The following is a 115,343-nucleotide window of genomic DNA, read 5'->3' as shown; positions in this document are numbered from 1 at the left end:
AGCATTGCTCGCAGGTGTTGCACTCGGATTTTTTATTGCTCGTAAATATATGATGAACTATTTGAAAAAAAATCCGCCAATTAATGAACAAATGCTGCGCATGATGATGATGCAGATGGGTATGAAACCATCCCAGAAGAAAATTAATCAAATGATGAAAGCCATGGAAAATCAAACGAAATAATACGAATGCGATTATGACATAGAAGGAACATGGTTATAAAATAAAAAACCCGCTTCCGGGTTTTTTATTTTGATCTATGATTATTGTGTATGTCCGAGAGATAGTTTTTGGTATTCCAAAAGAAGGATATCCAGCTGCTGGCTGTGCTGAATGGTGATATGTGAAGTCATGCCGTTTGTCATGACGATTTTTAGCAGCTCTTTTCTTTTTTCCTCAATTTCATGAAGCAGATTTTCTTTCATCACAGGAATTTATCCTTTCTTCTGTAAAAATCATCTTTTTGTTGCCTACTAAATGTTATTATATCCATATATAGGTTCCTTTTCAATTCTGAAGGTGATAAGGGTAAATTGTCAAAATTGATTATATAAAGAAATTCGTGAAACCAACATCCTTTTTTGTGATATGTTAGGAAATTGAAATGTAATTGTCATATCAAATGATTTTCTTTCATAGTATTCCAAAAAATAGAAGGGAGAAAGAGATGGCTGATATCAACTATATTCTCGCTTTCGGTGCAGGGTTTCTATCGTTTATTTCGCCATGCTGCCTGCCGCTGTATCCCGCTTTTTTATCATATATTACAGGTGTCAGCATGAGTGAAATCCATTCTGACAGACTTATGTTTCAAAAAAGGAGCCTGATACATACGATCTTTTTCTTGATTGGCTTTTCGATGATCTTTGTGGCTCTCGGCTACAGCACATCGCTTGTCGGGTCCTTTTTTAAGGATTATCATCAGCTCATCAGGCAGCTTGGCGCGGTATTCATCATCTTTTTTGGATTTGTCACACTGGGGGTTTTTAAGCCTGAATTTTTAATGAAAGAAAGGCGCCTCCATTTTAAAAACAGGCCCGGCGGCCTGCTCGGTTCTGTCGGAATCGGAATGGCATTTGCCGCCGGCTGGACGCCCTGCACCGGTCCGATTCTTGCAGCGGTCATCACACTCGCCGGAACGAACCCGATGTCGGCTGTGCCTTATATGGTGCTTTATGCGCTCGGATTCAGCCTGCCGTTTCTGCTCCTGTCTTTTTTCATGACAAAGATGAAATGGCTTCGGAAGCATCAGCTCCTCATCATGAAGATCGGCGGAATTGCAATGATTGCAGTCGGAATCCTGCTGTTCTTTGACTGGATGACGAAAATCATTATCGTACTGTCAGGCCTGTTCGGCGATTTCAGAGGCTTTTAGATACCTGGCTAAGGACCGCCTTGGTTTTTTGTTATAATAGGACTTATTCACAGCAAAATTGAATAATGATGTTGGAGGGGAGTATGACAAGGGTTTTAATTGTTGATGATGCAAAATTTATGAGAGATAAAATCAGAGAAATACTTGAAACAGAAGACTTGCAAGTCGCGGGTGAAGCCGGGAACGGGGAAGAAGCTGTTTTGCTTTATCAAGAGCTGCAGCCGGACTTGGTTATCATGGATATTACAATGCCTGTGAAAAACGGGATTGAAGCTTTAAAGGACATGATCCAGCTGAACCCGAAGGTGAAAGTGATCATGTGTACGGCCATGCGGCAAAAGCGAATCGTTGTTGAAGCGATCGAAGCCGGAGCCAAGGACTTTATCGTCAAGCCTTTCGAGGAGACGAAAGTCGTCGAAGCGATTCGCCACGTGCTCGGAAATCCTTGCAGCTGAAAAACCTGAACATGGTTTTTTTCTTCGTTTTGGAGTATAGTAACAAGTAGAGAAATTAGCTTTAGAAAAAGGGATGATATGTATGATGATCGTCGTTTCATCTATACTTGCCGTCGTGATGGCCGTCATTGTCATGGCTGTCAGAATCAAGTCATCTGAAAAACCGGCTACGGCCAAAAAAATTATACTGCCTCCGATTTTTATGAGCACCGGTGCTCTCATGTTTTTATTTCCGATGTTCCACGTGACCGGTGCCGAATTTTTGGAAGCTCTCACAGTGGGCATGATCTTTTCTATTTTCTTAATTAAAACCTCAAAATTTGAAATCCGCGATGATAAAATCTATATTAAACGCTCCAAATCGTTTGTGTTTATTTTAATTGCGCTGCTCGTCATCCGGATCGCGATGAAGAGCATATTAAGCACAACGATCGATTACGGCGCACTGAGCGGAATGTTTTGGATTCTGGCTTTCGGGATGATCGTTCCTTGGCGGATTGCCATGTTTTTATCGTTCAGAAAGCTTTCAAGCCAGATTGAAGCGTCAAATCACATACAGGTCAATTAAAACAAAACCTTTCCTTCTTTCAGGAAAGGTTTTGTTTATTTAAAAAGCTCTTGATAGGAAGAGTGATCAATGTTCTTTTCTTTTAAACGCTTTACGAGGAACTTATGGTCTTTTTTCGGTGTGGCCATAATATAGCCTCTGACGATTAAATCCCGGTCGATTGCGCCTGCTTTTTCCTTTAATGCGAGTTCTCCGATCTTTCCGGCGATTTTCGCTTTTGCTACATCGCGAAACAGTTCGGGTACGGGAGAAACTAATTCTTCAAGCAGTTCTTTTTCTTCTTCATTCCACAAATGCCTTGTCTGTTCAATATAATAATCCTGCCAGTCCAGCTCAGATTTCCCATCTTCTTTAGGCAGCCTTTTTAAAAATTTGCGAAACATGAAAAAACCGCCGATTGACAAGAGGACGATCATGATGACGATCCAAGCGAGCATCAGCCATAAAAACCATCCTTCCAGCATCTCTCATCACTCCTTTGTCTATAACCTATTTTACATGAAGGCGTTTTAGAAGAACATAGAAAAAATAATATAAAATGGGACACCGGCCTGATCAAAAGAGGTGCTAGAACATAATCTATTGTATAGCAATTCCCTAATCGGCCATAGAGAATTGCTAGCGGATATTTGACGAACGAACGGAAAAAACCCGGATGGCAAAGTGTTTTACGCGCTGTCCGGGTTCTGCTTGTTGTGCATGTATGATATAAAAGGAATATGAAATGAAAGCGAAACTTCATCTTGGCTTGCTTCCTTATTGATTTTAACTGCAAGAATGCTGTTCTCGCATTCCGCTTCGATCTGTTTGTCATTCAAAAAGAAAGGAAGCATCAGCGATTTTTCGTAATGCTGTTCATCGGTTTTAACCGCAAGCTTGAAATCGTAGCCGGAAAACGTCATGTCAAGGTGCCGGGCATTCAAGCGGCTTAAATCTGCTTCGATTATATATTCAGTGCTCGTTTCATAAAGGTCGATCGGAAAAGTCTCATCATAGAGGAGAAAAGGGTCGTCAACAAACTGTTTCATCCATTCTTTATCAAAATCTGCGGAATCGAAACGTTTTGTATTTGTCATTTGATCATTCCTCCATACCTAGCCTTACCGTTAGATTATGCACAGCTGTGAATTCATGTGAAGGAGGCGATTCGAAGGGGGTTGCATCGCCAGAGAGGTAAAGTAAAAAACCGCGCCGTGAAAGACGCGGAAAATGTTACATATCGTGACTGGAATTATGTTTTTGTCTCGTATGGTTCCGGTTTTTAACTTTTTTGCTTCCGCTCAAAGGCTCTGGCTGCCCAGGCTGAGCTCCTTTCGGTGCGTTTTTGCGCATATCTTTGCCGTCGTTTTTATTTGTCAATGTCTTAACCTCCTAAGCCATTCATGAAGGATTTTTAGGATTTATTGATTGGTCTTCCGTTTTTTGTTGTTTTGGCGTTCCGCCTCAGTGAGAATATGCTGGTCATCTTCAATATATCCCGCGCCGTTTCCTTGGCGTTTAGCATTGTTCATTCCATTGATGACATGATTTGCTTTTCGTTTGGCCAATTTCGATCACCTCAGACTGTAGTATAGCCTTAGCGGGTGTATTGTATAAAAAAATGTATTTCCAGTAAAATAAACTTTTTTCCTTATATAAGGCATTCTTATTGAATTTAATAAAAACATTGATATTTACTTATGTTTAAAATTGTTTTAAGATTAAATTGTGAGAAAATTGTGGTGAAATATGCCGATTTTTCTGGCGTATGATCTTGATCTTTAAAGGGGGATTTTGGAGAAATGGCGAATCAGCAACAAGTCGCAAAAAAAGACGCTTTTCAATCAAGAAAAACGTTTACAGTACAAGGCAAAACGTACAGCTATTATTCTTTAAAAGCATTAGAGGATCAAGGAATCGGAAACGTATCAAAACTGCCTTATTCCATTAAAGTTTTGCTCGAATCCGTTCTTCGTCAAGTAGACGGGAGAGTCATTACAAAGGAACACGTTGAAAACTTGGCAAAATGGGGCACTGCCGAATTAAAGGATATTGACGTTCCTTTCAAACCATCCCGCGTTATTTTGCAGGACTTTACCGGCGTTCCAGCCGTTGTAGACCTTGCTTCATTAAGAAAAGCGATGGCTTCAGTCGGCGGAGATCCGGATAAAATCAATCCTGAAATACCGGTAGACCTTGTCATCGACCACTCCGTACAAGTTGACAAAGCGGGTACGGAAGATGCATTGACAATTAATATGGACCTTGAATTCCAACGAAATGCAGAGCGTTACAAATTTTTAAGCTGGGCTAAGAAAGCGTTTAATAACTATCAGGCTGTTCCCCCTGCTACAGGTATTGTTCACCAGGTGAACCTTGAGTATTTGGCAAACGTTGTCCATGCTGTGGAAGAAGACGGCGAGATTGTCGCTTATCCTGACACGCTTGTCGGTACTGACTCCCATACAACGATGATCAACGGAATCGGCGTTCTCGGCTGGGGCGTCGGCGGAATTGAAGCTGAAGCGGGCATGCTCGGCCAGCCTTCATATTTCCCTGTACCTGAAGTAATCGGAGCGAAGCTTGTCGGAAAGCTGCCGAACGGCACGACGGCGACGGACTTGGCGCTTAAAGTAACACAGGTGCTGCGTGAAAAAGGCGTGGTCGGAAAGTTCGTCGAATTCTTCGGACCGGGTGTTGCAGAACTTCCGCTTGCAGACCGTGCGACAATCGCAAATATGGCTCCTGAATACGGCGCGACTTGCGGTTTCTTCCCTGTTGATGAGGAAGCATTGGAATACATGCGTTTAACAGGCCGTGATGAAGAACATATCAATGTGGTGAAAGAATATTGCCGTCAAAACGGATTGTTCTACACGCCTGATCAGGAAGATCCCGTATTTACCGATATCGTTAAAATTGACTTGTCAAAAGTTGAAGCGAATCTTTCAGGTCCGAAGCGTCCTCAGGATCTCATTCCGCTGACTGACATGAAAGAGACATTCCACAAGCATTTGGCAAGCCCTGCAGGGAACCAGGGATTCGGTTTAAACGCGAGTGAGGCTGACAAAGAAATCAAATTTAAGCTTGAAAACGGCGAAGAAGCCGTCATGAAAACGGGTGCGATTGCGATTGCGGCGATCACCAGCTGCACAAATACATCAAACCCTTATGTCTTAATCGGTGCGGGCCTTGTCGCTAAAAAAGCGGTTGAACTGGGATTGAAAGTACCGAACTATGTGAAAACATCCCTGGCTCCGGGTTCAAAAGTCGTAACAGGCTACTTAGTCAATTCAGGCCTGCTTCCATATATGCGCGAGCTTGGATTTAACATCGTCGGATACGGCTGTACGACATGTATCGGGAACTCCGGACCGCTTGCGCCTGAAATCGAAAAAGCGGTTGCCGAAAATGACCTGCTGATTACGTCTGTCCTTTCCGGAAACCGTAACTTTGAAGGCCGGATTCATCCGCTTGTCAAAGGAAACTACCTGGCGTCTCCGCCGCTTGTCGTAGCCTATGCATTGGCGGGCACGGTAGATATTGACCTGAAAAACGAACCGATCGGCGTCGGAAAAGACGGTCAAAACGTATACTTCAACGATATTTGGCCGACGATGGACGAAATCAACTCCGTCGTGAAGCAAACCGTTACTCCTGAGTTGTTCAGAAAAGAATATGAGCGCGTGTTTGATGACAATGAACGCTGGAATGCGATTGAAACAACGGATGAAGCCCTGTATAAATGGGATGAAGAATCCACTTACATTCAAAACCCGCCGTTCTTTGAAAACATGTCAGTTGAGCCTGGTACGGTTGAACCGCTTAAAGGCTTGCGCATTGTCGGCAAATTCGGAGATTCTGTCACAACAGACCATATTTCTCCTGCGGGAGCGATCGGCAAAGACACGCCAGCCGGAAAATATCTGCAGGAAAAAGGCGTTTCTCCTAGAGACTTCAACTCATATGGTTCAAGACGCGGAAACCATGAAGTCATGATGAGGGGAACATTCGCCAACATCAGAATCAAAAACCAGATCGCTCCGGGTACAGAAGGCGGTTATACAACGTATTGGCCGACCGGAGAAGTAATGTCCATCTACGATGCCTGCATGAAGTATAAAGAAGACGGCACAGGTCTGGTCGTCATTGCCGGAAAAGACTACGGAATGGGTTCTTCCCGCGACTGGGCGGCAAAAGGAACAAATCTGCTCGGCATCAAAACCGTCATTGCAGAAAGCTTTGAAAGAATTCACAGAAGCAACCTTGTGCTGATGGGCGTTCTTCCGCTTCAATTTAAAGAGGGAGAAAACGCTGAAATGCTCGGTTTGACCGGGAAAGAAACGATTGAAGTTGACGTGAGTGAGACGGTTCGCCCGCGGGATCTCGTTCAAGTCAAAGCGATTGCCGAAGACGGCACAGTCAAGTCGTTTGAAGCTGTTGTACGCTTTGACAGCGAAGTGGAAATCGATTATTACCGTCACGGCGGAATCCTGCAAATGGTGCTCCGCAATAAAATGAAACAGTAATTGAATGAGGAGAGAAAGCCTTTAGCTTTCTCTTCTTTTTTCAGCGTGATCCTGAATTGGAGGATGCCGATGATGAAAAAATTGCTGGCTGCCGCGTTTCTTTTCGTTTTGGCCGGTCTTGCGGTATGGAACTTCACAGGGCAAAAGGAAGCCGAAATCGGCATTGCGAAAGGAGACAAGGCGCCTGATTTTACGCTTCCGTCTTTAAAGGATGGAAACGAAGTATCTTTATCAGACTTTAAAGGAAAAAAAGTGCTGTTGAATTTTTGGGCCACCTGGTGTAAACCGTGTGAAATAGAAATGCCTGCAATGGAAGAACTCCAAAACGAAAATCAGGACATTGCCGTTTTGGCCGTCAACTTTACCTCTTCCGAGAAAAACGAAGAGTCGGTCAAAACGTTTGCCGAAAGGCACGGTTTACATTTCCCTATCGTCTTAGATCGAACGGGCATCAATGCGAAATACGAGATTTTTTCGTATCCGACAACATTTATTATTGATGAAAACGGAATGATTCAAGATATCGTCCTTGGGACGATGTCGAAAAAGAATATGGAAGAAAAGCTGGGATTATAAAAAATCCCGGCTTTTTTGCTTATATCGCCCAAAAAATGGTGAAAATGAAAACAAGCTGGAGGTGATTCAACATGAAAAAAACGAAAAGGCGGACATTTGAAGAACTTGTCTTGGAAAACAAAAAGGAGCTCATGACCAACCAGGAGTTTCTTGATCGGCTGGAAGATAAGCTTGAAGAGAAATTTAAGCTGAAGTGACTTTTTAAAAATCGATTCATGTTTACGCTCCTTTTTGAGAATCCTAATGCTGAAAAGGAGGGATAGACATGCCGAGGGAACATGACAAACAGTCTAAATTTGCCCCAAGCCATCTTGGGACAAAACCGGTAGAATATAAGCGCAACAAAGGAAAAAAGATGCATGATAAATCAGGAGAAACGCCGATCATTATGCAGACAAAGGGCGAGTAAAGAAGAAAAGGAGGCAGAGACCCGCATGACACACCAAAAACATCATCCGGATGACAGATCAGACAACGTGGAGAAGCTTCAAGACATGGTGCAGAACACAATCGAAAATATCGAGGAGTCTGAGGAGCAGCTGTCTTTTGCCAACCAGGCGGAACAGGAGCAGATCCGCGAAAAAAATCAACGCCGAAATGAGAGCATTGAGGCGATGCGCAATGAAATCCATGACGAGGCGGAAGACCGCGAAAACGGATATCATCAATAAACCAGGGCGACCTGGTTTTTTTGCATGAAGCCGTCTGTCGTGTTTTTGCCCATTCTATATGCTAAGATTGGATTATATATATTGTGAAAAGGGAGTAGAGGAATTTGTACGTCTCAAAAAAAGAAATAGAAGTCCGCTATGCCGAAACAGACCAAATGGGCGTCGTCTATCACGCCAATTATTTGATTTGGATGGAGGTTGGACGGACGGCTTTAATTAAAGAACTCGGCTTCTCTTACGCCGAAATGGAGAAAGACGGCATCCTGTCGCCTGTCGTGGATATCAATGTCCGCTACGTCAAACCTCTTCGCTACGGTGAAACCGCGACGGTACATACATGGATTGAAGAATATAACGGCTTTAAAACGGTATATGGGTATGAAATCTTCAATTCCGCTGGTGAAACCGCTGTGAAGGCCACATCGTCCCATATTTGCGTTGACGGGGACAGCTTCAAACCGGTTCAGTTCCGTAAGCTTTATCCAAAGTGGCATGAAGCTTATGAAGAGGCCAAAAAGTAATGGCATTCGGTATTAAAAGAAACGAGCTGAACGAATGGAAGCGCGCCGTTTTAAACGGCGAAGTTGCGTTCCTCACGCATTACTGGCTCGATGACAGGTATCCGGATGTCAATACCGTGACAAAAGCCGGATGCGGCAACATTGATAAGCTTGCAGAGTGGGGCAAACAGTACGGACTGAAAAAAGAGTGGATCCATAAAAGAAGCAAATTTCCTCACTTTGATTTATTGGGAGAGAAGCAGATCGAGATTTTAAAACAAGAAAAGCTCTCAAGCCATATCAAGCGTTTCAGGCTCGAATAATCCGGTGTTTTAGAGATACCCGGACACCCTTGAAACAAGCAAGCATTGTCCTTGCTTGTTTCATCCTGATGAGCAAACATTGAAGGAGAAAAAGTCGGAACGATATCTTTAGTTTCAAGATGTCGTACCTTAGTGTTTTTCATGCCTTGATAAGGCCGCAGTCATTTTATTTTTCGTGAAAAAGTCCCTAAAACAAGAAGTTTTAGGGAGCAGAGTGAGCGTCTCATTGACTTTGATTGTTTAATTTGTGCAGGATGTCCTGATCTATTTGCTTCTCGCTTGCTTTTTCTTTGCTGGATATGATTTCCCTTCTGTCTTCCCAATGAATAATATAATACTGACCTTTCTGCATTTTTTCCTGAGAAGAGAGTTTTAGGTTTTTGGGTTTTCCATCTTTATCATAACCCGTAACATCATAGTTATAATTTATATATGTGTATCCATCACTTGTTTTTTCTTTAACGACTTTTGGATCTGTTGTAATTTTGACGTAATAAGCTTCCGTTGAATAATATCCGGAATATAAAAAATAGCCCCCGGCCAAAATCATCAGTCCTACCGTTAAAATCCCTAAAAACCATTTCATCTTTTATCACCTCGAACCCATCATATATAAAACCTCCAAACGAAACCATTGATTTATCTTACATATTCCTTTCACTGTTGTAAGCATTTAAAGTCCAAGCGCACCAAAAAAACAGCTACTTGAAGCAGGGAGAAGCATTGAGAAAAAAGAACCTGTTCACCATTAGATCTGATAAGGGTAAATTGAGGCTTTAGCATTTGAGAAAATCACTTTTCAGTTGTGGCTTGTTGCAGATAAAAGAAGGGGAGGTTTTTGCGAAATAGGGGGAAAATCGTTTTCCATTCTATCAATCGCTGTTATGCCGACTATTAAAAAGATATTTGAAGCATCAGTGCAGTGAAATTATATTTTCCAAGCAAAAAGACACCTTTTTGGTGAAGATGTCCTTCGAAAATACCCATCATAATCAATTGAGACTGCCATTTTTTAATCAATGAAAAAATTAAATGCGGTCAAAAGGATAGAAATACCCAATATAGTTCCCACGACAATGCTATGCCGTTTACGATTCATCACAACAACAGCGATATATTCACGGATCATGGCGTTCGGCCAATAATAAAAAGCGGTCTTTGAACCGATGCCATCGCTTTTCAAGCCTGCTCGTTTTGCATATAGGCTGGCACGGAACAGATGGAAATTGTTTGTTGTGAAGATGCTGTTATATTTGCCGTCTGTTAATGAGTCCATCAGTTGTTTGGAGAAAAGCATATTTTGATATGTATTTACAGAACGGTCTTCTTTCAAAGTGTGCTCTCCAGGTATCCCTTTTTTTATAGCATATCTTTGCATAGCTTCGGCTTCAGAAAGATTTTCATCAGGTCCTTGCCCGCCGGAGAAAATGATTTTTGGCGGAGAAGCAACAGCTGTCTGTTTCCAATAAAAATCGACAGCCTTATTGATCCTGCTTGCTAAAAGCGGGGGTACTGTATCGTTAATTAATCCACTCCCGAGAACGATGATGTAATCCTGATTAAGCTTCGGTCTGTTAAATTGATATAGAAAATAAGCTGTTAAGAAATTTGTTAAATGAAAAAAGAAATAGACCGTAATAAGCGATGATCCCGCAAACAATGGCTGAACATTTGGCGATAAAAAACGAGCGGGGTCAATCACGGATAATAGGAAAAATATGATAATGCCTAACCCGGAAATTAAAGTCAAACAATTAGACAATCGCCGTCCTTCTCTTTTGATAAGAATTCTCGCATTCAGAAATAACCCGATCATTAAAGCAAATAGACCAAACGTTAGGATAAAGAAAAAGATCAGCAGCGGTACAATGACGAACAGTCTGAAAAAACCGATTCCGACAACGTATGCCAGATAGTAGGATAGAACAAGAAATGAACAAAAAAATAGATTGAATAAAAAACCGTTGATGATCCTTCTTCGGTCCGTTAAATAAAAGATCAGAAAAACAGCTAGCAAAATAAAGGTTATCACACCGTAAACCATGTCAAACACCTCGATCTCAATGACTCTGTATAATAGAAGAGTATGTAAAAATCTTTAAGAATGGGAAAATCCTTGCCGGTTTATTTTAGACGAACTGCATTTTAGATATACAGAATCTATACTCACTCGGTTATTCGGGAGGTGTACGCAGCGTACGGTGTGCAGCTGCCGCACACTCGGGCGAGCCAGTCTATGTGTTGGAAGGCTTTTTCGGTACTTTAATTAAGATGAAAAATAAAAAAGCTTGCAGAAAAACAAGAGTTTCTCTGCAAGCTTTATAAAATGCTCTTTTTTACTGATATTCAAAAACAGGCTCTTCCGAAGATTCGTTATAGGTGACAAGCAGATCATGGCCGTCGAAATACCATACATCGCTTTCTTCAACGAAAAACGTAATGCCGTCTTTTTCCGCGCTCACACCGATTTGCTGCGGCTCATCTTTTGAAACCCCAAGGGAGAAGCCTTTTTGAACATTGCTGCAGCCTCCGTAACGGACAAAGAAGCGAACCTGATCTCCTTCTTTTAAATCAAGCTCGTCCTTATACCATTTAAGCGCCTCTTCATTAATTTTCAAATTCACGGGCAAGCACTCCTTCATCATTTGTTTCAAAGCATGCTGAATCTATGCTGAATCTATTTATAGTATATAACGATTTTGTCCGATCATGAAAATATAATGTTTTTCGGATAGGCTCATTTTTTGCCGGACATCCACTTGATTTTGGGCTCGGTTTTATCCATAATGCGTTTAATGTTCGTCCTGTGTCTGTATACGACAAACGCCGTTAGAAAGGCGACGACTGCCACCAATAAAAGATCTTTCGTAAACAGGCTGTAAACCGTTGTATACAAGCCGGTTAAAATGGAAGAAAGCGATACATATTTTGTGATATACAAAAACAGAAAGAACACCGCAATCATTGTGAGAAACAGAAAAGGCTGATAGCAAAGCAATACGCCTCCGGAAGTAGCGACAGCTTTTCCGCCTTTAAATTTGGCGAACACAGGGAACATATGCCCGATGACTGCGGCTACACCGGCCAACAAAGGGTGTACGCCGATGTGGAGGATGGCGGGCAGAAAGGCGGCGAGCGTCCCTTTCAAAATATCCGCAGCCACCACGATGGAGCCGGCTTTCACTCCAAGTGTCCGGAATGCATTGGTGGCGCCAAGATTGCCGCTGCCGTGTTCCCTGATGTCGATTCCTTTGGCGGCCTTTCCGACAATTAAGCCGGACGGAATGCTGCCGAGTAGATAGGCTAAAACAAATAATAAAGCAATTAACATTTCATTTCTCCTTTTTAGATGATCCCTTCTCTTTATTTTAACATGAGAGGCGCTTTTCATGACGGCTTTTCTTTAGAAGTACCGTATATATCATACAAGATAATGCGCCCTAATCATATGAAAATTTTGATTATCGCCTTTGATTTCGTGTAAACTGAACGTAAAAGGAGTGATCGCCATGGAAAACCCTTCTAAACAGGAAATCAAAAGCATTCTTGAAAACAGTAAACGAATCGCGGTAGTCGGCCTGTCCGACAATCCTGAAAGAACATCGTACATGGTATCAAAAGCGATGCAGGACGCGGGATATGACATCATCCCTGTCAATCCGTCCATAGATGAGGCGCTGGGCGTCAAGGCTGTGGCATCATTAAAAGACATTGAAGGACATGTCGATATCGTCAATGTGTTCAGAAGATCCGAACATTTGCCCGATGTCGCAAAGGAATTCCTGGAGATAGACGCAGATGTGTTTTGGGCGCAGCAGGGGCTTGTCAACGAAGAAGCTTATCGGCTTCTGAGCGAAAAAGGCTATACGGTGATTATGGATTTGTGTATAAAAGTGGCACACGCGTTAACAAAATCGGCATAAAAAAGACAAAAATCCTTGTTTATTCAAGGGTTTTTGTCTTTTTTATGCGAGAATATGTTTGCGAATTGCTGTGAAAAACGGCTACAATAAGTCTTGGACAGTTTTTTTAAGAATGATTTTCCAATTGCTGGTGGAAAAGCCTTGTCCTCCAGGGGGCGAATCGTGTAAAATGACGGCTGTGCAAAAAAACGGCATTCATTTTAACATTTTCCCGACAATGCTTGAAGCGATTGGAAAAGAATCGGATAATACTTTGCTTTACATGACAGAGTGTGTATTATTCTTTATAAGCAATGTTTGATTTTTGAAAGGGGTTTATGCATTTGGTTAAGAAACAGCAATTTGACTATAATGATGATTCCATACAGGTGCTCGAAGGCCTTGAAGCGGTCAGAAAACGCCCCGGTATGTACATCGGTTCGACAGACAGCCGGGGTCTGCACCATCTCGTATATGAAATCGTCGATAATTCCGTCGATGAAGTCCTTGCGGGCCATGGGAATCATATTATAGTAAAGATACATAAAGATAACAGCATATCGGTGCAAGACAGAGGCCGGGGAATGCCAACAGGAATGCATAAGCTCGGCAAACCGACTCCCGAAATTATTTTGACAGTGCTGCATGCCGGAGGAAAGTTCGGCCAAGGCGGCTATAAAACGAGCGGGGGGCTGCACGGCGTCGGTGCATCCGTTGTAAACGCCCTGTCTGAGTGGCTGACAGTCACAATTGAGCGGGACGGAAATGTTTACAGACAGCGTTTTGAAAACGGCGGCAAACCGGTGACATCCCTTGATAAAATCGGAACGACCAAAAAGACCGGCACCCTGATTCATTTCAAGCCTGATCCTACGATGTTCAGCACAACGACTTTTAACTTTGAAACGCTTTCAGAGCGTCTGAGAGAATCAGCCTTTTTGTTAAAAGGATTAAAAATCGAATTGATCGATGAACGCGATCAAACAAAAGAAACGTTTTTATACGAAAACGGAATCGAAGCTTTTGTCGCTTATTTAAATGAGGAGAAAGACGCGCTTTCTGAAGTGGTCTCATTTGAAGGGGAGCACAACGGCATCGAGGTGGACTTCGCGTTTCAATTTAATGACGGCTATTCCGAAAACATCCTGTCATTCGTCAATAATGTCAGAACAAAGGACGGAGGAACCCATGAGTCCGGTGCGAAAACGGCGATGACAAGAGCATTCAACGAATATGCGAGAAAGGTGGCCCTTTTAAAAGAAAAGGACAAAAACCTTGAAGGAACGGACATCCGGGAAGGCCTGTCAGCCATCGTTTCCGTCCGTATTCCTGAAGAGCTTCTTCAATTTGAAGGACAGACAAAAGGAAAGCTCGGCACGAGTGAAGCAAGGTCAGCCGTTGATGCGATCGTCTCCGAGCAGCTCGCATATTTCCTTGAAGAAAACAGGGAAACGGCAACATTGCTCGTCAAAAAAGCGATTAAAGCCTCCCAGGCAAGAGAAGCTGCGAGAAAAGCAAGAGAAGAGGCAAGAAGCGGAAAGAAAAGAAAGAAATCCGAAGCGACGCTCTCCGGCAAGCTGACGCCTGCACAATCAAGGAATCCGTCCAAAAACGAATTGTACCTCGTGGAGGGTGACTCTGCCGGAGGATCAGCAAAGCAGGGAAGAGACCGGAAATTCCAGGCTGTCCTGCCGCTCCGCGGAAAGGTTATCAATACGGAAAAAGCGAAGCTGGCCGATATTTTTAAAAATGAAGAGATCAATACGATTATTCATGCGATCGGCGGAGGGGTCGGCGCTGATTTTGACATTGAGGACATCAATTACGACAAAGTCATCATCATGACAGATGCGGATACAGACGGCGCTCATATCCAAGTGCTGCTCCTGACTTTTTTCTACCGCTATATGAAGCCGCTGATCGAGCACGGAAAAGTGTTTATCGCGCTGCCGCCGCTCTATAAAGTCAGCAAAGGGTCTGGCAAAAAAGAAATCATTGAATATGCTTGGTCTGATGAAGAAATGGACGACGTCCTCAAAAAAGTCGGAAGAGGATATACGATTCAACGCTATAAAGGTCTCGGCGAAATGAACGCTGACCAGCTTTGGGAAACGACAATGAACCCCGAATCAAGAACGCTTGTCAGGGTTAAAATCGATGACGCAGCCCGTGTGGAAAGGCGCGTGACGACATTGATGGGCGACAAAGTTGAGCCGAGAAGAAAATGGATTGAGAAAAACGTCGCCTTCGGACTTGATGAAGAAAGCAACATTTTAGAAAACGAGAATTTATCGGTCGCTGAGGAGGTTTAAATAAATGGCACAGCCAGAGATTTATCATGATTTACCATTGGAAGACGTGATCGGCGACCGTTTCGGCCGATACAGCAAATATATTATTCAGGATCGGGCGCTCCCTGACGCCAGGGACGGCCTGAAGCCTGTTCAAAGAAGAATCCTATACGCCATGCATGCGGAAGGGAACACGCACGATAAGAATTTCCGCAAGGCCGCAAAAACGGTCGGTAATGTAATCGGGAACTATCATCCTCATGGAGACAGTTCGGTCTACGAAGCGATGGTGCGGATGAGCCAGGACTGGAAGGTTCGCAACGTGCTGGTTGAAATGCACGGTAACAACGGAAGCATCGACGGTGATCCGCCGGCTGCGATGCGTTATACAGAAGCAAGGCTCGCAGCGATCGCTTCAGAGCTTTTGCGAGATATTGACAAAGAAACGGTCGAGTTTGTGCCAAACTTTGATGATACAAGCAAGGAGCCCGTCGTCCTTCCGGCGATGTTTCCGAACCTGCTTGTCAACGGATCGACAGGGATTTCCGCCGGGTATGCGACTGACATTCCGCCGCATCATCTCGGGGAAGTGATCGATGCCGTGATAAGGCGGATTGACTCGCCGAACTGCAGTGTGGATGACCTCATGGAGCTCGTAAAAGGACCGGACTTTCCGACCGGAGGAATCATTCAGGGTAAAGAAGGCATAAAAAAAGCCTATGAAACCGGAAAAGGTAAAATCATCATCAGGGGCAAAGCCGAGATCGAAACCATCAGAGGCGGCCGCCAGCAAATTGTCATTACTGAAATTCCGTTTGAAGTCAACAAAGCGAATTTAGTGAAAAAAATGGACGAATTCAGGATTGAACGGAAGGTCGAAGGGATTTCCGAAGTCCGTGACGAGACCGACCGGACAGGACTCAGAATCGTGATTGAGCTGAAAAAAGAAGCGGATGCACAAGGTATTTTAAATTTCTTGTACAAAAACTCGGATTTGCAGATTCCGTACAACTTTAACATGGTGGCTATTCATAACAGAAGACCGATGTTGATGAATCTCACATCAATTTTGGACGCTTATATCGGCCACCAAAAAGAAGTCATCACCAACCGTTCTCAGTATGAGCTGAAAAAAGCGAAGGAAAGGCATCATATCGTAGAAGGATTGATGAAAGCACTGTCCATTTTGGATGAAGTCATTGCGACGATCCGCTCCTCCAATGACAAGCGCGATGCCAAAAACAATCTGATCGAAAAGTTCGCATTTACAGAGCCGCAGGCTGAAGCGATCGTTTCATTGCAGCTGTACAGGCTGACAAACACAGATATTACGGCTCTCCAGGAAGAAGCAAAAGAACTCGACCAGAAGATCAAAGAGCTGGAAGAGATCCTTTCCAATGACAAGAAACTCTTGAAAGTGATCAAAGACAGCTTGAAAAAGGTGAAAAAAACCTATGCCGGTCAAAGGCGCTCTGTCATCGAGGAGAAAATTGAAGAAATCAAAATCAATCTTGAAGTGATGGTGGCGTCTGAAGACGTTTATGTGACCGTGACGAAAGACGGTTATATTAAACGAACGAGCCAGCGGTCTTTTGCTGCATCAAACGGCCAGGACTTCGGCATGAAAGATACCGACCGTCTGCTCTGTCAGCTGGAAATGAATACGACAGATGTACTGCTCTTATTTACAAATAAAGGGAGCTATGTGTATTGTCCGGTTCACCAGCTTCCTGATATCAGATGGAAAGACTTGGGTCAGCACATCACGAATATCATATCGATCGACAGCGATGAATCCATCGTCAAGGCGATCCCTGTCAGAGAGTTTACCGAATCTGAATACCTGCTGTTCTTTACGAAAAACGGAATGGCGAAAAGAACTCAGCTGATGCAGTATAAAGCACAGCGCTATTCAAAAGCATTGGTCGCTCTTAACTTAAAAGGCGACGATGAAGTGGTTGATGTTCATGTAACGGACGGAACGAAAGATTTGTTTATCGCGACACATTCCGGCTACGGTCTGTGGTTCTCAGAAGATGAGGTCAGCGTCGTCGGTGCAAGGGCGGCCGGTGTCAAAGGCGTCAATTTGAAAGACGGCGACTTTGTCGCCAGCGGGCAGGTTTTAGAGGAATCGGATGTGCTTGTGCTCGTGACCCAGCGCGGATCTATTAAGCGGATGAACCGCACTGAATTTGAAAAAACGTCACGGGCGAAACGAGGGGTTCTCATGCTGAGGGAATTGAAGAAAAAACCTCACCGCATCACCGGGCTGCTCGCATGCTCATATCATGCTCAAATCACGCTTCAAACCGAAAAAGGCATCACAGAGGAGATGCTTGTCAAAGATATCAAGCTTCATGACCGGTACAGCAACGGTTCTTTCATCATCGACGAAGATGAGGCAGGGGAAGTAACGGATGTATGGATCAGCAAACATGAACGGGAGTGAAATCGACCTGCGCCCAATTCTAGGGATATCACCACATGCCTATCAAGAATAGAGCCATTCTGCAAGACAACGAAGAATGCTGCAGAAAAAGAGCATGCCAGATAAACTTTACACAGGTTCCCGTATCGGTGAGATTTTCGCTTTCTTTTTGGAGTAAGCGTCAAATACATGAAAATTCTCTGCTGCTTATTTCATAACAGAGTAAAACAACCCAGTCCGCGTTCACGCCTTTAGTGCACATGGACTGGGTTTTCCTTGATCACACCAAGATTATTGTACATCTAACTCTTTTACGGTTTCACCTTCAATTAACACAGGCTGATAGTAGGTTTCGTTTGGTAAGTCTTTCTTTCCTTGCAATTTCTTGATGACCCAATCAGCTGCATCGTGTCCCATTTGTTCTTGAGGATGTGTCAATGTTGTTAGTTTGATATTCGCATTTTTGGCAATATACGAATTGTCCTGTCCAATAATTGACAATTTGTCCGGGACAGAAATATTAAGTTGTCTGCATACATTTGCTACTTCCAACCCTACTTCGTCGTTATAGCAAACAATTGCAGTCAACACGTCTCTCTTTTCATTTAGAAACTTCTTCAGGTTTGTGTATAGTTCCAGCTTCGTCTCTGTATTGTACGAAAGCACATGCTCTGGTTGAAATCGTAATTTGGCTTCACCAAGCGCTTTTATATACCCCTTCATTCGATACTTTCCTTGTAAATCATCCATTTTTGAAATGAGACCAATTTGTGTATGTCCTTTTGATATTAATTCTTTTGTTGCGAGATAGCTGGACTGCACATCATCGAGACAAAGAAAAGGAACATCTAATTCTTCATAATAAGCATTGATCATGATGAAAGGAATATCCTGTTCCTTAAACGATAAATAGTAAGCAATATTCGGATTGTATAGATTACTTTTCGTAGGTTCAACAATTAAACCATCGACGCCAAATGACAACATCATTTCCAAAGCTTTTTTTTCTTGTTCGACATCATTATTTGTACTAGCTAATAGTAACGAATAATTAGCCTCATTCAATCTCCCTTCAATTCCGCGAATAATTGACGGGAAAATGTAATCTGAAATGTAGGTCGTAATTACACCGATTATTTTATTATTGGAATTCCCTCCAGGTTTTGATTGATACTGGTTACTTACATAAGTGCCAGATCCTTTTTCACTTCTTAAAAACCCCTCGTTCGCCAGCTCTAAAATCGCCTTTCGAACAGTGTGCCGGCTGACTTTGTATTCTTCTTGTATGGCGGATTCAGTAGGAATTTGTTCTCCTACCCTGTAAACTCCTGAAAGGATTTTACTTTTTATATCATTAATGATGACCTTATACTTTGGTTTCATTTCACTCACTTCTTTCATAGTTGTTCGCATTCTAATTTTTTTAATTGAATGATTTGTGTGGACATATTTTATCATGGCTTTCAATGAATGAAAAGATTTCACCTTATTTTCGTGAAAATGAATAAGTAATTCTAATTTTTTTCTTTAAATTTCATGTTATACAAATACTTTTTATTATAAGCATGAAGAGAAAGAGAACAGAAATATCGTTGTGATATTTATATGAACATATTATATTATTAATTGACAAATGTACGTACAAAAAATATACTAAGTCTGTAATTAAGTTAAGCGAAAAGGGGAATGCCTTCTTTCGAATAATATTGAAATCGCTATCAGAGGGGGGATAACGTGAAAGCGAATCAAGTAAACATCAAGCAGGCGATAACTGAGGGAGAAACATCGCTTGGAATTGAATTCGGATCCACACGTATTAAAGCAGTGTTGATTGATAGCAGTTTTGAAACAATCGCATCTGGAAGTTATGAGTGGGAAAACCGCTTGGAAGATGGATTTTGGACGTACAACTTAGTAGATATTATCACTGGGTTGCAAACAGCTTATAGTGAAATGAAGAATGATGTTGAACGAAATTATGGCATCACCATTCGCAAAATCGGTTCTGTTGGATTTTCTGCAATGATGCATGGATATATGGCTTTTGACAACACAGGGGAGCTGCTTGTTCCGTTTCGAACTTGGCGTAACTCAACAACCGGTGCTGCAGCAAAAGAATTAACTGATCAATTTCAATTCAATATCCCTGAACGGTGGAGTATTGCTCATTTATATCAAGCGATACTAAATGAAGAGAAGCATTTGCCTCGCATTGATTATATCACCACTTTAGCTGGGTACATTCACTGGTTGCTGACTGGCAATAAAGCAATTGGCATTGGAGATGCTTCGGGCATGTTCCCAATTGATGAATCAACGCAAAATTACAATGAATCGATGCTCAAGCAGTTTGATGAACTGATTTCGAACAAAGGCTATCCTTGGAGGATAAAGGATATTCTTCCTGAAGTTTATATTTCAGGCGAGCAAGCTGGCGAATTAACCGAAATTGGCGCGAAAATTCTGGATCAGTCAAAAAATTTACAACCGGGCATTCCGGTTTGTCCGCCGGAAGGCGATGCTGGAACAGGAATGGTTGCTACGAATAGTGTGAGGAAACGCACTGGAAACATCTCAGTAGGAACTTCAGTTTTTGCCATGATTGTATTAGAGAAAGAACTTTCGAAAGTATATCCAGAAATTGATTTGGTAACAACGCCAAACGGCAGTCCGGTTGGAATGGTTCATGCGAATAACTGCTCAAGCGATTTGAATGCTTGGCTAGGGTTGTTTCGTGAATTTTTTGAGGCAATGGGACAAAAGGTTGAAATGAATAAATTATTCGAAGTGGTGTTGAATAAAGCATTGGAGGCTGACTCAGACGGCGGTGGCTTACTAAGCTACGGTTATTTCTCTGGTGAAAATATTACAGGACTAGAAAAAGGCCGGCCGTTATTTGTCCGCTCACCAGAGAGTCGTTTCGATTTAGCAAACTTCATGCGGACACACCTTTTTGCAGCTTTTGCAGCTTTGAAAATCGGAATGGATATTTTGACCAAAGAGGAAAATATTGATATTGATAGCATTTTAGCTCACGGCGGTTTATTCAAAACCCCTCTTGTCGGACAAAAAATTGTTGCAGCTGCAATGAATACGCCAGTATCAGTTATGGCAACTGCCGGAGAGGGCGGTGCGTGGGGAATGGCTATTCTTGCATCTTACATGATGAACAAAGATCAACAAGAAAGCTTAGAAGATTTCCTCGACAAAAAAGTCTTTGAAGAGGATGCCGGGCAAGAAATTTACCCTGATCAATTAGATGTTGAAGGATTTGAAGCATTTATCGAACGGTACAAAAAAGGTTTAATGATTGAGCAGGCCGCTGTGGATCATTTGATTTAATGAGTGGAGGGGTTGACGTGCTAGAACAACTGAAAGAAGAAGTGTTACAAGCAAATTTGGACTTGCCTAAATACGGCCTTGTGAAATACACATGGGGAAATGCAAGTGCCATTGACCGTGAAACTGGTTTATTCGTTATCAAACCTAGTGGTGTTGATTATGAAACAATGAAAGCTAGTGATATGGTGGTTGTTGATTTAGATGGCAATATTGTTGAAGGAGAGCTGAGGCCTTCATCAGATACAGCGACTCACGCGGTACTTTATAAGCATTATCCTGAAATTGGAGGAATTGTACACACTCATTCAACTTGGGCGACAATCTGGGCTCAAGCAGGCCTTGATGTTCCGGCGATGGGGACCACTCATGCAGACACATTCTATGGTTCCGTGCCATGTGCCCGATACTTGACACAAGAGGAGGTTGATCGAGGTTACGAAGTAGAAACAGGTAATGTCATTATCGAAACATTTGAAGAGCGCGGGTTAGATATTTTAGCTGTTCCCGGTGTCTTACTTCATGGTCATGGTCCATTTACTTGGGGCAAAGATGTAAAATCAGCAGTATTGAATAGTGTGGTGTTGGATGAAGTCGCGAAAATGAATTTATTTACCCGAGAATTAAATCATTTTGCAAAAGAATTACCACAATGTATTTTAGATAAACATTATTTACGAAAACACGGTAAAAATGCTTATTATGGTCAAAAGTAAAGTCAATTCTATCAAACTATTCATTTAAGAAAAGAGGGTTATGATGTTAACACAAGGAAAAAAAGAATTCTGGTTTGTCGTAGGTTCACAACATCTTTATGGGGAAGAAGCGCTTGAAGAAGTCAGAGCGCACGCGCAAGCCGTGACTGATGCATTAAATGAAAGCGCTGTATTGCCATATCCGCTTGTATTGCAAGATTTAGCTGTTAGTGCAGATAAAATCACAAGCATCATGAAAGAAGTGAACTATCGTGACGAAGTTGCCGGTGTTATCACTTGGATGCATACTTTTTCACCTGCAAAAATGTGGATTCGCGGAACAAAATTATTACAAAAACCGTTACTTCATTTAGCGACACAATTTAATGAAAGTATTCCGTGGACAACGATTGACATGGACTTTATGAACCTAAACCAATCTGCTCATGGGGACCGTGAATACGGTTTTATCAATGCCCGTTTGCAAAAACAAAATAAAGTTGTCGTAGGTTATTGGGAACGCCCTGAAGTGCAACAGCAAATTGCGGAATGGATGGACGTAGCGGTTGCTTATAACGAAAGCTTCAACATCAAGGTCGCCCGATTTGGTGACAACATGCGTAACGTTGCTGTTACTGAAGGGGATAAGGTTGAAGCGCAAATTCAATTTGGCTGGACAGTTGATTACTTTGGCATTGGTGATCTTGTTCAATACGTGAATGCGGTTACAGATGAAGAAATTAATCGATTGTTTGCTGAATATGCAGACCTTTATGAATTTGATTATGGTACTTACAGTCAGGAAGATTGGGAGAAGAGCGTAAAAGTACAAGCAAGCTATGAAATCGCTATTAAACGTTTCCTGGATGATGGTGGTTATAATGCCTTCACAACTAACTTTGAAGATTTATATGGGATGAAACAACTTCCGGGTCTTGCCGTCCAACGTTTGATGGCCCAAGGATATGGCTTTGCTGGTGAAGGAGATTGGAAAACTGCAGCGCTCGATCGTTTACTCAAAGTGATGAGCCGTAACCAATCAACCGGCTTTATGGAAGATTACACATATGAATTAGCTGCCGGTCAAGAATCAATCCTTCAATCACATATGCTTGAAGTTGACCCATCTTTAGCAAGCAACAAACCGAAAATTATCGTATCTCCATTAGGTATTGGTGATCGTGAAGACCCGGCACGCTTAGTGTTCGACGGAAAAGCAGGAGATGGTGTGGTTGTTTCAATGGCAGACTTTGGTACGCATTACAAACTGTTGATTAACGAAGTTTCTGCATTTGAACCAACTGTTCCGGCACCAAACCTTCCGGTGGCACGGGTGCTTTGGGAAGTGAAGCCTAACTTTCAGGATGGAGTGAAAGCGTGGCTTGAAAACGGCGGCGGTCACCATACAGTTGTTTCATTGAATTTAACAACAGACCAAATGATCACTTATGCAAAGCTGGTTGACCTGGAATATGTAGTAATTAAGTAATGCCTCTAACCTCCGAGGAGGCTCTGCTTCCTTGGAGGTGAAAAATAGGGATATCAGATATCAAAATATTCATGATTTTGTAAGCGTTATCGTTATGTTCCGGAAAAATTGAAAGCGTTTAATAATAGGCGAATAAAACCATGAGGTTTAGTGAGAAATCCCACCAATATCCTAGCATGTATTTGCAGTTTGGAAACACTTTAATGATTTCTGAAAAAGCCATCGATAATTTTGGTGGCTGGATTACACAATATAATTTCAACCTTGAGGAGGGAACTTAAATGGTTAATGAAAAGAAAATCTCAAGTGGCTTCATTTATTTTTTCGGGGCTTTTGCCGGCATTCTTTTCGGTTATGATATCGGCGTTATGACGGGTGCTTTGCCTTTTCTGCAACACGATTGGAACCTTCAAGACAACGCCGGGGTTATTGGCTGGATTACTTCTTCGGTCATGTTAGGCGCTATTTTTGGAGGCGCCCTGGCCGGACAACTTTCTGATCGTTTGGGACGTCGCAAAATGATTTTAATTTCCGCTGTCATTTTTGTTGTTGGATCCATTTTGTCAGGAATAGCACCTCATAATGGGGTACTGTTTTTAATTATTTCTCGGGTTTTATTAGGATTGGCCGTTGGTGCTGCCTCTGCATTGGTCCCGGCCTATATGTCGGAAATGGCGCCTGCACGTTTACGCGGACGGCTGTCAGGAATTAATCAAACCATGATTTGTTCTGGAATGTTGCTTTCTTACATTGTTGATTTTCTATTGAAAGATTTGCCGGAAACAATGGCATGGCGGTTGATGCTTGGTTTGGCTGCCGTACCTGCTGTGATCTTATATGTTGGAATGTTAAAGTTACCTGAATCACCTCGTTTTTTAATCAAGAACAATAAACTTGATGAAGCACGCAAGGTGTTGAGCTATATTCGCTCTAACAAAGGGGAGATTGATTCTGAAATAGCACAAATTCAAGAAACTGCCAGAGAGGAAACAAAGGCAAATCAAAAAGCATCATGGGCTACACTCTTAAGTAATAAATATCGTTTTTTATTAATTGCTGGTGTGGGTGTTGCCGCTTTTCAACAATTCCAGGGTGCTAACGCAATTTTTTATTACATTCCTTTGATTGTAGAAAAAGCAACAGGGAATGCGGCAAGTTCAGCGTTGATGTGGCCGATTATTCAAGGTGTTATTCTCGTGCTAGGTTCATTGCTATTCATCATGATCGCTGATAAATTTAATCGCCGTACTTTATTAACAGTAGGCGGAACCATTATGGGGCTGTCCTTTATTTTGCCGGCAATATTGAATATATTAATTCCTAATGCAAATCCGATGATGATGGTTGTCTTTTTAAGTATCTATGTAGCACTTTATTCATTCACGTGGGCTCCTTTAACTTGGGTCATCGTAGGAGAAATTTTCCCTCTGGTCATTCGCGGGCGCGCGTCTGGAATAGCTTCATCATTTAACTGGATCGGTTCTTTCTTGGTTGGATTGCTATTTCCTATTATGACCGCTTCGATGTCTCAAGAAGCTGTGTTTGCAATCTTCGGTGTTATTTGTTTACTTGGAGTTGTATTTATCCGGACACGCGTCCCTGAAACTCGAGGTCGCAGTTTAGAGGAAATCGAAAAAAATGGAGGAAATAAACAAATTGGCGGAAAAAGCGCGCAAATAAACCTATGAGGCTTGGAGTGGGGAATCGAAAGGAGCTATCTTGGGTGCCGCTTATCGCAGGGGAAATCTTCGCACTAGTTCATTTTGAAACAGGGGGTTTCAAAAGGGAAGACGCTCTTTGGTCCAAATTTTTAAACGGGGCGTGATTGGACGAACCGTGACATATCAGCTCTAGCTTGTTATTTCAATATGGAGGCGGAAAACTCCGCCCTCCATATTGAATATGATTTTAAAATTAATTAAATACCATTCCGCCATCAATGATAAGAGACTGGCCGGTCATATAATCTGAATCCGGCCCTGCAAGATAAGAAACGCATGCTGCTACATCTTCCGGCTCTGATAAGCGTTTTAATGCAATATTTTTAGCGAATTGTTCCATTCCCCATTCAAATGGCTTGCCTGCCTCATCAGCGGTTTGCTGTGCAATCCCCATCATCATAGGCGTTTTTACGATACCCGGACAAAAGGCGTTAACCGTAATGCCTAATTCAGCTAGATCTTTTGCCGCCGTTTGCGTAATCCCGCGAACAGCGAACTTTGTTCCGCCGTAAACTGCCAAGCCCGGGTTACCGACTTGACCGGCTTGAGAAGAAGCATTTATGATTTTCCCGCCGTGTCCAAGTTCTTTAAAGGCTTTTACAGCTGCTTGAATTCCCCAATAAGTACCGCCGACGTTAACATCATAGATTTTCCGATAATCTTCATATGTAATGCTTTCAATAGGTGTGGTTGGTCCAAGACCTGCATTATTGATCACCACATCAAGACCGCCGAGGCGTTTAACCGTTTCATCGACTGCTTTAAAAACATCATCCCGATCAGCAACATCCACTTTAACTGCAATTGCCTTACCGTTATGCTGGTTAATGTCCTCAGCAACTTGTGTTGCAGTTTCTACATTATAATCGGCAACTGCAACAGCGAACCCATCCTCCGCCAAGCGTTTGCAGATTGCTTCGCCAATTCCTTGGCCTCCGCCAGTAACAAAAGCAATTTTTCCAGATACTTTACTCATATGAACATCTTCTTTCTATAAGTAATTGGTATTTAATTGGTACAGAAACATTATATCTTATATTTGTAGATTTGAAATAAAATCCTAGCAGTTGTTGAAAAAATGTTTAAAATTTTTCGAAAAAATTTAATTGTTTTTGAAGAAGATGGAAAAGCTGTATTTAAGTATAATAGGATTGTTCCGCTTTTACTGCAATCACAAGACGAAGGAAGACCAAATGAAAAGGCATGAATCCGTGCAGTGCCGGACTCATGCCAATCAAACTGTTTCATGAATTTTATTGTCTAGCTTTTTCAAATCGCTTCAAATTCAGCTGTCCTGGCGATTGAAAAGGTCGGTAATCGCGTGCATGAATTCAATTCCTTGAAAAACAAACAAATTGATTGCTGCTAATGAAAATAGTCCAATAATCACCGTTCTTATAATAAATAACATGTTAAAACCTCCCGTTTTTTTTCGTATGGTTATGGTTTTAAAACATGCGCTTTATCGAAATAAGAAGAGTGATAGAACACCGCGAGCATAAATGCCTTCAGATGCTCTTTCCGCCTGTTCATCATGAACGCCTGGCCGGAAGCCGCAGCTAAGATGAAGAGAAGGATGGATTCAGCTCCGAAGCCGAGTGAATTCCACAATGATTTCGCCTTTTCTTCACCATATTTGCCGGCTGTTAGTTCATGGAGTTCGTCTCCTGAAACAGCGGCTTTTTGCGTATGGTGATTTGCCGGCATCTGGGGCATTGAGAACGAATGAAGGCTCGCAATGACTAAAAAGAATATGGACAGTTGCAGAAACAATGTCTTTTTCATTTGATCTCATCCCCTTAGTATCTCATCATCTTAGCATATTTTATGTTATAAGAAAAGATGATTATTTTGTGACAGTTGGCAAATATTTATTGACAATATGAGATTTTTCGCAACGCACTTGGAATGAAAGCGCATTTTTATATATGAATAAAGATGATACTCTGCTATAATGAGCATTGGGACTAAAGTAATAATGATGTTAACAGCCTTTATGTTTAAAAGACAGAAAATTCTATCTAGTTTTTCTTGTGTCATTATTATGATATAATCCTATCATGTTAGAAAACTTAACATCAAAACAAAATTCGTTTGTTTCAGGAGGGTGCTATGGAAGAAATTTTAAGCGAAATCATCAATGTCCCAAGCGGTTTTATTTGGACTTATTTAGTCTATATATTAATAGGAATAGGCCTGTTCTTTACTTTTAAATTGAAATTCGTTCAATTCCGCTATTTCTTCGAGATGTTTCGTATCGTCGGACAAAAGGAGGAGAAAGGAAAAGGCGTCTCGTCTTTGCAAGCTTTCTTTATTTCCGCCGCTTCGCGTGTCGGCACGGGAAACCTGACCGGTGTCGCGCTTGCTGTTGCAACAGGAGGACCTGGAGCGGTCTTTTGGATGTGGGTTGTCGCGCTTGTCGGTATGGCTTCCAGCTTTGTGGAGAGTACGCTGGCTCAAGTGTACAAGGTCAAAGACGGCGATCATTTCAGAGGGGGCCCAGCTTATTACATGGAAAAAGCGCTGGGCGCCAGATGGATGGGCATTATCTTTGCCGTTTTAATTACGATTACATTCGGATTGATCTTTAATGCGGTGCAAGCCAATACGATCGTCGGTTCGATGGAAGGAGCTTTCAACCTTGATAAAACAACGGTCGGAATTGTTTTGGCGGTATTGACCGGATTTATCATTTTCGGCGGTTTGAAACGCGTTGTGACAGTTTCGCAGTTGATCGTTCCGGTTATGGCGGTCATTTATCTTGGACTTGCTTTATTTGTCGTGCTGACGAATATTTCTCAAATACCGGCCGTTTTCGCGATGATTGTGAAAGATGCTTTCGGGATCGAGCAGATTGCAGGGGGTACGCTCGGCAGCATCATTATTATCGGTGCGAAGCGCGGCTTGTTTTCAAACGAAGCCGGAATGGGAAGCGCGCCGAACGCAGCGGCGACTGCCAATGTCTCTCACCCGGCGAAGCAAGGTTTTATCCAAACGCTTGGCGTATTCTTTGATACGATGGTTATCTGCAGTGCGACAGCCTTTATGATTCTGCTGTTCAATCTGACGCCGGGCAAAGAGCTTGACGGCATTCAAATTACACAAGCAGCCATGCAGCATCATGTCGGAAGCTGGGCGCCTGCGTTTGTCGCAGTGGCGATTTTCCTGTTCGCTTTCAGCTCAATCGTCGGAAACTACTATTATGGTGAGACGAATATTGAATTTATTAAAAAGAGCAAGACGACGCTTGCCGTTTACCGTACAGCTGTTGTCGCAATGGTCATCTTCGGATCTGTATCCGGTTTTCAACTTGTGTGGGACATGGCGGATTTATTTATGGGATTAATGGCGATCATTAACCTGATTGCGATTCTGCTTCTTTCCGGAATTGCCGCGAAAGTGCTGAAAGACTATACTGATCAGCGTAAAACAGGGAAGAACCCTGTCTTTAAGGCAAGCTCGATTCCAGGTCTGAAAAACACAGAGGCTTGGGAAGACGAGAAGGAAACATTGCAATCGAAATAAACAATATGAAAAAAGGCGTCCTTGGGGCGCCTTTTTCTTGTTTTTTTACTGACAGCTGAATGAGGTAATCTCGTTCAAGTCAATACCGAAGTAAACCCAGCGGAATTGACGCGGTCTCCAGCGGTAGCCCGCAATCGAATAACGTCCGACGAAAACCGGGTAGAACCAAAAGCGGCTGCCGTTTCTTAAGCGGATGAATGTATATTTGAACAGGCATCTTCTGATTCCGCCGGGATCAACGGCAAATACCGAAGGGCCGGTGTCTTGCGGAAATTGGCTCGGCGGCGGGGGGAGAAACTGCTGTTGCTGCTGTCCTCCAACTCCTGGAGGCGGCCCCGGCGGAAATTGCTGGCGATACGGATCATATAGTGAAGGATCGTATGGATACAATAAAAACGCTCCTTTCTGATGGTTTGCTTTATCGTATGATTGATAGGGAATAAGGGTAGCTTGCCTATAGAGAAAAAAATCCCTAAAGCCGTTTTGGCTTTAGGGAAAATGTTTAAATGCTTTTGCGGGGCGCCCGTTTTCGGTAAACAACATAGCTTCTTGTCAAATATTTTAGCGGCATGCTGAATACGTGGACGAGCCGAGTAAACGGCCAGACGATGAAAATGACGTAGCCCATCATAATATGAAGCTTAAACCAGAGGGGCACGCTCGCCATAAGTCCGGCATCAGGCTTGAATAAGAAAATGTTGCGAAACCACGGGCTGATTGTTGTCCGATAGTCGAATCCTTTTGAATCGATGTTCAAGAAGGTTGCCGCAAGCCCAGTCGTCATGACGAATAACAAAGCGACCAGCGTGATGAAATCACCGGCAGAGCTCGTTTTTCGAATTCGTTTGTCCGTGAATCTGCGGTAGGTCAATATGATAAGTCCTGACAGCGCGGCGATGCCCGCGGGCAGTCCGAAACCGATCGCGATTTTATGGTACATATGCTCTGATACGCCGAGCGCTTGATAAAGGCTTTCCGGAATTAAAATTCCCATCACATGCCCGCCGATGACAAAAAAGATTCCCCAGTGAAAAAGGCTGCTGCCAAGCGCCAATTTTTTCTTTTCGAGCATTTCGCTTGATTTGGCCGTCCAGCCAAACTGATCATGTTGATAGCGGTATATATGCCCTCCGATAAAAATGGTGATGACGATATAGGGGAGGATGACCCACAGGATTTGTTCGATCATGGCTGTACATTCCTTTCAACACCAATTTCCTCTAAAATCATCATTAATCCGTCTAATAACGGCGTATAGATGCTTTCATTCTCTGAAAGCTGCAATCTTAATTCTTCCAGGTTCGCTGCGTATTTTTGGAATACAGCCGCAGCTTTTTCATGATCGGCGACTGCAGCAAATTCAAGCATGAGCGGCAGATAATCCGGCAGCTCTTTGTCTGTCGGCTGAAAACCGGACTGCTGATACAGATCTTTCAGCTGCAGCAATTCAATTCCGCGCTCCCTTTGTTCACCGGAGTTGAAATAGGTGACATAAAGGTTCGTTTTTTTGCCGAAATCAAACGTATATACGTACGTTTCGATCAATTCCTCAGACGAATAGGAAGCCGCGCTTTCCAAAAAGGCAAGCAGATGCCCTTTCAGCGCTTCATGTTCGATTTCGCCGATGATCTGCTGCCATTCGGAACGTTCTTTTCTCCACTCTTCATCAGGGTAGGAGAGGAGGTGAGAAAGAGCGGCAAAAACGGTTTGTTTGTCTGTTCCATTCATGAAGCTTCCCTCCAGTGTTATATGTTTTGGCAAGATCCGGGTCCTCCGGCAAACGATAATCCGCAGCTTCCTTGTTCCATGTACAGATCCGCGACTTCTTCGCGATGGGTTTGCGGAATGACAAAGCGGTCATCGTATTTGGCGATCGCAAGCAGACGGTACATATCTTCAATCTGCTCTTCAGTCAATCCGGTATCTTGAATCAGGGCTGAATCGATCTGTTTGTTTGTTTGAGTCGCTCGCATGTACATACGCATCACAGACATTTTCTTTAATGTCGTTCTTATATGGTGTGTATCACCGGCAGTCAGCAAATTGGCCAAATATTCGATCGGAATCCGCATTTCATCAATGGCAGGGAAGATATCTTCAGCTGATTGGGCCGTTCCTTTTCCTTCAAACATATTCATAATCGGACTGAGCGGCGGAATATACCATACCATCGGCAATGTCCGGTATTCAGGATGCAGCGGCAGAGCGATTTTCCAATCGATGATCATTTTGTAGATCGGAGATTTTTGCGCTGCTTCGATCCACTCCAGCGGAATGCCTTGAGCTTTTGCTTCTTCTGCGACAGCGGGATCATTCGGATCAAGGAAAATTTCCAGCTGGGAGTGATATAGATCTTTTTCATTTTCGGCTGAAGCCGCTTCTTCGACTTTATCTGCATCATAAAGCATGACTCCGAGATAGCGGATTCTGCCGACGCATGTCTCAGAGCAGATTGTCGGCAGTCCTGCTTCAAGACGAGGGAAGCACAATGTGCATTTTTCCGCCTTGTTCGTCTGCCAGTTGAAATACACTTTTTTATAAGGGCATGATGATACACAGTGTCTCCATGAGCGGCACGCATTTTGATCGACGAGAACGATCCCGTCTTCTTCGCGTTTGTACATCGCTCCCGACGGACAGGAGGAGACGCAGGAAGGATTGATGCAGTGTTCGCATATCCTTGGCAGATACATCATAAAGACGTCTTCAAATTCAGTCTTGATCGATTCTTCCATTTTTTTGACGTTTGGATCTTGAAGGCCTGTAATGTGGCCGCCGGCAAGATCGTCTTCCCAGTTCGGACCCCATTCAAGGTTCATGAAGTCTCCCGTAATGGAAGACTTCGGCCTTGCAACAGGCTGGTGTTTTTTCTCCGGACTGTTTGTCAGCGTTTCATAATCATAGTTCCAAGGTTCATAGTAGTCATCGATCGTCGGCTGGTACGGGTTGTAGAATAAATTCATGAGCCGCGTTGTTTTGGCGCCTGATTTGAGCTGAAGTTTGCCTTTTTTCAGCTCCCAGCCGCCTCTGTATTTATCCTGGTCCTCCCATTGTTTAGGGTAGCCGATGCCCGGTTTTGTTTCGACGTTGTTGAAGTACATATATTCTGCACCGGAACGGTTTGTCCATGTGTTTTTGCATGTGACGCTGCATGTGTGGCAGCCGATGCATTTATCAAGGTTCATTACCATTCCGATTTGAGCTTTAATCTTCAAGCCAATCGACCTCCTTCAATTTTCTGATCACGACATTGAGGTCGCGCTGATTTCCTGTCGGCCCGTAGTAGTTGAATCCGTAGCTGAGCTGGCCGTAGCCTCCGATCATCTGCGTCGGCTTGACATGGATGCGGGTCGGACTGTTATGGGTTCCACCGCGGTTATTCGTCAGCTTTGTTCCCGGTACATTGATATGCCGGTCTTGGGCATGGTGCATAAAGGCCATTCCTTTTGGAATCCGGTGTGATGTCACGGCCCGTGCGACGACGACTCCGTTTCGGTTGAAGCATTCGATCCAGTCGTTGTCCTGAATGTCGGTTTCTTCCGCATCGTCTTTATTCATCCAGACTGTCGGCCCGCCTCTGAAAAGGGTAAGCATCGGCAGGGAATCAAAATACATGCTGTGAACCGACCATTTATTATGCGGCGTTAAATAGTTTAAAACGATTTCTTTTCCTTCCTGATCCGGACGCTTGTTCAAGAAAGGGCGGTGGATCAGGATCGGCTTGAATGTCGCCATGTTCTCGCCGAATTCCGTCATCATTTCATGATCAAGGTAAAAAGACTGTCTGCCGGTCAGCGTTCTCCACGGAATCAGTTTTTCAACGTTCGTTGTAAACGGAGAATAGCGCCGTCCGCCTTTTTCAGAACCGCTGAAAGCAGGGGAGGTGATCACCGTTTTCGGCTGAGCCGAAATTTGCTCAAATGTAAAGCATTCCTCTTCCCGTTCTTCAGCTAAGTCTTTCAACTCAAGATTCGTTATTTTTTCAAGCGATTCCCACGCTTTAACGGCTACTTTCCCGTTTGAAGTGGAAGAGAGGGTCAATACCGCTTCCGCAGCCTGTCTTGCATCACTGATGTCAGGACAGCCTTTGGCGATCGTGTCGTCTTTTACGACGCCGAGCGTTTTTTTGAGGGAATCATATTCCGCTTCAACAGACCAGTTCATACCTTTCGTACCAAACGGCTGTTTGACAACATTCGGCCCAAGCGATGTCATCTTATTGAAAATCTGCTTGTAATCCCGTTCCACAACATGAATTTGCGGCATTGTTTTGCCGGGAACGGCAGGGCAGTCGCCTTTGCTCCAATCTTTGATTTTCCCGAGCGGCTGCGCCATTTCCTGTGGAGTGTCATGGAGAAGAGGAGTCGCAACAGCCTCTTTTACAGGTTCCATGTCCATTTCTTCAGCCAGATTGGAAACCGCTTTTGCCAATGCTTTGAAAATATCCCAATCAGACTTTGCTTCCCACGGCGCGCTAATTGCCGGGTTAAACGGGTGGATGAACGGATGCATATCCGTGCTGCTGAGATCGTGTTTTTCGTACCAGGTGGCCGCAGGGAGCACGATGTCTGAATAAAGGGCTGTTCCCGCCATCCGGAAATCGAGATTGACCAGTAAGTCGAGTTTGCCTTCAGGCGCTTTGTCACGCCATGTGATTTCTTCGGGACGGATGCTATCCTGATCATCGTTCATCAGTCCGTTAGTCGTGCCGAGCAAGTGCTTCAGAAAATATTCATGACCTTTGCCGGAGCTCGAGATTAAGTTGGCTCTCCAGACAAATAGATTTCTCGGGAAGTTCTTTTCATTGTCAGGATCTTCAATCGAAAACTTGAGATTTTTCTCCTCAAGCTGTCTGGCGATATAGCTTCCGACTTGCTGAGCGTTCTCAGCGCCTGCTTTTTCTGCTTCTTTATACAGATCAATACCGTTTTTCTCAAACGTCGGATACGATGGAAGCCATCCGAGTCTTGCCGCCAGCACATTGTAATCGGCGTGGTGCTTGTAGCGCGATGTTTTTGCGATAGGGGAAGCAAGCCCGCTAATTTCCTGATCTTCATAGCGCCACTGGTCGGTAGCGAAGTAGAAAAATGATGTTCCGTTTTGCAGTTTGGCAGGACCTCCCCAGTCTTTTGCCGTCGCGATCGTCTGCCATCCTTCGGCCGGCCGGAGTTTTTCCTGGCCGACATAGTGGGCCCAGCCGCCTCCGTTAACCCCTTGAGCTCCGACGAGAAGCACAAGGTTCAGCACAGCTCTGTAAATGGTGTCTGAATTGAACCAATGGTTAATCCCGGCGCCGACAATGATCATTGAACGGCCCTCTGTGTCAATCGCATTTTGCGCGAATTCCCTCGCGATCTTGATCACCATTTCACTTTTAATGCCGGTAATCGGCTCTTGCCAAGCCGGTGTAAACGGTTCAGGATCATCAAATGATGCCGGCGTCTGTCCGTCAATTCCGCGGTTGACGCCATAGTTGGCGAGCGTCAGGTCGAAAACGGTAGAAACAAAAACTTCCTCGCCGTCCAGAATCATTTTTTTGATCGGAAGCGGTCTTTCAAGCACTTTATTGCCGTCATGTGAGAAGTAAGGAATGTTGACCGTGCCGATCATATCTTCGTGTCCAAGCATGGAAAGCCGAGGTGTGATTGGTTTTTCTGAATCCTCATCAACCATGCGCAGATTCCATTTTCCTTGGCCGTCCCAGCGGGAGCCCATCGTGCCCTGCGGAATCGCAAATCCATCTGTGTCTTCATCCCAAACGGCAGGCTTCCACTCATCATGTTCTGTCGCACGCCCGATATCTTTAGCATGGAGGAAGCGGCCTGCTGTGAACGTTCCGTTTTCCTCTTTCAAAGTCACCAAAAACGGGAAATCGGTATATTGTTTTGCATAATCAATAAAACGCTCCGTTTTCTGGTTGACATAAAAGTCTTGGAGAATGACGTGGCCCATCGCCATGGCCAGTGCGCCGTCCGTGCCTTGTCTGATGCTCAGCCAATCATCGGAAAACTTTGAGGACTCGGCAAAGTCCGGGCTGATCGAAATCACTTTTGCCCCTTTATAGCGGGCTTCGGCTAAAAAGTGAGCGTCAGGCGTTCTGGTAAGCGGCACATTAGAACCCCATGTCATGATGTAGCCTGAATTGTACCAGTCGCTGCTTTCCGGAACGTCGGTTTGATCTCCCCAAATTTGCGGTGAAGCAGGAGGGAGGTCGGCATACCAGTCATAGAAGCTCAGCATCGGCCCGCCGATCAGGGACATAAAGCGTGACCCTGCTGCGTGGCTGAGCATCGACATGGCTGGAATCGGCGAGAAGCCGACATTTCGGTCAGGACCGTATTTGGCAATGGTGTACAGAAGGGAAGCCGAAATCAGCTTCAGGACTTCGCTCCATTCGGCGCGGACAAATCCGCCTTTTCCGCGCGCCTGTTTATAGGCCTTTGCTTTTTCAGGGTTTTCGATAATTGATTTCCATGCTTCCAGCGGATTTTTGCTGCTGTTTAGCGCCTCGCGCCACATCTGGATCAGCACACCGCGTACATACGGATATTTCACGCGGAGCGGGCTGTATATATACCAGGAAAAGCTCGCTCCCCTCGGACAGCCGCGCGGTTCAAAGTCCGGCATATCAGGGCCAGTCGAAGGGTAATCGAGTCGCTGCCCTTCCCATGTGACGATTCCGTTTTTGACGTAGATATTCCAGCTGCAGGAGCCTGTACAGTTCACCCCGTGGGTAGAGCGAACCACTTTATCATGCTGCCATCTATTTCTGTATACATCTTCCCAATTCCGGTCTTCATAAGTGGTTTGGCTGTGTTGATTGGAATGGCGTTCAATAGGAGAGAAATAATTTAATCTCCTGAAAATGGGACTCTGTTTCTTTTTTTTCATTGCTGGTTCACTCCTTCTGAGTCAGTGATGCTACCCTCACTATATATGGAGGAGGCGCTGGACCTTGTTAAATTTGTCACATGGTTTCGGGTTTTCACAAATTTGTCACATTTTCAGGAGGGGAGAGGGAGGACAAAAAAACAGCCTGCATGGAAGCGGGCTGTCGAATGGGTCAATCGCTCGTGTTCAAAATTCTCTTTTCCCCGGTAATCTCTTGAATCGGGGCGATGTTCTGGGTGAATTCCAAAGTTCCGATATAGCGGCCGTTTTCATCGCGTACGGCAAAATAGCGGATGAACACGTATTTGTCTTTAAATTTGATCCAAAAGTCTTCAACGTCTTTTTTGCCTGATTTAAAGTCGTCAAGAAGTTTGTTGACGATGTGGACGCTTGCCGGCGGATGGCAGTTTTGGACGGTCCGGCCGATTACGGCTTTTGTCCTTGCGAAAATCCGTTCCTTTCCGTGTGAAAAATAGCGGACCACATCGTTTTCATCGATGAAGGTGATATCGACCGGAAGATGGTTCATCATGTGCTCAAGCTGGGCCACGGACAGAATACCAGTAGAGAGCCTGACATATCCGTCAGCCGCCTCTTCTGTTGTTTTGAGCTGATGGCGTTCAGGCTTCCACACCGTTTCCGGAGCAGTCAGGCAATATCCTATCTCGTCGCTTTCAGCCGCGATTTTCAGCCATTCGTCTTCTGTCAGCGTTCTGAGCGCCATCGGCAAGAGGATATTTTCTTCTTTATAAATCATTTCCGTGCCTTCTTGAATGATAAACGTTAGCTCGCGGATGACTTCATCTTTTTTGTCCGGCGTATACTCTTCCAACAAACGCTTCACTTCTTTGATGCTCTTGCGGATAAAATCATCGACAGCCCACATCACTTGGCTGGGCCCAGTAATTCCATACTTTTCTAAATAGGGGAAGAGAAGATTTTCTTTTCTGCTGTAATGTTTGTCGACATCGGCGAGCAAGTTTAAGTCTGTGAGTAGCTTGAGAATGTTGTCGCGGTGATCTTCTTTTTCAAAACGTTCCAAATGAAGCTGCATTTTAAAGTTCAAAAGGAGGTCGATTTCTTTATTTTCTTTCATAAAAGTATGAACGGGATGGCCTGGCTGCTTATCGGCGTCAGCGCGGTGAATGTCTTCAATCGATCCTTTAAACACAGCGGCGTGAACGGAACAAAGCTCTTGAATTTCTTCGGGGGTAATGCCTTCTTCCTTCATTAACGCCTGTTCCAGCTGAGCGATTTCTTCAGCATTGACTGAACCGAACGCCTTTTCAAACCGTTTTTTGACGTCGGCAAGCGGTTTTCCTTTATGAAGGTCGATGATGATTTCTTTCAGAAGCTGCTTTTTTTCCTCTGGCAGACCTTGCTGCGTTTCCCGGTTGTTAATCATTTCGCTCATTGTTTTTCTCCTTTCCAAACGGGGTCAAATCCGTGCGCTTTCAATATGTCTAAGACATGCGGCCATTCGATTTGCATCATTCGTGCGCCTTTCGGAATCGTCACGATACGCCCGGCTGTTTCCAGCATGCCGGGCTTCGTTATGTTTTTAAACCCGGCTTCCTTCATCACGGCTTTTAGTTCAGGATGCAATGTGCAAAGTTCGTATACGGAATCGTTCAAATCAATTTTTTTATTATGCAGAGGGATCACATCCTTTGATAGTGATGATCATTCTCATCTATACCGTAATACAAGTATGCTGAAAAAAATGTGACGTACATCACATTTTTCAGCGCAAAGCCTTCGGAATATAAATACAGCTCGGGTCGCTTTCCAGATAATCGCCTGTCAGAGCATAGGCACGTGAGCGCGAACCGCCGCACACATGGCGGAATTCACAGACGCCGCATTTTCCTTTAAATCCGTCCGGATTTCGCAAATCCTTAAAGATCGGTGATTCGCGATAAATCTCAGCCAGCGGCTGTTCGCGGATGTTTCCGGCTTTAAACGGCAGGAGTCCGCTTGGATATACATCGCCGATATGGGAGATAAACATAAAGCCGTTGCCATCGTTCACACCTTTCGGAGCCCGGCCCAATCCGCCGATCGCATCCATTTTCCCTTTCTGCAATGCGTGTTCATAACGGATTTTCATGTTGGGGTCTTTCGCTTCCCGCATTTTTTGTTGAATAACGACCCGTCGGTAGTGCTGGGCTGCTGTCGTTTTGATGTCAAAAGGCGCTTCTTTTGCCAAACGGCTGAGCCAAAGAAAGACTTTTTCATGGTCCACCGGCGAAATCATATCTTCCCGCTTCGCGCGGCCTGTCGGGACGAGAAAAAATACACTCCATAATACACAGTTCAATTCTTCGATCAGCTTTGCCATTTCATCCAGGTAATCGATGTTATAAGCGGATATAACGGTATTAATCTGCAGAGGCAGATGGCATTCATGAATGTAGCGTATGGCCTTCATGGTCAGGTCAAAGGAACCGTCCGTTCCTCGAAAATGATCATGAATCTCTCGGGTTGGGCCGTCCAAGCTGAACGCCCATCGGGATAAGCCGATTTCTTTTGCTGATTGAATCGCTTCTCTTGTAACATTCGGCGTAGCACTCGGGGTCATGGAGACGCGAACCCCTTTTTGGACGGCATACTCAATAATGGCGAATACGTCGTCTCTCATTAAAGGGTCACCCCCTGTCAGCACGAGGAGGGGATTGTCCATCGCATGAATTTGATCAATTAAATCTTTTCCCTCTTTCAGGGTGAGCTCCCGCGGATCGCGTTTATTTTGAGCCGATGCCCGGCAATGAAGGCACTTGAGCTCGCACGCTCTTGTCAGCTCCCAAATGACGATAAACGGAGACTTGTCGAAATCGCAATGTATCATCTTTCATCTGTCCTTTCGTTTGCATTCATGTGTATCGTAGCGGAAATGAAAAAGAAAAAAAGTTAAGTAGATCACATTTAGAAAAGGAAGGGAAAGAAGGGGGAGGCCCTTCTCACGCGTCGTCTTCTGCGGAGGAGTTGAGGTAACGCAAAAAAAGCTGGTAGGAAAAATACAAATTCTGCTGAAGCAGCATGAGAAAGTTCGTCTGTAATTGGCGGTTATAAGTCATCATTTTTTTGAAAGTATGAAATGGAATTTCAAGTACGGCGGTTTCTGCGGCAGTGTTGACTGAAATAAACGGAGATACGAAAGGTTCGCCTTTTTGATCAATAGGGAAAACATCGCCTTTTTCCCACTCGGCGATCGTTCGGGATTCTTCTGGAAGTCTTCTGTCAGAAAAATGAACTTCCCCTTTTAAAACAAAATAGACGGATTGCGAATGAAGGAACGATCGCGAATGCTGAGATGGCTGGATATCGATCACCTTCCCGTTTTTCAGCAGCCTTTTGATGATCGGAAGGGGTACCCCGAGAAACATAGGAAGATTTTTCAGAAACAATAAGTAGTCAAACCGGTCCATGGTATATCCTCCTTCTATATATTAGCATTTAGTATAAAGCGCCGGGCTGGAGGGCGCAGTGATTTATTTCACACGCCTGTATGCAAAATGTCACTGTGTAAAAAAGACGAAACTTTTATAATGTAATAGAAAAGAAGGGAGGATTCGTGATGAAAGTGTTCATACCGAAGCAGCACGGCGCCTGGGCGATGCTTGTCATCCCGTTTGTTCTCGGCATGTTCGCCGGGGGCGCGGATGTAAAGCATATTCCGCTGTTCTGCGGATGGCTGTTTCTATATCTAGCGGCATTTCCGGCTACGATGATGGTGAAGAAGAAAAATATCGTTTACTATCAAAAATGGGTTCTCATCTACGGCATTCCGGCCATCGTTTTCCTGCTTATTTCGGTCTGGCTGGAGCCGCGGCTCGTTTTTCTAGGGCTGCCGCTGTTTCCGCTCTTTCTCATCAATCTTTATTATGCGAAAAGAAACAACGACAGGGCGCTTTTAAATGATATTGCTGCAATCCTTGTTTTCAGCGCGGGCGGGCTTGCAAGCTTCTGGATGGGAGCGGGGAAGCTTGATGGTGAAGCATTGTTTGTTTTTATCCAGTCCGCTTTGTTTTTCACAGGGAGCGCCTTTTATGTCAAGTCGATGATCCGCGAAAAGAAAAACAATCGGTTTAAACTTTATTCATGGGGATACCACGTATTCCTGCCGTTCATCTCGCTGGCCGCGGGGGCAGGATGGGCCGTGCTTGGTGTAGTGCCGAGCAGTTTCAGAGCGTGGTTTTTACATGGAAGGAAACTGTCGATTAAGACAATCGGAATCTCAGAGCTGGTGAATGCCTGTTTCTTTATGGCCGTGTTGATCGTTTTTCTGCTGCAAACGTAAAAAACAAGGACACTGTGCTTCATGTCCTTGTTTGTTTTCGTTTTTTCAGTCGATATTGCAGATGTCGAGCGGGCAGTTTTCACAGTCGATTTCGCGTTTTAAATAGTTGAGCTGATGAATGACGATTTTTCCCGATTCCTCAATTGAAATGACACCGTTCTTCCGGAGGTCGCTCAGCATGCGGTTGATGCTCTCCCTTGCGGCGGCGCAGAATTTCGCCAAGTCCTGGTTCGTCAGCACAATATTGATGAGAATCCCGTCGCTTCTTGTGATGCCGTAGCTGTTTGCGAGACGGATCAAGGTGGAGTAGAGCGCGCCTTTTTTACCATTCAGCAAAAGGTCGCGGATTTTCGATTGAATCTTTCGCAAATGCGTGCTCATCCATTTCATAAACTCAAACGTCATTGCACCGTTTTGAATGAGTTCTTTTTCAAGCTTATCTTTATTGATGACCAACACTTCGCCATCAGAGAGGATCTTTGCGCTCAGCATATATTTCGCATCTTCTGTAAAAAGCGTAAGCTCCCCGACAATATCATTTTTTTTGCACATTCTGAGTGTCAGTTCTTTGCCATCGGACGTCAATTTGCCGATTTGGACAAGTCCCGACTGAATAAGATACAGTTCCTCCGCATCCATCCCTTCTTGAAAAAGGAATGTGTCCTGCCTGATTTTTCGTCGTGTACTGATTGATTCCAGCAAGTGATGCAGATCGTCTGAGAGCAAATCTGTGTCTGATTTTCTAACAGAAATATTCATTGAGCGTCACCCCTTTAGCAGTTCTTATTTTAACGTTAAATAAGGCTGAGTGACCTTTTAAATATAAACAATATTGTGAACTTATGAATAAAGTCCCAAAAAAGAGCCTGAGCACATCAGCTCAAGGCTCCTTTTGCAGGAAAGGTTTATAAATGGTTCGTCTTCGTTTTGGTCGATGTTTTGCTCACTTCCTGAAAATACATCCAGACCACGATCACAAAGCTGGCAAGGGCTGCTTCTGACAGCGCCATGAATCCGATCGCATAATGGCCGGTTGCCTGAAAAACGCTTGACAGGATGAGTGGCGGGAAGAATCCTCCCAAGCCGCCCATCGCTGATACAATCCCATTGACGATGCCGGCCTGATTTGAAAAATAAAGCGGCACAAGCTTAAAGATGATCCCGTTTCCAAGACCGGCGCACACGGCAACGGTTAATACCCCAAATCCGTAAAGTCCGAGGCTGGGTGAAAAGGCCAATAAAATCCCTGACAAGGTACAGCCGGCAAATACATACATCAACAGCTTCAGCGGGTTGAATTTGTCCGCGAGCCAGCCGCCGACAGGCCTCAGAAAAGTTGCGACAGCGATAAATCCGGCGGTTCTAAGCCCTGAATCAACGGGATCAAGCCCGAAGTGATTAACAAGAAAGTTCGGAAGATAAATCGTAAACGCGACGAAAGATCCGAATGTAATGAAGTAAAACAAGCTTAAAAACCATAATGTCTGATTTCGGTAGACTGCCTTCATTTGCTCTGTTACAGAAACCGTCACTTTTGTTTCTTTTCGATCTCCAAGGATAAAGTTCAATAAAGCGAATACGGCGACTAACACGATGTACATCCGCACCGTATTTTCCCACCCGGCTGTCTTTGCTACGACAGGAGCGGCAAACGTGGTAATCGCTGTACCGACGTTCCCGGCGCCGTAGATCCCATTGACAAACCCGTGTTTTTCTTTAGGGTAGTATTTCGGCAATGATGTGACCCCGATGGAAAAGACCGCTCCGCCGATGCCGAGGAAGAATCCGCCAAGGATCAAGTCGAACAGCGAATCGGCTGTGCTGATCCAAAAAATCGGGAACAGAAGCAGCACAAAGCTGATCATGAATGTGATTCTCGCACCAAATCTGTTTGTGTAGTATCCCAGCGGAATCCTCAGAAGCGAGCCGAGTATGACCGGAATGGCCGTGACAAGGGATATCTCGCTGTCTGTCAGGGCGATGTCCTGCTTAATGTGGGGCATTAAAGAGGAAATCAACACCCAAACCATAAATCCTGCGACTAAACTAAATGACTGCAGCGGTAATTGTATTTTTTGACGATTTACCATTGCGTTTTTGCTCCTTTCAAAGGGAAAAATGAATAAATCAATCAGCATGTTTATCTTACAAAAAGTCTTTTAAAAACATTGTGAATTACGTCACACGGTCATTCGTTTGATTCGTGTTTAATATCGGTAAGTGAGGGATAGTAAACGGATGTAAAAAATAAATGGTTCATTTGCGGACTTTTTCGTTTATCATGAAAATAAAAAAAGGAGTGCCGCTTTTATGTTTATAAAGCTTACGCAAGAAGAAAAGCAAGCGATCATCGAGGAAATCAAACGCTTTTATGTTGAAGAAAGGGGAGAAGAGGTTGGAGACATCGCGGCGATTCAAATGTTTGAATTCGTAAAGGAAAAGCTGGGCCCTTACTTTTATAATCAGGCGCTGAAGGACAGCCGCAGAGTCGTGGAAGAGAAGGCAGCGGCGATTGAAGAAGAGCTCTTTGCGCTGGAGCGCCGTCTGTGACAACGCGCTCTCCTTTAGCAAAACCGAAGGGATTGAAAGACCAATGGAGTTTCTGAAGCAATTTATGATTTTCAGCGGGCTGAATGATGAAGAGTTCAAACAAATCGAGCAAATCGCGGTCAAGCGCACCTATCAGCCGAGAATGTTTGTTTTTATGGAAGGGGAAGAGAGGGAAGCGGTATTCTTCATTAAATCCGGTCTTGTTAAAGCCTTTAAAATCGATGAAGACGGCAATGAGCAAGTGATTTCGATTCTGCAAAGCGGGGACATGTTTCCCCATGTCGGCTTTTTTGACCGCTCCCCATACCCGGCAACAGCCGAAGCCGTTCAGGAAACCGAGTTGATCGTAATCCGCATCGCTGATTTTAATGAACTTTTGATGAAATATCCGGAAATGACAATAAAAGTGATGCAAATCATGGGGAAAAAGATTCTCGATTTGCAAGAGCGGATCCAAGGTTTTATTTCAAAAGATGTCCAGCACCGCTTGACGCATGTATTAATGAAGCTCGCTGCAGAACACGGCATTCCTCAAGAAAAAGGTGTCTACATCAGCCTGCCCATTACCAATCAGGATTTTGCGAACATGGTCGGAACGTCAAGGGAAACGATTAACCGCACGTTAAATGAAATGAAAAAGAAAAATCTGCTGACAGCTGACAGGAGCGGAATTTTCATACATGATACAGACTGGCTGAACGGCTGCAATTGAAGGATAAGATGAAGGCTTTCCATTGAACAACAGATGGAAAGCCTGTTTTTATTTTGTTCACAAATCCGCCATTATTTAAGTGATCTGGTTCACAACCGGTGTGCTGCATATCCAGTATCTTAGGACATGCAAAATCAAAAAAGGAGTGAACCGCAATGGAAGTTCAAAGAAAGACGGTGCCCGTTAAAAAAGCATCGAAAAACGGTTTTTTGAAATCTGTTCTCGTCTTTACTTTAATCGTTAGTTTTTCGGTGCTGCTTTTGGGAGGCTATTGGATCTTCAAAGGACTTGCACCAAGACCAGTTGAAGTGTCCGGGCCAAACGGAGAGGTGCTCATGACCAAATCGTCCATTTCAGGCGGTCAGGCCGTATTTCAAAAATACGCGCTGATGGATTATGGCACGATTTTGGGGCACGGATCTTACATGGGGCCTGATTACACGGCCGAAGCCCTGAAAATCTATACGGAAGGGATGCAGGATTTTAAGGCGGAGGCACGATACGGCAAGCGCTTTAAACAACTTTCAGATGAAAAGCAGTCCACCATCCGGAATCAAGTCATCCGCGAAATGAGAAAAAACCGTTATAATCGCGCGTCAGATACATTGAAGCTGACAGATGCGCAGGTTTATGGATTGCAGCAAGTGCGTGATCATTACCGCAATGTCTTTACAAAAGGAGACGGTTGGGGGCTTGAGCCCGGTTTAATTAAAGAAAGCCACATGCCTAAACGCGACAGAGCGTGGGTTGACAGCGAAGACCAAATCACGCAGATCTCCGATTTTATCTTCTGGACGGCATGGCTTTCCAGTACATTAAGGCCTGGCGACGACATTACGTACACGAACAACTGGCCGTATGATGAAGATGCCGGAAACACGATGTCATTTGCCGCCGTTTGGTGGAGCGGCGCAAGCGTCACCATCCTTATTTTATTTGTCGGCATTATTTTATTCGTGTTTTACCGTTACAAGCTTGGAATGAAAGAGGCTTATCAGGAAGGGGCGTTTCCGGTATTTGATCTGGATAAACAGCCGCTTACGGCATCACAGGTTAAAACCGGAAAATATTTCGCCGTTGTGTCGCTGCTGTTTTTTGTTCAGGCTATGTTCGGAGCTTTGCTTGCCCACTATTATATTGAGCCGGACAGCTTTTTTGGGATCGATTGGATCAGGGATATGTTGCCATTCAGCATATCTAAGGGATTTCACCTCCAGCTGGCGATCTTCTGGATTGCGACTTCATGGCTCGGTATGGGCATTTATGCAGCGCCGCTTGTCGGAGGCCGCGAGCCGAAAAGGCAGGGGCTGCTTGTCGATATTCTGTTTTGGGCGCTGATCGTCCTTGTCGGCGGAAGCATGGCTGGCGAATGGCTCGGAGCGAAAGGCCTTTTAGGAAACAACTGGTTCTTATTCGGCCACCAAGGAATGGAATATATTGAACTCGGCCGCTTCTGGCAGGTCATTCTCGCACTCGGCATGCTGATATGGCTGTTTATCGTTTTCAGAGGCATTAAGAGCGGCCTCAAGCGGGAATCTGATAAAGGCGGTTTGATTCATCTGCTGTTTTATTCTTCGATCGCCATTCCGCTGTTTTACGGTGCAGCCTTTTTCTTTAATCCCGGCACAAATATTACAATGTCGGATTTTTGGCGGTGGTGGATTATCCATCTTTGGGTGGAAGGGATTTTTGAAGTCTTTGCCGTCGTGGTCATCGGCTTTTTGCTCGTGCAAATGAACCTGGTTACGAAAAAATCGACCGTCAGAACGCTTTATTTTCAACTGACGATCCTGCTGGGGAGCGGTGTCATCGGGATCGGACATCATTACTATTACAACGGTTCTTCCGAAGTTTGGATCGGCCTCGGTTCCGTCTTCTCATGCCTGGAAGTGATTCCTCTTACCCTGCTTGTATTGGAAGCTTATGAACAATACAAGATGATGAAAGACGGAGGCCATCATTTCCCGTATAAAGCAACGTTCTGGTTCTTGATTTCAACGGCGATCTGGAATCTGGTCGGTGCAGGGGTATTGGGCTTTTTGATCAATCTGCCTGCTGTCAGCTATTTTGAGCACGGCCAGTTCCTGACACCTGCCCACGGGCACGGGGCGATGATGGGCGTGTACGGCATGTTTGCCATTGCTGTCTGGCTGTATACGCTACGCAATATCGCCAAAAAAGAAGCGTGGAATGATAAATGGCTGAAAATAGCCTGCTGGTCGCTGAACATCGGCTTGTTCGGAATGGTGTTTATCAATTTGTTGCCGGTCGGTTTTCTTCAATTGAAAAAAGCGTTTGAAGACGGGTACTGGAGCTCAAGGGCGCCTGAGTTTTTACAGCAGGATACGGTGCAAACGCTGCTGACTTGGAGGGCTGTGCCGGATACGATCTTTTTAGCCGGAATCGTGATTTTGGTCATATTCAGCATCAGAGCATTATTCCATCTCCGCAAACCGACGCATCAGGAAGGAGAAGCGCTTCCAGTTAAAGACATTGCTTCAGATGAATAGATAAACAAAAAGACAGAGGAAGTGAAATCCTCTGTCTTTTTATTTTATTGATTGGCTTCCGCTTCAAGCCGCGGGAACAAAATATTGTTTTCCAGGTGAATGTGCTGAAAAAGATCTGTTTCCAATTCATCAAGCTTTAAGTAAGTCAGTGTATATGTTGTGCATGCCCCTTCAGGAAGGGTATAGTCATTGGTCACTTTTCTCAGTTCCTTCAAGATGCTGCCTGCGGCTTCATGCTCTTGTTCAAGGACGTCGATCGCCTGAACCGCTTCTGCCAGGCTGTCCATTGATCGCGTCTCTTCATAGGCCGTCACTTTCGGGAAAATGAGTTCCTCTTCCTGAAAGAGATGGTGTTCCAGTTCAGTTTTCAGCTGATGGAACAATTGATGGACCTGGGCGAGTTCCGGATGATGGATGCCGTGAACCCGGTAGACTTTTGTGACAAAGCCTGATAGTTCAGGAAGCACCTCATACAGGTAAGCATGGTGCGTATGAATCACATGGTCGATCAGCTGTGAATACGGGGCTTCACTCCAGTTCGTCTCTTTTGCGTTCAATGTCTTTGTCTCTTGATATAATGTATTGATTTTTGCTAAAATTTCTTCTTCATTTAAATCCTGTTCTTTTATCGCTTCACCGATCGGGCGGTTGCCCCCGCAGCAAAAGTCGATGCGATATTCTTTCAGCAGCCTGCTGGCTCTTGGAAAACGCGTAACAATATCACCTGTTTTTGTGTTTTGATCAAATACTGCTTTCATTTGTAAAACCTCCTGAAGTGTTTTTTATGCTATGGGTTAAATGTAACGGGTTCACAGATGGAAAATCGTGATCTACATCACATTCGGGAAAAATGACAAAAAAAGCAATAAGTCAGAAGAAATCGGGAAATAGCTATAGATAACTTTTCATGTTGGAGGCCTGCAATGGAGCATTTATCCTGGCTTACATTTACGATGCTGATTCTCGCCAGTTACCGGCTAACTCATTTGATTGTTTTTGACAAGATCACGGAGTTTATCCGGAAACCGTTCATGAAGAAAAAGCAGACGGTTGATGAACAAGGGCATGTAGAAACGAAAAAAGTGCCGAAATCAAACTTCGGCTATTTGCTGAATTGCTATTGGTGCGCAGGGATATGGTGCGCTTTGATCATTGCTGTCGGGTATCTGATTGTCCCAAAAACGATATTCCCGTTAATTTTAATTTTATCGGTCGCAGGTGGACAGGCGATTCTTGAAACGTTTGTCGGTGTCGCAACAAAACTTGTCAGCTTTTTCTCTGATTTAAAGAAATAAACCATTCCAAGCGGATGGTTTTATTTTTTTGACAATAAAATGACACAAACAGCAGAGAGAACATGTCCGCTTTGTGAACTTTTTACAGCGATTTTTTCCCGGTTGCCGCATTTTAGGCAGAGGGAAGACATTATTTTGAAGAAGAATCAGGTTTTAAAATTTCGAATTGAGAGAAAAAGGAAGCACAAAGTCCCCGGTCATACTTTTTTAGCTTTTCATCATTAGCATTCAGACCTCCCATTTCATACGAAAAGAGGAAATAGATAGATTTTCAAAACGAAAAAAACGTGAAATATGGTTGATAGACAATCAATGAATAGTTTTTTTACAATCAGTAACGTGCTACAAGCCAAGAAAGGGGTGAAAATGTCTGCCAGAAAGTGTTTTTGGAAAATAACATCATTGGAGGAAAAAGAATGTCATACATGAAACGTTCCATTTCTGTCTTCATCGCCTGCTTCATGGTAGCAACACTCGGCATCAGCGGTATCATCGCACCTAAAGCGTCTGCCGCTTCTCAAACACCCGTTGCTGTAAACGGACAGCTCACCTTGAAAGGTACGCAGCTCGTCAATCAAAAAGGAAAAGCGGTTCAGCTGAAAGGAATCAGTTCACACGGGCTGCAGTGGTATGGCGATTATGTCAACAAAGACTCGTTAAAATGGCTGAGAGACGACTGGGGCATCAATGTCTTCCGCGCGGCTATGTATACGGGTGAAGGCGGCTATATTGACAATCCGTCGGTTAAAAACAAAGTGAAGGAAGCCGTCGAAGCGGCAAAAGAACTCGGAATCTATGTGATCATCGACTGGCACATACTGAGCGACGGCAATCCAAACCAAAACAAAGCGAAAGCAAAAGAGTTTTTCAACGAAATGTCAAGGCTTTACGGCAAGACGCCAAACGTCATTTTTGAAATTGCCAACGAGCCGAACGGCGATGTCAACTGGAACCGTGACATTAAACCTTACGCTGAAGACATTTTGTCCGTGATCCGCAAAAATTCTCCGAAAAATATTGTGATCGTTGGGACAGGCACTTGGAGCCAAGATGTCAACGATGCGGCGGACAATCAGCTGAAAGACGGCAATGTCATGTACGCGCTCCATTTTTATGCGGGTACGCACGGTCAGTCTTTGCGGGATAAAGCAGACTATGCACTCAGCAAAGGAGCGCCGATTTTCGTCACAGAATGGGGAACGAGCGATGCTTCCGGAAACGGCGGTGTCTACCTCGACCAATCCAGGGAGTGGCTGAAATATTTAGACAGCAAAAAAATCAGCTGGGTAAACTGGAGCTTGTGCGACAAACAAGAGTCGTCAGCTGCTTTAAACTCCGGCGCCTCTAAAAAGGGAGGATGGTCTCAATCCGACTTATCCTCATCAGGTAAATTCGTCAGGGAAAACATCCGCAGCGGATCAAACGGTTCGTCAGGAGACTCTGGATCGGATTCGAAAGGGTCAGATCAAAAAGACCAGAAAAAGGATCAGGATAAACCAGGTCAAGACAGCGGCGCTGCAGCCAACACGATAGCAGTACAATACAGAGCGGGGGACAACAATGTAAACGGCAACCAAATCCGCCCTCAGCTCAACATTAAAAACAACAGCAAAAAAACCGTGTCTTTAAATCGAATCACTGTCCGCTATTGGTATAAAACGAATCACAAAGGACAAAATTTTGACTGCGACTATGCCCAAATCGGCTGCAGCAAAATCACGCACAAATTCGTCCAATTAAAAAAAGCGGTAAACGGAGCAGACACGTATCTTGAAGTAGGATTTAAAAACGGTACATTAGCGCCGGGTGCAAGTACAGGCGAAATCCAGATCCGTCTTCACAATGACAACTGGAGCAATTATGCCCAAAGCGGCGACTATTCATTTTCTTCAGGTTCAAACACATTTAAAAATACGAAAAAAATCACGTTGTATGAGAATGGAAAACTGATTTGGGGCGCTGAACCTAAATAACGGCACATTAACGGACACCGAATTTGGTGTCCGTTTTCGTATATATTATAATGGAAGGAATGAGGAATATTTTTGTAAACATGAAAGGAGATGGATGTATGAATGAAACATTGCAGCAATACATGATGCTTGTCAAGGAAAACTACGACACGATCAATGGACCTGATTACGCAGGCAAAGAGGAAGACATTGAAAAGCGAAAAAAACAAATCGCGCTTTACGCCAAAACGCTCCAGCAAGGTTTTTCAACAGATGACGACTATGATGAATTCGCAGATGCCGTGATTAAATGCGCATACGGAGATCTGACAATGGAAGAATTAGAAACGGTTTATCGGGAATTAACGTCTTCATAATCAATAAAATAAGGGGGAGAAGAACCATGAAAGATACGATCATGAAGACAGACCGGATGATTTTGCGAAAAATGAGGCGTGATGACGCGGAAAACCTGCTCGAAATCTTTTCTGACCCGACAGCCATGGGATATTATCCATCGACAAAGAATGAAAAACAGACATTGCAATGGATCGACTGGACACTTGAAAACTATGAAAAACATGGAACCGGTCTGTGGGTTGCCGAACATAAACAAACAGGCGAATTTCTAGGTCAATGCGGCATCGTGCCACAGGAAGTCGAAGGATCGGACGAAATGGAAATCGGCTATTTGTTTAAACGGAGCGTCTGGAAAAACGGCTATGCAACCGAAGCAGCATCAGCATGCAAACAGTATGGATTTGAGTCATTTCACCTGAAAAAAATCGTATCTTTACCTGATGCGAAAAATCTGCCGTCCAGAAAAGTTGCCGAACGAATCGGCATGACTTTAGAAAAAACGATACATAAATGGGGAAAAGAAATTGCCGTATATTCAGTTTATCGATAAAATTTTTATTCTGTCTCACTAACTTGAGTATACTTTGAGATTGAGACAGAATTTCTTTTCAATCCTTAACTTCCGAGAATATATATTATGTAAACTAGAAAAAATGAAGGTCAGGATTATGCAATGTTCCTCCATCAGCTGTACGACACAAAACCCTTGGTTGCATTAGCCCATGAACTACTTTCACTAAACTTTGACATAAAATGCAGCCATAATTTCCATTCCTATAACCCATTCTTCGCAAACTCCTTTAACTTACATTGTAATTTTGGCTGGTTTTTTCAACTTTACTTTACTGATTTGAAATGTTCACAACATTATATGTAATAGTTCATTGACTTCAACATCAGCATTCACATGTAATGTATTAACTTCATTCCATACATTAAGCATGCAGTTTGCATATTCATTTAGTTTTAATTGGACGCGATTCTCCCAAATCAACACTCATCTCAGTATCTAGATAAAAGCTTGTATCACTTAAAAACAATGCCTGAAATATGAGAGAGCCGATAACCCTATTACGTGGTTATCGGCTCTGTGTCTGTACGGCTAGCTCTTTGACATGCGTTTATCAGCAACCTCTCGGCTATGTCACTTGTTGCTGGTCTTCTTGATCAAGTCCACGCCATCGTATGCCAGACTTTCCACACTTGCAGCCTTCTGCAGTATGTAATGATCAAAAAAGTTCTTCGTATAGTTTGTAACAAGATTTCGCATCTCCATAGCATCCCGTTCGCCTCTGAGTTCCTCATTAACACTGGTAAACACGATGTCGCAGTAATCTAAATGCGCAGCACGATCAACAGAGAAATAATAGGTTTCCATGCTGTTGTTAGCGCCAATGATCGCATTCATATTATAGTTAGGTTCAGAAAACAGTAGCAAAAAGGGTTTCTTCAGGTCGCTGTCGCGAAGGCCGAACGCACCGCTATCCAAGCCAATCCCGCAGGCGAACCGGTCGTCGTCCCGGCAAACAATCGCCGTCGTAGGCCCTCCATAAGAATGTCCGACTATGCCCATGCCGATGTCAAGCAACAATCTGCCCTTAAAGATGGAATTCAGTTCTCCAGAGTCCAGTTTGTAAAGATAATCGGCTACATACCTTACATCTTCTGCCTGTAATTCACTATACTTTGTTAACTTGGCAAGTATCGGCAGTGTAAGCACGTTACGGCACATCTCAATGGCAGTTTCATCGTCAGGCCGAATCTCCATCTTACCAGCCAACGCCAGCATCTCCGGATCTTCAGAAAACGCCATAATGGCATCCGAAAAATCCTTTGATACATTAAACAGGCGCCCATCTTTACGCTTATACATCGTGCTATTCTGATGGCCGATGCTTACCACAACATATCCCATGCTTGCCAAGTCTGTACAGATCACTGTACCCCATTCTGGAGAACCGCCCCCGCCGCAAACATAGAATAACACCGGATAGCGCTTTTCCTTCCCGGAGAGAGCAAGGTCGTCGTAACACTGGGTCTTGATATCTATAGAGTAAGCATCCTTCAACGCAGTGAGAAGTGGCTGCTCATCAAGCATTTCGTAGACCTCAGGAAACATGTACGTTGATGCAGTCTTGCCTTCGCTACTGTCGGACGGATAGTACACAAACGCCGTCAGTTCTCTTTTTGAGTGGTCTGATGCCGTGTAATCAAAATCCATCTGGGTTCGACCGACAGTATAGCCGCCAATTGGTTCTGGAAATGCGTCATAAGTTTTCATTTTCTTGTTCCCCCTTAATTAATAAAAGTCAGCAAAGTACTTGCTGAAGATTCAAAGAAAAGCCACAATTAGATATAGACACTTCTTAATGGAGGTAACTTAAAATTAATTTGTTATTATAAAAATGGGGGACGGTAATAGACTAAAGTTAGTGAAATAAGAGCTTCTACAAATGAAATCGAAATGATAATCTTATGATTCACAGGTGATTTTCTAGATATTAACTTTTGACCGATATAGTTTAGGAAATAAAACACAAGAAAGAAGCATACGATTCCAAAAATAACTCCAGACAAGCGGCCCCCCCCCTTCTGCCTTTCAACCATGGATTCCAGCTCTAAATTAAATCAGATGCACCTACAATAGTCCGCGCCAAAAAATATCAAATGATATCTCTAAAGACCGTTCAAATGATTGTTTGTTTTCGTATACCAGTTGAATGTTAAGCCCGTCATAAAGCGTAATAAAGCCTATCGCACATTTCTCCGGCGGACAGTTCACATCCGATTCCTTAAAAACATTCGCTACCTGTTCTTTTAAAGTATGCAGATATAAAAGGTATTGGGCTGAAATAAAATCGCTTACTTCAGCAGGCGCCTTAAAGGACATTGCCTGCAAAAAAGCTACATTTGGCAATGCATGAAAACGGACTTGGGTTTCTTTTAAAAAGTCATATATTTGACTCTTTGCAGGCATATGTTTTCTTGAATCGAAGAATTCGTTGATAAATGAAATTTCCTCTTCCACAATCTCGGGGTATATTTCCATCAGCAGCTCTTTTTTTGACGAAAAATGATAAGCGAGAGATTGTTTTCTGATTCCCAATTCTTTTGCAATATGCGACATTTTGACTCCCTCATATCCCAATTCATTAAATTGGCGAACCGCTGTACGCTTTATATTCTCTCTGGTCAATATACCGTCCTCCCCTATTTTTCAGGCTGTTTTTCTCTTCATCATGCAGATATATAAAATATATAATAAAAGAAACAGAAGGTACATGAAAATGGCGGTAATATAGATCTCCCGATAGGAATAAACCGTCGCCACCAAACCTAATAATAAGGACCCTCCGCCAATCCCCATATCGAAAAAATTAAAGAACGTTCCCATTGCATCCTCATGTTCATGCTCTTCCACAAGATTGATACACCATGTTTGGATGGCGGGAAAAATTGAGCCGAATCCAAAACCGTAGCATATAGCCGCTGTAAAAAACATTGCATTTGTTTGCGCGAAATATAATATTGACAGCCCTGCTATTGAAAATAGCGAGGCGGGAATAAGGATGGCGGCAGCTCCGTATCGGTCAAATGTTCTGCCGGAAATAAGCCGTATAAAAAAACTGGCTCCTGCAATCAAAAAGAAAAACATCCCGACACTTTGAAACCCCTTTTCAATCGCATAGAGCGAAAAGAAAGACATAATTCCAGATGCAGCAATACCAACGAATAAAATAAGAATTGACGGAAGCAGCACACGTTTTTCTAATACTTTTAACTTTGCAGTGCCCTTTCCGCCAGTATCCTTTGTTTCCGGCTGTCTGCGCACGAAAACAGCCATTAGCGCCGCCAGCAAAAGAACGGACATCCCGCCTAAAAAAAGTCTTTGAAAATTATAAAGCTCCAGAGTCGCGATACCGATCATCGGTCCAACGGAAACAGCAATTGTCTCACCTACTCCAAAATATCCAATGCCTTCACCCCTGCGCTCTTTAGGAATAATTTCAGCTGCGATTGTTGCAAAATAGGTCGTCGCTAATCCAAACCCGGCGCCATGTATTAAGCGAATCAGTAATAAAGCGGTGACATCAGACGCCAGGTAATAGGCGCCTGTTGAGAAAGCGCTGATCACAAGTCCTAAAATGAGCAAATATTTTTTATTGAACCGTAAAGCCAATGCCCCTGCAAAAGGACGAACAGCAATTGCAGAGATCATAAAAATACCCGTGACATAGCCGACTTGTTTTGCCCCTCCTCCAATAGCCGTCACAAACAAAGGCAATGTCGGCAATAACATTTCAAATACCATAAACAAGAAAGCATTTGCAAGCGTCACAAAAACAAATGACAATGACCATATTTTTGCAGTATTTATTTTTTCTACATTCAATTCCATTTGGCTACCTCTCACTCACTGATTTTATTTTTCTTCTTAAGCATTCACTTTAACTGACCACAGTCAGTTTGTAAATATAATTTTATAAAATTTAAGCTATTAATAAGCAGAATTTAAAAAATAAAACTTGATTAAACTGACTGTTGACAGATAGAAGTTGAGTCGCAAAGGGTATCTTCCAATAAATAAAAAAGCTACTCTCAAAGAGTAGCTTTTGTGGTGCGTGCAGGCATTAAACTTCCATACGCTTCATAAATTAAGCCTGTTTTCCTATGAAATTATTTAACGACCGGCCAAGCCGGTGAAGCCGGATCTAATGTAAAGTCATAAGACGTCTCGTCGCGATACATCGGATCGGCATAAATCGAGTCTTGATCTTGATTTGTTGCATTTTGATACGACGAAAACGAGTTGTATTCATTCTGTTTCCAAATCCACAGACCGTCTTTGCCGGCTTCCTTGTGGTACACGTTATGATTCACTTTATTTCCTTCATTTTTCGTAAAGTCGTTTGCGATAAATATTCGCGAATCGCTTGCTGTGATGATGTTCTTTTCAATTTTGTTGCTTTTTGTGTCATACTGGAGCAAAAGTTGTCCGCCGTCCAGCCCCTTTGTATCATTGCGGTAAACAATATTGTGCGCAATAACAGAATGGCTGGTGCCTCCCCGCTTTTGGTCGTATCCGCCGATAGAAATGCCCGTGTACGCATTCTCATACACTTTGTTGTCGGTTATTTGAATATCATCAGCATATTTCCCTTTATGTTCAGACGTTGCTTCTATCCCGATATCGTTGCCGTAGACCGTGTTTTTCTTAATGTCAATGCTTTGTCCTCCGTCAACATAAATTCCGCCCGCAGAGTAATCATCCCCATAGGCGGGATTTCCGTAAGTGGAGTTATTGTAAACCGTGTTGTTTTCTACGATACCGTTGCGCACAAAATCGTTTTGAGCGGCCGTTCCTTCATAACCGATCAGATCAATTCCAATGTTGTTGTTGTCGCGAACCATATTGCCTCTCACCGTGAAACCGTCAATGTTTCCGTTCAGCACAACCGCTTCACTCGCTCCGAGTGTCAGCTTTTCAACCGTATTGTCCTCGATCTTGATGTCTTTCATGCTGCCGGAGCCATAGACGGCAATCCCGTGGGCATTGCCGTCATCCGCTGTTGTTTTTATATCCCGGACGTGATTGTTTTTAATGGTAATATGACTGCTGGAGCCTGAAACATAAATTCCCATGGCGGTTGCTTCTTCCGATGAAACGGAAAGGTCTTGAATCGTAAGGCCGCTGATTGTGATGTACTGTTGATTGTGAATCTGAATGAGCGGTGTTTCATATTCAGCGTCCTGAATAGATTCTCCGCTGATGACGACTTTTTCATTCTCATAGTTTTGAAATGTGATAGGCTTTTCAGCCGACCCGCTCTCCTTCACATCAAGCGTTTCATGATACGTGCCTTCCCGAATCATAACAGTTGTGCCAGGGACAGCTTTTTTTGCTGCATGTCCCAGAGTTCGAAACGGCTTTTCTTTCGTTCCTTCATTTTGATCATTTCCATCGGGGGAAACATACAAGCTGTTAGCCGGTTCTGCTTCTTTTGCTCCGGTCTTATCGTAAGCAAAAGCGATGATAACAGAAACTAAAATACACGCTGATAAAATAAAATACCATTTTCTCATACTCAGCTCTCTTTTCTTTTCAAAATGGATAAACTAATACCATTATAGAATATCCATTTATGGAAAACCATCGCAAACATTTGAAAGAAAAAGGCAACCCTGTGATCAAAGGGTTGCCTCCATGTTTATGAGTTTATTCAGCACTTCCGCAGTCTATGAATAATATAGCCGCCTATTCCTCCTAGAATCGCCGGAAGCACCCATCCTAATCCGATGTCATACATCGGGAGAAACTGATTGAAAAATTGATTAATAGCTGCAATTTTGAGTCCGGCAGCATTCAGGCCGTCAAACAAGCTGATGATAAAGGTCATTATCAGACTGCCTTGATACACTTCCCTCTTCCCTTTAAATAAGGGATGTAAAAATGTTAAGAATATTAAAGAAATCGCAATGGGATACAAAGTTGTTAAAACCGGCATTGAAACGTTAATCAGCTGTGTTAATCCTATATTTGCTACAAGGGTGCTGAACATTGATAGAATGACAGCAATTTTTTTGTAGGAGATGTTTGGAAACAAGCCGTGGAAAAACGAAGAGCATGCTGTGATGAGTCCCACACTTGTTGTCAGACATGCCACCGTGATCATTAAGCCCAAAAAAACGGAACCATATGGTCCGAAATAATAGGATGAAACCTTCGCTAAAACCTCGGCTCCATTTTCTAATAGACCCAGTTTTTCAACGCTGGAAGCCCCCATGTATGAAAGCGCTGAATAGATCAGAGCCAGGAGCGCTGCTGCAATCGCCGTCGATTTTGCACAAACGATCATGAGCTGTTTTTTGGAGACCGCTCCCTTCTCTTTCATGGCGTTCACAATGATGATTCCAAATACAAAAGCGACAAGGGCATCAAGTGTAAAGTAACCTTCTTTGAACCCTTTAAAAAACACGTGTGATGCATATCCTGCAGACGGAGCTTGAAAGCTTCCGATTGGATGAATAATTGCCGTAACGACGAGTAATCCGATAAATGTTAATTTAATAGGAGTTAAAAATTTTCCGATAACATCAATAATTTTAGTTGGATTCAGAGACAGCAAGCAGGCCACCGTGAAAAATAATACGGTAAATATGATTAAGGCAACAGGGCTTGCATCATGAGATAAAAAAGGTTTAACCCCTATTTCAAACGATACATTACCGGATCTGGGAATCGCGAAAAAAGGGCCGATTGCTAAATAGAGAACAGTCGTAAATACAATGCCGAACAATGGATGCACACGACTGGCCAGAGACTGCAAATCATTTTTTCCTGAAAAAACGAATGCGGTAATGGCGAGTAATGGCAATCCGACTCCGGTCACTAAGAATCCTGCATTGGCTGTCCATACATTCTCTCCGGCCATCTGACCAAGCATAGGCGGGAAAATGAGATTTCCTGCACCGAAAAATAATGCAAACAGCATTAGTCCTATGATTAGGATAAATGAAAAAGGAATTTTTTTTGCCATCATGAGTCCTCCGATTCGGGTTAAGCTATTAGTGCGTTTTAGTAGTCAGCAGTGTAGCACGATAAAAATTTCATAAATGAATGTCCTGAATTATCAGTAAATATTAAATAAAAGTACTATCCTACTATAGTAGCTGTTGCTTGTATTGTCAAAGGTTTCGTCTGTATATGCTTTTACTTTGAAATGGATTTACAAGTTTGTTACAACATGTAAAAATAATAACGGAAAGGAAATTCACATGTGGGAGGTTGTGAAATGCCATTAGGGCCTGCAATCATATAGTATTCGGCATCGTATATGTCATCATGAGAGCTGTGAGGAAATCTAATTGATGGCAGAACGTCTCAGCTCTGACTCTCTTGTCGCAAACTGCACTTTTTCAGAGATCCAAGCCCGCCAATTTCCAAGCGAGACATATAGAATGAAGCTGTATGTCCATCCGCTCCGCTTAAATTGCCGGATCAGGCGAAAAAAGGCCAGTCAAATAAAATGACTGGCCTATCTGGTATTACATAGGATTTACAAAGTGGAGATATCAATCACGAATCGATAACGCACATCGCTGCGAAGTACGCGCTCATACGCTTCATCTACTTGTTCCGCTCCGATGACTTCAATCTGATGAGTTTTCCACTCAATACTTCAAAGAAAATCCTGTTGACGTAGAACACTTGTTAAATTTTTGGTGATACAATAGATATTGACAACTACATACAAAGTAGTATTGATGACGGAAGCTTCAGTGAGCATGATTTAGGAAATGGCATAAAACTTATCCTCACTATTCTCCAACCTATTTTATTACTTCAGTGAGCGAAACTCCAATTGATGAAAACAAGTTTCAGGTCAAGGCCAGGACAAACAGCTATGGGGTATGTAAGTGTTATAACAGCAATCCTTTTAGTGAGCGCATTATATGGCATCGCAACAGGGGCAATTGCCTATTGGATATTTAATATAATCAAGTTTCTTTCAAAAAAATTCAGTCATGATTAAAGGAATGCAGACTAAAAAGTTTGCAGCCAAATAAAATAGAGAAAAAGCCGTCTCCGGTCTGCGCGGGAAACGGCTTTTTTTAGAGTTGCAAAGGATATGACTTGTATACGGATAAACGGCCTGTTTACATATCCCACCAAAAGGACTCGGGAAGCGAGTATTGGCCGTTTAACAGGATTGTTTCACCAATCGCGGGAGCAATCATGTTGGCGCCTTTTTTCTCAGCTTCTTTCAAAGCACGTTCAATCGGCTCTTTCCAGCCATGATAGGCGAGGGTGAACGCGCCCCAGTGAATCAACATCATGTTCTTTCCTTTTACATCTTTGTGGGCTTGTACAGATTGTTCGGGTGTCATATGAATCCCGGACCAGCGTCTGTCATATTGACCGCCCTCCATTAAGGTGATATCAAAAGGGCCGTATTTTTTGCCGATTTCCTTAAAATGTTCATCATATCCTCCGTCGCCGCTCGTATAAAAACGCGTATGTTTTCCGAGGATAACCCAGCCGCCCCACAGGGTCGTGTTTCGATTCAACAACCCTCTACCCGAAAAGTGTTTGGACGGTGTCAAGGCTATCGTCAAACCTTGAAACTCCGTTTCATCCCACCAATTGAGCTCTGTGATTTTTTCTTTCTCAACTCCCCACCGTATCAAGTGTGCGCTGGCTCCGTGGGGAACGAAGAAATGACCGGCCTTTTCCTTCAGTTTTAAGATGGATGGATAATCTAAGTGATCATAATGATCATGTGTGATCAAGACGGCGTCAATCGGCGGCATATCATCGACCATATGCAGGATGTCTTCGCTGTAGCGTCTGCTTCCGATAAATGATACGGGTGAAGCGATTGGACCCAGCATAGGATCTACGAGTATTTTTTTGCGGTCGATGCTCAGTAAAAAAGCGGAATGTCCAAACCACGTTAAGCTGTCTTCGTTACTTTTAACTGTGCTCCAATCGATCTTAGAAACAGGGATTTGACCGGAAGGGTTGCGTTCCTTGCCGCCGGAAACAGCGTCTCTCATCATCGAGAAAACGCCGGAGATTCCGCCCATATCCATTTTTTCTGGAGCCTGATTGACAAATTTGCCATCTGCATAATTGTCAAAGCTTTGATACAGCTTTTTTTGTTCTGTGCTTGGATTTCCCCCAAACACGGGGTGTAAATTGATGAATAACAAAACAGCCGCGCAAAATACGATGATAAAAATGAATAAAAACATCATGATTTTTTTCATTGTTCCTTCCTTTTTAGGATGATATCTTGCTGCTTCCTATTCTACCGATTATACTTGCATCATCGCCAGTGTAACGCTGTACTGTTTGAGATAATACCATCGTAGCTGAATACCGTGCATAACTAAACAGCGAATAAAAATTTAAAGAACCCTTCGAATTTGAAGAGTTCTTTTTTGAGGCACCTTGACATAGACAAGTCATGTGCCACATTTCTTTTTAAATGAAGGTTTCCATTCTGACAAGTCCTGATAAACAAATGTTATATTGTCACATATTTCATAAGCAACTTCATACATATGTTCTATATCCTTAGCTGTAAATAATATACTTCCTTTGCGCCCTGTACTGTCAACAATAGGTGATATGGTGTCACCCTCTTTTACAAATAGATCAATTAATACGACCTCGGAAATGTTAGCTAGCTCATTGTATTTGATTTCTTTTATGCAACCTGGTTTTGGAATCAAGCTTAAAGACATAGCTTGACATTTTGAAGGTACACATCTAAATTCATCTATAGTCTTGGTAGCTAACGCATCATAATAGTATCCAAATTGAGATATGCCGGTTGTTAGTTCCACCATTTTCCATATGTTTCCGCCACCTATCCTAACTTGAGACTCTATGATTATTGGCTTTTTTTGTTTGTCTAACTTTACCTCTGTATGAGTAATGCCGTCTTCCAGTTGCATGTCCTCCAAAAATAGCATTACTTTCTCCATAATTAATTTTTTTTGGGATTCATCTATAGGTGCCGGCATAATAGTATAGTTTATTATAAACGTATCTTCTTTAAATATTTCAGCTGATATAGCTAGTATAGAGTGTTTTTTGTTATAAGAAACGGTTTCGACCGTATAAACTACGTCACCTTCAACGTACTCTTCCACTAAAACAGGTAGTTGAATACCATTATCTTTAATAAATACCTCTACGTTATCTCCCGTGTCTAGCTTAGACACTCCTATACCACCTGCACCAATCGGAGGCTTTATTATAATGCTGCCTTTTTTGTTCAAAAATTCATCAATGTCTTTTATGTTATTGCAAACTGTCGAATCTATCGAAAAGTCTTTGCCTGCTAGAATTTCACGCATCATGTCCTTATTGCGGGTTATCATATTAGCATTGTAAGAAGGTCCTTTAACATTAAAAATCTTTGCAATTATGCAAGCCGTATCTAAGGCTGCTTCGTTGAAAGATACTACCACCTCAAATGGTTTCTCTTTGTACAATTCTTCAGCATAGTATACAGACAAGGGTATATTTGTTGTGTCTATTTCTTTTTTATAGAAACACTTTTCTAAAATAGTTCCATCAAAGTATATGTGTTTAGTGTAAGACCCTATATACGAAACAGTATACCCCCTATCTAAAGCATCTTGTATAGGTTTTGTCCATCCCCCTATAAATAAAATGTGTGGTGTATTTTCTATGTCGATTCCTTTTGATATCTTATACATCATAATCATCTCCTCTATAATGAACTCGTATATTCAATTTCGGTTCCTTTTGATACGCCTCGCCTTAACAACATCATTAAACACAATGTTGTTCCGAAGCCCCCTATAAATAACGTAGTTTGAAGCCCGAATATAGAAACTAAAAATGCACTAGCAAAACTTCCTAATGCCCAAGCTCCCCAATTAAGCGTACGCTGTACAGCATTTACTCTGCCTAGCATGTGACTTGGTGAAGCAAGTTGTCGTATGGTTGCAGAGTAAGGGCCAAATACACCTTCTCCCATGCCATGTATGATACTTGCAGCTACTATACCGTAAACGGTTCCCAAATATCCCATTATCGGTATAAAGGCCAGACCGATAACTGATACAGTAGCGCTATAAATAAGCATTTTTGTATTATTAATTTGTTGACTTTTTTTCATGAGTAATGTATTGCCTATTAAAAATCCCACCGCTGCTGAACCTACAACAAAGCCTATTTCAAGTTCAGATAGACCCATTACCTTATAAAGGAATATTACTAAAATACTATTTAGTATGTATTTAAAAAAACCGTAAACAGCGCCACAGCTTACAATTGGTTCTAATACAGGGTGTTTTTTAAAATATATCAAACCTTCATATATGTCTTTGTATACGGATTTTATATTTGCGTTTTTTAAAGAGCCCTCTGTATGCGGTTTAAACTTTGAAATAAATAATACAAACACAAAACAAACAAAATACGTTACTGCGTCAACAGTGAAAGAGCCTGTTAATCCAACTAGAGTAATAACGATTCCTGCTAGCATAGGACCAATTACTATAGAGAGAGACTCTGAAAGAGCTAGTAGTGCATTTCCTTTTTTTAAGTTGTCTTTATCTGTTAATATTTCAGGCAAGAAAGAGGGAATTGCAATGTTGTAAAACGTAGTAAATACTCCATTCAAAAACATGAGAAACACCAATAAAGGGAACGTTATTATATTTGTTACAGTCAGTATGAATACTGCTAAAAATAAAACGCCTTGACATATACTACAAATTAGCAAAATATTTTTTCTGTGAAGGATGTCTATCAAAGCACCAGCTACTAATCCGAAAATTAGGTAGGGTATGAATATAATCCCACGAAGCATGGCAGCATTTGCCTCACTTGTTTGTAGCACCTCTAATGCAAAAAGAGGCAAAGCTACTATTGTAAACTGGGTACCTAACAAACTTACAGACTGTCCTAGCCAAAGCTTGTAAAAATTAAAATGTATTTTATTTTTCATAATAACCCCCTATTAATTCATATTATTCGAAACCTTGTTATACGCCAGTTCCCTTATTCAGCATTGTTTTGGGCGTAACCTCCATCCATAGTATATCTCCTATGATGACCCTCTGTACGCGTTTGCGAATGTAAAAGCAAGATATCAAAATTGTAGTTTTTGTTTTGATGTTCAACTACAGGTGTAATTATATTGAAACAAATGACCTCAGTTTTTTTAAAAGCTGAGGTACTCTCCAATGATCCTAATGAATGTACAGCATCAATGATCAACGAATTTATAAAACCATATCATTGAACAGGAAACATTTATCGTTGAGATTAGTGTGGATTATGAGAATCACGTGGAGGAATTGAAAAATACAATTCTAATTTTGGATTACATATCAAATGAATCCTTACGTCGTCGTATCAGTGAAAAAAGGTGAGACCATGAATGGCCTTGCGAGCGCCTTATTTTTGGGAAACGAGGGGAATTGGGATGGGAACATATTAATTTTCTTGGAGTATACACCTTTGATATGAAGAATATCGAAAGCTTAGGTTCACTCAGCCCTCTTAATCAATGAATTAAAGCCGATGGTACCTAAGCATATTGTTGGTGGCCCCCCAGATAAAAACCGTGGGAGGTTTACAAAAAAAAGCTGACATTAATCGTCAGCTCCCGCTTTTAAAATCGGACAGATTCAGAAGGTTGGAAAAACCGGTCCACTGCTTCATCGGTTACATCTGAAACGTGCCGGTACTTGTAGTTCGGCGATTGATCACGGTCGATTAGGACGGACCGGACGCCTTCGAAGAAATCGTCGTGCTTCAAAAAGTTCTTCGCCAGCACCAGATCTGTTGCAAAGCATTCTTCCAATGTTTTTTGACGTCCGTCCGCCAGCTGTTTCAATGTGATTTTCAATGAAAATGGCGCTTTGGAAAGCATCGTTTTTTTCACATTCGAGCTAAAAGTGCTTCCTTCGCTTTCGAGCGATTGAAGGATCTCTTCGAGCTTATCATACTTAAAATGACGGTCAATCGCTTGCTGATCACGGACGAGCGTGCTTTCTTGGGAGGGCTTCGTTTTCGATTCGCCGATCAGCTGATCGAGCTTTTCTTCAACGTTTGCAAGACGCCAATCTGTTTGTTCCACTGTTTGGATCAATCGTTCTAAAGCGCCGCTCTCCATGTAGGCGTCTGCCCCATTGATATACAGCACGTCTGCCGCATGGATGACTGATGCCGTTAATCCAAGATATCTTCCTATGTGTCCCGGAGCTCTGTTTAAAAAATAGGCTGCCCCGACATCCGGAAAGAAACCGATATTCATTTCAGGCATCGCCCATTTTGTCCTCTCCGTGACAATCCGGTGGCTGGCCCCGTATGTCAGGCCGACGCCTCCCCCCATGACGATCCCATCCAAGCAGGCGATGATCGGTTTCGGAAATCGATGGACTGCCATATCGACTTCGTACTCTGTTTCAAAAAAGAGTTCGGCTTCTTGCAGGGCCTGTTTTGACGAACGTGCTTCATAGAGTGCCTTAATATCCCCTCCGGCACACAGTCCTTTTGGTCCTGCACCTTTGATGAATACAACAGAAACGTTTTGATCTGTCTCCCACTCGTTTAACTTTTCACCAATCAGACGGACCATGTCGTATGTGAGGGAGTTGAGCGCTTTCGGACGATTCAAAACAATCGCTGCGGCGCCGTTTTGATTAACGGAAAACAGCACATCATCGGACATCTGGATCCACTCCTTTTATGAATGATGAAAGTTTGGTTTGCGCTTTTCGACAAATGCGTGAATTCCTTCTTTGGCATCTGAAGTGACAAACAGCTCGGCGAATCTGTTTCGCTCTCTCTCCAGTGCCTGTTCCATGCTTTCAGAGGCGCCCTGTACGACACATTCGACGGCGCGCCTCACGCTGGTCATGCTTTTTCCTTCGATAAAAGACGACGCGACCCCTTCTGCCGTCTTCATCAGTTCCTCCCCCTTTACCGCCATCTGCGCAATTTTCAGCTCTACCGCTTCTTGAGCTGAAAGCGTTCGGCCCGTCAGGATGAGATCGAGTGCTGTCGCTGTATCCGTTATGTTGCGAAGCCGCTGTGTACCTCCAAACGCGGGAATCAAGCCGAGCTTTAATTCGGGAAGGCCGAGTGTTGCATCGTCTGATACGATTCTGAAGTGGCAGCTCATTGCGAGTTCCAGGCCTCCGCCAAGAGCCGGTCCGTTCATCGCCGCAATGACGGGCTTATTGGAAGCTTCGATTTCATCACAGAGCGCCTGGCCCCCTTTTGCGAGTGCCAGCCCTAGTTTTTGGTTCCCGAGTTTTGAAACAAATTCTTTTATATCCGCTCCCGCCACAAAAAATCGTCCTTCTCCTGTGACGATGATCGCTTTTGTCTCCTCGTCGCGGGCCAATTCCCGAAAAAGAGAGCGCAATTCGGCGATACAGGAAGAAGAGAGTGTATTTGCCGGCGGATTGTTCAACGTGACGGTCGTGATGCTATGTTCTGTTTTAAGTGTGGCATATTTCAAGTTCAATATTGATCCCTCCCTGTTGAAATAGAAAAGGCCCCTCTGAAAAAATCTGTTGCGCATGAGAGGGAGCCTTATGTTAAGAATTAGAACCAGCGTTCGGTGACGACCTTTTTGCGCGTGTAAAACTGGACGCCATCTTTTCCGTTTGTCCCAAGGTCTCCATAGAAAGAGGCCTTGTTCCCTGCGAAGGAGAAGAATGCCATCGGAGCTGGTACGTTGACATTGACGCCGATCATTCCGGCATCGATTTTGTCGCGGAACTGCTGGGCGCTTTTCCCGCTCGACGTGTAAATGACAGCGCCGTTGGCAAACTTGGATTGATTGGCGAGCTCGATCCCCTCATTAAGGTCTTGCACGCGGACGACGCTCAAGACCGGCGCAAAGATTTCGTCCTGCCAGATTTTCATCTCCGGTGTTACATGATCGAAAATCGTGGCTCCCACAAAATATCCTTCCTGAACATCCGGATTGCGTCCGTCCACGGCGAGTGCGGCTCCCTCTTTTATACCACTGTCGATATAGTCAAGAACGCGTTCTTTATGAACTTCGCGGATCAGCGGGCCGACAAAGTGATCCTCTGATCTGCCATCCCCTGTCTTCAGCTTCCGTGTTTCAGACACGAGCATTTCCATGAAGTCATCGGCGATGTCATCAACGACCGCCGCGACGGAGCAGGCCATACAGCGTTCTCCGCTGCTTCCGAATGCAGCCCCGATGATGCCTTGAACCGATTTTTCAAGATGACAATCCGGCATCACAATCGCATGGTTTTTTGCACCGGCCAGAGCCTGAACGCGCTTCCCGTTGGCTGTGCCCGTTTGATACACATATTTTGCGACCGGTTCTGAACCGACGAAGGAGACGGCTTTAATATCATCGTTCTCCAATATTCCGTTTACAACATCCTTTCCTCCATGAACGAGGTTCAGCACACCTTTCGGAAACCCTGCTTCATAAAACAGCTCGACAAGCTTTCCGGCAAGAATAGGAGTGCGTTCCGAAGGTTTCAGGACGAACGTGTTTCCGCAAGCAATGGCGAGCGGAAACATCCACAGAGGAACCATCATTGGAAAGTTAAACGGCGTAATACCGGCGACGACCCCCAAAGGATAGCGCCAAATCGATCCGTCGATGCCCCCAGCTATCGCGGGCAGGGATTCTCCCATCATTAAAGTAGGTGTGGCTGTCGCAAGCTCAACAACTTCGATTCCGCGCTGCACTTCGCCTCGGGCGTCTTTTAACGTTTTGCCGTTTTCCGTCGTAATGATGTCTGCCAATTGTTCTTTTTGCTCTTGAAGAAGCTGCAAATATTTATATAAAAGTCTCGCCCGATTGGGGACAGGCACAAGTGACCAGGTCTGATAAGCGTGTTTGGCAGCCTGCACGGCATGATCTACATCCGCTCTCACAGATAGGGGCGCATAAGCGATGACGTTTCCGTTTGCAGGATTGACGACTTCTTCAGCTTCCGTACCTGAGGAATTCACCCACTCCCCGTCGATATGGTTCATAATTTTCTTGGCATTCGTTGTGATCATGTACTTTCTCACCTCTCCTTACCGATAAGTTGTCTTCTGTTCGCTTATTTTTTTGTATAAAACAGACATATCTTTGTCGCCGTATCCATTTTGATCGGCTTCTTCATAGATGCCGAAGAGAATCTTGCTCACCGGCAGTTCAACCTCATTTTTCTCAGCCAAATCCAGTGCAAAGCCAAGGTCTTTCAGCAGCAGCTTCAAAGAAAAGCCAGGTTCATAGTTTTCATTCGCTATGAAACTTTTATAGTTGCGCTCATAGATTCGGCTCTGCCCATAGCTGACGTTCAGCATCTCAAACAATTTTTCGAGATCGAGATTGCTGTTTTTGGCAAGGTGCAAGGCTTCACTGATGCCGGCTGTATAAAAACCGATTAAGAGGTTGTTGATCAGCTTCGTATTCGTTCCGCTGTCGATGTTTTCGTTCACATGAAAAATATTCTCGCCCAATACGTTGAAAATAGGCAATGCTTTATCAAAAACAGACTTCGGCCCCCCGACCATAAAGGTAAGCGTCCGGTTGACCGCTCCGATTACACCGCCGCTGACCGGCGCCGCAAGAAAATCAATTCCTTTGCTTTTCGCTTCCTCTGCAATCCGGATATTCAGTTCAGGAGCGACCGTGCTTGTATCAATCAGAAGGACGCCTGGTTCAGCCAGGTGGACGAGCCCCTTTTTCCCCAGAAAAACCTCCTCTGCAGCTTTTGATGAAGGAAGGCTTGTCAGGATGGCGTCACACTCTTTTACCATCTTTTCAACTGAAATCCCGATCGTTCCCCCTGCATGATGCAAGGCCAATTCAGCTTCTTTGTTAAGGTCCGTTCCATACACCGCAAAGTTCTCCTGAAGCAAATTTTTCGACATGGGCAGACCCATGTTGCCCAAACCGATAAACCCGATTTTTTTCAAACGGTTTCCCTCCGATCACACCGTATATTTTTCATGAGCGGCTATTTTCTCTGCGATTTCGCGTTTTTGAGCAAACAGATTGCTGAAAAGGGGCAAAGTAAGGCTGTGAGCCTCTTCCAATTCGAGCTTTCTTTCGGCTTCATCAGATTCTATGCCTGATAAGGCGGTTACCGCCATCTCTTCAATTTTGCGGAAGCCTTCTTCACAAATAACGTTCGTCATCATTTCTTTCAACCGTGCTTTTTCGCTTCCGTATCTTTTGGTTGCCTTTTCGGTCCGGAGGGCGGCGGATTCCATCACATAGAGTTCTTTTTGCATGTCGGCGAGAATCCGCGCGTATTCCTGCTCCTTTTGAATGTTCACGCGGGAGCGTTTAAGCGCTTTTAATGTTTTGCCGAAAAGCCTGTTGGACAGCTGAATAAACCGCCGGTTTCGGTTTTCCCCGCTGCTTAATTGAGCTTCCGGCTCTGAGATGCCGTTTTGCTTCACTTCTTTCATCATCAGTTTGGCGATCGTCAAACGGTTAATCTCGTTTGTCCCTTCGAAAATCCGGCTGATCCTCGCGTCCCGGTACAAACGTTCGACTTCGTACTCCTGCATGTATCCGTAGCCGCCATGAATCTGCACCGCCTCGTCTGCATTTCGGTCGAGTATTTCGGAGCAGTGAACTTTATTGATCGCGCATTCGGATGCATAGTTTGTGAGTTTTCTCAGTCTGTCGTCTAATGGCTCAGCCGAATTTAAAACATGGTCCAGGCAGTCTGCCGTTCTGTAAGCAGCGCTTTCGGCGCCGAAAATCGAAATTGCCATGTCGGCAATCTTTTCTTGAATCATTGAAAAACCGATGATCGGCTTGTTAAATTGTTTGCGCTGTTTGGCGTAGCTAACGGCAAGGTTCAATGCTTGCTTTGCCATTCCAATGTTCGAAAACGCGAGCTTTAAGCGGGCCATGTTTAAAATGTTCAAAGCGACGTGATGACCTTTCCCGACATGACCCAAAACATTATCGTTTGGCACCTCGACTTCTTCGAGGATTAAGGTTGCCGTCGAAGACCCTTTGATTCCCATCTTCTTCTCTTCAGGTCCGATGGAAACGCCTTTAAACGAACGTTCGACGATAAATGCTGTCATGCCTTCCGCCGTTTTTGCAAAGACAACATATACATCAGCTACTTGCGCGTTCGTAATCCACTGTTTTTCCCCGTTTAAAACCCAGGCTGTTCCTTCCCCATTCAAGACGGCCGTCGTTTTTGCGTTTAAAGCATCTGAGCCTGCGCCCGGCTCTGTCAGAGCATATGCTCCGATCCATTCGCCCGATGCCAGTTTCGGAAGGTATTTTCGTTTTTGTTCTTCTGTTCCATAATAAATATACGGCAATGTCCCGACGCCCGCATGAATATTAAAGGAGACGCTGAACGATCCGCCGGCTCCCATTTTCTCTGCTACTAACCCGGAAAGCTTCTTGCTGAGTGAAAGGCCGCCGTATTCCTCAGGAACTTCGATACTGAGCAATCCGAGCTCTCCCGCTTTTTGAAACAATTTTTTCACGCTTTCGTGATCCTGCTGATCGATCGATTCAAGAAGGGGCGTGACTTCATTTTTGACAAATGATTCTGTCGTTTTTGAAATCAGTTGATCTTCCTCTGTGAAATCTTCAGGCGTAAATCCTTCAGCAGCCGATTCGTGTTGAGAAATCAAGGGTTCATTCCATCGAATTTTTGCTTTCCCCATTGCTTTCCTCCTCGCTTCCGCTAAAAAGAGTGATAAACTGAGATAAAAAGACGATGAATCCGCTTACATTTTACCTGATACGAATCATCGTCTCCTTTTCTCATCCAGATAAGGACCAACCAATTATGAAGGGCACGGTTGTTTCGGTCATTTAACAGGCTTTTCTTCTGCCTGTCGCCGGAACACAGCCCCGCTTTTTTGTTTCATGAAGCAACTGTTCGCGAAAAGCTCCGGGCAGTGCAGCTGATGTGTAAGTTATGAAGCTTTTAATATCAGCTTATCAAATAATTGGAAGATTTCCAAATGTTTTTTTGGTTTACTCTATTTTACTTGTGAAAGCTTGGGAATATGCATTGTCCGCCTTGTGGCGAACGCGTTTTGGCAAGCCGGCATGCTTTTTTTGAAAAAATAAAACAGACCATCGTTTTGATGGTCTGTTTAGAAAGTTTACCGTTGATGGCTTATTCATTTGACAGGCTTGAGACGATACATTCTGCACGGCCGGCGATTGTAAATTCTCCAAAGCCCGCAGGCAGCAGCATGTGATCTCCTTTTTTAAAAGAAAAGTCGTTGCCGCAAGACGCATTGATCTGCCCTTCCCCTTCTATGACGCTGACAAGAAGAAACGGTTTATCCTGTTTGAAACAGGCTGATCCTTTTACATCCCATTTTGCTACTGAGAAATAAGGACACTCGATCAGTGCGGCAGTCTTGACATTACCCGATGTTTCATATTGAACATCTTCGCGGCCAGGCGAAGACGGGACGTCGATCACTTCTATGCTTTTTTGCAAATGGAGCTCGCGCAGATTTCCTTCAGCATCTTTTCTGTCATAATCATATAGTCTGTAGGTTGTGTCTGAATTCTGCTGCGTCTCCAAAATCAAAATACCTTTTCCGATCGCATGGACGGTTCCGCTCGGCACATAGAAGAAATCTCCCGGCTTCACTTTGACGCGGCGCAAGAGTTCGTTCCATTTCCCGTGTTCGATCATTGAGACCAGTTCTTCCCGCGTTTTGGCATGGTGGCCGTAAATGATCTCCGCATCTTCTTTACAATCAATGATATACCAGCATTCCGTTTTTCCAAGCTCCCCGTTTTCGTGCAGTTTTGCATATTCATCGTTTGGATGCACTTGTACGGATAGGTCTTGGTCGGCGTCCAAAATTTTTGTCAGAAGAGGAAAGCGGTCTCCCTTTATATGTCCGAATAAATGGCGATGTTCATTCCATAATTCGCTGAGTGTGAGCCCTTTATACATGCCGTTTTTCACGACGCTTTGCCCATTTTGATGGGCGGCGAAAGCCCAGCACTCCCCCGTTTGTTCGGATGGAATCTCGTAGCCGAAAGAGGCTAAAGCTGTGCCGCCCCAAATTCTTTCTTTAAAAACAGGCTCGAAAAATAATGGTTCAGTCATGACGGGCATCCTCCTTTTTTAGATGATTTCATCCAGAAGTTTGTATGCTTCTACTTTTGTTTGAGCAGAGAGAAGCTTGTCCCTGTAGGTGTCATCCATCAGTTTTCGGGAGAGCATTTGCAGAAGCTTCAGATGCTCGTTTCCCCCGCTTTCTTTCGGGACGGCGATCATAAATATCAGTTTGGCGTCAGTTCCGTCAAGACTCTTCCAGTCGACGCCCGAACGTTTGATGCCGAATACTACACTCGGCTTCTTGACGGCGTCAGACTTCCCGTGCGGGATCGCGATGTTCATGCCGATTGCCGTTGTCCCCTCTAATTCGCGGTTCATGATCGCTTGTTTAAATTCGCTTTCCGAATGCAGTGCACCTTTACGGGACAATTTTTGAATCATTTCATCGATAATGTCGTCTCTCGTATCCCCTGATAAATGAGGTTCGATCAAATCTGTATCAATGATGTCAGTGAGCTTTTTAATTTCCGGTATTTCGGATTTTTTGCTTTCCGCTTTTATTTCGATGTTCGGCTGCGGAATGTCATGAACTGCAGCAGTCTCACTTGCCCCTGCAGGAGCGGCTGCGACCTCTTTTTTGAGTACATTGACCAAAAGAGCGGTGACCAGGGATCCGGCAATAACGGCGATGAAGAACATCAACACATGATCGACAGCGCCAAGCACTGCTACAATCGGTCCGCCGTGGGCGACTCTGTCCCCTACATTACCGATCATGGCGATCACAGAACCAGTCATTGAACCCGCCATAATACTTGGTATGACGCGAAGCGGGTCCTGTGCAGCAAACGGTATGGCACCTTCAGTAATACCGAATAACCCCATTGTAAATGCTGCTTTTCCCATTTCTCTTTCTTGCGCCTGAAATTTTCTTTTTCCTAAAAACGTTGCGATGCCAAGCCCGATCGGAGGAATACAAATGGCGACGGCGATCGGACCCATAATTTCATAGTTTCCTTCACCGATCATGGCTGAACCAAACAGGAATGCCACTTTATTGACGGGGCCGCCCATATCAAACGAAATCATCGCCCCTAAAATTAATGCCAGAAGAATCGAACTTGAGCCCTGCATACCAGCCAGCCAAACCGTCAAAGATTCAAAGATTTGCGCGACAGGCGCGCCGATCAGCAATACGAATGCCAAGCCGACAATAAGCGAGGAAACCACCGGTATGATGATGATCGGCATGATCGGCTGAATGGCTTTTGGCACTTTTAATTTTTTGATGGCCAGCGCCGCATATCCGGCTAAAAAGCCCGCGATAATGCCGCCGAGGAACCCCGCACCGCTTCCGCTGCCGTAAAAGCTTCCTGTCGCTGCGATGTATCCGCCGATCATCCCTGGCACAAGCCCCGGTTTATCGGCGATGCTGTAGGCAATATAACCGGCTAAAATCGGGATCATGAATGAGAATGAGGCAGCCCCGATTTGCTCAATTGTTTTCCAAAAAGATTCATCAGGAATCACTAACCCTTTCGGCGTTTTTTCACCTCCAAGCGTCAGTGCGACCGCAATCAATAATCCGCCGACGACGATGAAAGGAACCATAAATGATACACCGTTCATTAAATGCCGGTAAATCGGATTTTGTTTTTTCTCAGTTTGAGCTGAGGCTTCCGTTTTCGCAGCCGGCCGATAGACAGGTATATCGCCGCTGATCGCTTTTTGTATTAATTCTTCCGGTTTTCGGATGCCTTCCTGAACACCGACAGCCAGAAGTTTTTTCCCGATAAAACGGTCTTTGTTGACCGAGCGGTCTGCGGCTATGATAATCGCGTCTGCCTCGCGGATTTCCTGCTCGGTCAGCTCATTTTCCACCCCGATGCCGCCTTGTGTTTCGACTTTCATTTGAACGCCCATTCGATCGGCCGCTTTTTGCAAATTTTCCGCAGCCATATACGTGTGGGCAATTCCGTTTGGACATGATGTAATCGCTAACAGTTTCATGCGAATCCTCCTTCTGAAACTAAAGTAGTGAGCAGCTCTTGTCATTACTTTATAATAAAAACATGCGTGTAAAAGCGTTGTTTTTTACCGCATGTTCCGGAAAAACCGGCTTTTTTAAAAAAACCGGACTACAATAAGGGGCGACTTGTAACACTTGGGACTGATTGTGAAAATGTGCCGTATTGCAACAATTGGGGACTGAAATTTTTCGAAGAGGTGTAAAGTGAGGACATTCCTTTTTAATGAAGGATATCTCGAAATCAAGAAAATCAAGGTTGAACTTGTCAGCAAATCCCTGCTGAACACGAAGATGTTTCCACTACAATGAAAAACTATGATCTTCGAATCAAATATTTATGTAAAATCACTCTTTTATTCAAAAACCAAGATCCCTTTCTTGAGGGGTTTTGCTTTTGAGTGAAATGTAAAAAAGAAAGTATTTCCTCCTATCATGTCGAGAGGATTAAATTTTGAAACTTATTCTTTAATTTTCCGTATATCAATATAAAAATGGTATCTAATGCGGGGAGGAATATTCGTTGGCTGAAAAGCAAAAAAGGGTTCCATTTTTGAAAAAATATTGGGTTTCTCAAATTGGTGTATTTTTATTGTCACAGATAATTTTTATTACATTTGAAACAACAGGATGGATACCTAATTATAGAGAGATTGATGGAACACTATTTGGGAGAATTACGGAATCGTCAATTTTTAAAGAATGGTTTACTTTTTATGAAACACCACAATTAAATTTACTTACTGTCTTTTTTGGCGTCTTCTTTCTTGTGCCAGGAATAATAAGTGCATTAAAAAACGTATTTTCGCCTAGACACTATAGTAATAGCTCTAAATAACCGTGATTAATAATAAATATGGTTGATTAAAATGAATAAATTTGAGAGGGGTTTTGATTTTGAGTGAAATTGAAAATCACTTTGTCTCTAAACAGAGGCAAAGCGATTTCGGCAACATTAGCTATTGGGTAGATCTATACGTGCAGGCGTGCTAGTCCTTGTTCACTAATACCCTCCTCGTGTTACACCTTACGAATTAGAATTACTAAATAATTGCTTAACTTTATAAGCAATTACAGCGAGGTATAAAATTGCAATAAACACTAATACTCCAGTGCCAAAATCAGTTTTTGATACTAAATAAAGACTGATCAGACCGAAAATAATGTACATCACAATATCAAAAACATTTTTCTTGTTGTACATCAAGTTCCCCCCATTAAGCAATTGATTCTAGGTGCATATTTGATGCAACCCTGGAATAATAAATTTTTATATTATTGGAAAATAAATAACTTTATAGTAATTATCGGCTTTAAAATTTCTCATTATGCCTAACTCTAACACGTTGCCTTTTCGTTTTACATAAAAAGTCCAAAATTTGAGTAAATTTTCCTGATGTAATGGTTTGTGTTTTTTATAAAGATCAGAACTATTCATTCATTCATTTTGAAAAACATTCAATTCATATGCTCATTTCTCTTTTAAAATACTTATCTCATAGTTAAAATTCTTAAATTGTGGGAACGTTACTGATACTCTCTTCATAAAGAGGTAACTATACGGATGCGGAAATGAGAGGCAGCCCCATTGTAACTGGAAAAGATGCTGGAAAGTTTCTCAAGAAGTACTACGTAAGAACAGAAAAGTTGAAGCCCGGAGAGCCCAAATAAAACAGTTAAATCAAAAAACATCCGCAGCAATTTAACAAAAAACATAGAATCGCATTGAAGATGTTAAGCGAAAATGAAGTTCTTCCCTCTAACTAAAAACAAAGTTGATACTTTAATAAAGCCTTTCTCCAAAGAATATATTTTAATTACACATTGAAAAATCTAATTTTATGGACAACATAACCCTTTGTTGTTGGGCTTGCAATAAAAAAAGAATAGGATAAAGCAAAACTGCTCACCTATCCCATTCTGTTGTCTGTATATCGATCTTTTCTTGAATGTTGATGAAGGTCAGAACCCCGCCTTTAATAATCCAAATAAGATAAAAATTTCATCACATTTGTTTCTTTCGTCAGCTTTTGGATGAAAGCCGGCTGCTCGCTTAAGCTGGACAGCTCTTGAAACAATTGTTTTGTCATGTTTTGATCCTCGTGTTTGACAGCCAGCATAAAGACGAGCGATACTTTTTCAGAGCCCCAGTCAAGCGGCTCTTTTAATGTGGCGATCGCAATGGCTGATTGTTTAATCAATTTGGCGTTCGCGTGAGGAATGGCGATGCCCGCTCCGATGTTTGTCGCCGACATTTTTTCTCTCATGACTGCCTGTACAGCATATTCTTTTTCTACATAGCCTTTCTCGTATAAAGCCATCGCCAGCTGTTCAATCAGCTTGTAGCGGTGTTCTGATTCTTGCTGCAGGAAGACGAGGAAAGGAGTCGTGTCATTCAGCACTTTAAACGTTTTTTGTATTTGCCGGGACGATTCACCGAGCTGATCCATAAAAGCGCTGAGCTTTTTCTCATCGGCCGACTCGAGCAGCGGAGATACAACGATATGGGGAATTGATAAATCCTCCAGGCTGACCGTTGATATGACAAGATCGATATCTTCATGTCGTGCAGTATAGTCCGCCAAATCAGCTTTTGCGATGCAGTCCATCACGGCAATTTGGTAGAATTTCCGTTCAATTTTTGTCCGCAGCAGTTGTGACATCCCGATGCCCATATGACAGACAATGATCGCTTTTTTATGCTTGTCTTTTCCATAGCTGAAGCGCTCGATCGCCGCTTGGAAATGCAATGTCAGATAGGCGGCTTCTTCCTCGGGAATTGAAAGTGAAAACGTTTGGTTGATGTCTTCAAGAACATCAATGACAATATGAAACAGATATGGGTACATTTTTTTGATATCGTTGAGCATCGGATTTGATACGGAAAGGTCATAGCTCAGCCGGTTTAAAACGGTATTAAGGTGAATTTTCAATCCGTTAATCAAAACCCGGTCCTCGCGGAAATCCATCATTTTCAACTCTGAGACACGCCGGATTAAATATTCGACAACCTTTGGAAGCAAAGGGTTTTCCAGTCCGTTCTCCCCTTCTTTCCCAAATGGATAACGAACTTTGCCGCCTAATATATGCAATGTTAAATAGACGGCCTCTTCTTCAGGAAAGCGGATCGCAAAAACAGCTTCCAGCCGTTTTAAACAAGCAAACGTCCACTGAAATTCTTTTTTCTTTTTGACTGCATCTATTTCTTCCGGAGAAATGGTAATCGGCTGTTTCATTTTGATGCGGCGAATCATCAGCAGTGTATGCAACAGTAAATTTTCGAACGTTTCATCAGTGAAATATAAAGAATGTCGCTTTTGCAATGATCTGATTTCGCTTTTAACAAATTCCACTTCATGGCTTAAAAATTGGCTTTTAATAAATCGGCTTGTAAACTCCGGGTTATCAATCAACTCCGAGATGCGCGCCAGCGCTTTTCTCTTATTTTTTTCACTTCCTTCGATCTTTAAACCGAGGCGCTGCTTGGACACAAGAGTGAGGCCAAACCGCTGGAGCCAAACTTCGATTTGATTCAAATCCCTTTTAATGGAAGACTTATTCAAGAAGTGCTCGGCAGCCATTTCTTTTGCAGAAACCGGCTTTGGATTCATTAATAACTGATAAGCGATTTGCAGCATCCTTTCTTCATCGGATTGCTGCTGTGCGGCGTGATGTTCGGTATATAACTGCCGGCTTAAACGGACCCTTTCATGATCTTCAATATTCAAATAAACGCCCAGTCCCGGTTTGCGAATCAATTGAGCATCAGAGTGCTGATTGAGATAATCTTCAATCGTTTTTAGATCATTTCTGATCGTTTTTTCAGAACACTTTACCCTGTCTGCGAAATCTTGTACGACTAAATAGTCTTCAGGTTCAGATAACAACAGATTCAGAATGTCTTTTTGCCTTGTATTCATATCTCTCTCACCTGTTTTTCTATCCTTCCCTAAAAAGAAATGATAGTATAAGTATACTACAAACGTAACCGTTTACATTATACAGTGAAATAAAAGGGTCAAAAGTTTCGTTTTTTACCGAAACTTCCGGAAAAAATGCTTTTATCAACACGGAAATTTTTCTTTTATAGGAATTTTTTATAATAGATGATAGTGGGAGGAAAGTAAAACAGCCGTACGGTTCTAAGCAACGAAAAAAGGATCAGCGAAAGCTCCTCCCGCTGATCCTTAAACTAAAATTCTCTTTTATTATAAAAGCTGAGCGATATCGCATATGAAACAGAAATCATCACGAGCAGTACGCCAACTAAAAGGATGAATGTGCCCGCATTTGACATTTCACTCAGAAAAGCCGTTAATTTTTGGCTTAGTGCAAGGTTTTCCCCCGCATTTATAAATTTAAAAAAGGCCGTCCCTCCAAATATAATGACGAAAAATATGATGATATTAGCCATTTTGGACTTCAAATAGCCATACTTAAAAATCAGAGGAAATGAGATCGAGCTAAATAATGTGACAGCCACAACAGCACCCATGACGCCTGAAAGTGTCAATGGGAAATCAAGCGGCAAGTGCAGCATATGTCCGATTGCATTGATCAAAGAATAGAAGAGAATGGCATAAGCCGCATAGACATAAACCGATACATATTTTGATAAGACGATGATGTTTCTTTTAATGGGCAAGCTGATCAGGATTTTATCACTGTTGTTTTTGTCTTCTAAGGAGCTTGCGCCTAATGCCAGCTGATATGTGACAGCCAAAACCGCCACTGTATATCCGACGAGCTCAAGCTGTGACAATGTAAAAGTAAAAAATATCATCAATAACAGCGATAGTTTCATTGCTCTTTTCTGCATTAAAATATCCTTTTTAATAAGATGATACATGTTGATCACTCCTGCCGGTTGAAAATACCAAAATATCCTCCAAAGTCGGTTTTTCGATCATGACCGAATCCCCGAAATGCTGAACGACTCCCCGCTTATCTTTGGAGAGCGCTTCGAAGCCATAGCTGTTTTTCTTGATGCCGATTAAGGCGTCTTCGCTCCCTTTATGCAGCGTATCGAGGTCTCCTTTTACAATGCAGTACTCCTCCAACAGCTCATCCTTTGTTTTGCTCAGTACGAGCCGGCCGTTATGAATGAAAGTGATATAGTCCGCTACTTTTTCTAAATCAGAAGTAATATGCGTCGAAAAGAAAATCGACTTGTTTTCATCCTGCAGCAATGTTTGCAGCACGTCGAGGAGCTCCGATCTGACAAGAGGATCGAGTCCTGAAGTCGGTTCATCCATGATCAATAATTCGGCATGATGGGAAAGCGCGACCGCCAGTGAGAATTTCATCTTCATTCCTTTTGACAAGTTTTTGATCTGCCTGTTTAAAGGGAGCTGGAAGTCTTTTGCGTACCGCTGAAAAACAGCCTCATCCCACTTTTTGTAAAACGGTCTGATGATTCCTTTCATTTCGTTCAGCGTCAGTTCTTCGTAAAAATGATTTTCATCGTAAACAAAGCCGATCCTCTGCTTGATTTCGATATTGTGCTTTTCATTGTCGAGACCGAAAATGCTGATGTCCCCTTCGTCTTTTTTGATCAAGTTCATGATCAGCTTGATGGTCGTGCTTTTTCCGGCTCCGTTCGGGCCGATAAAACCCATAATATATCCTTTTTCAAGCGAGAAGTTGATGTTTTTTAAAGAGAAATCTTGATAATGTTTTGATACATTTTTTAATTCCAGTATGCTGGTCATTTTTACCACTCCTCATAAACCAGTTTGAGCATCTCTTGAAGTTCCTCGTATGTAAAGCCGATTTGTTTCGCTTCAGTGACGGCTTCTGCTATGTGTTCTTCGATCAATTTGACTTTTGTTTCTCGAAGCACGTCTTTGTTGATCGCTGCGACATACGAGCCCTTTCCCGCGACTGTGACGATAAACCCTTCTCTCTCCAGTTCGTCATAGGCTCTTTTTGTTGTAATTACGCTGATTTTAAGCTCTTTGGCCAGGTTTCTGATCGATGGGAGCGCCTCTGACTCCGAGAGTTCTCCCTTGACGATTTGATCTTTTAATTGGTTGACGATCTGCAAATAAATCGGTTCATCCGATGAATTTGAAATGATGATATTCAATGCATGACATCCCTCTATTCGTTATAACTGTATATATACAATATAAACAGTTATAACACCTTTGTCAAACAATAACAAAACAATACATATTAGCAGCGGAAAACCTCCTGCTTCCTGCACGGCGGTAGTGATTCGGTAATATTGATGAAATAAGGAAGCAGATCATACAATTGTTTATCTTCTTGCCTGTAAAAAGGAAAAATTGAATTAATAAATCCCAATTTCTCAATGTGGCACAGAGAAATTGGGATTTTTTCAGTGTTGAAAATCAGCTTTTTGGAGCAAATCCTCTTAGTTATACTCCAGAATAGGCGGAGAATCCTCCATCGACCGGTATGATGGTTCCAGTTACAAATCGCGAGGCTTTATCGCTTACCAACCATAATAACGTTCCGATTAGATCTTCCGGAACCCCAAATCTATCCAACGGCGTCTGGTTGATAATTTTTTGTGCTCGCTCCGTATATGTTCCGTCTTCATTGAGCAATAGGCTCCTATTTTGGGCGGTAAGAAAAAAGCCTGGGGCAATGGCATTGACACGAATTCCGACTTTTGACATATGCACAGCAAGCCATTGGGTAAAGTTACTGACGGCCGCTTTTGCACCGCTGTAGGCGGGAATTTTCGTCAGCGGCGTATAGGCGTTCATGGATGAGATGTTAACGATCACATTTCCGTCGTGATCAGCCATGTCTTTTGCAAATACTTGAGTGGTTAACAGTGTGCCGAGAAAGTTTACATCAAATACAGACCTTACACCCTCTATTTCTAAATCAAAAAACGTAGTCAATTCTTTAGTATTCAAGTCCTTTTTATATAAATATTCTTTATCTGTTGTTCCCTTTGGATGGTTGCCGCCTGCACCGTTAATGAGGATATTGCATCTGCCGAATGTTCTGTTAATGAGTTGTTTCGCTTGTTCAAGGCTTTGTTTATCAAGGACGTTTGCTGTAACGGCAAGTGCTTCGCCTCCGTTTTCTTGGATCTCTTTCGCTACTCTGTCTGCCGATTCAGCTCTTCGGCTGACTACTGCTACTTTTGCACCGCATTGAGCTATTGCTTTAGCGAAACAGCTGCATAAAATGCCGCCTCCACCTGTCACTACAGCCACCTTATCTTTCAAGTTGACATGAAAAGGAATCTGCACATTCATCCCTCGTCTCTGCATTTTAGTTAGTGCTTGTTCATTTATTGCATTCAAAGGCTATCCGCTTCTTTTCTTTCGTCAATGTTTCCCACATTCCATTTAAATACACTGCACCCAGCGCACGGTCATATAAACCATAACCCGGTTTACCGGTCTCTCCCCAAATCATTCTTCCATGATCCGGTCTGGCTGGTCCGGCAAAATCTATATCTCTGAATGCTCTTACGATTTCATACATATCTAAAGAACCGTCTTCTGAACGGTGGGAGGATTCTTGAAATGACTGTTCCCCGATGATCTTAATGTTTCTCAGGTGCACAAAGTTGACTTTTCCTTTTTTTCCGAAATAACGAATCAATTCCGGAATATCATTTGTTGAATTCACACCCAGTGACCCGCTGCATAAACACAAACCGTTAAAGGAGCTGTCATAGAGATTAATCAATCTCTCCAAATTCTCTTTGTTCGTTATGATTCGAGGCAGTCCAAAGATAGGCCATGGCGGATCATCCGGGTGAATCGCCATTTTGACTTGTTCATTTTCTGCCGCCGGTATAACCGCTTTAATAAAATACGAAAGATTTTCCCATAAATCCTCTTCCGTCATGTGCTGATATTGTTGAAAAAGATTCTTTAGCTGTCCATCTTCATAGCTTGTGTCCCAACCGGGAAGTTTTAGTTCACCATGTAATGGATTCATTTGTCTAACTTTTTCTTCTTCATAAATTAATGCTGTAGAACCGTCTTCTAGTGCATAGTCTAAAGAAGAACGAGTCCAGTCAAATACAGGCATGAAATTGTAACAAACGATTTTAACTCCCGCTTTTGCCAAGTTGCGTATCGTCGTTTTATAGTTTTCAATATATTGATCTCTTGTCGGAAGACCTAATTTAATATCTTCATGGACAGGTACACTTTCAATGACACTTAACGATAGACCATGATTTTCAATTTTTTCTTTTAACTCTACAATTTTCTCATAAGGCCATGCTTCCCCTACAGGAATATCATAAATGGCCGAAACAATTCCAGTAACGCCGGGAATTTGGCGAATATACTCTAATGTGACCGGGTCGCTGTCTCCGTACCATCGAAACGTCATTTGCATGGTTCTCCCATCCTCTTCCCTCTTATTATTTAACATTCGATATCATCATTTCGCATGACAATAACAATATATTGGAGCGGTTTTTTTCAAAAGAATTTGCCGATTAGTATCCGCTTACATAAATTTTCATGATCATGATTCATGTGTCGTGCTAGATGACAAAATTCAGCTGGCCGGGATGTAACCGCGGACAAAGATTCTTGCTTGATTAATGGAAACATCATCATCATGTGGCCTTAATCTTTTAATCATACGGCAAACTGTAAGAAAACGCTCCGTTCTTGCTTTCCAGCTCTGTGCCATTTACGATCAGTTTTCTCTTTTCTCCATTTGGTACGTGAAAAGTGAGTTGATCATACGATAACTCGTATGTTCCTTCCTTTTGTATTGAAAGATTGATCCCGTCTTCTGTTGTCTCCATATCGACATGTATAAAGGCAAATGTACGAGTATATTCATTTGTTAACCCATCATCTTCATACAAACGATAAGTCGATTTTCCTTTTCCTTTGAATGGGAATAACAAAAATCCTCTTTCATCTTGGTTCTTTGTTTGGAATGTCACTTTTGCACCATTTACCGGAACGATCGCTCCCGCTTTCGCTAATAGCGGAGTATAATGTAATGGTGCCGGCAGAACGACTGTCTTCCCTCCTTCATACCATGTTCCCGTATGGAAATCATACCAGCCTTTTTCATGGTTCGGTAAATATACCTCCCGCTCCGTCATTCCTTTTTCGACGACAGATGCAACTAGCAAAGATTCACCAAGTATAAATTCATCGTTCTCTTCAAATGTTTTCTCATCATGTTCAAAATCATAAAATGTCGGTCGAATGATCGGCTGATAATGTTCGTGCGCATCATATAGCGCGGTGTAAATGTAAGGGATGATCTTATGTCTAAACTTAATGAGTTCACGGATTTCATCGATTGTTTCAGGAAACATCCATGGTTCATTAACTGTCCCGTCATCGTTCCACGAATGAATGGTAAATCTCGGATGCATGATGCCGTTTTGAATCCATCTTACGAATAGCTCCGGTTCAGGGGCCGGTCCTGAAAATCCGCCGACATCATGGCCGAAATTGTAAATGCCTGATAAACTTAGACCGATGCCTGTTTTAATGTTAAATTTTAATGTTTTCCAGCTTGTTCGGTTGTCACCCGTCCAAGTTTGTGCATAACGGTGCATGCCGGGACAGCCGGATCTTGAGATCAGATATGGGCGTAATTCCGGGTTGTATTCTAGCTGCGCCTCGAAAGACGCTTTCATCATCAAAAGCGGGTGAAGCGCGCGGATCAGTTCAAATTCCACTTCTTTGCCGAAGCCGTGACACTTGGCGTTTTGACTCCATATTTCAAACTCGTTATTATCGTTCCAAGTTGAATCAATTCCGTATTCCAACAGCTTTTCTGTTATTTGAGCCTTCCACCAGTCGAACGTTTGGCGCTTCGTGAAGTCTAAATAAGCTCCGATATCATCCCAAAATTGGGCCATTTCCGGTTTTTGTGTTTCTCTGTTTACAATGAACATGTCTTTTTCTTGTAGTTCATCAAAGTACGGATGATCCTTTAGCAAACACGGTTTAATGTTGGCGCATAAACGGACGTCCTTCTCATGGAAGTGTTGCACCATCTCTTTTGGAGCAGGGATTTTGCTCTCATCCCAGTTAAAGACATAACGTTTATCACCGATAGATGTGTATCCTGACGATAATTGAAACGAATCGCATAACATATCATGTTCTTCACAAAGACGAACGAAGTTTTTTAATTGTTCCTGTGCATTTGGCGCATCGGTATAGCTCATCGTAGAGCCTGAATAGCCCAGGCTCCATTTTGGCGGCAAGATCGTTTTGCCTGTCAGCCAAGAGAATGTTTCGACTACATCTTTTATTTTCGGACCGGCTATGAAGTAGTAGTCTAAATCCCCCTTTTCAGCCTGATAATAGCGGTACAGTCCATGATAGTTATCAAGCTCTGAACCCATATCAAAAATGGAAGCTGATAGATTATCATAGAACATTCCATAGGAGATGCCTGTTTTCTTATGACGTGTAATATAGAATGGGATATGTTTGTATAGCGGATCTGACCACTCTGCGTCGTACCCCATCGCATCGATATTTAACATCCGGTAGCGTTTCCCGTGTTTATCGACGTTTCCCGTTTTCTCGCCAAATCCAAAATATTGTTCCTGGACATCGCGTTGTAAATAATGGTATACGTCCTTTCCAAAAGCCCCTTCAAAATTATACCCTTGTGTTTGCCGATCGTTTGCAACATTGATCCATTCAGAACCATTGTGATAAAACCAGCTGATTCTAAAGCCGTTCAATTGAACATGAAGCTTGACCTTACCGGTTTTCACGATAAAAACATCTTTGACTTGCTGGAATTCGTATTGAGGCAATGTAAATCCGCTCATGTCTAAACGATGGCGTCCCTCCCATGGCACATCGATCTGTCCAGGCGCGACACTCCACGTTTTTTCAAGCGTTAACGCTTCTCCCTCCGTCAGTAAAATCCGAATTATATCTTCTTCAAGAATGAATATTTTCGCATGTGCATGACCGTCATTTAAATGAAAATGTAGCACATTTTTCTCTTCTTTCATAAATGTAAACATGTAGGTTTCTTTAATTGACATTAAATAGACGCCTCCTGTCTTAAAGTCCAAATAATTGAGGCAGCATTAAGCTGATTTGTGGAATGTAGGTAACAATTAAAAGGACGATCATGATCGCAGCATAAAATGGCAGAATCGGTTTAACCACTCGTTCAATATCAACTTTACCTATGCTGCAGCCCACAAACAGAGCACTTCCCACAGGAGGAGTGATATTGCCGATACAAAGGTTAAATACAATCATAATTCCAAAATGCACGGGATCCATGCCAAAGCTTTGAACAATTGGCAGAAAGATTGGAGTGAAAATTAATACAGCCGGAGTGATGTCCATAAATGTACCGATTATTAATAAGATGATATTCATCAACAGCAAGATCAAAATTGGGTTATCTGTAATCCCTAGAATTCCATTGCTGATTGCCGTCGGTATGCCTGTAAACGCCATGACCAATGAGAGCATTGTTGATGTCCCAACCAAAAACATAATAACGGCTGTGATTTCTACCGTTTCCAGCAGCATTTGGGGGAGCTGTTTCCATTTCAATGTCCTATAAAAGTGCGATAACAATAAGGAATAAGCCACCGCTATTGCCGCTCCTTCAGTTGCTGTAAAAACACCGACGATAATACCCCCGATTACGATTACAATGAGCAACAGGCTTGGAATCGCATCGAGCAGCACTTTAAAACCTTGACTAATCGTAATTTTTGGCGCAACAGGGTACTTTTTCTTTTTTGCAATCATACAGGCGACAACCATCGTAGCCAGCCCCCACAAGATTCCGGGCAAATAGCCCGCCATAAATAAAGCGGCTACAGATGTTCCGCCGCTGACTAATGAGAAAATGATCAAAAGACCGCTAGGCGGAATAAGCAAACCAGTTGGTGCAGAAGCAATATTTACTGCGGCAGAGTAAGTCCGGTCATATCCTTCTTTTTCTTGCAGCGGCGACATGACCCCGCCGATTGCCGCCGCCGCAGCTACAGACGAACCGGAAATGGAACCGAATAACATGTTTCCGACAACATTTGTATGGGCCAGAGAACCGGGCAGCCTGCCGCTGATCAATTTTGCGAAGTTAATGAGCCGCATTGCAATACCGCCATTATTCATAATAATGCCTGATAAAATGAAGAACGGTACCGCTAATAAAGCAAAGCTGTCGATTCCAGTGACCATTTTTTGCGCCGAAGTGAAAATGGCAACATCAAAAGGAAAAATGGTAAGCATTGTTACAATGGATGCCGCCGCAATACTTACAGAAATCGGAACGCCGAGAAACAACAATATGAAGAATACTGCCGATAAAATGAGACCTGCTGCTATGGCCATATCATTTCACCTCTTTTTTAGTTTTCAAAAAGCCTCAGTCACATCTTTGCTGCTTTTTTTACATCATCACCTGACTTTTGTTTTGAATTGAATTCATGTAAAGATTCATATAAACCGGCCAAGTTGTATCCAATGATGAGTATGCCTGCAACAGGAAGTGATAGATAAACAAATCCCACCGGTATCCCTAATGCTGCTGAAGATTGCTCCATTGTGATGATCACTGCTTTCGAACCTCCTAAGACCAACACAATCAGAGCAAAAGCAATCAAAAGAATCTGAATGAAAGTATGAACGAAAACAGCTGCTTTTATTGGAAGTTTTCGAACGATAAATTCAATCGCCAAGTGCTTTTTTTTCCAAAATGCATAGGCACCGCCCAACATAGAGATCCATATCAGTGAATAGCGTAAAAATTCTTCTGAAAACGTACTGGGAGAATTTAGTACATATCGCGTAAATACTTGCCATATCGCAACCAAAACCATGATGGCCATTAGTGTGCAAGTCAAACATTCAATCGCTTTATTCACTGCTTTTTTTAAAGCTAGCATATACATCCCCCCTTATCGAAACATATTCGAGTCCCTCATTCATCCAGAGTCATTTTACTTTTTTAGCTTTCGCACAATTTTCCTATAGTATTTTCCGATCAATTCTTTTTTGGCAAACTCATCATGAAGCGGGCTTACCGCTTCCCGGAATGGAGTCTTGTCTGGTTTGTGGAACTTCACTCCCATTTCCTTTGCTTTCTTAACCGCATTTTCAGTTTCTTCAGCCCAAACGATTTTGTGATACTCAGTAGATTCTTTCGCCGCTTCGATCACCGCATGCTGCTGCTCTTCGCTTAATTGATCCTTTTTGTCCAAATTCATGATTAAAATATCCGGAACGATCGCATGTTCTGAGTATGAATATTCTTTTGCCACTTCCCCGTGATTGCTGCTTGTTAAAGCCATTTCGTTGTTTTCGGTGCCATCGATTACACTTGACTGCAATGCTGTATACACTTCTCCATAAGCCATTGGAGTAGGTGCTCCACCCATGAGTTCCACCATTCGAATCGCTGTAGCACTCGGCTGCACCCGAATTTTTAAACCTTTAAGGTCATTTGGGTGCATAATCGGTTTGTTCTTTGTGTAAAAGTTCCGTGAACCGGCATCATAGTAGGTTAATCCAATAAAACCTATGTTTTTCGTTGTATCATACATTTCTTTTGCAATATCACTGTCCATGGCTTCATAGAAATGATGTTTGCTGTCAAATAAATAAGGCAGGCTGAAGATGGAGTAGACCTCTGAAAAACTTTCTAAAGCGCTCGCACTTACTTTAGCCAGATCGACAGCCCCGGTTTGTGTCAATTCAATCACTTCACGCTCTGAACCGAGCTGAGCATTTGGATACAATTGCACTTTAACGGTGCCATTGGTTTTCTTTTCTACGTCTTTTGAAAATTTGAGTAAAGACTTGTGGACGGGGTGCTCCTCATTATGGTTGTGAGCAAGCCGTAACGTTACGGTTTTATCGGCGCCTATTACATCGCTGCTTTTACATCCCGTAAGCATCCCAAAGATTAAAGCGCATACAAAAAACACGGATAGCATTTTTCTCATGAACTACCCTCCTTGAATCTCATGACCGTTGCTTTCTAAGCAATGATTGATTGCGATTCATGATTTCTTTCATCGTCATATTTTTTTGATAGCGTTTACAATTTCGCTCAAATAGTGAACGAATAAGTAAAATTTTTGCATTGTATGTTTCGGTTTATCCCCTGAATCCCGTTTCCGATGATGTTCAGTAACAATTTGTGTAATATTTTAGTGGTGCAAGACATTAGATGATCGTCTTTCTCACACTTCCCCTCCTTTATGTAAAGTTTAACAACGTTGTTAAAAATAAACGTTGCTTCATCATCCGAAAAACTCCTTTAACAACGTTGTTATTTTATTTGGAAGATGTATATGATTGTTATTTTATGATGTATCATTTATAATAACAACGTTGTTATTTATTATCATAAAATTATTTTCGAAAATTTGCAATATTATATTTTTAAGGATTTTTTGGAGGTCCAAAATGACTGTAACTATTAAAGACATCGCCCACGCTTCCGGAGTAAGCTATTCAACAGTCTCAAAGGCTTTAAGAAACAGCCCTCTTGTAAAACCGGATACAAAGAAAAAGGTCTTGCAAGTTGCCGAACAATTAGGGTATACTCCGAATTTTGCAGCGAGAAGCTTGGCATCTAAAAAAAGTCAAACGATCGGACTTGTCTGGCCTACAATTGAAAGAATCGCTTTATCGGCACTTGTTACAAAAATAAATGAAGTGGTCGAAAAGAACAGCTATTCAATGATTTTATCCGTTAACAGAGCTAAAGAGGCAGTGGAATTGTTCAAGAGTTTTCGCGTGGATGGGATCATGATTTTTGAAGAAGGCGGCGAAACTCAGCTCACTGATGATACTGGATTAACGATTCCTATCTTATCTTACGGAGTGTCAGGTGAACATACACATCCTATTATCGATGTCAATCATAAAAAAGCAATTTACAAAGCCGTTGCGTATCTGTATCAACTTGGCCACAAAAACATTAGCTACGTCGGCGACCTTTCCCCTGCCGATAAGCGTCAGATTGAAAAAAGCAAAGGGTTTGAAGAGGTTATGATGGAAGCCGGTTTAAAGTTAAGTCGAAACAGTATTTTAAATACTAATGGGTTAAGCTGGTATAACGGTTACATCGCTGCGAAAAAACTGTTACAACAAACCTCAAAACCTACAGCTATTATTAGCGGAAGCTACGATATCAGTGTAGGGATTTTACGAGCCGTAAAGGAACAACAGCTCAGCATACCCGAAGACCTATCTTTAATTTCTTATGATAATATTCCTCAAATGGCAAGCCTTGAAACCCCGCTGACGAGCGTAGGGGTTCCAATCGATCAATTGGCTCACAAAATGGTCGATTCTCTGCTGTCTCTTATTCGTGAGCCGGGCTCAATACCATTAACTCAAAAAATGGACCCTGAATTAAACGTCAGAATGTCATGCGCTTCTCCAGCAGTTTTAGGTAAAGAAAACAATTAACATTTAAAACGAGTCTTTCAGGTCATCTTTTCTTATTAAAGTGAAAAATCCCCGGCCTGGGGGTTTTTTAGTGTTTGCCGGGAATCCCTTGGTACTCATTCAGCCTCTGGCAATGGATCTTACAGAATTTCTCGGTAAATTGATTTTTGAATTTTTACATGAACGGCCGCATGCCTTTTGGTACGTTCTTTCTTTATCAAAAATAGATGTTTCTAAAAAATACAAAGCTCAGGTAACAATACCTGAGCTTTGTATTTATTCGCCTGTCTCCGCAAAACGCTTGACCCGCTCTCCAATTTCATCGCGTACACGCTGAAAGAATGCCCATTTTTCTTCTTCTGTCCCTTCTGCTTTGGCGGGATCGTCAAAACCCCAATGCTCGCGCTTGACGTGCGGCGGTGTCATCGGGCATTTATCAGCCGCGTCCCCGCACAGCGTAATGACGAGGTCTGCGTTGTGTAAGATATCGGGATCAATGATATCGGACGTCTGCTCAGAAATATCGATGCCTGCTTCTCGCATGGCTTTGACCGCGTTCGGGTTTAAACCGTGCGCTTCAATCCCTGCACTGTAGACGTTCCACTCGTCTCCGAGGTGTTTCTTCGCCCAGCCTTCAGCCATTTGGCTGCGGCAGGAGTTGCCTGTGCATAAAAAATAGATGGTCTTTTTTGACATTGGTCATTGTCTCCTATCATGTTTAGTGGATAATCAGCAGCCACACATAAAGTCCGGCAAGCGTGATGAACAGGGTTGGAATGGTCAAAATGACACCTGTTTTAAAATAGGTTCCCCAAGAAATCTTTACGCCTTTCAGTGAAAGGACGTGAAGCCACAAAAGCGTCGCCAGGGAGCCGATCGGCGTGATTTTCGGACCGAGATCAGAGCCGATGACATTGGCGTAAATCAGCGCTTCTCTGAGAATCCCGTGTGTGTCGGTATTGTGAATCGCAAGCGCATCAATCATCACCGTCGGCATATTATTCATGAATGAAGACAGGGTGGCTGCAATAAAGCCCATTCCGATTGTTCCGGCAAACAGCCCTTGATCACTGACGGTCTGGATGACCTGTGAGAGAATATCTGTTAAGCCGGCATTTCTTAAACCATATACCACGACATACATCCCGATTGAGAAGAAAACGATCGCCCAAGGCGCTCCCTTCAGCACTTTCTTCGTTTGTACCGCGGGGCTGTTTTTCGCTGTAATTAAGAAAATGACGGCGATCACGCCTGCGATGATCGAGACAGGGATCGAGAACAGCTCGCTGATAAAGTAACCGGCCAACAGAACGGCTAATATGAGCCATGACAAGCGGAATATTTTCCTGTCTCTAATCGCTTCCGCCGGCTGTTTTACATTTGTCATGTCATAATGCCGCGGAATGCTTTTTTTGAAAAACAAAAAAAGCACGATGATGCTTGCAATAAGCGAAAACAGGTTTGGAACAATCATTCTTGTTGCATATTCGATAAATCCGATGTTGAAAAAGTCTGCTGAGACAATATTGACAAGGTTGCTGACAACAAGCGGCAGCGATGTTGTATCCGCGATAAATCCGCTTGCGATAATAAAAGGAAAAACGAGCTTTTCTTGAAAATGTAACGCGCGTACCATGGCAAGCACAATCGGCGTCAAAATTAAAGCAGCTCCGTCATTGGCAAACAGCGCGGCTACTATGGCTCCCAGCAGGGAGACATAGACGAACATCCGAATGCCGTTTCCTTTCGCTGCCTTGGCCATGTGCAGGGCGGCCCACTCGAAAAATCCGATTTCATCAAGAATCAGGGAGATGATGATGATCGCGACAAAAGCCAAAGTCGCATTCCATACGATTCCCGTCACATCTAATACATCCTGAAAATTGACGACCCCGGCAATTAAAGCCAGCACCGCACCTCCGCAGGCCGACCAGCCGATGGATAGATTTTTCGGCTGCCAAATGACAAGCGTGAGGGTCAGCAGAAAAATCAAAATGGCTAAGACTGTCGTCATCGCGTGTATGCCTCCTTCATAGGTTTCCTCTCCGGACACATCTTATAATAAAATCGTTATATAAGTCAATGCTTATATAAAAAGTGAAATGAAAAAGAGGGAACCGTCCTCCCTCTGCTTTTTTATTGGCACGAAACGGGTCTTTCTTTTCTTTTAACGGTTTGAAGAACCTCATCGTGTTCATCGATCTGATTGAGAATGGCAAGGACCAATTCGCGTTCCGGAAAGTTGTCATGAAGCGAATAAAAGCGCCATTGCTCCCTTCTTTCTTCCTTGATCATATTTGCACTTTTCAGCTTTCTTAAATGCTGGCTGATGGCGGGCTGGCTTGTTTCAAACATATCGACAAGCTGGCAGACGCAATAAGGTTTCTCCTGAAGCAGTTTAAGGATCAAGAGCCGGGTCGAATCGTTCAATATCTTCATGCAGCTCACCGTGCTTTTCGAATCAAGCTTCGTTTGTACGGTCATGACATTCCCTCCAATCTCAGGCGCTTTGCAGCCGGTATATTGCCTCCATTATATAAATGTCTTTTTATATAATCAAGCGGTGATCATCAAGGTATGGATCTCGTGCCATTCGAAAAATTGAGCGGCCCTTCACTAATCAATTCACCGCTTCTTCGGCCATATGGTTATGATTCGCCTCTCTCATGAAAACGGTAGTTGCGAAATAGACTAGTCATTCAATCCCTTTCCATCAAGAATTTGCTTTGTATATTTTTCAATCCTCGATTCTCGGGTTTTGGATTGTTTTGGTTTAGAAAAATAAAGAATATATGCTCTTTGCCGTCCCGGCGTCAATTCTTCAAACGCCGTTTTTAAAGCTGGGATTTCAGCGAATTTTTTTTGAAGCTCTTCTGGAATCGTATATTCCGCAGCCTTTTTAAACTCTACTTCAAGACCGGCTTTTTCCACTTCAATCGCTTCATTGATGTAAGCTTTCAAGATGGTTTCCATTTCAGCTATTTCTTGTACATTGGTGAATCGAATCTGCCGCGCGGCTTGTACATTCTCCGTCTGCTGGATGAGAATCCCGTTGGGGTCCTTTAACAAGGCGCCTTTATGAAACAAGAGCGCACAATATTCTTTAAATCCATGGATTAATACGATGTTTTTATTCTCGAACGTATAGCAAGGATGCTTCCACTTGAAATCTTCGTTCAGCTCACAGTCAAGAACGATTTGACGCAGCTTCTCAAACTCTCCCTTCCACTTCTCGGCTTTGCTTAAAAATTCATCAACCTTTGGATTCGTTCTGCTATTTGTCATCAAGGAACACTCCTCTTTATATCATAATGTCATTTTAACCTAATCTCGCTCCGCCGACAGCAGAAATATTTTAATCGTTCCGGAGGTACAATATGCTTAGCTTAAAGAAGAGGCGGGTTGATTATGAAATTTGGCATCATGACATTTAATATCCATCATGGAAAAGGAAGGGACCGTCGCGTTGATTTAGAGAGAACAGCCGGTGTGATCGCCGAGAGCGGCTGCGACATCGTCGGCCTTAATGAAGTAGATCAGCATTTCTCCAATAGAAGCGATTACGAAGACCAAATCGGCTCGTTAGCAGAACAATTGAACATGCACTATGCGTACTGCCCCTCCCTTTCATTGAGTTCCGGTGATTCTTCAGTGAACAGGCAATACGGGAACGCTCTCTTAACGCGTTTTCCGATTGTGAAAGAACGGCATCATTCATTCAACTTTGTCAAAGGGCTGATCGAAGGAAGGTCTCTTCTTGAGGCTGATGTCCGGATCGGTGATCGGCTCCTTCGCGTTTTTGTTACGCATTTGAGCCTGAATCCGTGGCTTCACGGCAAGCAGACGGATTTTTTAATCGAGAGGGTTCAAGAGAGTGATCTGCCTGTGATCGTCATGGGAGACTTTAATATGAAACCTCATTCACGGGGGTGGAAAAAGGTCGCGGAAAAACTGGCCGACCTGTGGGATGAAAGACAATACGGACAGGGGTTCACCCACCCTTCGCACCGCCCGAGACGACGCTTGGACTACATCTTCCTCAGCCGGTCTTTTCATGTGTCAGTGGCTGAAGTTGTCGCCGTTGATCCGAACGCTTCCGACCACCTGCCGCTTAAGGGCATTGTCACATATTAAAGGACGGCTTGAGAAGCCGTCCTTTAAGCTTTTGCAATGCCCAGCAAAACGCCGGCTGCGACGATTAATATAATGCCGATGGCGATACCGATCAGCTGCCGCTTCGTTTTCTTTTCGCCGAGCAAAATAATGCCGCCGAGCGTTGAGATGACGATTCCCATCTGCGATAGCGAAAAACTGGTCGCTACGCCGACCCGCGGCTGGGAAATGAATAAAAACATGTTTCCGGCTGCCCAGATTAAACCCGGAATGATATTTTTGATGACGTAAAAATTAAACGGCTTATGCCTGAATGTCAAGATCAAGCCGCCGGCTACCATGCCGATAGCCTGAGGAAAAAGAGCCGCCCAGCCGCTGACATCGAAAAGCCGTACGACGACGACATACACGAGATAGCCGAATGTGGAAATCAGCAAAATCACGATTCCCTTTTTCATGTCGCCGGTTTTTTCCTCCGATTTTTGGCTGCGGTCTTCCAGCGATGTCAGCACGATTCCCACGATGATGAAAATCAGCGCCAGAATCCCGAGAACAATCGAGATTGTCGTCGCCCACTCGCGAAAAACAAGCACGCCGAACAAAGAAGTGGATACAAGCTGAAGTCCCGTTGAGATCGGCATCGTTTTAGACACGCCGATCAACTTGATGCTTTTCAGCTGGTTGGTCTGGCCGAGCGCCCAAAATAGTCCGGAGACGACGCCGACGGCAAATATACGGGGGGATAATTCAGGCTGGACGACGAAGTAGATTCCGATTGAAAAAATTAAAGCGCCGAATGTCGTACCGAGCACCTGGCTGTACGGTCCGCCCCCAAGCTTTACATTAAAGAGCACAATGCTTCCCCAGAAAATCGCTGGTAAAATCGCTAAGAAAATGTCCATTTGATGTAAACCTTTCTTTCCTTGTTTTTATCTATTAAGGTGCTCTATTCATGCGATTTTTAACACAAAAAATCCATTTTGAACATTGTCAAAATGGATTGGTACTGTTACCGGCGGCCGTATCACTAAAATATCAGTTTTCACTGTTTGCTGTTTACGCTGTCAAGCCAAGGCATACCGGGAATAGCTGCCGGTTTTTTGTACAAGTCCTGGATCAGCCTGTCTTTTATGCCGAGCGGGTTCCGGTTTAAATCTTTCAGGCTGAAATGGATGCTTCCCATCACCATTGAGTCGCGGTTTAAGGCGATCTGTCGCGGATATTCTTCAGGGTCTGACCAGGCAGGATCTGAGTTTTGATTGATTTTATAGGCTGCTTGTCCGATGTATAAATGAACGGGGCGTTGGCTGACTTCATTTTTCCACCAGTCTACTAAAATGTCGTAGGAAGCCGGGGCAAAGCCGATGCTCCAGTAGATTTGCGGGGCGATGTAATCGATGTATCCCTGCCTGATCCATTCCCTCGTGTCAGCATAAAGGTCGTCATAGTTTGTCATTCCGGCGGCTGTATTCGATCCCGTCGGATCATCTGCTATATTGCGCCATACACCAAAGGGGCTGATTCCAAATTTGACCGATGCTCTTTCTTTTTTGACGGCGGCGTTGATCTGTTTGACAAGCTGGTTGACGTTGTCCCTCCGCCAATCTTCAATATTTGAAAAACGGTCCTTTCCATATTGTTCATACGTGCTCAAGTCGGGAAATTCGACGCCCGCAATTTTATACGGATAAAAATAGTCATCCATATGAACGGCGTCGACTTGGTAATTCTTGACGACCTCTGCTATGCCTTGGACAATGAATTCCTGTGCCTCAGGAATGCCGGGATTGTAATACAGCTGTCTGCCGTAGGCAACGACCCAATCGGGGTGCATTCTAGCCGGGTGATCCTGTGAGAGCCTGTTCAAATCCGTATGATTCATCGTGATCCGATAAGGGTTGAACCATGCATGAAATTCAAGCTTTCTCCGGTGGGTTTCTTCGAGCAAAAATGACAGCGGATCGTAGCCGGGGTCTTTTCCTTGAACGCCTGTTAAGTATTCCGACCACGGCCCGTATGCGGAAGGATAAAACGCATCCGCCGCCGGCTTAATTTGAACGACAACTGCGTTCATCCCCATGGCTGTCACAGCATCCAAAAGCTTCACATATTCTGTTTTTTGCTCTTCGATTGTCAGCCCTTTTTTCGAAGGCCAGTCAATGTTTGTGACGGTGGCGATCCACACGGCCCGAAATTCTTTTGTTTCGCAGCTTGTGTTCTTTTCTTTCATGAACATCTCCCCTTTTGGAAAAATCGGAACTTTCTGTTATTATATGCCGGCTGTTCTTTTTTGTATATAAAAAAACAGGCCTAGACTGTCGAAGTCTTTAGCCTGTCGTTTGGATCGCCTGTTTGACCTGCTGCATCAAATATTGGACAAATGCTTCATCCCTTGCGAGCCATGCAGCATAATTTCTTTTAATAAACCGTTCTGCCTCTTCGAATGAAGTAAATGTCTCATGCTGAGTCACGCCGTTTAATTGAATGTTCCAGCCGTGTTCTCCAGGAAAGAGAAAAAACTGGTCTTCGTCCCTGTTGATATAAAGGCTGCCGTTGTCCGACTCTTTTACATTATAGACGTTTTTAAAGGCATCCGCTCTCAAGGGCTCCAGCGGAAACGGTTCAGTCACATACAGCTTGAATGCTTCATCTGTCAGCGGGCACCCCGCTGCCTTGGCATGGCCGCCTCCGCCGAACGTGCCGGCGATTTCTGATACATCTGTTTCATCATGGATGGTGCGAAGGCTCACTTTTTTGCCGCCCATATTTAAGATGGCGATATAGTCAAGGTGCGGATACGTTTTTCCGAGTTCGTTCCCTACTTCGGAATGATAGGATTCCGCATGCACGATGCCGACGCAGTGTGCATTGATGAAGGTCTGAACGATTTCCCGCCGTTTCCTGCGGATATACCGTTCAATTTTTTCTTCTTCCATATCCAAGATTTTTTCTTCGAATTCATCAAATGAAAACGCGTCGCTTTCTTTAAGGCGCCGGACCATTTTTTCCTCAAATTCGTCAATGGAGACCATAAAAAACAGGTCATTCAGGCGCTTTGCTTCGAGCGCGTCCGTCTGTTCCCATTCCCATGTATCATAGAGGCGTACGAGTTCGACAAACTGATCCATCGCTTTTGTCTCTTGAATATGGCCGTTGTCTATTAAGTATTCATAAAAAAGAGAAGTCGCTGAAGCGAGCCTGCCGTCCTCATATTGAACTTTTACCATGCCCCAAGAGCGTTCATTCAAATGAAGCGCAGTTTTGTGGTGGTCGATGAGTTTGACCTTTCCGCCCGCTTCAGCATATTGGTCCAGCCTTTCTTCATTTTCTTGATGAACGGACAAGTCCGTAATAAACAGGCCTTCATGCTGTTTTTCTTTTCCTTTTGTCCGTTCCAGAAAACGTCCGACTTGCATATCAAGTCCGGTGACCGAATTGTAGCGGACCTCGACCCGTTCGCCAAAGGCCACCTTTGCGAGAATTCCGCAGCCGACTCCGTCCAAGTCGTTGTGAGAATACAAATGATACATGCTTCCCGCCCACCTTGCTGTTTTATTGTCGGCCTGCCGCAGCAGGCGCATCTTTCTCATCTTACTATTGTAAAAAAAGGGATTTTTTATACGGTTGTGCGGTAAGACAAAAAGGACAGCTTTTTGTTGGAAAAAGTCTGTCCGGTTAAAAGGGTTTATGTTTCTTGCAGCATGGCTCCGCCTTGCAAGTGGGCGGTGAGTAGTCTGTATGCGTTTTCGGCCCTGGCGGCACTTGGCGGTTCAACCCCTTTTAATGGATAATCCAGGCCAAGCGCTTCCCACTTGTAGACGCCGAGTTTGTGATAAGGAAGAACCTCCACCTTCTGAACGTTCGCCAGTGTGCCGATAAACGTGCCGAGGGCTGCTAAATCGTCATCGATATCAGAGATCCCCGGAACCAGTACATGGCGGATCCAGACGGGGACTTGATGATCAGCGAGAAACCGGGCAAAATCCAATATGTGGTCATTCGGCATTCCTGTCAGGTTGATATGTTTTTTCCTGTTGATATGCTTGAGATCAAGCAAAACAAGGTCTGTATACTGGATCAGCTCTTTGATCTGCTCTTGAAATGCCGGCGCCGCCGAATAGCATCCGCCGGACGAATCGAGCGCCGTGTGTATGCCATGGCTTTTACAGGCTTTGAACAGCTCGATTAAAAATGGCAGTTGTAAAAGCGGCTCGCCTCCGCTAACGGTGATGCCTCCGCCTGATGATTGAATAAACGGGAGATATTGCTGGACATCCTGAACGATTTCGGAAACCGTCATTTGTTTTCCGGTTCCGATTTCCCATGTATCAGCATTATGGCAAAATTGACAGCGCATCAGGCAGCCTTGTGTGAAGACGACATATCTGATGCCCGGACCGTCAACGGTGCCGAATGTTTCGATCGAATGAATATTTCCATCCATGATGAAGATCACCTCTTTTTATGGGGCGGAGCGCCTCGGCCGCGCTCCGCTTTATGCTCGTTACATCGATTCATGGAAGGTACGGCTGATAACGTCTAACTGCTGTTCTTTCGTCAGCTTAATAAAGTTGACCGCATAGCCTGAGACGCGAATCGTTAACTGCGGATATTCCTCCGGATGTTCCATGGCGTCGAGCAATGTTTCTCTGTTAAATACGTTTACATTTAAGTGATGCCCTGTTTTTGCGGCGTAACCGTCAAGGATGCTTGATAAATTGACGGCGCGGCTCTCTTCGTCTTTGCCAAGCGCTTTCGGGACGATCGAAAAGGTGTTGGATATGCCGTCGAGCGCATAGCTGTAAGGCAGCTTTGCCACTGAAGACAGCGATGCAAGCGTTCCTTTAGTATCGCGGCCGTGCATCGGATTCGCGCCTGGAGCAAACGGTTCTCCCGCCCGGCGTCCATCCGGCGTATTTCCGGTTTTCTTGCCGTAAACGACGTTTGACGTGATCGTTAAAATTGACATGGTATGAACAGACTGGCGATATGTCTGGTGCTTGCGCAGTTTTTTCATAAAGCGCTTGACAATGTCAACGGCGATCGCGTCGACGCGGTCATCATTATTTCCGTACTTAGGAAAGTCGCCTTCTGTTTCAAAATCGACGGCAATGCCGTTTTCATCGCGGACAACATTGACTTTGGCATATTTGATAGCGCTTAACGAATCGGCCACAACGCTCAAGCCGGCGATCCCGGTGGCCATCGTCCGCAAAATGTCCGTGTCGTGCAGCGCCATTTCAATTCTTTCATAGCAATATTTATCATGCATGTAGTGAATGACATTGAGCGTATTGATGTACAAGCCTGCAAGCCATTCCATCGTCTGATCGAATTTATGCATGACCTCGTCATAGTCCAGCACATCGGAAGCAACCGGAGGCATTTCCGGACCGACTTGCATTTTATGCTTTTCGTCTTTTCCGCCATTAATCGCATATAAAAGCGCTTTCGCCAAGTTGGCGCGTGCTCCGAAGAACTGCATTTGTTTGCCGATTGCCATTGCCGATACACAGCAGGCGATGCCGTAGTCATCCCCGTATTCAGGACGCATGATATCGTCATTTTCGTATTGAATCGAGCTCGTTTTAATCGACATTTTGGCACAGTAGTTTTTAAACTTTTGCGGCAGCCTGACAGACCAAAGGACGGTTAAATTTGGTTCCGGCGCCGGACCTAAATTGTCAAGCGTATGCAGGAAACGGAACGAGTTTTTCGTGACGAGTGCGCGTCCGTCGTGCGCTATTCCGCCGATTGATTCTGTCACCCACGTCGGATCGCCGCTGAACAGCTCATTGTAGTCAGGTGTGCGTGCAAATTTGACCAAGCGCAGCTTCATGACAAAATGGTCGACAAGCTCTTGGGCCTCCTGTTCTGTTAATGCGCCCGTTTTCAAATCTCTTTCGATGTATATATCAAGGAACGTGGACACGCGGCCAAGGCTCATTGCTGCTCCATTTTGCTCTTTAATGGCAGCCAAATAGGCAAAATACAGCCATTGAAATGCTTCTCTTGCATTCGCCGCAGGCTCGGAAATGTCAAAGCCATAACTTGCTGCAAGTGCTTTAAGTTCATTCAATGCCCGGATTTGTTCTGACAATTCTTCACGAAGGCGGATGTTTTCTTCAGACATCACGCGAGAGGTGCCGGCCGCATCTTTTTTCTTTTCATCGATCAGGAAGTCCACGCCGTAAAGCGCCACTCTCCGGTAATCGCCGATGATGCGCCCGCGCCCGTAAGCATCAGGCAGTCCGGTAATGATTCCGACCTTTCGGGCGAGTTTCATTTCGTCCGTATACGCGTCAAACACGCCTTGGTTATGGGTTTTGCGGTAATCGGTAAAGATTCTTTCCACTTCTTCATTCAATTCAAAACCATAGGATTCACATGCTTGTTTCGCCATGCGAATGCCGCCGAAAGGCTGAAGCGACCGTTTAAACGGCTCATCGGTTTGAACGCCGACGACTTTTTCCAAGTCTTTGTCCAAATAGCCGGGACCGTGCGAGGTAATCGTTGAGACGATCTCTGTATCCATATCGAGGACGCCTCCGTTTTCACGCTCTTTTTTTGTCAAGTCCATTACATGATCCCATAATGCCGATGTAGCTTCCGTCGGAGGTTCGAGAAACGATTCGTCACCTTGATATGGCTCAAAGTTCGAGAGAATAAAATCGCGGACATTGACTTCTTTTTGCCAAACGTTTGTGGTGAAACCTTTCCATTGTTCCATTTAAATCCCCCTCTTTTCAAGTTGAAATGATATAACAGTTGTTGCATTTATATCTTATGTTTAATATAACAGTTTTGAATGTGATAAAAATCACATATTTTGTGAAATAGTTAACAAATTTAAGAAAGTTCTTTGAACATCGCGTTTTTCCTAATATAGGATGTTGTTTGAAGCAATTTTCTTATTTGAATCTGTATTATAATAAAGTCAAATAAAACGAAAACTGTTATATAAAAAACCGGCTAAACAGCCGGCTTGCGCAGAAGTATTTATCATCAGTCGAGGGATACGAACTGATTGCCGAATGCTTCGATAGTGCTTTTCAAGACATAGCTGCCTCGGGGGAGCTGGTGAAATTCATAGCACCCTTTCGAATCGACCGCTTTTGTCTGCAGTAAAACGCCTGACAAATCATAAACATGAATGTAATGGTCCTCTTTTTTAAGTTGGCTTTTGAGATGTTCCGGGATTTCCCCGGCAATCGTGTACTCCGCTTCTGACGTTTTCTTTTCACCGATTTGTTCGAGGATTTCCAGGTCCAGCCCCTGCTCTTTTCGATGATTTTTGCAGGACCGCACTGCTCTTTTTTGTGTCTCGAATGTTTGATACAGGTTTTCGATCGACCTCATGTGAAAGCTGATATCCCAATGTTTCATAGCTTTTTGATACGCTTGGCGCCCCAATTTTTGCCGGGTTTTGTCATCGTCGAGCAGCAGGCGCAGCTTTTCAGTAAGCGCTTCGCTGTCTGCCGGGGGAACAAGCAATCCGTTCGCACCGTCATCAATGATTTCTTTTACCCCGCCTACGTTTGCCGCCAGCACAGGTTTTGCGGAGAACTGCCCTTCCAGGATGACGAGCGGAAATGTATCGTGAAGCGACGGCAAAACAATGACATCACTAATATTCATTAAGTCAGGTATATCTTTTCGCTTTCCGAGAAAAGAGACCGCCGACGCGATACCGAGCTTTTCGGACAGGCTTTGCAGAGTTTCGAGCTCCGGACCCTCGCCTGCGAGAAGGCAGTGAAAATCATCCCTTTCGCACCGCAGTTTATAAAGCGCTTCGATCAAATAGCGGTGTCCTTTCACCGGAACGAGCCGCGCCGGACAGAGAATGATCTTTTTTCCTTGATGCGGGAGGCTTTTAGGGAGATTATTTTTCTTTTCGATAAAGGGTGTTTTTACAATTCCATACGGGATGACTCGGATGTTCGAAGGCGTCACACCAATTTGAATCAGCTCGTGTTTCAGCCATTCGCACGGAACGGCCACAACGTCTCCAGACATTGCGCCCAAACATTCTTCGATTTTCATGTATTGCTGTTCCTGGCCGCTTTTCTCGTCAAATTCCCCGGTAATCTTTGCTTCATGATATTTAAAGTTATGGAGGGACACGATTAAAGGCGTGTGCTGAGGTTTGGAACGGGCCAGTGCTCTTGCCGTCATAAAATCGTGGCAGTGGATCAAATCATACTTCTTAAGATCAAACTGTTTAACAGCTTGTTCCAAACTGTAGCGCTCCATTTCACGCCAATATATCCACAGGGGATATTTTTCGGTATAAGCTGTTTGAAGGCGGTGAATGAGCTCATGTTTTAACCGGTGTTTATCGGCCGGCTGCTGATCGGCGACCTGAATGTTGAGCCATCGGGTATCGTGCGACATTAAATCGACAGAATGCCCTTCTCCTTCCAAGCTTTTTCTAAGGATATCAATATAGGTAGACGGGCCGTTTGTATGTGGAGAGTATCGATAATAAGCCAGCAAAATGTTCATATATTTCCCCCTGCCTGCTGTTAAACTTATAGAAAATGAAATCTCTTAGCATTATATGGCCTCAGCTGAAAAACGTACGAAGTGAATGGAAAGCCTTTTCAATAAAGAAAACCCATTGCCTTAAGCAATGGGAGATGTCATGAAGAAGCTAATATTTGAACGATTTTATCTTCAATATCCTTTCCTTTTTCATCATCCACGAGCTGATTGAGAAGAATGGAGAAAATCAATGTCTCGCCGCTTGCAGTATCGATATAGCCCGATAAGGTACTGACGGTTGAAAGAGAGCCTGTTTTCGCTCTGACTTTGCCTTTAAGAGCCGGGTCTTTCAGCCGGTTTCTTAATGTGCCGCCGACCATTCTGTCGCTTTCCCCCGCAACCGGGAGTGAACGGGCAAACGACGGAAACCATTTCTCTTCTTGAACGGAATACAATAGCTTTGTGATCTGGTCGGCAGAAATCAAATTGATATGCGAGATGCCTGAGCCGTCTCTGAGAACGATCTTCTCTGTGTCCATTCCAAATCCCTGCAGTTCTTTATTCAACACTTCCAGACCTTGATCCCAGCTTCCTTCACGGCTCGCGGCTTTTCCCATTTCCTTGATCAGTGTTTCGCCATGGCCGTTGTTGCTAAGCTTCATAAAGGGGATCATCAGCTCTGAAAGCGGCATGGATTGATGTGCGGTGATGCGGCGCGCTTTTTTTGGCGCTTTGCCGGTTTTAGTCTCTCCCAGGATTCGAATGCCTTGTTGCTGTAAAGCCTGTTTAAATAAATCGAGTGCATATTCTGACGACTCCCAAACCGCAACCCATTGTCTGACCCTTGAAGCGCCTTGTGGAATCGTCCCTTTGATTTGGATGGTATTTCCGCCGTGTTCCCTTTTAATCGTGATATCTTTTTTTCCGTCTGCAGCAACGGTCTTGGCACCGTTTTCGATTTTGACATGATTAGTTTGCGGAGTAAGCGATACAACGGGTTTTTTCCCGGTTTTGCCGTCAGGATTCACGTCGATGATGACTGTTCCGGCATCATAGTCTTCGTTTGGCGAAGCTGTTAAAGCCGAGATCTGCGCTCCGTAGTATGCGTCTTCATCGCTCCAGGAAAGGTCTTGAGAGTAGCGGACCTCATCATACCAGGAATCATCGCCGACCAAGTCTCCCCGGATGACAGTGATCCCTTGTTTTCGGAGTGCCTTGGCCATTTGCTGAAAATCGGCTTTCAAAAGCGTCGGATCGCCTTTTCCTTTTAGATAAAGGCTGCCTTTGAGTGTGCTCGCAGATCGTGCGCCGTCTGTCATCACCTCTGTGGGAAAGGTATAGTCCTCACCCAGGACGGAAAAGGCAGCTGCTGCCGTTAAAAGCTTCAGATTGGACGCCGGTCTCATCCGTGTATCGCTCATATGGCCGTATATCATTTTCCCGCTTTCCGCGGACCTGACGCTGATGCCTGCGAGCGCTCCTTTTAAATCAGGCTCGGTCTTTAACAGCTGATCGATTTGCTCTTTGAGCCCGGCGCCTTTTTCCCCGGCGGCCAAGCCGTCTATGCTGCCGGCCAACGTCAATACAAAGATCATCATCATACACAGACAAAGCTTCATATTTTTCTTCATAGAATATCCCGCCTCCCGCTGATGGTTTTAATACTTTATTGCAAAACGCGGCGGGATATACTCCTATTGGTCGGTTTTCACCAAAAACCTCCGGCATAAAAGCAGCAGTATCATTACATGCAGCACAACTCCGATGAACCCGAAAACGAAAACAAGCCCTTCATGAGAAGTTCCTGCCAAGTACGTTTTCGCTGTCCAGTAGGTCGGCGTGAAAACGCCGAAAAGCTGCCACGGCAAAGGAATAAAATAAACCGCGGCCGGCATGAAAGTGAGCAGGCTGAACCCTTTCATTAAAGCGAGCCCTTCCACTTTGTTCGAAGCGTAAGCGGCTAAAAGCAGCGTGTAAATCGGGGCTTCAAGCGTGACCATGATCAGGATGAACAAAAGGTACACAGAGCCGGGCGCCATTAAACCGCCGGATGCAAACAGCAAAATGCTGTAGCAAAAAGTCAGCGCCATTGGCAGGATGAGGCGTATCAAGACATATCCGCGCTTCGACAAGGGCGTCACGGCAAAATACTGAATCATATTTTCGTCGCGCTCATCAAGCAGGATAAACCCCGACATGATACCGAGAATCAGGGGGATGAAAAGCATGGCAAAGCTCATGATCAAATGACGGTATGGGGTGATATTGAATGCCGCCAGTTCCGCTGACAAAGGAATGCCAGCGGCTGTCACGATGATGAGCAGAAAAGGCGCCAGACCGTAAAAAGCAAGCATTGAATCACGTTTGATCTGTTTCATATCTCCGCGTATCAGCTGAATGATTTTCATCATCGTGTATCACCTCCGCCAAGCTTTAATGTGATGAACGTTTGAAGTGAATGCCTCGCCCAGAAATACGCGGCTCCGTTCCACAACAAGAGAGTGGAAATCGCGTAGACGAGCTCCCACTGCTGAAGGCCGGTAAAGGCGGAACCTAACAGCATTAATGAGGCCTTTGACGGCAGAGCGTAAAACAGCGGGCTGCTCCAAATGCCCGCTGTTTCAAACAAAGGCAGAACGAACACAAAGGTGCTCAAAGAAGACAAAAAGAAAAATCCGTTTAAGGTTTCACACCGCACCGCCAAACCTAAGCCGATCATCGTGAAGAAAAATGAAGTGAACAGCACGCCGCAAGCGAACAAACCGGAATTTGTTCCATAGCCAAACACACTGCTGTGGATGAAAATGCTCGATCCGAGAGACAAAACGGATAAAGACGCCGTTTTGGAAAGAATATACTCACTCGCACTTAGCGGCGTTACAAACAGGCTGTCATGGATGTTTTGCCCTTTCTCCAGTAAAACAAGACCCCCGATGAAGAAAAACCCCAGGAAGCTCGGGTCTGAAAACGTCAAGGCAATGTTGGCCGCCTCCCTGTAATCAGCTGGAAGAAACTGCAACACAGCGATATACACCGCGCTGATCAGCAAATAGGCATAATAAAAACCGTGCTTGAACTGAAGTTTGATATCATGGGAAATCGCTGATAAGATCCTCAACTTAAACGCCTCCCCGTCACATCGATAAAGATGTCTTCAAGCGATGCTTCTTGGGAATGAATGGTTTCCACAGGGTGGTCCTTGATCAAGTTCAAAAATTCCGGGCTGCTGCCGATCTGATCAAGGTCGAATTGAGCAGTTTCCAGCTGCCTGCGGCTGCGGTACTCCACTTTTACGTGCCTTTTTCCTTTTTGCACTTTCAAGGCGCTTGGAGAATCAATCAAAGCCACCCTGCCGTCAACGATGAAAGCTACGCGGTCGCAGATTTCTTCAGCTGTTTGCATGTGGTGCGTTGTGATCAGGATCGTCTTCCCTTCCGCCTTTTTGTTCAGGATAAGCTGTTTTAATTTTTTGGCATGCACGGGATCGAGCCCCGAGGTCGGTTCGTCTAGAAATAAAAGATCAGGCTGATTGATCAGGGCTCTCAAAAAATTCAGCCTCATTTTCATGCCTTTTGAGTAAGCGGATACCTTTGTCCGGCCGTACTCTTCAAGACCCGTTAAAGCGAGCAGCGTTTCCGGCTCCTCGGTTTCAGATGCATACAAGGAACGGAACAAATTTAAGTTTTCCAGTGCCGTTAATCGTTGATAGAAATTCGGAAATTCAAAGGCGACGCCGATTTTCTCATAAAAGGAGCTGTCGGCTTGACTCAATTCTTTCCCCATCACAGAAACCCGGCCTTCATATTGCTTTAAAATACCGATTAATATTTTTTGAATCGTGCTTTTTCCAGCACCGGACGGCCCGAGAAATCCAAAAATTTCACCCTTTTGAATCGAAAAGTCGATTCCTTTCAATACGGGCGTTTTTTGTCCGGGGTATGTGAAGCGAAGCCCGCTGACTTCAATCATGGGATGCATCCTCCTTGGCCGAAAGCCCCTGTCCGATCAATTCGATAAGCAAATCCATCGTTTCGTCGTAGCGGTCTTCCCCAATATTTGTTTTTTGAAAGGATAAAAGAACAATGGCGCGAATCACACTGACGATCGTCTCCGGTTTTTTTCTGACAAGCCAGCCTTTTTCCTGGCCCATTTCAATTAAAGGCTTGAAAAAATCTTCGTCGCTGTCGAAATGCGCCTGCAGCTTTTCTTCGGGGAGTTTGCGGAAGAGTGTCTCGAGTAAGTTGTCATCGTAAACTTGGCGAATGTACGGGTTATCTTCCACCACCGCCAATGCTTCACGCAAAAACTGTGCAAATGTTTTCCCGCTTTCAGAAAATGATGCCTCAAGCTGGGCGCGGATCTTACTTTCTTCCTGCTGCAAAATCTCAAAATAAAGCTCCTCTTTCGAGTCGAAAAATGTATAAAATGAGCCTTGGGCAATTCCGGCCGAGGCTGTTAGCTCACCAACGCTCGTTTTTTTCAATCCAAGCTGCGCAAAAAGCTCTCTTCCGCTTTGCACTAAAGCTGAGCGTATCGCTTCCTTTTCTTTTTCGGTAAATTTCGGCATGTCAGTCTCTCCTTGATTTATAAACATATGAATATTTTTATTTTATATTCATATAATGCAATGAGACCGTCTTTTTGTCAATGCATTTGGTTCAAATTTACCACAATATTTTCATTTGCCCGTCAAATTTAAAGCAAAAAAAAGCACCACTTATAGTTTAAACTATAAGTAGCGCTTCATTTCCATTAATAAGCAAGGCTGAACAGACCTTTAATATGAGTCAGATAACGGACGTTGCTCGCTTCTTTCATCAATGAAGCAGGCAGGCCTTTAAGAGATGTACTGTTCGCGCCGATAACGGCAACTGCGTCTTTGCGGCCAAGGCTTGCAAGCGTGCCTGAGTTGACAGGGCTGAATGTTTCCATTGATTTGTTTTCTAAGTATGCATACAGGTTGTAGCCGATCAGCTCGCCCATTTGCCAAGCGATTTGAGCTGTCGGAGGGTACGGACGGCCATCCGGACCGAAGACAACGGCGCTGTCTCCTGCAACAAATACGTCTTCATGTGATGTGGATTGAAGGAAATCGTTTACAGTTGCGCGTCCGCGGTTCACTTCAAGACCTGACTCGCCGATCAGCGGATTGCCTTGAACACCGCCGGTCCAGACAAATGTATTTGTGACGATTTTTTGCCCGTCTTTCAAATCAACAACGTTTCCTTCTACATTTGTGACAGGCAGTCCTGTCAAGAATTCAACGCCGCGTTTTTCAAGGCTCTTTGTCGCACGTTCGATCAGCTCATCCGGAAGAACCGGCAGGATTTTCGGACCGGCTTCAACAAGCTTCAGCTTGATTTCTTTCGGATCGACACCGTAGCTTCTCGCAAGGTTCGGCATGATATCGGCGAGTTCACCGACAAGCTCGACGCCTGTTAGTCCGCCGCCGCCGATTAGGATCGTAGCATCCGCTTCGTTTTTCGTTTTAGCGTATTCGCGCACGCGCTCTTCAACATGCTTGAAGATCTTGTTTGCATCGTTTGCAGATTTGAGCACCATGCTGTTTTCTTGAAGGCCAGGAATGCCGAAGTAAGCAGTGACAGAACCAAGACCGACGACAAGCGCGTCATACGTCAGGGTAGAGCCGTCAGAAAGAGCGACTTCTTTTTTGTCAACTGAGAACGAGTTGACTTTGGCGATTTTAAGATCGATGTCTTTTCCTTTGAAAAGCTTTGCAAGCGGCATCGCAATGGCCTGTTCTGACACGTTGCCCGCAGCAAGGCGATGCAGTTCTGTGATGATTTGATGTGTCGGGTATTGGTTAACCACTGTGATTTTTGCTTCTTCTTTTGTGTAGTGTTTGCGAACTGTTAAAGCAGACAGTAATCCGCCGTAACCAGCGCCTAAAATGACGATATGTTTTGACATCGTGAATCCTCCGTCCTTATTCTGAATGTATAGTGATTATTTTTGTTTTTCGCGTTCTGACATGATTTGCAGGTAGCTTTGAACAAAGCGGAACATCTTTTGGGCCTGCGGATCTTTAAGCATTTTCAGCAAACCGAAAAGTCCGATGACTTCATTGCTTTCGTCAGCGCGGTCTTTTGCTTCAATGGCGGTAGCCGCGATTTCTTTTGCCGTATCTTTGACAGGCTCAAGAATTTCTGTGATGGCACCGACCGTATCATTTTTTAATACTTCATCAGTTGCAACGGATTGTGCGAAATCGTAAGACTTTGTCAAAATGTTGACCAGTTCTGTCAGCTTTGGAAGCTGGTCGACTAAAACAGTCAAAGACTCCTGTACTTCAGGTTTTAGCAGTTGATCGATAAGATCGCGTTGGCTTTGGCTTACAGATTCGTTTGTTTGATCAGCTGTTTGATCGATTGTTTCCGGCATAACCAATTCTCCTTTTCAATAAGCGATGTGCTGTTTTTTGAAGGAACCCCTTTTTCACAGTTTGTGAATTTGTGCACAAACAAGTCCGCAAAAAGGTTCTCCCCTTTTGTGTTTGTTTTGCTGTTTTCAGTCTGGAATTCCCGAAAACCCGCAATCTCAAAACACGCTGTATTTTTTACTACTAAATGATAACACTTTTTGAACAAAAAATGAACGTGATTGTTTCGGAAATGAAATAAAATCATAGAAAACTTTATATATAGGGCTTCTTTCATCCCTTTCATTTCCTATATTGTGTCTTTTTTTACGAAACGTCCCATTCACACGTCATGATAGAGTCGTGCGAACATTTCCTAGAAACGCATCTAGTTTACATAATGGAATTATCGTTATCTTGGTTAATCTTCATCTTTAACATCCGGATCTTCGGGGATGGGTTCGTTCAGAAAGGATTCCGCCCACTCTTTATACTTTTCCATCTGTTCCATATGGGTATTGAATTGATCTTTGTTGATTAAATGCTGCTGTCCGTCGAAGACGGTGCGGATTTTCTTTTCTCTCACAAGCTGTTCAACATATGCTTCTGAAAGCGTTAAATATTCTGCGGTTTCCTTTATCGTCAAGTACATGTTTTAGTTCCTCTCGTTTTGATTTAGGCGAACGTTGCGATTTTAGGATCATACGATAAGATATATCAGTTTAGATGATGGAGGCCTATTTCTATGTATTCAAAATGGAATTCTGAAACGTCTTATCCGCCTTCAGCCCCGCACATGCACACCGGCCAATCTTCTCAGCAGATGAATCAAAGGCTGAAAAATCTCGAAGATCAAATGGAATTGCTGATCAAACTCATGGAATGCAACAATCAGCTGCTGCGTTCAATTGAAGAGCAGCAAAACCGCGTCTGCGCGGCCGGCGGAGGTTCGGTTATCGTCAGAATGTGAGTTTTTGGTCTTAAAATAAAAAGAGGAAGGACGTGTCCTTCTTCTTTGTCTGCAAGCCTTATCCAGTATACTACAGATTTTTTTGCGCTGAAAGGCCGGCAATTTCATCGTATGTTTGACGATTTTCCAATGTTGACAAATCGCCTGCCGGCTCGTTCAAATAGGCAGCTCTGATCAGCCGTCTCATCACTTTTGCATTTCTCGTCTTCGGCAGACCGCTGACAAAGTAAACCGCTTTTGGCTTGATCGCTTTACCGATCGCGTCAGAGGCGAGGTTCAGCAAATCATCTTTTAGTTTTTCCGACGGCTTTTCCGACTGTGTGAGGACGACAAAGCAGACGGCAGCCTGACCTTTGAGCTGATCCGGAACGCCGATAACGCCTGCTTCCGCCACCGCTGGATGGCCGACCAGTACGGACTCTATTTCGGCGGGCCCGATCCTTTTCCCAGCAGTATTGATCACATCATCAGAACGTCCGCTGATCGTCCAGTAGCCGTTTTCATCACGTTTTGCCCAATCGCCGTGCACCCAGACGTCAGTCCAGCGGCTCCAATATGCTTTTTCATATCTGGACGGCTCCTTCCAAAAACCATTCGTCATGCCGACCCACGGCTTTGTCAGGACAAGCTCCCCGACTTCATTGACGACTTCCTCCCCTTTTTCGTTGAAGACATTGGCCGCCATGCCAGGCAGAGGCGAATTAAACGTCATCGGCGTGATCGGCCGCAGGAGCACATTGCCCAAAATGCCGCCTGAAATTTCCGTTCCTCCTGAATAATTAAAAATAGGAATCCGCTCTTTTCCAGCATGGCGGAACAGCCATATCCACGGTTCATAATTCCAAGGTTCTCCCGTTGAGCCGATTGCCTTCAGACTGCTCAGGTCGCATTGAAGAAGAAAATTTTCGCCGTGCTGCATCAGTGAGCGAATGAGCGTCGGAGAGACGCCGAGATGCGACACCTGGTGTCTGCTGACAAGCTCCCACAGCCGACTCGGGGCCGGGAAATCCGGTGCTCCGTCATACAGCAAAACTGCCGCTCCGTTTATGAGCCCCCCGAATATTAAAAACGGTCCCATCATCCAGCCCATGTCTGTAAACCAGAAAAACGTGTCCCCTTGTTTGACATCCATCCCGAAGCCCGCATCAAATGCAGCTTTCAGCGGAAAACCGGCGTGGGTATGAACCGCTCCCTTCGGCTGTCCTGTCGTGCCTGATGTGTAAAGCAGCATGAGCGGATCTGAACTGTCCATTTCTTCTGTCATCTGGAGAGGATCGCTTTTCATCAATTCATTCCAGTCTATATCTCTCTTATGATTCCAATCTTGTTCGCCATCGTGAAGCTGGCAGACGACAACTTTTTGGACAGTGGGGGCGCGGTCTGCTGCTTTGTCAGCTTCTTTCTTCATACAGACCTTCTTTCCCCTTCGCAAAAAGGCATCTGCCGTGACAAGAATTTTTGCTCCGGCAGCGCTGAGTCTCGCGGCTGCCGCATGGGCCCCGTAGCCTGAAAAAACCGGGGAGAATACCGCGCCGATTTTAGCGGCGGCAAGCATGGCGATGACCGTTTGCGGGATCATCGGCATGTAAATCGCAATGACATCCCCTTTTGATATGCCTTGTTTTTTAAAGCCTGCTGCCGCACGGGCGACTTTTTGATGTAAAGAAGAATAGGTGATCCGTTCTGTTTTTCCGTCTTCACTTTCCCAGATGAGGGCTGTCCTCTCGGCCGTATCAGGCTGTCGGGACCATTTTTCCACGGCGCTGCAAACGGCATTTAAGCGTCCGCCGGAAAACCATTTCGGCCATTTTATGCCTTTATCGAGATTCAATGTTTGGCTGTACCGCTTGTACCAGCTGATGCCGAGCGCTTTTTCGGCCTCTTCCCAGAACCAGGCGATATCGTCTGTACTTGCTTTCAAAAAATCATCATAGTCGGAAAAACCGAGAGCTGTCATCCATTGAAACAGCCGGGTCGCTTTTACAAATTCCGGATCAGGCTGCCAAACCGCTTTTTCGGCCATACCGTTTCCCCCTTTTCGTTTCATTGGCCTTTAGACGGGATAAACAGGATGCTTCCGTTCCGTAAATATCATGTATTTGGTCATATATGCATTCAGCCGTTTGATGAGTTCCGTACGAAGCGAATCGGCCGGAATGACCCCGTCGACAATCATTTCTGAAGCAAGCCGGTAAATGTCTATGTCTTTTTGGTACTCTTCCCGTTTTTCGGCAATGAAGGCGGACCGCTCTTCTTCAGGCAATTGTGCGATTTTTTTGGCATAAACGGCATTTACCGCTGCTTCCGGACCCATCACAGCAATCTGAGCCGTAGGCAGCGCCAGACAGCAGTCAGGCTCAAAGGCCGGTCCCGCCATCGCATACAAGCCTGCGCCATAAGCTTTCCTGACGATGACGGATATTTTCGGCACGGTTGCTTCGGCCATCGCTGAGATCATTTTCGCTCCGTGTCTGATAATACCCGCCCTCTCGACTTTTGTTCCGATCATAAAGCCGGGGATATCAGCCAGAAACAGCAGCGGGATATGATAGGCATCGCACAAATTGATAAACTTTGCGGCTTTGTCTGCCGAATCGTGAAACAACACACCGCCTTTGACCCGCGGCTGATTGGCGATGATGCCGACAGGCTGCCCGTGAATCCTCGCCAAACCGGTAATCAGCTCTGGCGCGAACAATTTTTTGATCTCATAAAAAGACGCTTTATCAATGATCCGGTCGATTAAATCCATCATTTGAAACGGTGCGTTTTGGTTTTTCGGAATGATCTCCTCCAACGGCCGGTCAAACGGAAGAGCGGGTTTTGCTTCAATGACAGGCGCTTTTTCGGTGTAGTTCGGCGGAAAGTAGGAAAGATACCGGCGCGCCGACTTGATCGCATCTTCTTCCGTTTCGGCAAGAATGTCTCCGCAGCCTGAAACAGAACAGTGCATTCGCGCTCCGCCCATTTCTTCAAGCGACACTTTTTCGCCGATCACCATTTCCGCCATGCGCGGCGAGCCTAAATACATCGAGGCGTTACCTTCGACCATGATAACGATATCGCAAAAAGCCGGTATGTAGGCGCCGCCTGCCGCTGAAGGACCGAACAAAAGACAGATTTGCGGGATGCGCCCGGATAATTTGACTTGCTGATAAAAAATCCGCCCTGCTCCTCTTCGCCCCGGAAACATGTCAACTTGATCCGTAATCCTTGCGCCTGCTGAATCGACCAAATAAAGAAGCGGACAATTCAGCTTTTCGGCTGTTTCCTGGATGCGGATGATTTTTTCGACGGTTCTTGCTCCCCATGATCCTGCTTTCACCGTTGAATCATTAGCCATGACGCAAACGGTTCGGCCGCCGATTTTTCCGATTCCCGTGACGACTCCGTCTGCCGGAAGCCCGTCTGCCATGCAATTGGCAAAAAAAGCGTCCTCAAGGTCGAGGCCTTCGTCAAGCAGCAGCTTTAATCGGTCTCTGACAAATAATTTTCCTTTTTTCTCATTAGCTTCATGGTATTTTTGCGCTCCGCCTTCCTGAATCCGGCGAATGCGTTCATACAATTCCTTTTCGGCCGGCATCGGCTGTCCCCCCGTTCGTTTTATTCTCCCGTATAATACGGCTTCCGCTTTTCTGTAAAAGCTTTCAGCCCTTCTGTTCTGTCTTTCGTCGGAATCGTCAGCTCGTAGGCTTTTTGTTCTATCGCGAGTCCAGTTTCGATATCTGTCTCAAGCCCTTGATTGATAGCGAACTTCGCCTGTCTGACGGCAACCGGTCCGTTCGCCGCAATGTTCGCTGCGATATTTTCGGTTGTTTCCTTTAACTTTTGAAGCGGAACGACATGTTCAACTAGGCTGATCTTTTGCGCTTCTTCGGCGCTGATGCGGCAGCCGGTATAGATCATTTCTTTTGCCTTTCCCCTGCCGATCAAGCGGGGCAGCCGCTGTGTTCCCCCTGCCCCGGGAATGATCGCGAGCGTTGTTTCGGGGAGGCCGAGTTCAATATGTTCGGCTGCGATCCTGATGTCGCACGCCAATGCAAGCTCCAGCCCCCCTCCCAAAGCGCTTCCGTTTAATGAAGCGATGACGGGCTGCGGCAGTTTTTCCGTCTGGCTGACCACTTGTTGAATCATGGAAACGGCCTGCTTCGCTTCTGTGGGACTCATGCGGGCTCTTTCCTTTAAATCGGCACCTGCACAAAACGTCCTGTTCCCTACTCCCGTTATAATGACACAGCGGACGGTCGGGTTTGAACGGATATCGCGAAGGATATGCTGAAGGTCGTCGAGAAGTCCGAGCGAGAGGGCATTTGCAGCTTGCGGTCTGTTCAACGTCAACACGGCGACCGCCTGCTCGTTTATGGAATAAAGAACATTGGGCTCCATTCGGTCTTCCTCCTCCTCAATCTATGAAAAGCAATTCTTTGATTTCGCCGCCTGCAAATTTCGGCTTGGTAGCTCTCTCCCGGTTTTGTCTTCGATCCATTTGGCAGCTGAAAGCAGCTTGCTGAGATCAACTCCGGTTTCGATGCCCATCTGGGCGCACATGTAAATCAAATCATCAGTTGCCGCATTTCCCGTGGCTCCAGGGGCATAAGGACAGCCGCCCAGCCCGCCGCATGATGCGTCAAATACGGTGATTCCCATATCCATCGCTGTGATCATGTTGGCGAGCGCCATCCCTCTCGTATCATGAAAATGAAGGGCGAAACTCTCTTTCGGAAAGCGTTTTAAAAGTACGTCAAGCACCTTTTGAACTTGCACGGGATTCGCTGCGCCGATTGTATCTCCGAGAGAAAGTTCGTCGATGCCCATGTCGAACAACGCATCACAGAGGCGTATGATTTGTTCTAATGGCACATGATGTTCATAAGGACAGCCAAATACGGTGGACAGGTAGGCTCTAGTGGTGAGGCCTGCTTGTTTTGCTGTCCCGGTGACTTCCTGCAAGACTGGAAGCGTTTCTCCGATCGATTTGTTAATATTTTTCCGGTTGTGTGTCTCGCTTGCCGACATGAAAACAGAAGCTTCATCGATCCCTCCTTCGAGAGCCCGTTCCAGCCCTTTTCGGTTCGGAATGAGGGCTGCGTAGGTGACGCCCGGCTTCCGGTTAATGCCTTTGGCGACGTCAAGGGCATCAGACAGTGCAGGAATCCATTTAGGATGAACGAATGAAGTGATTTCGATATATGAAAGCCCTGTTTGGGAAAGCATGTCGATCCAGGTTATTTTATCGGCTGTCAGGAGTGCGGTTTCTTCATTTTGCAGACCGTCGCGCGGCCCGACTTCTTTAATGAAAATTTTCTTCGGTACATTCATTTGCCATCCTCCAGACCTTATTGAAGCTCCAATAAGACATCTCCTTCATCGGCAAAATCACCTTCGTTTTTTCTGACGGTTTTGACGGTGCCGGCCGTTTCGGCGACAATCGGAATCTCCATTTTCATCGATTCTAAAATGGCGACTTCCTGCCCTTTTTCGATTTTGTCTCCTGCTTTCACTAATATTTTCCACACGTTTCCCGCCATATTGATGACAACAGTATTCATGGCACGCCTCCTTAATTTCATTTTGACTGATAACGACTGATAAAATCGGTTTGGACCCCGCCTTTTCGGAATTCGTCAGAACGTACGATGTCTTCAAGCAACGGAATATTTGTCTTAATGCCTTTCACTTGATATTGTGAGAGCGCTTCGGCCAATGTGCGGATGGCTTCATCTCTGCTATTTCCTTTGACGATCATCTTGGCGATCATCGGGTCGTAATACGGTGTGATGTTCATACCTGGGGCTGCTGCGCATTCATGACGGACATTCGGGTGCTCAGGCAGCTTAAGGTCAGTGATCCGTCCCGGCGAAGGGAAAAATGTTTTCGGATCTTCGGCACAGATTCTGACTTCGATCGCATGTCCGTCACGCCGAATGTCTTTCTGCTTATACGGAAGCGCTTTGCCTGCTGCGATATTGAGCTGTTCTTCGACAATGTCGAGCCCTGTAATTTCCTCTGTCACCGGGTGTTCGACCTGCAGGCGGGTATTCATCTCGAGAAAATAAAAATGATTCTTGCTGTCTACTAAAAACTCGATTGTCCCGGCGTTGGCATAGCCGATCGACAGCGCGGCTTTCACGGCCGCTTCACCGAGCTTCGCGCGCATGTTTTCATCGAATAACGGAGCAGGTGCTTCTTCGATGATTTTTTGCTGGCGTCTCTGAATCGAACAGTCCCGTTCCCAAAGATAGACGGCATTTCCGTATTCGTCTGTTAAAATCTGAATCTCGATATGTCTTGCATCTTCGATATATTTCTCGATGTACATAGCCCCGTCTCCGAAAAAATCGGCGGCTCGTTTTTGGCTGCCTTCATATGCTTTTGCTAATTCGCCTTCATTGCGAATCAGCTGCATTCCGATGCCTCCGCCTCCAAAAGAAGCCTTGAGCATCACGGGATAGCCGATGGATTCGGCAAGAGCCTTGGCTTCATTCAGACCGGCCAAGCTTTTTGTCACGCCGGGAACGACGGGAATCCCGGCTTGTTCCATCGCTAGCCTTGCTTCAATTTTGCTCCCCATTTTGGCGATCACATCGGACGGCGGACCGATAAACGTGATATTTTCCTGCAGGCATCTTTCGGCAAAACGGCTGTTCTCGGAAAGCAGGCCGTATCCCGGGTGGATGGCACAGACCCCCGCTTTTTTAGAGGTTTCGATGATTTTTTCGATATTTAAATAGCTTTCACTGACCCGCGGTTTGCCGATCAGCCAGGCTTCATCTGCAGCTTTAACATGCAGGGACTCAGCATCCGCTTCAGAGTAGACGGCAGCTGTCTGAATCCCGAGCCGTTTACAAGTTCGAATGATCCGAAGTGCGATTTCGCCGCGATTGGCGATTAGCAATTTTTGAAACAAAAAAATGCCCCCTTTCATATTCAAAAGTGTCTGAAATGAAATTTGAAAGCGTCTTCATTTATTCATTGTGCGAATTCGAAAGTGAAGTAGCTTATCCTGTTTCCTGCCATAGGTTCAGCCAGGTCTTGTCTGTTCTTTACAGCTTATGATGATTTGAAAGAAAAAAGTCCTAAAGCTTAAGAAATCGCTTTAGAACTCTCAATGTTTTGGCTCGGGCCTGTTGGTGTTTGGACGGCTTTTACCGAGAATGCTCTGCATGTTTGCCGCTGTTTGTGAGGATATGTTGAATGATCTCGGCGTTTTTTGACAGAAAGGCAGTTTCGAACATATCCTGATGCGGCCCGGCTCCTTTATACTCTTGATAGTTTCTTGTTGTGGCGTCGGCCCATTTTTGCAATATGAATCTGTCAATTTGATCCGTCTGAATGCCGGCTTCAATAAAGTGGATGTTTGCGTTGATTTGGCCGCCATTGATTAATTGTGCCCAATATTTTTGATAGTTTGCCGTCTTTTTGATGACTGCTTCCCTGAGGTGAGCGGGAACATGTTCTGCCGAGGTGCTGCTTGGCTGTGGCGGCAATGCTTGTTTCTTTTGATATGCATCGACAATAATGAGATCGCTGACCTCCAAACCTCGGTTTTCCATTTCTTTGACAGTCTCAAATGCCGTGTTGCCTCCCGCTGAATATCCCAGCAGGATATAAGGACCCCGAGGCTGTTTTTGGATGATGTTGTTCACGTATTGTTCCATACGGCTGTCTTCTTCAATAAAGTTAAATCCGTACACAGTCGCTTTGCCGTTTAGCTTGGCAGCGAGATCTTTATAAAATATCCCGAAGCCCGAAATGGGAGGAAAGCAGAAAAGGTTCACTCCGGTCGGCGGATTCAGTCTGCTGACATGCTGTACGGCCGAGGCGCGCAGCTCATGTGAAAACAGCTTTTCGGCCAATTGTTCGATTGTTGGATTCTCGAATAATAATTCAATCGGAATATCGATCCCCTGGCTGTTTTTCAGCTGGTGAATGACTTGAAGAGCCTTTAGCGAATGACCGCCAAGTTCGAAAAAGTCATCTTCAATACCGAGCTCCTTCACGCCAAGGATAGGTCTCCATATGTCAATCAGTTCTTTTTCGACCCAGTTTCTTGGCGGCACAATCTGTTTCAAAGCCGTTTTTTGATCAGGTGCAGGCAGCGCGCGGCGGTCGATTTTGCCGTTTGCCGAAAGAGGCATGCGGTCCAGTTTAACCCAATCATGAGGAATCATATAGTCGGGAAGCTGCCTTGATAGTAATGAACGGATCGTTTTTTCCTCTGTTTGATCATCGCTTACATAATATGCGATAAGGAATGCTTCTTCGTTTTTTTCTTCAATGATGACAGCGGCTTCTTGAACGCCTTCAATCTCGATGAGCCGCGCTTCTATTTCAGCAGGTTCAGTTCGTTTGCCGCGAATTTTGATTTGCCGGTCCATCCGGCTAATATATTCTAAGTTGCCGTCTGGCAGCCAGCGCGCCAGATCGCCGGTTTTGTACATTTTTTCCCCTGGTTGAAACGGATGCTCTACAAATGCTTGACTCGT

107 protein-coding genes and 2 pseudogenes (2 of these 109 only partly in view) are annotated in these 115,343 nt (G+C 44.1%); 32 read left to right on the top strand and 77 right to left on the bottom strand.

The window, feature by feature from the left end; translation table 11 throughout:
• Positions 1–184: the 3' portion of a YneF family protein gene (locus M1D90_RS11805; protein ID WP_003182236.1), read on the top strand. It extends 35 nt beyond the left edge of the window; 184 of the gene's 219 nt are visible here — the last part of the coding sequence; the start codon falls outside the window, past its left edge; its stop codon occupies positions 182–184.
• 80 nt (positions 185–264) lie between these two features.
• Here the strand turns inward: M1D90_RS11805 and M1D90_RS11800 are convergent, their stop codons facing one another.
• Entirely contained in the window at positions 265–426 is a 162-nt protein-coding gene (locus M1D90_RS11800) for an aspartyl-phosphate phosphatase Spo0E family protein (protein ID WP_020451597.1), read from the bottom strand.
• Between the two features lie 242 nt (positions 427–668).
• Here M1D90_RS11800 and M1D90_RS11795 point away from each other — a divergent pair, with 242 nt between their 5' ends.
• From M1D90_RS11795 to M1D90_RS11785, 3 genes are all read left to right on the top strand, one after another.
• The gene (locus M1D90_RS11795) at positions 669–1,376 is read left to right on the top strand and encodes a cytochrome c biogenesis protein CcdA (RefSeq protein ID WP_035338653.1); all 708 of its coding nucleotides are present in this window, start codon (positions 669–671) and stop codon (positions 1,374–1,376) included.
• A gap of 83 nt (positions 1,377–1,459) precedes the next feature.
• On the top strand, positions 1,460–1,831 hold the full coding sequence (locus M1D90_RS11790) for a response regulator (protein ID WP_020451599.1): 372 nt from the start codon (positions 1,460–1,462) through the stop codon (positions 1,829–1,831).
• A gap of 73 nt (positions 1,832–1,904) precedes the next feature.
• Entirely contained in the window at positions 1,905–2,399 is a 495-nt protein-coding gene (locus tag M1D90_RS11785) for a CcdC family protein (protein ID WP_020451600.1), read from the top strand.
• 35 nt (positions 2,400–2,434) lie between these two features.
• On the opposite strand, the gene M1D90_RS11780 is transcribed toward M1D90_RS11785, so the two are convergent.
• The 4 genes from M1D90_RS11780 to sspO form a co-directional block, all read right to left on the bottom strand.
• Complete coding sequence (locus M1D90_RS11780) at positions 2,435–2,863, bottom strand: DUF2621 family protein (protein WP_020451601.1); 429 nt, start codon at positions 2,861–2,863, stop codon at positions 2,435–2,437.
• Between the two features lie 204 nt (positions 2,864–3,067).
• Positions 3,068–3,475, bottom strand: coding sequence for an Hsp20/alpha crystallin family protein (locus M1D90_RS11775; RefSeq protein WP_020451602.1), 408 nt, complete (start codon positions 3,473–3,475; stop codon positions 3,068–3,070).
• 136 nt (positions 3,476–3,611) lie between these two features.
• The gene (locus M1D90_RS11770; RefSeq protein WP_003182250.1) at positions 3,612–3,758 is read right to left on the bottom strand and encodes a small acid-soluble spore protein P; all 147 of its coding nucleotides are present in this window, start codon (positions 3,756–3,758) and stop codon (positions 3,612–3,614) included.
• A gap of 41 nt (positions 3,759–3,799) precedes the next feature.
• Positions 3,800–3,946 (bottom strand): small acid-soluble spore protein O, encoded by a 147-nt coding sequence (sspO, locus tag M1D90_RS11765; RefSeq protein ID WP_020451603.1) that lies wholly within the window; start codon positions 3,944–3,946, stop codon positions 3,800–3,802.
• Between the two features lie 234 nt (positions 3,947–4,180).
• Between sspO and acnA the strand changes: the two genes are divergently transcribed.
• From acnA to M1D90_RS11730, 7 genes are all read left to right on the top strand, one after another.
• Positions 4,181–6,907 carry an aconitate hydratase AcnA gene (acnA, locus tag M1D90_RS11760; protein WP_456282791.1) on the top strand — a complete coding sequence of 909 codons (2,727 nt, stop codon included), beginning with the start codon at positions 4,181–4,183 and terminating at the stop codon, positions 6,905–6,907.
• A gap of 69 nt (positions 6,908–6,976) precedes the next feature.
• Positions 6,977–7,483, top strand: a complete 507-nt coding sequence (locus M1D90_RS11755; RefSeq protein WP_075213276.1) for a redoxin domain-containing protein — start codon at positions 6,977–6,979, stop codon at positions 7,481–7,483.
• Between the two features lie 71 nt (positions 7,484–7,554).
• A complete protein-coding gene (locus tag M1D90_RS11750; protein ID WP_023857590.1) occupies positions 7,555–7,680 on the top strand; it encodes an FbpB family small basic protein in 126 nt (41 codons plus the stop codon).
• 68 nt (positions 7,681–7,748) lie between these two features.
• Entirely contained in the window at positions 7,749–7,892 is a 144-nt protein-coding gene (locus M1D90_RS11745) for an acid-soluble spore protein N (RefSeq protein WP_003182261.1), read from the top strand.
• 25 nt (positions 7,893–7,917) lie between these two features.
• Positions 7,918–8,154: a small acid-soluble spore protein Tlp gene (tlp, locus tag M1D90_RS11740; protein ID WP_023857589.1), complete on the top strand. Its 237-nt coding sequence runs from the start codon at positions 7,918–7,920 to the stop codon at positions 8,152–8,154.
• Between the two features lie 104 nt (positions 8,155–8,258).
• A complete protein-coding gene (locus M1D90_RS11735) occupies positions 8,259–8,675 on the top strand; it encodes a YbgC/FadM family acyl-CoA thioesterase (RefSeq protein WP_020451607.1) in 417 nt (138 codons plus the stop codon).
• A complete protein-coding gene (locus tag M1D90_RS11730; protein WP_020451608.1) occupies positions 8,675–8,977 on the top strand; it encodes a hypothetical protein in 303 nt (100 codons plus the stop codon). The genes M1D90_RS11735 and M1D90_RS11730 overlap by 1 nt, the downstream gene beginning before the upstream one ends.
• A gap of 223 nt (positions 8,978–9,200) precedes the next feature.
• On the opposite strand, the gene M1D90_RS11725 is transcribed toward M1D90_RS11730, so the two are convergent.
• The 4 genes from M1D90_RS11725 to plsY all read right to left on the bottom strand — a co-directional run bounded on the left by M1D90_RS11725 (position 9,201) and on the right by plsY (position 12,308).
• Entirely contained in the window at positions 9,201–9,563 is a 363-nt protein-coding gene (locus tag M1D90_RS11725) for a YxeA family protein (protein WP_130569491.1), read from the bottom strand.
• A gap of 426 nt (positions 9,564–9,989) precedes the next feature.
• The gene (locus M1D90_RS11720) at positions 9,990–11,021 is read right to left on the bottom strand and encodes a YdcF family protein (RefSeq protein WP_212791709.1); all 1,032 of its coding nucleotides are present in this window, start codon (positions 11,019–11,021) and stop codon (positions 9,990–9,992) included.
• A 292-nt stretch (positions 11,022–11,313) separates the two neighbouring features.
• Positions 11,314–11,601, bottom strand: coding sequence for a HesB/YadR/YfhF family protein (locus tag M1D90_RS11715; protein ID WP_020451611.1), 288 nt, complete (start codon positions 11,599–11,601; stop codon positions 11,314–11,316).
• A gap of 113 nt (positions 11,602–11,714) precedes the next feature.
• Positions 11,715–12,308 (bottom strand): glycerol-3-phosphate 1-O-acyltransferase PlsY, encoded by a 594-nt coding sequence (gene plsY / locus M1D90_RS11710; protein WP_025809960.1) that lies wholly within the window; start codon positions 12,306–12,308, stop codon positions 11,715–11,717.
• Positions 12,309–12,486: 178 nt separating this feature from the next.
• Here plsY and M1D90_RS11705 point away from each other — a divergent pair, with 178 nt between their 5' ends.
• The 3 genes from M1D90_RS11705 to parC all read left to right on the top strand — a co-directional run bounded on the left by M1D90_RS11705 (position 12,487) and on the right by parC (position 17,619).
• Positions 12,487–12,900: a CoA-binding protein gene (locus M1D90_RS11705; protein ID WP_075754574.1), complete on the top strand. Its 414-nt coding sequence runs from the start codon at positions 12,487–12,489 to the stop codon at positions 12,898–12,900.
• 323 nt (positions 12,901–13,223) lie between these two features.
• Positions 13,224–15,191 carry a DNA topoisomerase IV subunit B gene (gene parE / locus M1D90_RS11700; RefSeq protein ID WP_020451614.1) on the top strand — a complete coding sequence of 656 codons (1,968 nt, stop codon included), beginning with the start codon at positions 13,224–13,226 and terminating at the stop codon, positions 15,189–15,191.
• Between the two features lie 4 nt (positions 15,192–15,195).
• On the top strand, positions 15,196–17,619 hold the full coding sequence (gene parC, locus M1D90_RS11695) for a DNA topoisomerase IV subunit A (RefSeq protein ID WP_020451615.1): 2,424 nt from the start codon (positions 15,196–15,198) through the stop codon (positions 17,617–17,619).
• A 270-nt stretch (positions 17,620–17,889) separates the two neighbouring features.
• On the opposite strand, the gene M1D90_RS11690 is transcribed toward parC, so the two are convergent.
• A complete protein-coding gene (locus M1D90_RS11690; RefSeq protein ID WP_020451616.1) occupies positions 17,890–18,981 on the bottom strand; it encodes a GntR family transcriptional regulator in 1,092 nt (363 codons plus the stop codon).
• A gap of 351 nt (positions 18,982–19,332) precedes the next feature.
• On the opposite strand from M1D90_RS11690, the gene M1D90_RS11685 reads away from it, so the two are divergent.
• The 4 genes from M1D90_RS11685 to M1D90_RS11670 all read left to right on the top strand — a co-directional run bounded on the left by M1D90_RS11685 (position 19,333) and on the right by M1D90_RS11670 (position 24,809).
• Complete coding sequence (locus M1D90_RS11685) at positions 19,333–20,940, top strand: xylulokinase (RefSeq protein WP_095290632.1); 1,608 nt, start codon at positions 19,333–19,335, stop codon at positions 20,938–20,940.
• Between the two features lie 17 nt (positions 20,941–20,957).
• Positions 20,958–21,653 carry an L-ribulose-5-phosphate 4-epimerase gene (locus M1D90_RS11680; RefSeq protein WP_039072737.1) on the top strand — a complete coding sequence of 232 codons (696 nt, stop codon included), beginning with the start codon at positions 20,958–20,960 and terminating at the stop codon, positions 21,651–21,653.
• Positions 21,654–21,696: 43 nt separating this feature from the next.
• Positions 21,697–23,121 carry an L-arabinose isomerase gene (gene araA / locus M1D90_RS11675; protein ID WP_020451619.1) on the top strand — a complete coding sequence of 475 codons (1,425 nt, stop codon included), beginning with the start codon at positions 21,697–21,699 and terminating at the stop codon, positions 23,119–23,121.
• A gap of 281 nt (positions 23,122–23,402) precedes the next feature.
• The gene (locus M1D90_RS11670; RefSeq protein WP_079289399.1) at positions 23,403–24,809 is read left to right on the top strand and encodes a sugar porter family MFS transporter; all 1,407 of its coding nucleotides are present in this window, start codon (positions 23,403–23,405) and stop codon (positions 24,807–24,809) included.
• A 226-nt stretch (positions 24,810–25,035) separates the two neighbouring features.
• Here the strand turns inward: M1D90_RS11670 and M1D90_RS11665 are convergent, their stop codons facing one another.
• From M1D90_RS11665 to M1D90_RS11655, 3 genes are all read right to left on the bottom strand, one after another.
• A complete protein-coding gene (locus tag M1D90_RS11665; RefSeq protein ID WP_020451621.1) occupies positions 25,036–25,818 on the bottom strand; it encodes a (S)-acetoin forming diacetyl reductase in 783 nt (260 codons plus the stop codon).
• Between the two features lie 309 nt (positions 25,819–26,127).
• The gene (locus M1D90_RS11660; RefSeq protein WP_020451622.1) at positions 26,128–26,253 is read right to left on the bottom strand and encodes a hypothetical protein; all 126 of its coding nucleotides are present in this window, start codon (positions 26,251–26,253) and stop codon (positions 26,128–26,130) included.
• Positions 26,254–26,282: 29 nt separating this feature from the next.
• Positions 26,283–26,627: a hypothetical protein gene (locus tag M1D90_RS11655; RefSeq protein WP_020451623.1), complete on the bottom strand. Its 345-nt coding sequence runs from the start codon at positions 26,625–26,627 to the stop codon at positions 26,283–26,285.
• A 327-nt stretch (positions 26,628–26,954) separates the two neighbouring features.
• Here M1D90_RS11655 and M1D90_RS11650 point away from each other — a divergent pair, with 327 nt between their 5' ends.
• Complete coding sequence (locus tag M1D90_RS11650; RefSeq protein WP_023857575.1) at positions 26,955–28,367, top strand: alanine/glycine:cation symporter family protein; 1,413 nt, start codon at positions 26,955–26,957, stop codon at positions 28,365–28,367.
• A gap of 45 nt (positions 28,368–28,412) precedes the next feature.
• On the opposite strand, the gene M1D90_RS11645 is transcribed toward M1D90_RS11650, so the two are convergent.
• The 9 genes from M1D90_RS11645 to M1D90_RS11605 form a co-directional block, all read right to left on the bottom strand.
• Positions 28,413–28,757, bottom strand: a complete 345-nt coding sequence (locus tag M1D90_RS11645; protein ID WP_020451626.1) for a hypothetical protein — start codon at positions 28,755–28,757, stop codon at positions 28,413–28,415.
• A 112-nt stretch (positions 28,758–28,869) separates the two neighbouring features.
• Positions 28,870–29,556 (bottom strand): respiratory nitrate reductase subunit gamma, encoded by a 687-nt coding sequence (gene narI, locus M1D90_RS11640; RefSeq protein ID WP_020451627.1) that lies wholly within the window; start codon positions 29,554–29,556, stop codon positions 28,870–28,872.
• Positions 29,553–30,095: a nitrate reductase molybdenum cofactor assembly chaperone gene (gene narJ, locus M1D90_RS11635; protein WP_020451628.1), complete on the bottom strand. Its 543-nt coding sequence runs from the start codon at positions 30,093–30,095 to the stop codon at positions 29,553–29,555. The genes narI and narJ overlap by 4 nt, the downstream gene beginning before the upstream one ends.
• A 17-nt stretch (positions 30,096–30,112) precedes the next feature.
• The gene (narH, locus tag M1D90_RS11630; RefSeq protein ID WP_020451629.1) at positions 30,113–31,582 is read right to left on the bottom strand and encodes a nitrate reductase subunit beta; all 1,470 of its coding nucleotides are present in this window, start codon (positions 31,580–31,582) and stop codon (positions 30,113–30,115) included.
• Entirely contained in the window at positions 31,572–35,258 is a 3,687-nt protein-coding gene (locus tag M1D90_RS11625) for a nitrate reductase subunit alpha (protein ID WP_020451630.1), read from the bottom strand. Before M1D90_RS11625 ends, narH begins: the two co-directional genes overlap by 11 nt.
• A gap of 172 nt (positions 35,259–35,430) precedes the next feature.
• Positions 35,431–36,672 (bottom strand): DUF438 domain-containing protein, encoded by a 1,242-nt coding sequence (locus M1D90_RS11620; protein ID WP_128822467.1) that lies wholly within the window; start codon positions 36,670–36,672, stop codon positions 35,431–35,433.
• A complete protein-coding gene (locus M1D90_RS11615; RefSeq protein WP_229129053.1) occupies positions 36,669–36,893 on the bottom strand; it encodes a DUF1858 domain-containing protein in 225 nt (74 codons plus the stop codon). The genes M1D90_RS11620 and M1D90_RS11615 overlap by 4 nt, the downstream gene beginning before the upstream one ends.
• A 109-nt stretch (positions 36,894–37,002) precedes the next feature.
• Positions 37,003–38,106 carry a TIGR04053 family radical SAM/SPASM domain-containing protein gene (locus M1D90_RS11610; RefSeq protein ID WP_023857568.1) on the bottom strand — a complete coding sequence of 368 codons (1,104 nt, stop codon included), beginning with the start codon at positions 38,104–38,106 and terminating at the stop codon, positions 37,003–37,005.
• 112 nt (positions 38,107–38,218) lie between these two features.
• A complete protein-coding gene (locus tag M1D90_RS11605; protein WP_020451634.1) occupies positions 38,219–38,686 on the bottom strand; it encodes a cyclic nucleotide-binding domain-containing protein in 468 nt (155 codons plus the stop codon).
• 149 nt (positions 38,687–38,835) lie between these two features.
• On the opposite strand from M1D90_RS11605, the gene M1D90_RS11600 reads away from it, so the two are divergent.
• Positions 38,836–39,558: a YwiC-like family protein gene (locus M1D90_RS11600; protein ID WP_025809977.1), complete on the top strand. Its 723-nt coding sequence runs from the start codon at positions 38,836–38,838 to the stop codon at positions 39,556–39,558.
• Between the two features lie 45 nt (positions 39,559–39,603).
• Here M1D90_RS11600 and M1D90_RS11595 read toward each other — a convergent pair whose 3' ends face one another.
• Both M1D90_RS11595 and M1D90_RS11590 read right to left on the bottom strand, forming a co-directional pair.
• Positions 39,604–40,317, bottom strand: a complete 714-nt coding sequence (locus M1D90_RS11595; RefSeq protein ID WP_411202503.1) for a Crp/Fnr family transcriptional regulator — start codon at positions 40,315–40,317, stop codon at positions 39,604–39,606.
• 146 nt (positions 40,318–40,463) lie between these two features.
• Positions 40,464–41,648 carry a nitrate/nitrite transporter gene (locus M1D90_RS11590; RefSeq protein ID WP_020451637.1) on the bottom strand — a complete coding sequence of 395 codons (1,185 nt, stop codon included), beginning with the start codon at positions 41,646–41,648 and terminating at the stop codon, positions 40,464–40,466.
• Positions 41,649–41,868: 220 nt separating this feature from the next.
• Here M1D90_RS11590 and M1D90_RS11585 point away from each other — a divergent pair, with 220 nt between their 5' ends.
• The 3 genes from M1D90_RS11585 to M1D90_RS11575 all read left to right on the top strand — a co-directional run bounded on the left by M1D90_RS11585 (position 41,869) and on the right by M1D90_RS11575 (position 45,330).
• Positions 41,869–42,108 carry a DUF2164 domain-containing protein gene (locus M1D90_RS11585; protein ID WP_020451638.1) on the top strand — a complete coding sequence of 80 codons (240 nt, stop codon included), beginning with the start codon at positions 41,869–41,871 and terminating at the stop codon, positions 42,106–42,108.
• Positions 42,109–42,151: 43 nt separating this feature from the next.
• The gene (locus M1D90_RS11580) at positions 42,152–42,820 is read left to right on the top strand and encodes a Crp/Fnr family transcriptional regulator (RefSeq protein WP_023857565.1); all 669 of its coding nucleotides are present in this window, start codon (positions 42,152–42,154) and stop codon (positions 42,818–42,820) included.
• A 155-nt stretch (positions 42,821–42,975) separates the two neighbouring features.
• On the top strand, positions 42,976–45,330 hold the full coding sequence (locus tag M1D90_RS11575; protein WP_020451640.1) for a nitric-oxide reductase large subunit: 2,355 nt from the start codon (positions 42,976–42,978) through the stop codon (positions 45,328–45,330).
• Positions 45,331–45,374: 44 nt separating this feature from the next.
• Here M1D90_RS11575 and ric read toward each other — a convergent pair whose 3' ends face one another.
• Positions 45,375–46,088: an iron-sulfur cluster repair di-iron protein gene (gene ric / locus M1D90_RS11570; protein WP_456282788.1), complete on the bottom strand. Its 714-nt coding sequence runs from the start codon at positions 46,086–46,088 to the stop codon at positions 45,375–45,377.
• A 165-nt stretch (positions 46,089–46,253) separates the two neighbouring features.
• Between ric and M1D90_RS11565 the strand changes: the two genes are divergently transcribed.
• The 4 genes from M1D90_RS11565 (at position 46,254) to M1D90_RS11550 (ending at position 49,487) form a co-directional block, all read left to right on the top strand.
• Positions 46,254–46,625 (top strand): DUF1360 domain-containing protein, encoded by a 372-nt coding sequence (locus M1D90_RS11565; protein WP_020451642.1) that lies wholly within the window; start codon positions 46,254–46,256, stop codon positions 46,623–46,625.
• 425 nt (positions 46,626–47,050) lie between these two features.
• Positions 47,051–48,598: a cellulase family glycosylhydrolase gene (locus M1D90_RS11560; protein WP_041817446.1), complete on the top strand. Its 1,548-nt coding sequence runs from the start codon at positions 47,051–47,053 to the stop codon at positions 48,596–48,598.
• A 98-nt stretch (positions 48,599–48,696) separates the two neighbouring features.
• On the top strand, positions 48,697–48,954 hold the full coding sequence (locus tag M1D90_RS11555) for a YnfE family protein (RefSeq protein ID WP_020451644.1): 258 nt from the start codon (positions 48,697–48,699) through the stop codon (positions 48,952–48,954).
• A 26-nt stretch (positions 48,955–48,980) separates the two neighbouring features.
• Positions 48,981–49,487, top strand: a complete 507-nt coding sequence (locus tag M1D90_RS11550; RefSeq protein WP_197407288.1) for a GNAT family N-acetyltransferase — start codon at positions 48,981–48,983, stop codon at positions 49,485–49,487.
• 594 nt (positions 49,488–50,081) lie between these two features.
• Here the strand turns inward: M1D90_RS11550 and M1D90_RS11545 are convergent.
• The 9 genes and pseudogenes from M1D90_RS11545 to M1D90_RS11505 form a co-directional block, all read right to left on the bottom strand.
• Positions 50,082–51,218: an alpha/beta hydrolase gene (locus tag M1D90_RS11545; protein WP_456282787.1), complete on the bottom strand. Its 1,137-nt coding sequence runs from the start codon at positions 51,216–51,218 to the stop codon at positions 50,082–50,084.
• Positions 51,219–51,575: 357 nt separating this feature from the next.
• Positions 51,576–52,133, bottom strand: a complete 558-nt coding sequence (locus M1D90_RS11540) for a TetR/AcrR family transcriptional regulator (RefSeq protein ID WP_456282786.1) — start codon at positions 52,131–52,133, stop codon at positions 51,576–51,578.
• A gap of 21 nt (positions 52,134–52,154) precedes the next feature.
• A complete protein-coding gene (locus M1D90_RS11535) occupies positions 52,155–53,336 on the bottom strand; it encodes an MFS transporter (RefSeq protein ID WP_456282785.1) in 1,182 nt (393 codons plus the stop codon).
• A gap of 278 nt (positions 53,337–53,614) precedes the next feature.
• Positions 53,615–55,021, bottom strand: a complete 1,407-nt coding sequence (locus M1D90_RS11530) for a right-handed parallel beta-helix repeat-containing protein (RefSeq protein WP_456282784.1) — start codon at positions 55,019–55,021, stop codon at positions 53,615–53,617.
• A 137-nt stretch (positions 55,022–55,158) separates the two neighbouring features.
• A complete protein-coding gene (gene brnQ, locus M1D90_RS11525) occupies positions 55,159–56,475 on the bottom strand; it encodes a branched-chain amino acid transport system II carrier protein (RefSeq protein ID WP_095290657.1) in 1,317 nt (438 codons plus the stop codon).
• A gap of 519 nt (positions 56,476–56,994) precedes the next feature.
• Positions 56,995–57,096 (bottom strand): annotated as a pseudogene (locus M1D90_RS11520) (NADP-dependent alcohol dehydrogenase); the annotation flags it as partial.
• 499 nt (positions 57,097–57,595) lie between these two features.
• Positions 57,596–58,696, bottom strand: a complete 1,101-nt coding sequence (locus M1D90_RS11515) for an MBL fold metallo-hydrolase (RefSeq protein ID WP_095290763.1) — start codon at positions 58,694–58,696, stop codon at positions 57,596–57,598.
• A gap of 210 nt (positions 58,697–58,906) precedes the next feature.
• On the bottom strand, positions 58,907–60,172 hold the full coding sequence (locus M1D90_RS11510) for an ATP-grasp domain-containing protein (protein ID WP_025810008.1): 1,266 nt from the start codon (positions 60,170–60,172) through the stop codon (positions 58,907–58,909).
• Between the two features lie 14 nt (positions 60,173–60,186).
• Positions 60,187–61,431: an MFS transporter gene (locus M1D90_RS11505; protein WP_023857547.1), complete on the bottom strand. Its 1,245-nt coding sequence runs from the start codon at positions 61,429–61,431 to the stop codon at positions 60,187–60,189.
• A gap of 352 nt (positions 61,432–61,783) precedes the next feature.
• On the opposite strand from M1D90_RS11505, the pseudogene M1D90_RS11500 reads away from it, so the two are divergent.
• Positions 61,784–61,999, top strand: a pseudogene (locus M1D90_RS11500) (Tn3 family transposase); the annotation flags it as partial.
• Positions 62,000–62,100: 101 nt separating this feature from the next.
• Here the strand turns inward: M1D90_RS11500 and M1D90_RS11495 are convergent.
• The 7 genes from M1D90_RS11495 to M1D90_RS11465 all read right to left on the bottom strand — a co-directional run bounded on the left by M1D90_RS11495 (position 62,101) and on the right by M1D90_RS11465 (position 71,515).
• Complete coding sequence (locus M1D90_RS11495) at positions 62,101–63,162, bottom strand: enoyl-CoA hydratase/isomerase family protein (RefSeq protein ID WP_456282783.1); 1,062 nt, start codon at positions 63,160–63,162, stop codon at positions 62,101–62,103.
• Positions 63,163–63,177: 15 nt separating this feature from the next.
• The gene (locus M1D90_RS11490; protein WP_456282782.1) at positions 63,178–63,963 is read right to left on the bottom strand and encodes an enoyl-CoA hydratase-related protein; all 786 of its coding nucleotides are present in this window, start codon (positions 63,961–63,963) and stop codon (positions 63,178–63,180) included.
• Between the two features lie 80 nt (positions 63,964–64,043).
• Positions 64,044–65,498 (bottom strand): CoA-acylating methylmalonate-semialdehyde dehydrogenase, encoded by a 1,455-nt coding sequence (locus M1D90_RS11485; protein ID WP_026579633.1) that lies wholly within the window; start codon positions 65,496–65,498, stop codon positions 64,044–64,046.
• A gap of 18 nt (positions 65,499–65,516) precedes the next feature.
• Entirely contained in the window at positions 65,517–66,404 is an 888-nt protein-coding gene (locus tag M1D90_RS11480; RefSeq protein ID WP_149169474.1) for an NAD(P)-dependent oxidoreductase, read from the bottom strand.
• 15 nt (positions 66,405–66,419) lie between these two features.
• Positions 66,420–68,135, bottom strand: coding sequence for an acyl-CoA dehydrogenase family protein (locus M1D90_RS11475; protein ID WP_149169475.1), 1,716 nt, complete (start codon positions 68,133–68,135; stop codon positions 66,420–66,422).
• A 461-nt stretch (positions 68,136–68,596) separates the two neighbouring features.
• Positions 68,597–69,553 (bottom strand): mannose-6-phosphate isomerase, class I, encoded by a 957-nt coding sequence (manA, locus tag M1D90_RS11470; protein WP_423856377.1) that lies wholly within the window; start codon positions 69,551–69,553, stop codon positions 68,597–68,599.
• Between the two features lie 18 nt (positions 69,554–69,571).
• Positions 69,572–71,515 (bottom strand): PTS fructose transporter subunit IIABC, encoded by a 1,944-nt coding sequence (locus M1D90_RS11465; protein WP_149169476.1) that lies wholly within the window; start codon positions 71,513–71,515, stop codon positions 69,572–69,574.
• A gap of 539 nt (positions 71,516–72,054) precedes the next feature.
• Between M1D90_RS11465 and M1D90_RS11460 the strand changes: the two genes are divergently transcribed.
• Complete coding sequence (locus tag M1D90_RS11460; RefSeq protein WP_035338672.1) at positions 72,055–72,369, top strand: YfzA family protein; 315 nt, start codon at positions 72,055–72,057, stop codon at positions 72,367–72,369.
• A 189-nt stretch (positions 72,370–72,558) separates the two neighbouring features.
• Here M1D90_RS11460 and M1D90_RS11455 read toward each other — a convergent pair whose 3' ends face one another.
• The 11 genes from M1D90_RS11455 to M1D90_RS11405 form a co-directional block, all read right to left on the bottom strand.
• Positions 72,559–72,735, bottom strand: a complete 177-nt coding sequence (locus tag M1D90_RS11455) for a hypothetical protein (protein ID WP_026579630.1) — start codon at positions 72,733–72,735, stop codon at positions 72,559–72,561.
• 772 nt (positions 72,736–73,507) lie between these two features.
• Positions 73,508–75,451 (bottom strand): BglG family transcription antiterminator, encoded by a 1,944-nt coding sequence (locus tag M1D90_RS11450; protein WP_039072749.1) that lies wholly within the window; start codon positions 75,449–75,451, stop codon positions 73,508–73,510.
• Between the two features lie 272 nt (positions 75,452–75,723).
• On the bottom strand, positions 75,724–76,380 hold the full coding sequence (locus tag M1D90_RS11445; RefSeq protein ID WP_023857535.1) for an ABC-2 transporter permease: 657 nt from the start codon (positions 76,378–76,380) through the stop codon (positions 75,724–75,726).
• The gene (locus M1D90_RS11440; protein WP_039072751.1) at positions 76,364–77,242 is read right to left on the bottom strand and encodes an ABC transporter ATP-binding protein; all 879 of its coding nucleotides are present in this window, start codon (positions 77,240–77,242) and stop codon (positions 76,364–76,366) included. Before M1D90_RS11440 ends, M1D90_RS11445 begins: the two co-directional genes overlap by 17 nt.
• 2 nt (positions 77,243–77,244) lie before the next feature.
• The gene (locus M1D90_RS11435) at positions 77,245–77,619 is read right to left on the bottom strand and encodes a GntR family transcriptional regulator (RefSeq protein WP_020451666.1); all 375 of its coding nucleotides are present in this window, start codon (positions 77,617–77,619) and stop codon (positions 77,245–77,247) included.
• A gap of 295 nt (positions 77,620–77,914) precedes the next feature.
• On the bottom strand, positions 77,915–78,766 hold the full coding sequence (locus M1D90_RS11430) for an SDR family oxidoreductase (RefSeq protein WP_020451667.1): 852 nt from the start codon (positions 78,764–78,766) through the stop codon (positions 77,915–77,917).
• A gap of 37 nt (positions 78,767–78,803) precedes the next feature.
• A complete protein-coding gene (gene uxuA / locus M1D90_RS11425) occupies positions 78,804–79,874 on the bottom strand; it encodes a mannonate dehydratase (protein ID WP_456282780.1) in 1,071 nt (356 codons plus the stop codon).
• Positions 79,875–80,118: 244 nt separating this feature from the next.
• Positions 80,119–82,527: a glycoside hydrolase family 31 protein gene (locus tag M1D90_RS11420; RefSeq protein ID WP_020451669.1), complete on the bottom strand. Its 2,409-nt coding sequence runs from the start codon at positions 82,525–82,527 to the stop codon at positions 80,119–80,121.
• 19 nt (positions 82,528–82,546) lie between these two features.
• A complete protein-coding gene (locus M1D90_RS11415) occupies positions 82,547–83,842 on the bottom strand; it encodes a TRAP transporter large permease (protein WP_456282779.1) in 1,296 nt (431 codons plus the stop codon).
• Between the two features lie 38 nt (positions 83,843–83,880).
• Complete coding sequence (locus M1D90_RS11410; protein WP_025810018.1) at positions 83,881–84,396, bottom strand: TRAP transporter small permease; 516 nt, start codon at positions 84,394–84,396, stop codon at positions 83,881–83,883.
• Between the two features lie 54 nt (positions 84,397–84,450).
• Positions 84,451–85,455 carry a TRAP transporter substrate-binding protein gene (locus tag M1D90_RS11405; RefSeq protein ID WP_065643163.1) on the bottom strand — a complete coding sequence of 335 codons (1,005 nt, stop codon included), beginning with the start codon at positions 85,453–85,455 and terminating at the stop codon, positions 84,451–84,453.
• 466 nt (positions 85,456–85,921) lie between these two features.
• On the opposite strand from M1D90_RS11405, the gene M1D90_RS11400 reads away from it, so the two are divergent.
• A complete protein-coding gene (locus M1D90_RS11400) occupies positions 85,922–86,932 on the top strand; it encodes a LacI family DNA-binding transcriptional regulator (protein ID WP_149169479.1) in 1,011 nt (336 codons plus the stop codon).
• Between the two features lie 255 nt (positions 86,933–87,187).
• Here the strand turns inward: M1D90_RS11400 and arsC are convergent, their stop codons facing one another.
• The 4 genes from arsC to M1D90_RS11380 form a co-directional block, all read right to left on the bottom strand.
• A complete protein-coding gene (gene arsC / locus M1D90_RS11395) occupies positions 87,188–87,607 on the bottom strand; it encodes an arsenate reductase (thioredoxin) (protein ID WP_023857526.1) in 420 nt (139 codons plus the stop codon).
• A 22-nt stretch (positions 87,608–87,629) separates the two neighbouring features.
• On the bottom strand, positions 87,630–88,925 hold the full coding sequence (locus tag M1D90_RS11390) for an arsenic transporter (protein WP_079289101.1): 1,296 nt from the start codon (positions 88,923–88,925) through the stop codon (positions 87,630–87,632).
• A 122-nt stretch (positions 88,926–89,047) separates the two neighbouring features.
• The gene (locus M1D90_RS11385) at positions 89,048–89,395 is read right to left on the bottom strand and encodes an ArsR/SmtB family transcription factor (RefSeq protein ID WP_020451676.1); all 348 of its coding nucleotides are present in this window, start codon (positions 89,393–89,395) and stop codon (positions 89,048–89,050) included.
• Positions 89,396–89,602: 207 nt separating this feature from the next.
• Positions 89,603–90,196, bottom strand: coding sequence for a YdeI/OmpD-associated family protein (locus M1D90_RS11380; protein WP_020451677.1), 594 nt, complete (start codon positions 90,194–90,196; stop codon positions 89,603–89,605).
• A gap of 123 nt (positions 90,197–90,319) precedes the next feature.
• On the opposite strand from M1D90_RS11380, the gene M1D90_RS11375 reads away from it, so the two are divergent.
• Positions 90,320–91,045 carry an endonuclease/exonuclease/phosphatase family protein gene (locus M1D90_RS11375; protein WP_023857522.1) on the top strand — a complete coding sequence of 242 codons (726 nt, stop codon included), beginning with the start codon at positions 90,320–90,322 and terminating at the stop codon, positions 91,043–91,045.
• A 23-nt stretch (positions 91,046–91,068) separates the two neighbouring features.
• Here the strand turns inward: M1D90_RS11375 and M1D90_RS11370 are convergent, their stop codons facing one another.
• The 14 genes from M1D90_RS11370 to M1D90_RS11305 form a co-directional block, all read right to left on the bottom strand.
• The gene (locus tag M1D90_RS11370) at positions 91,069–91,926 is read right to left on the bottom strand and encodes a RhaT/GlcU family sugar-proton symporter (protein WP_020451679.1); all 858 of its coding nucleotides are present in this window, start codon (positions 91,924–91,926) and stop codon (positions 91,069–91,071) included.
• 140 nt (positions 91,927–92,066) lie between these two features.
• Complete coding sequence (locus M1D90_RS11365; RefSeq protein WP_373367296.1) at positions 92,067–93,260, bottom strand: glycoside hydrolase family 10 protein; 1,194 nt, start codon at positions 93,258–93,260, stop codon at positions 92,067–92,069.
• Positions 93,261–93,351: 91 nt separating this feature from the next.
• A complete protein-coding gene (locus M1D90_RS11360; protein ID WP_025810777.1) occupies positions 93,352–94,554 on the bottom strand; it encodes a DHH family phosphoesterase in 1,203 nt (400 codons plus the stop codon).
• 155 nt (positions 94,555–94,709) lie between these two features.
• Positions 94,710–95,468 (bottom strand): pyruvate formate-lyase-activating protein, encoded by a 759-nt coding sequence (gene pflA, locus M1D90_RS11355; RefSeq protein WP_026579623.1) that lies wholly within the window; start codon positions 95,466–95,468, stop codon positions 94,710–94,712.
• Positions 95,469–95,528: 60 nt separating this feature from the next.
• Positions 95,529–97,754 carry a formate C-acetyltransferase gene (gene pflB / locus M1D90_RS11350; RefSeq protein WP_020451683.1) on the bottom strand — a complete coding sequence of 742 codons (2,226 nt, stop codon included), beginning with the start codon at positions 97,752–97,754 and terminating at the stop codon, positions 95,529–95,531.
• A gap of 275 nt (positions 97,755–98,029) precedes the next feature.
• On the bottom strand, positions 98,030–99,529 hold the full coding sequence (locus M1D90_RS11345) for a glycosyltransferase family 4 protein (RefSeq protein ID WP_145645505.1): 1,500 nt from the start codon (positions 99,527–99,529) through the stop codon (positions 98,030–98,032).
• Between the two features lie 137 nt (positions 99,530–99,666).
• Entirely contained in the window at positions 99,667–101,139 is a 1,473-nt protein-coding gene (gene dacB, locus M1D90_RS11340; protein ID WP_128822493.1) for a D-alanyl-D-alanine carboxypeptidase/D-alanyl-D-alanine endopeptidase, read from the bottom strand.
• A 63-nt stretch (positions 101,140–101,202) separates the two neighbouring features.
• Positions 101,203–101,919, bottom strand: a complete 717-nt coding sequence (locus M1D90_RS11335) for an ABC-2 transporter permease (RefSeq protein WP_096748123.1) — start codon at positions 101,917–101,919, stop codon at positions 101,203–101,205.
• Complete coding sequence (locus M1D90_RS11330) at positions 101,916–102,626, bottom strand: fluoroquinolone export ABC transporter permease subunit (protein WP_026579619.1); 711 nt, start codon at positions 102,624–102,626, stop codon at positions 101,916–101,918. Before M1D90_RS11330 ends, M1D90_RS11335 begins: the two co-directional genes overlap by 4 nt.
• Positions 102,623–103,477: an ABC transporter ATP-binding protein gene (locus M1D90_RS11325; RefSeq protein WP_020451686.1), complete on the bottom strand. Its 855-nt coding sequence runs from the start codon at positions 103,475–103,477 to the stop codon at positions 102,623–102,625. The genes M1D90_RS11330 and M1D90_RS11325 overlap by 4 nt, the downstream gene beginning before the upstream one ends.
• Positions 103,470–104,075: a TetR/AcrR family transcriptional regulator gene (locus M1D90_RS11320; protein ID WP_023857514.1), complete on the bottom strand. Its 606-nt coding sequence runs from the start codon at positions 104,073–104,075 to the stop codon at positions 103,470–103,472. Before M1D90_RS11320 ends, M1D90_RS11325 begins: the two co-directional genes overlap by 8 nt.
• A 185-nt stretch (positions 104,076–104,260) precedes the next feature.
• Positions 104,261–105,439, bottom strand: coding sequence for an NAD(P)/FAD-dependent oxidoreductase (locus tag M1D90_RS11315; protein WP_020451688.1), 1,179 nt, complete (start codon positions 105,437–105,439; stop codon positions 104,261–104,263).
• A gap of 36 nt (positions 105,440–105,475) precedes the next feature.
• On the bottom strand, positions 105,476–105,910 hold the full coding sequence (locus M1D90_RS11310; protein WP_020451689.1) for a DUF1641 domain-containing protein: 435 nt from the start codon (positions 105,908–105,910) through the stop codon (positions 105,476–105,478).
• A 398-nt stretch (positions 105,911–106,308) separates the two neighbouring features.
• Complete coding sequence (locus M1D90_RS11305) at positions 106,309–106,539, bottom strand: excisionase family DNA-binding protein (protein WP_023857512.1); 231 nt, start codon at positions 106,537–106,539, stop codon at positions 106,309–106,311.
• Positions 106,540–106,632: 93 nt separating this feature from the next.
• Between M1D90_RS11305 and M1D90_RS11300 the strand changes: the two genes are divergently transcribed.
• A complete protein-coding gene (locus M1D90_RS11300; protein WP_020451692.1) occupies positions 106,633–106,857 on the top strand; it encodes a hypothetical protein in 225 nt (74 codons plus the stop codon).
• Between the two features lie 70 nt (positions 106,858–106,927).
• On the opposite strand, the gene M1D90_RS11295 is transcribed toward M1D90_RS11300, so the two are convergent.
• The 7 genes from M1D90_RS11295 to M1D90_RS11265 form a co-directional block, all read right to left on the bottom strand.
• Entirely contained in the window at positions 106,928–108,880 is a 1,953-nt protein-coding gene (locus M1D90_RS11295; protein WP_023857511.1) for an AMP-binding protein, read from the bottom strand.
• Between the two features lie 30 nt (positions 108,881–108,910).
• A complete protein-coding gene (locus M1D90_RS11290; protein ID WP_023857510.1) occupies positions 108,911–110,440 on the bottom strand; it encodes an acyl-CoA carboxylase subunit beta in 1,530 nt (509 codons plus the stop codon).
• A gap of 20 nt (positions 110,441–110,460) precedes the next feature.
• Complete coding sequence (locus tag M1D90_RS11285) at positions 110,461–111,243, bottom strand: enoyl-CoA hydratase (RefSeq protein WP_023857509.1); 783 nt, start codon at positions 111,241–111,243, stop codon at positions 110,461–110,463.
• Between the two features lie 21 nt (positions 111,244–111,264).
• A complete protein-coding gene (locus tag M1D90_RS11280; protein WP_128822495.1) occupies positions 111,265–112,176 on the bottom strand; it encodes a hydroxymethylglutaryl-CoA lyase in 912 nt (303 codons plus the stop codon).
• A gap of 17 nt (positions 112,177–112,193) precedes the next feature.
• Complete coding sequence (locus M1D90_RS11275) at positions 112,194–112,406, bottom strand: acetyl-CoA carboxylase biotin carboxyl carrier protein subunit (protein WP_128822497.1); 213 nt, start codon at positions 112,404–112,406, stop codon at positions 112,194–112,196.
• A gap of 17 nt (positions 112,407–112,423) precedes the next feature.
• Positions 112,424–113,764, bottom strand: a complete 1,341-nt coding sequence (locus tag M1D90_RS11270) for an acetyl-CoA carboxylase biotin carboxylase subunit (protein ID WP_128822499.1) — start codon at positions 113,762–113,764, stop codon at positions 112,424–112,426.
• 238 nt (positions 113,765–114,002) lie between these two features.
• A protein-coding gene (locus M1D90_RS11265) for a non-ribosomal peptide synthetase (RefSeq protein ID WP_205802257.1) crosses the window boundary here: on the bottom strand, positions 114,003–115,343 show its final stretch. It continues 2,463 nt past the right edge of the window; only the last 1,341 of its 3,804 coding nucleotides appear in the window; its start codon lies off the right edge, out of view — the gene reads right to left on this strand; the stop codon is at positions 114,003–114,005.

The sequence above is a fragment of the Bacillus sp. JZ34 genome, assembly GCF_053903205.1.
Note: the sequence above shows the minus strand (reverse complement) of the source record. Positions and strands in the feature narration are given on the sequence as shown.

Excerpts from the sequence above, each read along its gene's own strand:
- M1D90_RS11585 (WP_020451638.1), top strand. The coding sequence starts at position 41,869 with ATGTTTATAAAGCTTACGCAAGAAGAAAAGCAAGCGATCATCGAGGAA.
- M1D90_RS11800 (WP_020451597.1), bottom strand. The coding sequence starts at position 426 with ATGAAAGAAAATCTGCTTCATGAAATTGAGGAAAAAAGAAAAGAGCTG.
- M1D90_RS11390 (WP_079289101.1), bottom strand. The coding sequence starts at position 88,925 with ATGACGACAGTCTTAGCCATTTTGATTTTTCTGCTGACCCTCACGCTT.
- uxuA (WP_456282780.1), bottom strand. The coding sequence starts at position 79,874 with ATGCAAATGACGTTTCGATGGTACGGAGACAGCGACCCGGTCACATTA.
- M1D90_RS11505 (WP_023857547.1), bottom strand. The coding sequence starts at position 61,431 with ATGAAAAATAAAATACATTTTAATTTTTACAAGCTTTGGCTAGGACAG.
- M1D90_RS11750 (WP_023857590.1), top strand. The coding sequence starts at position 7,555 with ATGAAAAAAACGAAAAGGCGGACATTTGAAGAACTTGTCTTGGAAAAC.
- M1D90_RS11275 (WP_128822497.1), bottom strand. The coding sequence starts at position 112,406 with ATGAATACTGTTGTCATCAATATGGCGGGAAACGTGTGGAAAATATTA.
- ric (WP_456282788.1), bottom strand. The coding sequence starts at position 46,088 with ATGAAAGCAGTATTTGATCAAAACACAAAAACAGGTGATATTGTTACG.
- M1D90_RS11315 (WP_020451688.1), bottom strand. The coding sequence starts at position 105,439 with ATGTCAAAACATATCGTCATTTTAGGCGCTGGTTACGGCGGATTACTG.
- M1D90_RS11400 (WP_149169479.1), top strand. The coding sequence starts at position 85,922 with ATGACTGTAACTATTAAAGACATCGCCCACGCTTCCGGAGTAAGCTAT.
- manA (WP_423856377.1), bottom strand. The coding sequence starts at position 69,553 with ATGACTGAACCATTATTTTTCGAGCCTGTTTTTAAAGAAAGAATTTGG.
- M1D90_RS11295 (WP_023857511.1), bottom strand. The coding sequence starts at position 108,880 with ATGGCCGAAAAAGCGGTTTGGCAGCCTGATCCGGAATTTGTAAAAGCG.
- M1D90_RS11620 (WP_128822467.1), bottom strand. The coding sequence starts at position 36,672 with ATGAGCGAAATGATTAACAACCGGGAAACGCAGCAAGGTCTGCCAGAG.
- M1D90_RS11280 (WP_128822495.1), bottom strand. The coding sequence starts at position 112,176 with ATGAATGTACCGAAGAAAATTTTCATTAAAGAAGTCGGGCCGCGCGAC.
- M1D90_RS11310 (WP_020451689.1), bottom strand. The coding sequence starts at position 105,910 with ATGCCGGAAACAATCGATCAAACAGCTGATCAAACAAACGAATCTGTA.
- M1D90_RS11420 (WP_020451669.1), bottom strand. The coding sequence starts at position 82,527 with ATGTCAATTAAAGAAACCTACATGTTTACATTTATGAAAGAAGAGAAA.
- M1D90_RS11360 (WP_025810777.1), bottom strand. The coding sequence starts at position 94,554 with ATGTATCATTTGTATTCTCACAACGACTTGGACGGAGTCGGCTGCGGA.
- M1D90_RS11610 (WP_023857568.1), bottom strand. The coding sequence starts at position 38,106 with ATGATACATTGCGATTTCGACAAGTCTCCGTTTATCGTCATTTGGGAG.
- M1D90_RS11650 (WP_023857575.1), top strand. The coding sequence starts at position 26,955 with ATGGAAGAAATTTTAAGCGAAATCATCAATGTCCCAAGCGGTTTTATT.
- M1D90_RS11365 (WP_373367296.1), bottom strand. The coding sequence starts at position 93,260 with ATGTTCATGAAAGAAAAGAACACAAGCTGCGAAACAAAAGAATTTCGG.
- arsC (WP_023857526.1), bottom strand. The coding sequence starts at position 87,607 with ATGTCAAAAAAGACCATCTATTTTTTATGCACAGGCAACTCCTGCCGC.
- narI (WP_020451627.1), bottom strand. The coding sequence starts at position 29,556 with ATGATCGAACAAATCCTGTGGGTCATCCTCCCCTATATCGTCATCACC.
- M1D90_RS11555 (WP_020451644.1), top strand. The coding sequence starts at position 48,697 with ATGAATGAAACATTGCAGCAATACATGATGCTTGTCAAGGAAAACTAC.
- M1D90_RS11345 (WP_145645505.1), bottom strand. The coding sequence starts at position 99,529 with ATGAACATTTTGCTGGCTTATTATCGATACTCTCCACATACAAACGGC.
- M1D90_RS11495 (WP_456282783.1), bottom strand. The coding sequence starts at position 63,162 with ATGTCCGATGATGTGCTGTTTTCCGTTAATCAAAACGGCGCCGCAGCG.
- M1D90_RS11465 (WP_149169476.1), bottom strand. The coding sequence starts at position 71,515 with ATGAAACTGTTAGCGATTACATCATGTCCAAACGGAATTGCCCACACG.
- M1D90_RS11595 (WP_411202503.1), bottom strand. The coding sequence starts at position 40,317 with ATGAATATTTCTGTTAGAAAATCAGACACAGATTTGCTCTCAGACGAT.
- M1D90_RS11575 (WP_020451640.1), top strand. The coding sequence starts at position 42,976 with ATGGAAGTTCAAAGAAAGACGGTGCCCGTTAAAAAAGCATCGAAAAAC.
- pflA (WP_026579623.1), bottom strand. The coding sequence starts at position 95,468 with ATGGATGGAAATATTCATTCGATCGAAACATTCGGCACCGTTGACGGT.
- M1D90_RS11690 (WP_020451616.1), bottom strand. The coding sequence starts at position 18,981 with ATGAAACCAAAGTATAAGGTCATCATTAATGATATAAAAAGTAAAATC.
- M1D90_RS11515 (WP_095290763.1), bottom strand. The coding sequence starts at position 58,696 with ATGATGTTTTTATTCATTTTTATCATCGTATTTTGCGCGGCTGTTTTG.
- M1D90_RS11535 (WP_456282785.1), bottom strand. The coding sequence starts at position 53,336 with ATGGAATTGAATGTAGAAAAAATAAATACTGCAAAAATATGGTCATTG.
- M1D90_RS11510 (WP_025810008.1), bottom strand. The coding sequence starts at position 60,172 with ATGTATAAGATATCAAAAGGAATCGACATAGAAAATACACCACACATT.
- M1D90_RS11785 (WP_020451600.1), top strand. The coding sequence starts at position 1,905 with ATGATATGTATGATGATCGTCGTTTCATCTATACTTGCCGTCGTGATG.
- M1D90_RS11370 (WP_020451679.1), bottom strand. The coding sequence starts at position 91,926 with ATGGACATTTTCTTAGCGATTTTACCAGCGATTTTCTGGGGAAGCATT.
- M1D90_RS11745 (WP_003182261.1), top strand. The coding sequence starts at position 7,749 with ATGCCGAGGGAACATGACAAACAGTCTAAATTTGCCCCAAGCCATCTT.
- acnA (WP_456282791.1), top strand. The coding sequence starts at position 4,181 with ATGGCGAATCAGCAACAAGTCGCAAAAAAAGACGCTTTTCAATCAAGA.
- M1D90_RS11625 (WP_020451630.1), bottom strand. The coding sequence starts at position 35,258 with ATGAAAAAAAAGAAACAGAGTCCCATTTTCAGGAGATTAAATTATTTC.
- tlp (WP_023857589.1), top strand. The coding sequence starts at position 7,918 with ATGACACACCAAAAACATCATCCGGATGACAGATCAGACAACGTGGAG.
- M1D90_RS11455 (WP_026579630.1), bottom strand. The coding sequence starts at position 72,735 with ATGTACAACAAGAAAAATGTTTTTGATATTGTGATGTACATTATTTTC.
- M1D90_RS11755 (WP_075213276.1), top strand. The coding sequence starts at position 6,977 with ATGATGAAAAAATTGCTGGCTGCCGCGTTTCTTTTCGTTTTGGCCGGT.
- M1D90_RS11380 (WP_020451677.1), bottom strand. The coding sequence starts at position 90,196 with ATGACAAATAGCAGAACGAATCCAAAGGTTGATGAATTTTTAAGCAAA.
- M1D90_RS11445 (WP_023857535.1), bottom strand. The coding sequence starts at position 76,380 with ATGTATCATCTTATTAAAAAGGATATTTTAATGCAGAAAAGAGCAATG.
- M1D90_RS11320 (WP_023857514.1), bottom strand. The coding sequence starts at position 104,075 with ATGCCGAAATTTACCGAAAAAGAAAAGGAAGCGATACGCTCAGCTTTA.
- M1D90_RS11305 (WP_023857512.1), bottom strand. The coding sequence starts at position 106,539 with ATGTACTTGACGATAAAGGAAACCGCAGAATATTTAACGCTTTCAGAA.
- M1D90_RS11670 (WP_079289399.1), top strand. The coding sequence starts at position 23,403 with ATGGTTAATGAAAAGAAAATCTCAAGTGGCTTCATTTATTTTTTCGGG.
- M1D90_RS11450 (WP_039072749.1), bottom strand. The coding sequence starts at position 75,451 with ATGAATACAAGGCAAAAAGACATTCTGAATCTGTTGTTATCTGAACCT.
- M1D90_RS11720 (WP_212791709.1), bottom strand. The coding sequence starts at position 11,021 with ATGGTTTACGGTGTGATAACCTTTATTTTGCTAGCTGTTTTTCTGATC.
- M1D90_RS11600 (WP_025809977.1), top strand. The coding sequence starts at position 38,836 with ATGAAAGTGTTCATACCGAAGCAGCACGGCGCCTGGGCGATGCTTGTC.
- M1D90_RS11485 (WP_026579633.1), bottom strand. The coding sequence starts at position 65,498 with ATGATCACAACGAATGCCAAGAAAATTATGAACCATATCGACGGGGAG.
- M1D90_RS11440 (WP_039072751.1), bottom strand. The coding sequence starts at position 77,242 with ATGACCAGCATACTGGAATTAAAAAATGTATCAAAACATTATCAAGAT.
- M1D90_RS11790 (WP_020451599.1), top strand. The coding sequence starts at position 1,460 with ATGACAAGGGTTTTAATTGTTGATGATGCAAAATTTATGAGAGATAAA.
- M1D90_RS11550 (WP_197407288.1), top strand. The coding sequence starts at position 48,981 with ATGAAAGATACGATCATGAAGACAGACCGGATGATTTTGCGAAAAATG.
- dacB (WP_128822493.1), bottom strand. The coding sequence starts at position 101,139 with ATGAAGAAAAATATGAAGCTTTGTCTGTGTATGATGATGATCTTTGTA.
- M1D90_RS11475 (WP_149169475.1), bottom strand. The coding sequence starts at position 68,135 with ATGGGGAAAGCAAAAATTCGATGGAATGAACCCTTGATTTCTCAACAC.
- M1D90_RS11290 (WP_023857510.1), bottom strand. The coding sequence starts at position 110,440 with ATGCCGGCCGAAAAGGAATTGTATGAACGCATTCGCCGGATTCAGGAA.
- M1D90_RS11560 (WP_041817446.1), top strand. The coding sequence starts at position 47,051 with ATGAAACGTTCCATTTCTGTCTTCATCGCCTGCTTCATGGTAGCAACA.
- M1D90_RS11705 (WP_075754574.1), top strand. The coding sequence starts at position 12,487 with ATGGAAAACCCTTCTAAACAGGAAATCAAAAGCATTCTTGAAAACAGT.
- M1D90_RS11325 (WP_020451686.1), bottom strand. The coding sequence starts at position 103,477 with ATGATTGAAGTCAGCGGGCTTCGCTTCACATACCCCGGACAAAAAACG.
- M1D90_RS11605 (WP_020451634.1), bottom strand. The coding sequence starts at position 38,686 with ATGGACCGGTTTGACTACTTATTGTTTCTGAAAAATCTTCCTATGTTT.
- pflB (WP_020451683.1), bottom strand. The coding sequence starts at position 97,754 with ATGGAACAATGGAAAGGTTTCACCACAAACGTTTGGCAAAAAGAAGTC.
- M1D90_RS11565 (WP_020451642.1), top strand. The coding sequence starts at position 46,254 with ATGGAGCATTTATCCTGGCTTACATTTACGATGCTGATTCTCGCCAGT.
- M1D90_RS11730 (WP_020451608.1), top strand. The coding sequence starts at position 8,675 with ATGGCATTCGGTATTAAAAGAAACGAGCTGAACGAATGGAAGCGCGCC.
- M1D90_RS11530 (WP_456282784.1), bottom strand. The coding sequence starts at position 55,021 with ATGAGAAAATGGTATTTTATTTTATCAGCGTGTATTTTAGTTTCTGTT.
- M1D90_RS11545 (WP_456282787.1), bottom strand. The coding sequence starts at position 51,218 with ATGAAAACTTATGACGCATTTCCAGAACCAATTGGCGGCTATACTGTC.
- M1D90_RS11300 (WP_020451692.1), top strand. The coding sequence starts at position 106,633 with ATGTATTCAAAATGGAATTCTGAAACGTCTTATCCGCCTTCAGCCCCG.
- M1D90_RS11415 (WP_456282779.1), bottom strand. The coding sequence starts at position 83,842 with ATGGCCATAGCAGCAGGTCTCATTTTATCGGCAGTATTCTTCATATTG.
- M1D90_RS11285 (WP_023857509.1), bottom strand. The coding sequence starts at position 111,243 with ATGGAGCCCAATGTTCTTTATTCCATAAACGAGCAGGCGGTCGCCGTG.
- M1D90_RS11580 (WP_023857565.1), top strand. The coding sequence starts at position 42,152 with ATGGAGTTTCTGAAGCAATTTATGATTTTCAGCGGGCTGAATGATGAA.
- M1D90_RS11660 (WP_020451622.1), bottom strand. The coding sequence starts at position 26,253 with ATGTTATTTATTATAAGAACGGTGATTATTGGACTATTTTCATTAGCA.
- M1D90_RS11795 (WP_035338653.1), top strand. The coding sequence starts at position 669 with ATGGCTGATATCAACTATATTCTCGCTTTCGGTGCAGGGTTTCTATCG.
- M1D90_RS11780 (WP_020451601.1), bottom strand. The coding sequence starts at position 2,863 with ATGCTGGAAGGATGGTTTTTATGGCTGATGCTCGCTTGGATCGTCATC.
- M1D90_RS11665 (WP_020451621.1), bottom strand. The coding sequence starts at position 25,818 with ATGAGTAAAGTATCTGGAAAAATTGCTTTTGTTACTGGCGGAGGCCAA.
- parC (WP_020451615.1), top strand. The coding sequence starts at position 15,196 with ATGGCACAGCCAGAGATTTATCATGATTTACCATTGGAAGACGTGATC.
- M1D90_RS11375 (WP_023857522.1), top strand. The coding sequence starts at position 90,320 with ATGAAATTTGGCATCATGACATTTAATATCCATCATGGAAAAGGAAGG.
- M1D90_RS11335 (WP_096748123.1), bottom strand. The coding sequence starts at position 101,919 with ATGATGAAAATCATTCAGCTGATACGCGGAGATATGAAACAGATCAAA.
- narJ (WP_020451628.1), bottom strand. The coding sequence starts at position 30,095 with ATGAATGGAACAGACAAACAAACCGTTTTTGCCGCTCTTTCTCACCTC.
- M1D90_RS11385 (WP_020451676.1), bottom strand. The coding sequence starts at position 89,395 with ATGACCGTACAAACGAAGCTTGATTCGAAAAGCACGGTGAGCTGCATG.
- M1D90_RS11725 (WP_130569491.1), bottom strand. The coding sequence starts at position 9,563 with ATGAAATGGTTTTTAGGGATTTTAACGGTAGGACTGATGATTTTGGCC.
- M1D90_RS11410 (WP_025810018.1), bottom strand. The coding sequence starts at position 84,396 with ATGCTAGCTTTAAAAAAAGCAGTGAATAAAGCGATTGAATGTTTGACT.
- M1D90_RS11590 (WP_020451637.1), bottom strand. The coding sequence starts at position 41,648 with ATGGTAAATCGTCAAAAAATACAATTACCGCTGCAGTCATTTAGTTTA.
- araA (WP_020451619.1), top strand. The coding sequence starts at position 21,697 with ATGTTAACACAAGGAAAAAAAGAATTCTGGTTTGTCGTAGGTTCACAA.
- brnQ (WP_095290657.1), bottom strand. The coding sequence starts at position 56,475 with ATGGCAAAAAAAATTCCTTTTTCATTTATCCTAATCATAGGACTAATG.
- M1D90_RS11405 (WP_065643163.1), bottom strand. The coding sequence starts at position 85,455 with ATGAGAAAAATGCTATCCGTGTTTTTTGTATGCGCTTTAATCTTTGGG.
- M1D90_RS11655 (WP_020451623.1), bottom strand. The coding sequence starts at position 26,627 with ATGAAAAAGACATTGTTTCTGCAACTGTCCATATTCTTTTTAGTCATT.
- plsY (WP_025809960.1), bottom strand. The coding sequence starts at position 12,308 with ATGTTAATTGCTTTATTATTTGTTTTAGCCTATCTACTCGGCAGCATT.
- M1D90_RS11775 (WP_020451602.1), bottom strand. The coding sequence starts at position 3,475 with ATGACAAATACAAAACGTTTCGATTCCGCAGATTTTGATAAAGAATGG.